Raw genomic sequence first — 112,758 nt, forward strand, 5'->3', positions numbered from 1 at the left:
AACTGGCGCTGGTCTCGACACCGTCGTTCTGGCTCGGCATCGTGCTGCTGTCGGTGTTCAGCTTCCAGCTGAAGATCTTTCCGGTGGCGGCGAACAAGGGGCTCGCAGCGCTGGTCCTGCCCGCGCTCGCGCTCGGACTGTCGCTCGGGGCGGTCATCTCCCAGGTGCTGCGCGACGGGCTCGAGCGTGCCCTGGACGAGCCGTTCGCGGTGACGGTGCGCTCCTGGTCGGTCAGCGAGACCGAGCTCCGGCTGCGGCACGGCCTGCGCCACGCAGCCCTGCCCGCGGTGACCCTGACCGGCTGGCTGGTCGGCGGACTGCTGGGCGGGGCGGTGATCATCGAGGAGGTCTTCGGCAGGCCGGGGCTGGGCCGGGTGACGGTGGACGCCGTGCTCGCCCAGGATCTTCCGGTCGTGCTGGCCGTGGCCATCCTGTCGGCCTTCGTCTACGTGGTGATCAGCACGCTGGTCGATCTGCTGTATCTGGTGCTCGACCCGCGGCTGCGACGGGGCGGTGCGCGATGACCACGATCGAACTCCCGCGCGCACGACGTTTCACTCCCGCGCCCGGGGTCGCCGTCGCGGCGGTGACGGTGGGACTCGTCGCCGTCGCGGTGCTGGCGCCCACCGTCCTGGCCGGCGCCGACCCGCTCGCCGCCGATCCGCTGTCGGCGCAGCTGGCGCCCAGCGGCTCCCACTGGTTCGGCACCGATCATCTGGGCCGCGACGTCTTCACCCGGGTGGTCCACGGCGCGCGCTACTCACTGCTCATCGGCGTCACCGCCGTGGCGATCGCGGTCGTGGCGGGCACGCTGCTCGGCCTGCTGTCCGGGCTGGCGCGGGGACCGCTCGACGAGCTGATCACCCGCTTCCTCGACGTGGTCTCCGCGTTCCCCGATCTGCTGCTCGCCCTGGTGCTGATCTCGTTCACCGGGCCGGGCACCACGAATCTGATCGTCGCCCTCGGCATCGCCTCGATCCCCCGGTTCGCCCGGGTCGTGCGCGCCCAGACACTGGTCGTGCAGGAGTCCGGATATGTCGAACAGGCCCGCACCTTCGGGCTCACCCGGGCCACGCTGGTGTGGCGTCATGTGCTGCCGCACGCGGTGGCGCAGGTGCCGATCCTGGCGACCATCGGCCTCGGCACCGCGATTCTCGGCGCGGCGGGCCTGAGCTTCCTCGGCATGGGTCCGCAACCGCCGGAACCGGAATGGGGCGCCATGCTCGCCGAGGGCCGCAACTATCTGCGCAATGCCTGGTGGATCGCCGTGCTCCCGGGCGTGGCCGTCACCGCGACGGTGATCGCGGTGAGCTCGCTGGGACGGCACTGGCAACGGCACTACGACGGAAGGCCGCGAGCATGAGCCTGATCGACATCGCGAACCTGCGCATCGGATTTCCGGGGCAGGGCGAGGTGGTGCACGGCATCGATCTGCGGATCGCACCGGGCGAGGCCGTCGCCCTGGTGGGTGAATCCGGCTCGGGCAAGTCGGTGACGGCCCGCGCGCTGGTCGGCTTGGCCGGGCCGGGCGCGACGGTCCGCGCGGGCCGGCTGGCGCTCTTCGGACAGGACGCGCGGCAACACCGAGACCGGCAGTGGCGCACGATCCGCGGCAGCGACATCGGTTTCGTGCTGCAGGACGCCCTCGTCTCGCTGGACCCGCTGTGCTCGATCGGCGCTCAGCTGGCCGAAGCGCAACGCGCACTGACCGATCTGCGCGGCCGGGCACTCGCCGAGCGCAGCGTGCGGCTGCTCACCGAGGTCGGCGTGCCCGAACCCGAACTGCGCCTGCGCCAGTACCCGCACGAACTGTCCGGCGGCCTGCGGCAGCGGGTGCTGATCGCCACGGCGATCGCCGGTGACCCGCGCCTGATCATCGCCGACGAGCCGACCACGGCACTCGATGTGACCGTGCAGCAGCAGATCCTGGACCTGCTCCGGCAGCGCAAGGCCGACGGCACCGCGCTGCTGCTGATCAGCCATGATCTCGCGGTCGTGGCCGAGGTGGCCGACCGGGTGCTGGTCATGCGCGACGGGGAGGTCGTCGAGCAGGGCGGCACGATCGATGTCCTGACCCGTCCGGCGCACCCCTACACGAGGAAGCTGCTGGCCGCCGTGCCGTCCGCGGCGTCACGCGGGTCGCGATTGACGGTGCCCGCCGAACCCTCGCCGGACCACCCGGCCGCACCCGAGCGTCCGGCCCTGCCGCCACGCGTGGTCGACGAGACCCGGGTCGTGCTGTCGGTGCGCGCGCTGCGCAAGACCTACGGCGCACGCACGGTGGTCGACGATGTCGACTTCGACCTGTTCGCGGGCGAAACCCTCGGCATCGTGGGCGAATCGGGCTCGGGGAAGACTACGACCGCCCGGCTCGCGCTGCGGTTGGTGGCGCCGTCGTCCGGGCGCGTCGTGGTCGACGGGAAACCGTGGACCGACTACTCCGAGCGCGAGCTGCGCCCGTTGCGCGGCGCCGCCCAGCTCATCGCGCAGGATCCGCTCAGCTCCTTCGATCCGCGCTACACCGTCGAGCGCGTCATCGGCGAGAGCCTGGACACCGTCGGGGTACGCGGGGCGGCGCGCGCCCGCCGGGTGCGCGAGCTCCTCGACGCGGTCGGCCTGGGCCGCGACCTGCTCGAGCGTCATCCGCGCACGCTGTCCGGCGGGCAACGGCAGCGGGTCGCGATCGCGCGCGCCCTGGCACCCAGCCCGGCGCTGCTCGTCGCCGACGAACCGGTCTCGGCCCTCGACGTCTCCGTGCAGGCCCAGATCCTGGACCTGCTGGCCGAATTGCAGGCCGAGTTCGGCACCGCGCTGCTGCTCATCTCGCACGATCTCGGCGTGGTCCAGCACGTCGCGGACCGCGTGCTGGTGATGAAGGACGGGCGCGTGGTCGAGTCGGGTGCGGTCGACGACGTCCTGCGCGCACCGCGGCACGACTACACCCGCCGCCTGATCGCCTCGGTTCCCCGGTTGCCGGAGTTCGCCGACCCGAATCGGGACTGACCGCCGGTTCGGATCAGAACGGGTACTCCAGGCACAGCTCGCCCGCGAAACCGCGGGCCGCGTGCTCGCGCATGCGCCGCCCGTACACCGGGTCGGCGGCCAGGGCGGTGTAGGTCTCGAACACGCAGTGCACCAACCCCGCCGCCTCCGCCGCGTAGACGTCGAACCCCGGGTACATCAGGCCGACATAGGGCATGTCGTCCACGTCGAGGGCCAGCACCGGGTACTCCCCCGCCGAATCCGGCTCGCCGACCGCCAGCACCCGCCGGGAGTCCGAGCCACCGGGTAGCAGGAAGCACTCCGGGAACCGGTCGGCCAGCGGCGCGTAGATCTCCCCCCACGGTGCGCCCAGCTCGTCGTCGACCAGTTCGTCCAGGGCGCGGGGCGCGAAGCCACCGTCGTCCGCGAACCAGCCGTGGCGCTCGAACAGGCCCTGGTCGAAGGCCAGCCATTCCCGCAGGCTCGGCGACAGCGGGCGCCCCGACGGGAACACCGCGCCCGCCACCTCGTCCGCGGACATCGGCCGCGGCGCGCCGTCGACCCACGGCGTGTGGCCGACCCACGCGGCGGGCTCGAACATCGACCGGCCGGGATCGGCCCGCGCCGCGGCGAGCACCCTCCGGGTCAGGCCGGCACCGTGCTGGACCTCTACTGTCATGGCGCGCAACGTAACAGGCCACACCGACAGCCGCGGGCCCACCGGCATCGCCGGCAGCGCAGCCGGAACGGACGCGAGACAGGCCGCGTCGGTGCCGAAATGTGGGCTCCTCCGGGGCGACACTGGGATCCGTGGACACCGACTCCCCGGACAACACCGCGCGACCGATCGCACGGGCGAGGATGCCCGAGTGGCTCCCGCGGGCGATGGTGCTGGCCCTGGTCCTGTTCGGGTTGTTCCTGCTCGCCGACTGGGCGTTCCGCCGGCTGCTCGGGCTGCTGATCGTGCTGCTGGTCGCGTTCTTCGTCTCGCTGGCGATGGAACCGGCCGTCGGGGTGCTGGCCCGCCGCGGCGTACCGCGCGGACTCGCCACCGCGCTCGTCTTCCTCGGCACCTTCGCCTGTGTGCTGGCCTTCCTCGCGGCGCTGGTGACGCTGCTCGTGGAGACCACGACGAATCTCGCCCGCGAATCCCCCCGGCTGCTCGACGAAGGCATCGACCGGTTCAACCGGACCTTCGACCAGCACGTCACCACGCACGACCTCAGCCAGCGGCTGCTGCGCGAGTCCGATCTGATCGAGGGCTACGCCCGCACCGCGGCGGACAACGTCTGGGGCGTGTCGACCACGGTGCTCGGCGGGCTCGTCCAGATCCTCACCATCGCGTTGTTCAGCATCTACCTGACCGCGGGCGGGCCCCGGGTGCGGCGCACCGTGTGCTCGCTGCTCCCGCCGTCGCGTCAGCAGACCTTCCTGCACGCGTGGGATCTCGCGATCGACAAGACCGGCGGCTACCTGTATTCGCGGGTCCTGCTGGCCATCGTCTCGGCGATCGCGCACGGGGTCTTCCTGGCGATCCTCGGGATCCCCAATCCCGTCGCCCTCGGTGTCTGGTTCGGCGTGATCTCCGCGTTCATCCCGACGATCGGCACCTACATCGCCGCGATCCTCCCGGTGCTCGTCGCCTTGACGGTGGACCCCCTCGACGCGGTCTGGGTCATCCTGTTCGCGGTGCTGTACCAGTGGTTCCAGGACTATCTGCTGCAGCCCCGGATCACCGCGCGCACCGTCGACGTCAATGCCGCGATCGCGCTGCTCGCGGTCCTGGCGGGCGGCGCGCTGCTCGGCGCGGTGGGGGCGCTGCTGGCGATCCCGGCCACCGCGACGGTGCAGGCGTTCCTGTCCGAATACGTCAAACACTATGCGGTGAGCGAGGATCCGCGCATCGAGCAGACGGCGTCGCGCCGCAAGCGCGCCAAGAGCGCACCGGCCCCGCAGCCCGATCAGGACACGGAGTAGGTCTGATCGCCGCTGATCTACCCGACGGTAGGGGCCACCGGCCGGTGTGAATCTTGTACTGTCACAACAGATCAGAAGCTGCCTACCGTCAGCACTGCTCGTCCGGGTGACTGACGCCGTCGAACTCTGCTGAGGAGCCAGGTTCATGACCGAAACCGATACCCCGGTGATCCGGACCGACATCCCCCACTCCGCCCGGATCTGGAACTACTGGATGGGTGGCCAGGACAACTACGAGATCGACCAGATCGCCGGCGACGCCGGACTGGCCGTCGACCCCGACATCTCCACCATGGCCGTGCAGTCGCGTCAGTTCCTGATCCGCGCCGTCGGCTTCCTCGCCCGCGAGCGCGGCATCCGCCAGTTCCTCGACATCGGCACCGGCCTGCCGACCATGCAGAACACCCACGAGGTCGCCCAGAGCATCACCGCCGACGCGCGCATCGTCTACGTCGACAACGACCCGCTGGTGCTGACCCACGCCCGGGCCCTGCTGCGCAGCACCACCCCCGAAGGCGTCACCACCTACATCGACGCCGACTTCCACAACCCCGAGCAGATCGTCGCCGACGCGCGCAACGTCCTCAACTTCAACGAGCCGATCGCGGTGATGTTCATGGGCGTGCTCGGCCATGCCCGGACCTACGAGGACCTGCTGCGGATCGTGCGGACCGTGGTCGGCGAGGTGCCGTCGGGCAGCCACCTGATCATGTGGGACGGCACCGACGACAGCGAGGCCTATGTCACGCTGTGCGAGAACTACACCGGCACCGGCGGCACCCCCTACATTCCCCGGCCGCAGGCGCAGATCCGCGCGGTGTTCGACGGCCTGGAACTGGTGGACCCCGGCTTCGTGTCGATCACCCAGTGGCGCCACGACACCGTCGAGGTGGGCGAGGTGCTGCCGATCTCGGCCTACGGCGCGGTGGCACGCAAACCCTGAACACCACCGGCCACCACCGGCAGCGCGCCACCACCAGCCGCCCTGCCGGTGGTGCCCGGGACCGCTTGTCCGGCGAATGATGTTTCAGCACAGAAACATTCATGTGACATCCGATGGTCGGGGTAGCGAACGGCGAAGAGCGGAAGCAAAGATGAGGAGACCGCCGACTCGCCCCGGGGACCATCTGTGAGTCGAGCGCCACCGATGCCGCGTGTGGAGCGAGATCGCCTATGCCGCAAGGGAGCCCGCCGGTGAGCCAAGCATTCTTTCGCGTGACGACCGAGGTCCGCACGCAGACCGAGATCCTGCTCCCGGAGCCCGAGGCAGTCGCCGGCTGGGAGGGTGGACAACTCCGCGGCATGGCCGTCGGCGCGGCACTGGCCCGCGCGGTCGAACGCGAGGTCGCGGCCAAGGGCCGGACCGATCTGCGGCCGGTCCGATGGACCCTCGACCTGTTCCGCCCGGTCTTCCTGCGCCCCTGCCGCATTCGCGTCACCGTGGTGCGCGACGGCCGCAGGCTCTCGCTCTTCGACGCCGTGCTGATCCAGGACGACCGACCGGTCGCCCGCGCCGGCGCGCTGTACCTGCGGCCCGGGGTCGATCCGCAGGGCGTCTGCTGGTCACCCGGCACCATCGCCGATCCCCCGCCCACCGATCGGCTCCCCGAACCCGGCCGGAATCGGGTCTACTTCAGCGAGGACGCGGGCTGGGGACCGGACCCGCGCACCCACCACAATGTGGGCCGGACCGGAATCTGGCACCAGCCCATCGCGGTGGTCGCCGGCGAGGAGCCGACGCCGTTCCAGTTCGTCGCCGGACTGGCCGATGTGACCAATGTGATCGCCAATCTCGGCAGCAACGGCCTCGAATACATCAATGCCGACGCCACACTCACGCTGACCCGCCTGCCGGAGGGCAACGAGGCCGGGCTGCTCTGCCTCGACCGGCTGGCCGAGGACGGCATCGTGATCGGCACGGCCGCGGTCTACGACCGCAAGGGGGTGTTCGGCACCACGACGGTCAGCTCCCTCGCCAACGCACGCGGTGCCGCCGATCTGAGCGTCATCGGGACGCTGGCGCGGGCCGGGGCCGCCGAGGCGGGCTGATCACGGCGCCGCGCGCAGTTCCCGCTTGTAGAGCTTGCCGGAATCGTCGCGCGGGAGTTCGGCGACGACGCTGATCCGCGAGGGCAGCTTGTAGGCCGCCAGCTCTCCGGACAGCGCCGCCGCGACCTCGTCGGGATCGAGATCGTGGCCGGGACGGGCGACGAGGTACAGCACCAGCGCCTCGCCGAGGTCGTCGCCGGACGGCACGCCGACCGCGGCGGCATCCTCCACGCCGGGCAGTGCCATGGCCGCGTTCTCGATCTCGGCCGGGTAGATGTTCACCCCGCCCCGGATCACCACCTCGCTGGATCGTCCGGTCAGGAACAGGTAGCCGTCGGCATCGAGATATCCGGTGTCGCCGACCCACAGCAGATCGCCGTGGGTGACCGCCGATCCGGCCCGGTGCAGGTAGTCGAAACGCGGCCAGTAGTCGGCGCCACGGACGAAGACCCGCCCCGGCTGCCCGGCGGGCAGTTCCGCGCCGTCCTCGTCCAGGATCGCGACCGCCGACCCGTCGGCGGGGCGACCCACGCTGCCGGGCCGCGCCAGCCATTCCGTGGCGCCGATCCAGGTGATGGTGCCGGTCTCCGTGCTGCCGAAGTACTCGATCACCGCATCGCCGAACCAGTCGATCGCCGCCCGCTTGATCGCGGGTGGGCACGGCGCCGCCGAATGGATCAGGTGGGTGAGGCTGCTGGTGTCGTAGCGCTCACGCACCTCGGCGGGTAACGACAACAGCCGGGACAGCATCGTCGGCACGATCTTGGCCTGCTGGATGCGATGCCGCTGCACCAGCCGCAGGAATCGTTCGCTGTCCCAGCGCGGCATGATGGTGATGTCGGTGCCCATCCGCAGCGCGAGCACGGCCACTGCGTTCGGCGAGGTGTGATACATCGGCCCGGCCACCAGGATCCGGCCGCCGGGCGTCACCCCCATCCGCTGCGCGATGCCGCCCGCGATGGACAGCAGCTGGTGCGGCGTCATCCGTTCCCGCAGGACGCCCTTCGGAGTTCCGGTGGTGCCGGAGGTGTAGATCAGTCCCATCGAATCGGCCACGGCGCCGTCGAGATAGCCGACCGGCTCGGGGTGGTCGGCGATCCACTCCGTCAGGAGCGGATGCCTGCCCGTCGGCACCGACAGCGCGGGGTCGAGCCCGGCCTCCGACAGTGTCGTCGCAGGCATGGCGATCTCGACGATCCGGGCCGTGCTGCCCGTGCGGTCGCGGGCGTCCTCGACCGTGGCGACGAACTCGGTGTGCGCGAAGATCACGCGCGGCGCGCAGTCGGCGAGCACATGGGCGACCTCGCCCGCCCGCCAGCGGGTATTGATCGGCACCGGGTTCCCGCCCGCCGACGCGATGGCCAGCGACACCTCGAGGAATTCGATGTCGTTGCGGGCCAGCACCGCGACCCGGTCCCCACGCCCGACGCCGGCGGCGAGCAGTGCCGCGGCCAGGCGACCTGCCCGGTCGTGCGCGTCGGGCTGGGCACGCACCCGGTCGCCGCAGCGGATGATCGGAGTCGTGGTGTCGGCCATCGCTACCTTCGCCTCGGGAGTCGGTGTCCCTCAGCGTATCCGGACCGGAGCGGGGACCGTTCCGCGCGCGCTCAGGTCGCCAGGTCGATGGCGACGGCGCGCCCGGTGCGGAACCAGTACTCGTGCAGCGCACGGATCTTCGCGCGCGAAGGCAACCCGCGCAGGTGGAGCGCGCACTCACCGACATCGACCGGGACCACGGTGTCGCACAGCAGCGCGCGGGCGACCTCGAGCTCCGCCGGATCGGTGATCTCCCTGGCCGTGCCGTGGTGGGTGCCGTCGCGCAGTTCCAGGGTGACGCGAGGATCGGCGCGAACATTGCGCAGCCACGCGTTGACCGCCCGCGGCCGGTCGAGAGTGACCTGGGGCGGCATCAGCTGCACCAGATACGCCCGATCACCGGCCCGCATCACCCGCACGCACTTCGGGCGGGGCAGGCCGGTCTTGCGTCCGGTGGTCGTGAGGATGCCGTAGCCGCGGGGAACGCGCAGCCGGAACCACGGCAGCATCCCGGCACTGAGCAGCTTGCCGTCGCGCGGACCGCGGATCAGCCGACCGTGCTTGCCGACTTCCGCCTGCGCCGCCGCTCGCCGGGCGCGCTGCTCCGCTGCCTCGTCCATCTGTCCATCATGCGCGCACCGGCCCGGCGGCGGCGCCGCTTCGCCGGTCAGCGCGACGGCGGGTGCGCGCCGGAATCGCGGTGCAGCAGCCACCACGCGACGATGAGATCGTCGGTCCGGCCGAGATCGAGGCCGGTGAACTCGGCGAAGCGGGTGAGCCGATTGCGGACGGTATTGCGGTGCAGGTACAGCCGGGCGGCCGTGTCGTCGATGCGCTGGTCGCAGTCGAGGTAGGTCCCGACCGTGCCGAGGATCTCGTCGGCTCCGCCGTGGCGGCGCAGCGGCGCCAGGTGCTTGTCCGCGAGCAGCCGCGCGATGTCCTCGGCCTCCCCGAGCAGCGGGAGCGGCCCCAGCGATCCGAGATCGACCACGCCGCTCCTGCCGTGCCGCATCGCGAGATCGAACGCGCGACGCGCCTCCCGGTAGGACGTCGCGGCGTCACCGAGCGGTACCGCGGATCCCACGGCGACCAGGCTGCCCTCCGGCAGCGTGTCCGGGGTCCGCGGCAGCAGGGCGACCAGGTGCTGATCCACGACCGTGTCCACGACCGGCAGTCGCGTCGTCGAACCGCGCGCCCGCAGGGCGGCGAGCAGGTCCGTGGCCGCGGCCGTGCCGTTCCACGCGGCGCAGGCGATCCGGTACCGGTGCGCGGGATCGAGCCGGTGCTCGCGCGCCTCGGCACGCAGGACCGCCGGGGCGACCGTGCCGTCGACGAGGCTGCGCAGGAAGTCGGCCCGCCGCGCGGCCCCGGTCACCGCCCGTTCCCGCAGCACCCGGTGGATCGCGGTGGCGGACGCGGTCGCCCATTCCCAGGTGAGGTCCTGCATCTCGTCGATCTCGGCGGCGGGCACCCCGTGCGCGGCGGCCCGGCGCCGGATCAGCTCGAAGATCCGGCGCGCGCCGATCTGCAGGCTGTGCGCCACCAGATCCAGCGGGATCTGCTGGTCGGCCCAGGATCTGGCCAGGGTGGTGAGCTCGTCGAACCCCGCCTCCGCGGCGTCCTCGCCCAATTGCGCGACGACGATGCGCAGCACGGCCCGGGTATTGGTCTCGACCGAGCCCGCGTCGACCTGGTCGTAGACCGGGATGCTGTCGCGGTAGAGCCGCGTCAGGTCGGCGGCCATCTCGTTGAGTTCCGGATCGACCTCCGCGATCAGCGCGGCGACCCGGGCCGCGGCTTTGCGCCGCCGTGGTCCCAGCTCGAGCGCGGGCATCGGCGGAGTGGTGTGCATATGCACAGTCAACTCGGGTGGCGCGCCTATTTCAACGTCGCTGACCGGGGCCCAGAATGGCATGTGCACAGAGCGCGGCAGTGGGCGGCGCTCGATCACAGGGGAGGCACGCATGGTCGTCGGTGCTCGGTCGGGACCTCGGATGACGCCGGTGCGCTGGTCGCCGCCGACGGCGACACGCAGGGCCGGGCAGCGCCGGAGTACGCCGCCGATGCCCGCGATCCGGCGGATCGAGCTCCCCGGCGCGGGCCCCGAAGACGTAGTGATCGGTGCCGACGGCCTCGTCTACACCGGCATCGCCGACGGCCGGATCCTGCGCGTGGACCTCGCCACCGGGACCGTCGAGACGGTCACGCACACCGGCGGGCGTCCGCTGGGCCTGTGCGCGGTCGCCGACGGGACCCTGCTCGTCTGCGACGCCCACCGCGGTCTGCTGCGCTGGACCGGGACCGAACTCGAGGTCCTGGTGGCTGCCGTCGACGACGGGCCGGTGAACATGGCCAGCAATGTCGTGCGGGACCCTCGCGACGGCACCGTCTATTTCACCGCGTCCTCCCGCCGCTGGCCGCTGGACCTGTGGATGGGCGATCTCATGGAGCACTCCGGCACCGGCCGCCTGTTCCGGTACTCCCCCGACGGAACCACCGAGACCCTGCTCGACGGTCTCCAGTACGCCAACGGCGTCGCCTTCACCCCCGATCAGGACGCGCTGATCGTCGCCGAGACGGCGGCCTACCGGCTCAACCGCTACTGGCTGCGCGGCCCGAAGGCCGGAACCCGCGAGGTACTGGTCGACAATCTGCCCGGTTTCCCCGACAACATCGCCCTCGGCTCCGACGGACTGATCTGGGTCACCCTGGCCTCGCCCCGCAATCCCCTGCTCGATCGGCTGCTGCCGACCCCGCCCCTCGTGCGACAACTGTTGTGGCAGGTGCCCGATCGGCTCAAGCCGCGCCCGGTCCGCACCGCCTGGGTGATCGCGGTCGATCCGGACGGGACCATCGTCCACGACCTGCAGCGCGACGGCGCGGACTACGCGATGGTCACCGGCGTCGCCGAGGCGCACGGCACGCTCGTGCTCGGCAGCCTGGACGAAACCGCCCTCGCGATCACCCACCTCCCCGCCTGACCACCGGCGAGATCACCACCCGTTCCCCTTTCCCGAAAGCAGAGACATGGACTTCGCACCCAGTGCCCGCGCCACCGATCTCGCCGGCCGCGTCCGCGGCTTCATCGCCGAGGAGATCGCCCCGATCGAGGCGGACTATCACCGCCGGGTAGCCGCGCTGCGCGAGACCGGCGCCGACCCGTGGGATCCGCTGCCCGTGCTCGCCGACCTGCGCGCCAGGGCCCGCGCGGCCGGACTGTGGAATCTGTTCCTGCCCGCCGCCCACGCCGGCGAGTACGCCGCCCGCTTCGGCACCGACGGCGGCACCGGCCTCACCAATGTCGACTACGCCCCGATCGCCGAGGAGACCGGGCGCTCGTTCCTGGCGCCCTACGTCTTCAACTGCAACGCACCGGATTCCGGGAACATGGAGGTCCTGCTCCAATACGGCGACACCGCGCAACGGCAGCGGTGGCTCGAACCGCTGCTCGACGGCGACATCCGGTCCGCCTTCGGGATGACCGAACCCGACGTCGCGTCCTCCGACGCCACCAATATGGCCGCCACCGCCGTCCTCGACGGCGAGGACGTCGTCGTGAACGGCCGCAAATGGTGGACCACCGGCATCGGCCATCGCGACTGCGCGCTCATCATCTTCATGGGCCTGACCTACCCCGAGGCCGAGAAGCATCGCAGGCACACGATGGTGCTGGTCCCCGTCGACACTCCCGGGGTGCGGGTCGAGCGGATGCTGCCCGCGATGGGCCGCTACGACGAGCCGTTCGGCCACGGTGAGGTGTCGTTCACCGACGTGCGCGTGCCCGCCGCGAACATCGTGCTCGGCCCCGGTCGTGCCTTCGAGATCGCCCAGGGCCGTTTGGGTCCCGGCCGCGTCCACCACTGTATGCGGCTGATCGGCCTGGCCGAGGCCGCGCTCGCCGCGGCCTGCGAGCGGGCGACGACCCGCACCGCGTTCGGCAAGCCGCTGGCCCGGCTCGGCGGCAACCGGGAACGGATCGCGCAGGCGCGCATCGCGATCGACGCCGCGCGTCTGCTCGTCCTCAACGCGGCCTGGAAGCTCGACACCGTCGGCGCGTTCGGCGCGCTCAGCGAGATCAGCCAGATCAAGGCGCACGTGCCGTCGATGGCGCAGCACGTCATCGACTTCGCCATGCAGATCCACGGTGGTGCCGGGCTGTCCGACGATGTGCCGCTGTCGGCCGCCTGGACGACCGCGCGGGCGATCCGCCTGGCCGACGGTCCCGACGAGGTGCACCTGGACATGGTCGGGCGGCTCGAGCTCGCCAAGTACGGACAGGGGCGCTGACATGGCCAGAGTGCTGATCACCGGCGGCGCGTCCGGCCTGGGCGCCGCCTTGGCCCGGCTCTTCGCCGCCCGCGGTGACCGGGTCGTGGTCACCGATCTCGCCGACGACGCCCCGGTCCCCGCGGGCGCCTCGTACCTGCGCCTGGACATCACCTCCGAGCAGGACTGGGACCGCGCCCGCGACACCGTGCTCTCCACCCTGGGCGGCCTCGACATCCTGATCAACAACGCGGGCATCGCCGCGGGCGGGCGCATCGACCGGGTGCCCGCCGAGGAGTGGGCCAGGGTCATGTCGGTCAATGTCCTCGGTGCCGCGACCGGGTGCCGCACCTTCACCCCGGTGTTCGTGGCGCAAGGCAGCGGTCACCTCGTCACTATCGCCTCAATGGCCGGTCTCGTGCACCCACCGGCCATGGCGCCCTACACCGCCGCCAAGGCCGCGGTCGTCGCCCTCAGCGAGAGCCTGCGCTATGAGCTGGCGCCACACGGCATCGCCGTCTCGGTGGTGTGCCCGTCGTTCTTCCGCACCGACCTGGCGTCGTCGCTGAGCGACGCCGACCCGCTGATGTCCGAGATCGCCCGCCGCCTGATCGACGGCGCGACCACCGACGCCGACGCCATCGCCACCGCCGCGCTCGCCGGCATCGACGCCCGCCGCTTCCTCGTCCTGACCGACCGGTCCGGGCGCGTGGCCTTCTGGACGAAACGCCTGCTGCGCCCGCTCTACGACCGGCAGCTGACCACGATGGGCCGTCGCATCACGGCGGCCGAGAACAAGGAGACTTCCCGATGAGTACCGGCACCATCGTCATCACCGGCGCCAGCGCCGGGCTCGGCGCCGAGATGGCGCGGCAATTCGCCGCGCGCGGTTACGATCTCGGCCTCTGCGCCCGCCGGGTAGACCGCCTCGACGACCTGCGCGACGAACTCGTCGCCGCCCATCCCGGCATCCTCGTACACACCGCCGCCCTCGATGTCACCGACGACGCCGCCGTACAGACGGTGTTCGAGAAGTTCCGGGCCGAATTCGGCGTGCTCGACCGGGTCGTGGTCAACGCGGGCCTCGGCCACGGGGCTGCCCTGGGCACCGGCGGGCACGCGGCCAACCGGCGGACCGCACTCACCAATTTCGTGGGCGCGCTCTCCCAGAGCGAGCACGCGCTGGCGGCGTTCCGGGCGCAGGGTCGCGGTCACCTGGTCCTCATCTCGTCGTTCTCCGCGCTGCGCGGCATGCGCCGGTCGATGACGGTCTACGCCGCGAGCAAGGCCGGTGTCGCCGCCCTCGCCGAAGGCCTGCGCTCGGAACGCATTCCCGGCGTGGACATCTCGCTGATCTGCCCCGGCTACATCCGATCGGAGATGACCGACCGCAAGGAGGGCCGCACCACTTTCATGGTCGACACCGAGCCCGGCGTCGCCGCGATGGTGCGGGCGATCGAGGCGCGTAAATCCGTCGCCTACGTCCCGGCGTGGCCGTGGGTTCCGCTGTCGGTCGTGGTGAAGCGGCTGCCGGTGTCGCTGCTGCGGCGGCTGACATGACCCGGTCCCCCACCCGCTCCGACGCCCGCGCCGTGCGCGCCGAGGACGCCTTCGATGTCGCCGCCCTGACGTCGTGGCTGCGCACCGAGACCTCCGAAACCCTCACCGGGCTCCCGCAGGTGCGTCAATTCTCCGGTGGCGCTTCCAATCTCACCTATCTCGTGCAGTACCCCGAGCGGGATCTGATCCTGCGCAGGCCGCCCGGCGGGCACCGCGCCGACGGCGCGCACGACATGGCGCGCGAGTACCGCGTGCAAACCGCCCTCGGCCCGGTGTTCGACTACGCACCGCCGACGGTGGCGCTGTGCGAGGACGACAGCGTGCTCGGCTCGCCGTTCTACCTCATGGAACGGCTAGACGGCCTCATCCCGCGCAAGGAGCTCCCGCCCGAACCCACCTGGACGGCGCCGCGGGTGCGCGCACTGTGCACCAATGTGCTCGATGTCCTGGTCGACCTGCACACCATCGATCCGACCGCCGCGGGCCTGGACTGGATGTCCAAGGGCCCCGGCTATGTCGCCCGGCAGGTGTCCGGCTGGTCGGACCGCTATCGCCGAGCCCGCACCCGCAATGTCGGTTCGTTCGAGTCCGTCATGTCGTGGCTGGCCGCCCACCAGCCGCCCGATCGCGCGACGGCCCTGATCCACAACGACTTCCGCTTCGACAACATCGTGCTCGACCCCGCCGACCCGATCCGGCCGATCGGGTTGCTCGACTGGGAGATGGCCACCATCGGCGACCCGCTGATGGACCTCGGCAGTGCCCTGGCCTACTGGGTCCAGGCCGACGACAACCTCGCCTTCAAGTTCTTCCGGCGCCAGCCCACCCACACCCGCGGCATGCTGACCCGCGACGAGGTGGTCGAATACTACTCTCGCCGGACCGGAATCGGGCTCACGGATCGCGAATGGGCCTTCTACGAGGTCTTCGGGCTGTTCCGCCTGGCGGTGATCTGCCAGCAGATCTACTACCGCTACTACCACCGCCAGACCACCAACCCGGCCTTCCGCTCCTTCGGTCTCGCCGTGCGTCTGCTGGAACGGCGCTGCCGCGCGGTCATCCGCCGTACCAGGTGAGTGCCGGCCTCAGAACCTGGTGTTCTCCGCGAACACCGGGCTGGCCTGCACGAGTCCGGCAGCCGTATGGGCCTGCTGGTCTCGATCGACCTGACTCCCGAGGAAATGCAGCTCTACAACACCGACGGCGCGTTCGACACCGTCAAGGCCGAACGATGAGCGCCCAGCGGCCGACCCGAGAGAGGATTGTCATGCGCGAGGTCATCCTGCCCATCGCCGGGGCGAACACCATCAACGGTGAGCTGGTGCTCACCGTCCTCGACCAGCCGTCCGCACTGCCCGGTGCGGGAGCCGACAGGCTGATCTGGTGCCCGGTATCGACGGCGACGGGCACCTGCAGCTGGAACCTGCTGGCCGCCATCACCTCGGCGGCCGAGGCCGACAGCATCTGCGAGCAACTGTTCGCGGTCGTGGTCGACGACGCGGCCGCGTTCTTCGTGCCCGAAGCCAGCCTGCTCACCGCGAACCTACTGCTCGCCGCAGCACGCGGTGGCCGGGCATTGGGCGAAGTGATCGCCTGGGTACGCGGTGGGCAGCTGGCACCGGCAGCCGGCCTGCTCAAGTCCGTCGGCGAGCTCGGTGCCGTCGAGGATCTGGAGGCCTTCGCCGCGTCCTCGCCCGGCGAGCAGGCCGCGATCTGGGGCGGTCGTGCGGCAGGTGATGCTGCCGCTGGACAGCCCGGCCGCGCTGCGGGCCCTCGGCGAGCATCCCGTGCACGGGTTCACCCGGGACGAGTCCCCGCTGGTCGCGCGGTTCGCCTACTCGAGTGCCAGACCTGGTGGAGGCGATCACCCTCGTCGCCGACCATCGATCGTCGATAGCGTTGGTGGCCAACGTCTTTTGTGCGTGGTTGGTCGTGACCGCCGCACGCGCCTACCGGCCTGTCCGTGTCGTGCGCAGCACGGTCGGGGCTTGTGACGGCCGACAGCGGGCTCGGTGACCTGGTCGCCTCCGCGCAGGGCGGGCGGATCGACCCGCCACCGACGTTCGTGCTCGACGAGTGCGCCAACATCTGCAAGATCAAGCGGCTACCCGAACTCGCCTCCCACCTGGGGTCGAAGTCGATCTGCGTGTGCGCGATCTTCCAGTCCGAAGCCCAGATGAACTCGGTGTGGGGCAGCGACAAGGCGGCGGCGCTGTGGGCGCGACCACTGTGCGCATCCTCGGCGCCGGTCTCCAGGACGAGCCGATCCTGAAGAAGATCTCCGCGCTCGTCGGCACGCACCGGCCGCGCGAGTCGCGCCGTCCCACGGTCCCGGCGGCACGACCTGGTCGCGGGATCTCGGCAGTCACGAGCCGATCATGCCCATCGAGGAGATCGCCGCCATGAAGAAGCGCAACGCCTTGCTGATCCGCCCGGAGAGCAAGCCGGTGCTCATCGATCTGATCCCCTGGTACACCGAACCCGAGAAGGGCAGCATCGAGGCGGTCCGCGACGCGGCGGTGGCCGAGGTCCGCAAGGCCGCGGTGGAGCATCTCGGCCCGACCAACCCGGTCGCGCTGAAGCTGATGGCGCCAAGACGCCCGTGGAACTGCCGTGACCGACCATGCCCCGGAAGCGAGCGGGATCGACCCGGCTGCGGTCGCGGCGCTCGTCGAGCAGGTCGCAGCGTTGCCGGAGGAGGTCGTCACCCTCCGCAAGGAAGGTCGTCTGCTGTCGACGACGGTTGAGCGGGTCGCGGGCACCGCGGCCCGATCTGCCCAAGGCCTCGACGAATTCGAGGCCTCGCTGAGCGAGATCAGCGCCCGCCTGGCCGCCGACGCCGAAGGCGCGCCCAGCGTGTCGGCTGCAAGTCAGACCGCCGGCGAGCAGCCCGCTCCCGGGGCGCCCGCCGCGACGACCGCCGAGATCGACGAGCTCGACACGAACGTGCTCTTCGCATGGGTGGTCGAGCACATCGGGAAGTGGGCGCAGCGCAAGCTGGCCCGGACATCGGGTTCGGTGACAGGCTGGCTGTGGTGCTCGCAGTGGTTCGAGCACCCCGAAGCGGTGACGATCTTGTGGTTGCTGCGCCGCGCGTGGCTCGAAGCGGTCACCCAGCCCGGCGCCGCTCTGTTCGCCTACTTCCGGGACTGCTGCTACCCCGCGCTGCGGCTGATCGGCGACCCCACCGCACCATTCCACGCGTGCACGCACGACGAGCACAAGGACAACCTGTCCGTCCCGGTGTATCCGCTCGGCATTTTCGACCCGGCTCCATAGCCCACCGCCAGGTGTAGGGCTCGCCAGGGCAACTCCCCTCGGCCCATCGCGATCCGGCTTGGCGCTAATGGCAGGAGGACTTCGACACCGACATATACAAGGCTGGCCCCAGACCGGCCCGTCGACGTCGACGTCCTCCTGCGCTTCACAGCGGCTGTCGCCGTGAAATTAGTCGACGCCAAGTCGCGTCGATAGCGACTAATTCTCTCGCGCCCGGGAACTGAGTTACCGCCCGCGGTAGGTCGGCGGGTCTACTCGTTGCCAGACGTATCCGACCTGCTGAACATAGGCGGCTCGGTAGCCGGACAGCGGGAAGCTGTCCTTCGTCGGCGGTGCCTTCGCAGTGACCTTGAACGGCTCGCCGTTGTTGTCGATTACCTGGGTCGCCGAGCCGGTGGGCGCGTCCACCGTGATTTCGATCTTGAAGGAGCATCCGTACTTCGCAGTGAACGCTGCGATGCTCAGTGTTGTCGAGTCTCCTGGTTTGAGTTGGACATTCGCCTTTTGAAAGAAGGCAGGGCCCGTCGGTTTCCCCTGCGCGTCGAGTTGTCGGGCTTGCGCATCGGGATCGTCGAGGTTGATACCCATCTCGACGTTCGGGGACGAGCTGCCTTGGGTGTACTCCTCGAAGTAGGAACCATTGAATGGCTCGGCGCATTCTTTGAGCGCCCTCATGCCGGTGATAGTCACAGGCCGGTCGAGATTGGTGCTGACCGTCATTGTAAGGTTGGCGAAATCCTGTGGAATTCCACGGTATTGCGTCTCGAATCGCTTTTGATTCGATCCGGGGCTGCGAGTTGCCTCCTGGCTAAGCGTTCGCAGGTCGTCCTTCGTGAGCGTCAGCTGGTCTTCCACCACGAAGTTGAGTCCCTCGCGATCGGCGTGCACACCCTCAACAGTGACTGGCGAGTTGGGATCGTAGGTGCGCGCCAACTCGGACGCGGTGGCGTTCGGGCCGCCTTCCAACCATTGCCAATCCCACGGATTCGCGACCCCGATCGTGGCGACGCTACCGATGAGGACTACCCCTACCATGGCTCCTAACGGCCACAGCCGTCCCGCGTTGCGGCCAGAACGGTTCGTGGTGGCCGCGGCAATCTCGGCGGGTACAACTGCCGCGGCGGTCTGCTCTGCCGCAGCAGGCTCACCTCGGGCTTGCTTCCAGAGCTTTTTCCACTCCGCCGCCTTCGGACCAGGTAGTCCGGCGTCCCTGCTGAGCACCAGCACGAGCGCCCAGAGCTGGTAGAAGTGCTTGGCGACTTTGCCACTGCGGACCCAGAATCCGATCTGTTGTCCACTCACCAGCTCTCGATCATTCACGCTGGACTCCGACGGAAGCTCACCTCGCGCGTCGGCCATGGTCTGGTCGTGGCTGAGGATCGTCTTGTTGACCGCGTCCGCGAGGTCGCCCCATGTGTAGTTGCGGCCGCGAAACTGTTCGGCTTCCTCGCGAAGTTGCTCAAGCCGCGACCTGATCTCGTCGCGTGCGCGTTGATCTTGTCCCTTCGGGACCATTCCGTCCTCCCAAACGATGTTTCCACGTGTATCGGAAAGGGTCGCGGTCGTTGAACGTGACCCGCTGCTCACGGCGGAAACCAGCTCTGAGCTGGCGTTTCCGATACGGCGGATACGCAAACCGATTTGCTCTTCAGCGTGCACTCGTGTTGCGGCCGGCTGGCCGCGGACACGAAAGGCACAACAGTGAACGAGCTTCTGGTCCAGACCATGTCGGCCTACCCCTGGGTCGGCGCGGTCCTCATGCTGGTCTTCGCGGGATGCGTGGCGATCGTCGTGGGGACCATCGTGGGGATCTGCATCATGGCGGCCGCGCACCCGGACAAGGAACGTCGCCGAGATGCCCGCCGCGCCACCAGCCCCTTGGTGAAGGTCCTCCGCATCGCGGTGGATTTCGTCAAGGAGTTCCGGCGGCGGTAGCCAGCGCGGACCGCAGCCGGTGCGCCGGGACGTGCGGGGATAGCTACAGTTCGAGTTTGTTGATCGCCAAGGCCGGGCGGCTCCACAGGAGTCGCCCGGCTTCTTTTCGTCATGGCACATAGTCGGTGCCGTTCCAATGCTGGATCTCAGTTGTGGTCGGGCCGTGGGCACAGTCGGGCGTGCAATCGTGATGCTTGGACTCGATGGTGAATTGACCGTTCGTCCCCGGCCCGATAAGCCGCGCGTTGTACCGGTCGACAGTAGTGACACCGTCATCGGTCGGCACAATCACGAGAATTCCGTCGTAACGGCCTGGGTTGTAGACAACAAATAGATTTCCCGTCGCGTCCAGCGATGTCGGGTGAAAGTACATCGCCCCTTTATAGGCGCTCATCGGAATGGTCTTCACCTCGACGCCGTCAGGCTTTGTGACTGCGATGCAGGCATTTCCGTCGGACATACTCGTATTGGATCTAAAGCCAACCAGCGACACTCTGAGCGCACCCAAGGCTGGGTGATTCACATCGCGGTAGTCACTGACATCGCCGGGGCAGTTGAAGGTCGGCGATTCGGCTGGTATCCCCGTGCGGTCCAAACCGTATGTGGCACGTACAAAGTCGACGAATCCACCGGCGTGCGGCGATCCCTCGCCAGTGCTTCCGAAGACGACAGCGCAAATGTCGTCGGCGTCCTTCTGCGAAGTCACAGCAGAAGGTACGGCGGCAGCGCCTGTCCGCCAGAAGTCGAACAACGCGATGTCATCGACGACGTCGGGTGGAAAGTCAGAGATATCGCCAGTGCGTAGCTTGCCGACGACAGTTTCGGGATCGCCGCCACCCACAAGGTCGCCTCGCATGCTGAACCCAGGCGCCGAGCGTGTATTGACGTGGATCTCAAGTTCCAGGCGGTCCCGCCCGTCGGTGTAGCGCATCGCCGACGACTGTTCTGGCGAGTACACCAGTGCAGTGTCGGTAATGGCTCCGACCGGAGAGTCCGCCATCGCGATCAGCACGGAACGTACCGCGTCGAACATGCAGGCGCGAGCTGCATCCCGCGGATTGGGGCCGGGCGGCTGGGTGCGTGGGAACTGTTGGACTTCCCTCACGGAGTCCAGGGAGAACCCCGAGGCGTGCTCCGGCGGGGAACACGCGGAGACGCTGCCTGCGAGGAGCACAACACAGGTAGCAAGCACACACTTCAGACCTGGCATCCGAGGTTCCTCCAACGATCACCGCAGCGAGTCATCGCCCACCGGCCCCCGACCTGGCCCTCGGCAACACCACCCGCACAAGCACATTCGACAACTGCCGGACAGTATTCGACCACGTACCGGCCAGTAGGGACAGTGGAACAACTGCCGCCGCCTGGGCGCACCACTAAGTCCGCCATCGCTTCAGCGAACTACCTCATCCGAGCAGCTGCGCCATGTCGCGGATCGCCTCGTGAAAGATCCGACGGGAGTCCGGGGTTCGGTTGAGCCCTCGATGGCCACAATGCGGTATCTCGCGACCGGCGAAGTCGTACACGCCAATGGGGCGTTGATCTGCTCGGCGCCACCCATCGCGGGCCGAGCCGCCGAGAGGCAGCACGATCTCGAGGCGGGGCAGTAGTGCGACGAGCTCCCGTGTCCACCGCACAGCCCGATGGCGCTCACCCGCCTTCGACCTGCCGTTCTTGATGTTCGATGTGGGAAAGGGGCATACGTTCCAGTGCACTACGTCGTGCCATTCCACGCCGTAGACGGCGTAGGCTTCGCGGCAATTTCGGGCGGTCCAGTCGTTGTTGTCCAAGCTCAGCAGGCCTGATCCGGTGCCGGACTCAGCCATGGTGCTCGGGTTGTCGAGCAGGACGAGCGCGCGAGCACGGATGCCGCCCATGTCGGGGTCGACATACGGCACGACGCCTTGCTCCAGCCCCTCGGCGAGGGCGATCTTGTCCGAGAGCGCGTTGATCGGAGCGACATGCGGGTCGCGTATGCGTGCCAGCAGCTCACGAACGACTTCTGGATCGGCGTTTCGTCCTAAAACGGACATCGGAACTCCTAGGTCAGCTCGCAAGATCCTACGACCGGGGAGCGGATAGCTCGGGCTGCGCGAACCTCGACCGACGATTGGCGCGGGTCTCCTCCCACCGCCCTTTCACCGAACTTCGCGATGCGCGAGGCGCCACTGCGTGCCCGCATTGGAACACTGGGCGCATGGAACTGAACGGCAGGCCGGTGGCGCTGGAGGAGCTGTTAGCGCTCGGGCTGGTTGGGTACGGACACTTCACTTCGATGAGGATCGAACGCGGCCGCGGCGTGCGCGGCCTGGCACTTCATCTGGCGCGGCTGGCCCGCGACTGTCGGGAAGTGTTCGCTGCCGAGCTCGACACCGACCTGGTCGGCACCTCGTCCGCAACGCGATCGGCCAGGTCGACGAGCCGGTGGTCGCCCGGGTGACCGTCTTCGATCCACGACTCGAACTCGGCAAGCCAGGCGCCGCGGCCGACCCACAGATCCTTGTCACCCACCGCAAAGCCTCCGCCACACCTATGGGCCCGTCGAGGTTGCGGTCGGCGGTCTACGCCCGTGACCTGCCGCGGGTCAAGCACAACGGGCTCTTCGGGGCCATGCACCAGCGCGCGGCTGCCCAACGTGCAGGCTTCGATGACGTCGTATTCACCGCCTCGGCCGGCGAGATCAGCGAGATCGCCACCAGCAACGTCGGTTTCATCCGCGACGGCCAATTTCAGGCAGAGTGGCAGTCATTTCTCACTTTTATTCCTGGTGCACGCAATGGGCGGCGGGGTCGAATTCGAGAATGGATCACGCGGCCGGGTCTACCGGCCCTCGGCACGTCCGGGCCTCGAAATCAACAGTAGAGAGGTCCGCAGCACACGACTGTCCAAGTTGTTGGACAGTCGGTTCGATGCAGATTGCCGTTCGACGAACCACCGCTTTCCGAATCACCAATTGGCTCGGAATGTGCTGCGGGTTACGGTCGTTTCATCCCTTTCCACCGACAGGAGTACGCATTCCATGGCAATTCAGGTGACGATCGATATGACCGCCAAGGCCGGCCGCCTCGACGATCTGCGCGAGTGGTTCATCAAGAACCTGCCCGGCACCCGCAGCTTCGCGGGCAACATCAGCGTGGAGGTCGCGCGCGACCAGGACGAACCCGACCGGGTCCTGTTCGTCGAGAAGTGGGACGCCCGCGCGGATTTCGAGGCCTACCTCGCCTGGCGCGAAGAGTCCGGGGTCATCGCCGAGCTCGTCGAGATGCTCGACGGCGACATCACCTTCCGCTACCACGATTTCCTCGGCGTCTGACCCGTGGCGAGTGGTGGCGGTGCGGTCGCTGCGCGACCGCATTCGGCGCAGCTAGTTCTTGAAGGCGTCTTTGAACTTTGCGGCGGACTGTTTCAGGTTGCCTTTGGCTTGTTCGATCCGGCCTTCGGCCTCGAGGCTTCGATTACCGGTGGCGCGACCGAACACCTTCTTGATCCGGCCCCTGGTGGCCTCGACGGAATTCGCGATCTTCTTGCTCATACTCATGGCGGTTTCCTCGCTGTCTGAGAACCAAGTCAACGCCGCGGTCTCCTCGGTGTCAACGATGTGCGCTACGGCAGAGCATCGTCAGCCGATCGCGCCCTGTTCACGCAGGGCGGCGAGCTCGGCCGGAAGGAAACCCCAGTCGCCCAGCACCTCGTCGGTGTGCTCACCGGGTTCAGGCGGTGGGCGCTGGATCATGCCCGGCGTGCGGCTGAAGCGCGGCGCGGGGGCGGGTTGGACCACTCCGTCGACGTCGACGAAGGTGCCGCGAGCACGGAGGTGTGCGTGTCGCGGTGCTTCGGCGAGCGAGAGCACCGGAGCCAGGCACGCCTCCTGGCCATCGGCGAGGGCACACCATTCGTCGCGAGTCCTCGTCAGGAAGATCGCCGTGAATCGTTGGTGCACCGACGGCCACTGCGATCTGTCGTGCTGGTCGGGCATCTCGGATTCGTCGATGCCCATGATGCGCAGCAGGTTGCGCCAGAATCGGGATTCGTTGGCGCCCACGCTGATCCAGCCGCCGTCGGCCGTTTCGTAGACGTTGTACCAGGGCGCGCCCGAGTCGAGCCGGTTCACGCCGCGTTCGTCGCTCCAGTAGCCGGCGGCGAACAGGCCGTAGAACAGGGTCATCAGGGAGGCCGAGCCGTCGACCATGGCGGCGTCGACCACCTGGCCACGGCCCGACGTCGTGCGCTCCAGGAGCGCGGAGACGAGGCCGAGCGCCAGATACAGTGAGCCGCCACCGAAGTCGCCTGCCAGGTTGAGCGGAATCGCGGGCGGTTCGCCCGCGCGACCCACGGCGTGCAGGACGCCGGTGAGCGAGATGTAGTTGATGTCGTGGCCGGGATCCTGGGCCAGCGGTCCGCCTTGGCCCCAGCCCGTCATCCGGCCGTACACCAGCGCCGGGTTGGCCGCGAGGCACTGCTCTGGTCCCAGTCCCAGCTTCTCCGCGACGCCAGGACGGAATCCCTCGAGCAGGATGTCGGCCTCGACGACCAGTTTCAGCACGGCCGCCACGGCGGCGGGCTTCTTCAGATCGACGACAGCGCTGCGCCTGCCGCGGTTGAGCAGATCGAATCGGGCGTCGATCGGGGCGCCGCCGTCGTAGCCGGGTGGCCGGTCCAGCCGGATGACGTCGGCGCCCAGGTCCGCCAGCAGCATGGCGCAGAACGGGGTCGGCCCGACCCCGCCGAGTTCGACGACACGAACGCCCGCCAGTGGCCCGCGCGCGTCACCCATGGCCGAGCCCGGCCGGACGCTGCCCCAGGCTGTCCCGCAGCGCGCCGTCGGAGGCCCCGATATCCTGCGCCGCGGGCAGCGGCGGCGGGCGGCGGCCGTCGAAGGACAACGGCAACCCGACCACCCCGATCTCGTCCGCGGACGGCGCGCCGATGATGCCCAGTGCCCTGGTCTGTTCGTGGGCGACCATCTCGGCGGTCGTCTGCACCGGCGCGACCGGAACACCGAAGTCCTGCAGCCGCTTCTGCCAGAACTCGCGCGGCTGCCCGGCCAGCCGTTCACCGATCAGGCGGTCGATCTCGGCGCGGTTGGCCAGCCGTCCGGCGTTCGTGGCGAACCGGTCGTCGCTCGCCCATTCCGGCCGGTCCAGCGCCTCGCTCAAACGCGCGAACAGGCCGTCGTTGCCGCAGCTGACGATCAGATCGCCGTCGGCGGCCGAGTACGCGCGGTGCGGCACGATGAACGCGACGCCGGAGCCGTGCCGTTCGCCGGGCGCGCCGTCGGTGTTGTAGCCGGCCACGCCGACCGACATCCACGCGATCGCCGTTTCCAGCAGGGAGGCGTTCACCGCGGCCCCGTCGAGCTTGGACCGGCGCCGGTGCAGCGCGGCGAGGATGCCGATGGCGGCCCACATGCCGGTGCCGAAGTCGATGATCGACACTCCCGCGCGCACGGGCGCGCCGTCGTGTTCGCCGGTGATGCTCATGATGCCGGAGAAGGCCTGCATCAGCGGGTCGTAGCCGGGCAGGGTGTTCATCGGCCCGGTGTGGCCGAAGGCGCCGACCTCGCAGTGCACGAGTTCGGGCTTGGTCACCCGCAGGCTTTCGGCGTCGAGACCGTACTTCGCCGCGGAACCCGGCCGCAGATTGTGCAGGAACACATCGGCGCGTTCGGCGATCAGCTGATGCAGCAACGCGAGCTGATCGCGATCTTTGATGTCGATCTTGATGGAGCGTTTGCCGCGGTTGAGCGCGTGGAAGGCCGCGCCGCTGCCCTGCCACATGCTCGGGCCCCAGCCGCGCGAGGAGTCGCCGGTGGGCCGCTCGACCTTCCAAACCTCGGCGCCGAGTTCGGCGAGGATCTTGCCGGTGAACGGCGCCGAGGCACTGTCGCCCAGTTCGACCACGACGATTCCGGACAGTGGAAGTTCGTTCTGCATCGGCTGCTCCTGTCCTGGTCGTGATCGATCATGTCCTGTCATCGTGCACCTCTACCCGGGGCTCGTGGCAGTGAAAACCGGGATGGTCTGGGCGCCGCGTTCGACGAACCGGACGGTGACGTCCTGGTCGATCGCGATGGACTCCGGCTCGCCCTCGATCTGGGCGAAGAGCACATAGCCCTCGGCCATCTGTACGAATCCGACCGTGTACGGGGTGATCGACGCCCACACCGGGGTCGGACCACGCATGACCGTGCTGAAGGAATAGACCGTGCCGCGCCCGGCCGACTCCGCCCAGGCCAGCGCGGCCGAGGAGCAGTAGGGGCAGGACGAGTGCGCCGGCCACACGGCTTCGGCGCAGTCGGCGCAGCGCTGGTAGGTCAGCCGCTGTTCGTCCAGGGCCGCCCAATAGGGCGCGGCGTCGAGCAGCTGGTAGGGCTGCGGCCACTCGGTCGGTGCGGTTGCTTCGCTCATGATGTTCTCCGATTCCGCTCAGGCCGCCAGCACGAGGACACTGCCCGCGGCCAGCATGCCGCCCGCCCCCTGGACCAGCGCGGTTTCCGGCCTGCGGGTCGGCGCCAGGCCCAGCGGCTGCCCGCGCAGCTGGCGCACGGTCTCGACGATGGTGTCCATGTTGCAGGAGATGCCGGGCTGGCCGAAGGACAGCCAGCCGCCGTTGGTGTCGGTCGGCAGGTCTCCGTCGATCCCGGTGCGGCCTTCGCGATAGATGTCGATGCCGTGTCCCTTCTTCGCGAAGCCCAGGTCCTCCATGGCGATGGGGCCCATGTGCGCGAAGTTCACCGACATCTGCACCATGTCGATGTCGGACGGGCCGAGCCCCGACATCGCATAGGCCTGCCGCGCGGCCTCGATGGTGGCCGTGTGGGTGAGATTGGGCAGCGTGCCGAAGCCGGGAAACTTGCAGGCGCGCATGTTCATCCGGTCCGACAGGTATTCGTGCGTGGTGGCCGAGCCGTACCCGTGCAGGTAGACCGGTTGCTGATGCGCCCGCACATTGTCGGGCGCGGTGACGACCAGCGCGCCGCCGGTGCCGCCGCCCCAGGTGGAACACATCCACCGGCGCAGCGGGGTGGCCACATACGGCGAGGCGAGCACCGTGGCGACATCGATCTCGCCGTGCCGGGCCTTGGCCGCGTGCGGATGGTGCGCGCCCCAGCGCTGGTTGGCGACGGCTACTTCGGCGAGATCTGTTTCGGTGATCCCGAATTCGTGGAAGTACCGGCGCGCGGCCTGGGCGTAGAGGGACGGGATCGTCGGTCCGTACATCACTTCGTACTGCGGATCCGCGTCGGCCTCCGCGCCCATGGCCACGGCGTCGACGAACAACTCCGTCGCATCGCTCTGCAGGCACAGCACGTACTCCGCCTTACCCGCGGCGATCATCTGCGCGGCCTGCGCGAGCGTGGCGGTGAGGCCGGCGCCGTGCAGGGTGAGTTCACTGGTGAACGTCAACGGCATCTGCATGTGCGAGGCGAAGATGTTGTTCCACTGCGAGCGCTTGTCGGCCCACGGGGAACGACCGGTGAACAGGGCGTCCACCTGGTTCTTCGTGATCCCCGCGTCGGCGAGCGCCGCCACGGTGGCCGCGACGGCCAGCTGCAGCGGGTCCTGGCGATTCGCGCGCGTGGCATAGGCGTCGCCCATGCCTACGATCGCGGCGACGGGTTGTGCGGTCATCAGGTCAGCCCCGCACCTTTTCGGTCGGCAGCGAGGCGCCGACGAGGGCGTCGAGATCCGCGCGCTTGCGCAGCATGAGCAGGCTCCACTCGCTGCGCTGGACCACGTCGCCGTGCTGGTTGAGCGCCTTCATCAGGAACGTGATGACACCGAACTTCTCGTCCTTGTCCTGCTTCGCCACGACCTCGGCGGTGACGTAGATGGTGTCGTTGATCAGCACCGGCTTCAGGTAGCGCAGATTGTCGATGCCGTAGTTCGCCTGGATCGACGGGCCGAACTGGATCAGGCCGGTCATCAGCGAATAGGTCAGCGATCCCTGCACCAGGCGCTCACCGAAGCGGGTCTGCGCGGCGTAGTGGACATTGGAGTGGATCTCGATCCAATTGCCGGTCAGCGCACAGTAGTTCACCACGTCGGCTTCGGTGATGGTACGTCCGCCCGAGCGGAAGACGGTGCCGACCTCGATCTCGTCGAGCGGCATGTCGATACGGTTGTTGATGGTGGCCATCGCAGGGTTCTCCTCGACGTTGTTGCGGGCGTGCGGGATCAGAGGCGCATCGACTTGGCGATGATGGTGCGCTGGATCTGCGAGGTGCCACCGCCGATGGTGGACTGCACACTCTCGCGCAGGTAGCGCTCCATATCGGCCTCGGGCAGGTTGGCGTAGCCGCCGAGGATCTGCATGCCGTCGAGCGCGCACTGCTTGAGGGTCTCGGAGCCGTAGAGCTTGGCCATCGAGGTCTCGCGGGCGGCGGGCAGCCCGGCAGCTTTCATCTTGGCGGCGCGGTAGCAGAGCAGCCGCGCGGCGTCGACCCGGGTCTGGTTCTCGGCCAGCATGTGCTTGAGCACCTGGAACTCGTAGATCGGCTTGCCGAACTGGATGCGCTCGTGGGCGTACTTGTTGGCGGCCTTGACGGCCTCCTGGGCATTGCCGACGTAGGCGGCGGCGACCGCGCAGCGCTCGAGCTCGAGGTGGTCGGTGATGATCTTCCAGCCCTGGCCGACCTCGCCCAGCAGCGCGTCGGCGGGGACGCGGACCTCGTCGAGGAAGATCTCGGTGGTGCCGGTGGCGTGCCGCGACAGGGTCGGCAGCTTGCGGATGTCCAGGCCGGGGGTGTCGTTGGGGATCAGCAGGACCGACAGGCCGCCGTGCTTGTCGTCGACGTCGGTGCGCACCAGCATCGCGATGACGGTGTCCTTCGCGGCGGCACCCGAGCACCACAGCTTCTGGCCGGAGACGATCCAGTCACCGTTCTCGTCGCGCCGGGCGCGGGTCTTGGTGTTGGAGGCGTCCGAGCCGGCGTCGGGCTCGGAGATCGAGACCGAGAAGCGGATCTGGCCGTCGATGAACGGCTTGACGTAGCGCGCCTTCTGCTCGTCGGTGCCGTACTTGAGGATGTTCATGGCGGTGAAGGTGGGCACCAGCACCGAGCAGGCGAAGTCGAAGCCGAACTTGCCCAGTCCCTCGGCCATCAGCGAGTAGTCGAAGATGTCGCCGCCCGAGCCACCGTCGGCCTCGTCGATCAGGATGCCGAGCCAGCCCTGGGCGGCGATCTTCTCGTACGCCTCGTACGGGTACTCACGGCCCACATCGCACTTGCGCACGTACTCGACGGTGATCTCGTCGTCCATGAACTTGTTCACGACATCGAGCCAGGCGGACTGCGCCTCGTCCAGGAAGTTCGAATTCATTCTTTGTGCCCCGTAATGCGATGGTTTCGGATAATTGTTCGCCGAGCATTACGGTATTCCCGCTCCGGCCGCGCGCCAAGTGATGATCTTCGAATTCATCATTCGACAGTTTCGAATCCCCTTCCCCCGTTGGCAAGTGAAGAATTTCGAAGTCGCGATTCGAAGACAGCGAATTGAATAGCGGTAATTGCCGAACTATGGTCGGGGAAACAATCGCCGCCGGACTTCAACGGTAGCGCGGCGGCATTGCATCGGCCATTCGGGAGTTCATCATCATGAGAAAAGTTCCATTCTCGGCGCAGTACTGGAGTGCCGTCGAGACCCTGTCCGCGACAGAATCGCGCCGGGTCCAGGACGAGCGGCTCCGGGAGCAGCTCACCTACCTGGCCGCGCACAGCGCGTTCTACCGGGCGAAGTTCGCCGAGCACGGGGTGGCCGTGGACAAGGTCCGGACGGTCGCCGACCTGGCCGGACTGCCGTTCACTGAGAAGCAGGAGCTGCGCGACAGCCTGGCCTCGACCCCACCGCTGGGCGCGCACGTCGCGGCCGACGCCGCCGACATCGTGCAGATCCAGGCCTCCTCGGGGACCACCGGCTCGCCCTCCTACGTCGGCCTCACCGAGCGCGACATCCGCACCTGGAGCGAGCTGGGCGCCCGCGCCCTCTACGCCAACGGCTTCCGCCCCGGTGACCGGTTGCTGCACGGGTTCGGCATGAGCAAGGGCTTCGTCGGCGGACTGCCGATCGTGCAGATCCTGCAGTACATGGGCATCGTCGACATCCCCATCGGCGCCGAAGCCGGCGCCGAGCGGCTGCTGCGCGTCCAGGCCGACCAGCGACCGAATGCCCTGATCGGCACCCCGTACTTCCTCACCCACCTCGCCGAACAGGCACCGCGGATCGTCGGCCGTGCCGCCGCCGAGCTCGGCGTGCGGGCGATCAGCGTCGGCGGCGAGCCGGGCGGCGGACTGCCCGCGGTCCGCGAGAAGCTCGAATCCCTCTGGGGCGCCACGGCACGGGAAATGCTGGGCGGCACCGACATCGCGTGCACCTACTGGGGCGAGTGCGAGGTCGGCGACGGCATGCACTTCCTGTCGCCGGACCTGATGATCGCCGAACTCGTCGACCCCGAGACCGGCGACCAGGTCGCGCCGGTGGCGGGGGCCACCGGCGAGCTCGTCTACACCGCGCTGCGCCGCCAGGCCTCGCCCCTGCTGCGCTTCCGCACCCGCGACCACGTGGTGGTCACCGGCACCGACTGCGCGTGCGGACGGACGGGGTACAAGGTGCGCTGCGTCGGCCGCACCGACGACATGCTCATCGTGCGCGGCATCAATCTGTTCCCTTCGGCGGTCAAGGAACTCGTCATGGAACTGGCGCCCGCCACGACGGGCGAGATGCGCATCCGCGCCGACTTCGAGGGCCACTCCACCCAGCGACCGCTGCCGCTGGTCGTCGAGTTCGCGCCGCACCTGAGCGTCGAGCAGCAGAGCGACCTGCGTGCCACCATCGAACAGCGGGTGCGCTCGGCGCTCAATGTGAAGGCGATCGTCGAGCTCGTGCCCGACGGCACCCTGCAGCGCCCCGACCACGTGAAGGTCGCCCTGATCGAGCGCGTCCCGGCACTCTGAATGCAACATATACGATATATAGCATTTGATGACGGCGTATGATCGAGCTCACCGATACGGCGCACACGGAGGTGGAATGGGCACGCTCAACCGGCTGCATCTGATCCGGCAGGTGGACCTGTTCACCCTGCGGCTGTTCCTCTCGGCGATCGAGGAGCAGCAGATCGGCTTGGCCGCGATCAGGGAGAACATCGCGGCCTCCACCGCCACCAAACGCATCCAGGTGCTCGAGAACATCGCCGGCGTCAAGCTGCTCGAGCGCACCCCCAAGGGCGTCGTCCCGAGCGCGGCGGGCGCCATTCTGGCCCGGCACGCGCGGATGATCTTCGACAGTCTCGACGACATGCGCACCGAGTTCGCCTCGCTCACCGAGGGTGTCCAGGGCGAGCTGCGGATCGTCTCGGCGCGGTCGGTGCTCGTGCCCTTCCTGGCCCGTGAACTCGGCGAGTTCGGTCGCGAGTACCCGCTGGTGGATCTGGTCGTGCACGAGGTGGAGAACGCCGACATCGTGCAGGAGGTCGCGCGCGGCGAGGCCGACCTCGGCGTCTTCGCCTCCGCCTACGGACTCGACCTGGACGGCGTCGACGTGACCCCGTACCGGCGTGACCGGCTCGTCGCGGTGGTGCCGCTGGGCCACCGGCTCAGCGAGGCGGGCAGCGTCACCATCGGCGATCTGCTGCCGGAGAACCTGATCGCCCCGCGCGCGCTGGTCGGCGCGTTGCGCGCGGCGGCGCACCGTATCGGCCTGGACTACGCGCCCAAGCACGTGCTGCGCAGCGGCGGTGCCGCCATCAGCCTGGTCAACGCCGGACTCGGGGTCACCGTGCAGCCGGAGTGCCTGGTGGGGCACGAATGGACCGGCCGGGTCGCCGTGCTCGAGCTGGCCGAGCCGTGGGCCGAGCGCCGGATCCACCTCGCCACCGCCCGCGGCCGCGAGTTCAGCCCCGCCACGAAGATCCTCGTCGAACAGCTGCTGACCCGGCCGATCGACGACCCCGAGCCGACCGACGACTTCTGAGTCACCCGTCACTCCTCCCGCGCCGGTGCGTGTCACCACCGGCGAATCTGCCGCGGGACGCCCCGGCGTACGATCAGCGAACACACTGAGGCGGGGTAGTCCAACGAGGTGATGTCGCATGGTCGAGACGGATGTGCTGGTCGTCGGTGCCGGGCCGGTGGGCACGGCCGCCGCTGTCGAACTCGTCCGGCGCGGGGTGCGCTGCCGGATCGTCGACACGCAGGCCCACCCACCCAGATACGCCAAAGCGGTCGGCATCCAGCCGCGCACGCTGGAGCTGTTCGAGGAGATGGGCGTTCTCCGCGACGTCCTCGACGCCGCGATCCTGATCCGCGGCCAGCTCGTCTTCGTCAACGGCGTCGAGTCGGGGCGGCTCGACCTGGCGCTGCCACCCGAGGTGCCGTTCGCCTTCGTCGGGCTGCCCCAGTACGAGACCGAGCGCATTCTCTGGCAGCGACTGGCCGCGCTGGGCACGCACGTGGAACGCGGGGTGACGCTGACCGGGTTCACCCAGGACGACGACGGCGTCGACGCCGTGCTGGCCGGACCCGACGGTGAGCACACGGTGCGGACGCGATACCTGGTGGGCTGCGACGGCGCGCACAGCATCGTCCGCAAGACCCTCGGGCTCACCTTCGAGGGCGCGGCGTTCACGGAGCAGTACATGCTCGGCGATGTCGAATTGGACTGGTCGCAACCGCGCGGCTACGGCGTCCGGGCGATGCACCAGACCGACGGCGTCACCGACGACGTCCTGGTGTGCATCCCACTGCCCGGCCGCCACCGCTACCGCGTCTCGATGCGGGTGCCCCCGGAACTCGAGATCGGCGCGGGCGCCGACGGTGTCGCGCACGGCTTCGGCAGTGGTCCGGCACCCGAGTTGGCCGATATCCAGGCGGTGCTGGACCGGTTGTCGCCCGAGCCGGTGCGCGCGTCACACCTGCGCTGGTCCTCGGTGTTCCGGATCAGCCACCGCATCGTCGACTCCTATGGGCGCGGCCGGGTTTTCGTCGCGGGCGACGCCGCCCACATCCATCCGCCCACGGGCGCGCAGGGCATGAACACCGGCATCCAGGACTCGCACAACCTGGCCTGGAAACTGGCGCTGGCGGTCGCGGATCTGGCCGCGCCGCAGCTGCTGGCCAGCTACGACGCCGAGCGCAGGCCGGTGGGCGAAGAGGTCGTCGGCCGCACCGTGCGCCATGCCAGGGACGGCATCGGCGCGGGCGACCCCGACCCGGCACACGTACTGCTGCGCGAAGCCCAGCTGCTCATCGACTACCGCGACAGTCCCATCGTCTTCGACTCCCCGGTCGGCGCACCGGCGCCGACGGCGGGCAGCCGCGCCCCGGACGCGACCGGGCTGGCCCGCGACGCGGTGGCCTCGCCGTTCCGGTTGTTCCCCTTGCTCACCGGCCCGGACCACACCGTGCTCTGCTACGTGGACAGCACCTGCGACGCCGCGACGCTCGACGAGATCGAGAGCCGTGTCGAGCTGCTCCGGGAACTGGCCGACGACCGGCTCGACGCCTATCTCGTCGCCGCGCCGGGCGCCACCGCCGTGGCGGCGGCCGTGCTGCCGGTGATCCAAGATCGCGACGGTGACTTCGCCCGGCAGTACCACGCCGGACCCGGCGCGGTGTACGTCGTCCGGCCCGACGGCTATCTCGGGTACGCGGCCTGCCCTGCCTCCGCGCACGACCTCACCCGCTACTTCGGCGCGATCTTCGCCCCCGTGCCGGAGGGTGTCGCCGGGACCGCCTGAGCGTGGGTCAGTGCTCCCCGTCCTCGATCCGACGCCGCAGCAGACAGAACTCGTTGCCCTCCGGGTCGGCCAGGACGTGCCACGATTCGGCGCCGGTCTGCCCGATCTCGACCGGTCGCGCCCCGGCGGCGAGCAGCCGCCGCAGTTCCGCGTCCTGATCGCGGTCGGTGGGATTCACGTCCAGGTGCAGGCGTAATTTCTCGCGCTTCGGTTCCGTGCTGCGGCTGAACAGCAGGGTGGGCTGCGGGCCGCCGAATGCCGTTCCGGGCGGGCCGATCTGGATGTCGCCCTCGTCCCGGTCGAGTTCGACGTAGCCGAGGATCTCGCACCAGAAGTCCGCCAGCCGTTGCGGATCGGCGCAGTCGAGGACGAGTTCGGTGATCCGGCAGGCCATGCCGGCGACCCTACGCGCGAGCGGCAGCCGCGGCCAGGGACGACACCCTCTGCCCGGCCAGCGGGGCGATAAGCTGACCCGTGATGGCGACAGGAAGGCGACGATGACCCCCAGGGCCGAGGACCCGCGACCCACCGCGCCGGTGTCCAAGCGCAAAGCGGCGTCGGCCGGACGCGCGGCACGCAGGCTCGGGGTCGAGGACTGGACGAACGCGGCGCTGCGGGTCCTGCTGCGCGATGGGGTCGCCGGCATCACGATCGCCAAGCTGTGCGATGAGCTCGGGGTGACCAAGGGCAGTTTCTACTGGCACTTCGACGGTATCGATCAGCTGTTGCAGACCACGGCCCAGTTCTGGTGCGCCGATCAGAACGATGCCGCGCGCGGCTTCCAGGGCCTCGAGGAACTGCCGCCCCGCGAGCGGCTGGCCCGCATGGGCGAACTGCTCACCGCGGAGCGGGTGTGGCAGATCGAGCTCGCGGTGCGGGACTGGGCGCGCACCAACGCCGAGGTGGCCGCGGCCGTCAAGGCGCTCGATCAGCGGATCTTCCACGCGCTGTCCGACACGCTCGTCGAGATGGGCTTCGCCGCCGATCAGGCCGAGATGCGGGCGGGCCTGATGTGTTTCGCCGGGATCGGCTTCGTCCACGGCAACCAGAATCTCCCGGTGCCGACCGAGGATCAGCGCCGGGAGTTCTTCCGGTTCATCACCAGCACGGAGTCCGCGGACTGACGGCTGGTCAGGTCAGTGCGACCAGTTCGTGCAGGGTCGTCCCGGTGCGGTGCTCGGTGCCCGCGCCGGTGCGCACGGCCAGCGTGAAGGTGGACTCGAACCGGAAGTAACCCGGATGCCCCACCAGCCGGTGCACGAGCGGTTTGATCAGCCGGGACCGGGCCACCGGGACGTCGTCGAGCAGGTCGTGGGCGTGGATGACGCGCACGACGTCCAGGCGCAGCTCGAGGCTGCCGGGCACGGTCAGTTCCACCCATTCGGGGTAGGTCCGTCCGGCGGTGGCGTCGAAGCGCGCGGGCCCCTCGGTGAGGACGGTTTCGCCGGTGGACAGCACGATCTGCTCGTGGTGGGCCAGCATCAGCGGGCTGATCTCGTGCCCGCCCCGGCGCTGCTGGGTCAGGACGGAGGCGAACAGCAGGGAGTAGTCCTCGACGTAGAGCCGTCCCCAGTGCCAGCGCTCGATGATCTTCTTCATGTCGCCGACGCCCCAGTTGTGGTCGTGATACCCACGCCCGGTGACCTCGTGACGCACGCCGTCGAGTTCGATCGCCCCGGTCACCCGGGCCCGGGGCGCGCCCACCATCCAGCCGAAGGAATCCCTGGTGCCGAAACGGGTTTCGCCCTTGCCGGGCATCCAGCTGGGCACTTCGTTGTGGAAGCGCAGGTCGAAGACGATGCCGTCCTCGGCCATCCACAGGTGATGGACCGGGAGGCCGTCGGATCCGGTTTGGGTGCGGGCGGTGTTGTGGCCGACGCGGACATCGCACGCCTCGGCCGAGAACGACGTGTCGGCGCGGGGATAGCGCCGCGACACCTGACGGCGGGTGCCGTCGGGCGCGTAGACCATCATCTCGACCCAGGGGCGCGCGGTGGGCAGATCCTCGGGCCTGCGCTTGGTGAGGAAGCCGATCACCACGTGGCCGGTGTCGAGGTGGGCGTCGAAATACCAGTGTTCGAAGGCGAGCCTGCTCGGCGAGGGATGGAGTCCGTTGTGCCGTGGCTCGACCGCTGTCAGGACGCCGTCGCGGCGTCCTGGTCCGTTCCACACTTCGACGATGTCGCTGGTCATGACTGCTTCCGGTCGGTTCATCGGCGCAGGGCGCCGCTGGCGTCGAAGGCCGCTTCCCGGCCCTGCATCTGGGCGCGATACCAGTTCTCGCGATGCCACAGCATCAGCTTCTCGTGCGCCCGCGCGAACGGCGGGCAGATCCGGCGGGCGACCTCCATGGCGGTGATCAGCGGGAACCGGACGATCGGGACGACGATCCACGGGAACGCGGGCGGCATCGTGTAGCGCCGGCGGGTGCCGGGCGCCATGTACATCGCGGAGTACACGGAATTGATGCGGTAGTTGTACTTCTCGCGCAGCCGGGTCAGGCCACGGTGACCGTCGCGGGGCGCGAAGGCCGCCGGGTAGGACTCGATCAGTTCCGTGCCGTGCTGTCCCGCGTCGTAGGAGCGCGACACGATCGTCATGGCCAGCACCCGCAGCGCGTCCAGGACGGTCTCCGGGTACCAGCGCAACCGCACGCCGAGCAGGTGCCCCAGGTACTTCTGGAAGTGCAGCAGCGCACGGATTTCCGACGGCGTGGTCTGGTAACCCAGTACCCACAGTCCCAGGCCGGGCGTCACGCTGCCGCCGAGCAGCGTCAGCATCTGGTAGGTCTGGCTGATCGGCAGACCCCACCGTTCGATGTCCCATTCGGGGTGACCGGCGACCTTCGCCCGCACCGAGACGTGCATGACCCGCACCTTCAGCGCGGTGGCGCGACCGGCCGAGCCCGGCGTGAGCAATGCGTCGGGGGCCGAGACGTCCATCCAGAAGCGGGTGGTCTCCAGGAACCGGCGCAGGGCGCTGTCCCCGGCGTAGCCGCCCGCGAGTGACAGCGGAGTAGCGACCGCCGCCTCGGTGTACATCTCGAGCGTCTCGGCGCCGGCGAAGCTGAATAGCATGGTGCCCCAGCGCCGCCAGATGGCCGCGCCCTGTTCCACCAGCTCCGGCACCACCCATTCGGGCACGGTCTCGAACTCGGCGAACAGCGCGCGCATGGATTCGGGGGCGTCGGGCACCGCGTCGATGCCCTCGGCCAGCGCGCGGTCCAGCAGGCGGCGTCCGGCCTTCGCGCCGATCGCACCGTGACTCACCTCGGCGACGAACCGTTCGGCCACCGGGTCGCCGGTGAACAGGTCCGCACACAGCGCCATGGCTTGTTCGTCGCTGGGAAACAACCGCTGCCGGGTCACCGTGGCGAACAGGCGCTCGATCCGGCGCACCCGCGCGGTACCGCGTGCCTCCCAGTAGCGGAAGGCGGTGGGGCACCGCACCGGTGGCCGCTCGACCGCCGACCGGGGTGGGTCGGATCGGACCTGACTGTCGACGAATTCGGCCAATGCCGTGCTCCTGACGTGAAATTCGCTCCCCGGCTGTCGCGATAAGCCGACCATACTACGGAGAACATACATCCGTACCTGAAAGTATGGAAGCAGGCATCAGGGCACGATGCGGTACTTCAGCATCATGTCGTGATCCTCGTGGTCGAGCAGGTGACAGTGCCACACGTAGCCCTGTAGATCGTCATGCGAGCGGCCCCCGTGGTCGGCGGTGCGGTGCGCGCCGTGGGAATCCGTGGCGTCGAGTTCGGTCGCGTTCCGACGGGGGAAGGTCGCGTCGGGGTCGAAGCCGAGTTCGTCCGCGGTGGGGAATCGGACGATGATGCTGGTGACGGTGCCGCCGTCGACCCGCACGATGTCCTTCCAGCCGGCTTCCCACGGCTGCGGCGGCACCATCGGACCGGCCAGGAATCCCTCGGCCGAGGGCGCCCACCTCTGCCCGATCGGCGGCTGCGGGTGCGCCAGCTGGTAGTCGACCGTGCGCAGCGGTGTCCGGCCGAGAATCCGGAAGGTGACCAGGTGCAGGTGGATCGGGTGCGGGTCGGGCGTGATGTTGATGATGTTCCACTGCTCGACGGTGCCCTGTCGCGGCCGCTCGATGTCCGGGCTGGCGAAGGTGAGATTGTTCAGAGACATGATCGCGGGCGGCACCCGCAGCTCGTAGGGCTGACTCACCGTCACCTGGCGGACCACCGTCGGGGTCGCGAGCGCCGGGAGCACCGCGGGACGAGATCCGCCGCCGCGCAACCGTTCCGGCACTGCACCCGCGAATCCGGGCCGATCCTGTACCCGGAACTGGCAGAACACCGGCATCGCCACCTCACCGAGCACCGCCGCCTGGAAGACCGGCGCCTCGTCATTGCACAACTCGACGGTCCCCCCCGGCGCCAGTCCGGCGAAATCGACCAGCACGTCCACCCGTTCCCCCGGCGCCAGCCGCAGCTCGTGTACCGGGACCGGTGCGTCCAGCAGTCCGTGCTCGGTGCCGATCACCCAGAACCGCATCCGGTTGCCGAAGAACAGATTCCACACACTGAACGAGGCCGCGTTGAGCATTCGGAAGCGGTAGAGACCGCGCGCGACCGGCAGGTAGGGCCAGATCTTGCCGTTGACCACCCCGACGTCACCGACGGCCCCACCCTCCCAGCGCCCCTGTGGAACGACCGGCGTCGAGCGCACCGATTGCCGTCCGTCGGCGGTGAACAGCTTCTCCTGCAAGACCAGTGGCACTTCGAACTCCCCGGCGGGCAGACCCAGCGGGTTGCCGGGGGCACCCGTATCGACGTCGTCGCGGAGGAGCAGCATTCCGGCGAGTCCGGCGTAGACGTTCACGCGGGTGATCCCCATCGCGTGGTCGTGATACCAGAGGTGTCCCGCGTCCTGCGCCAGCGGGAAGTCGTGGTCGATATCGCCGCCGGGATACACCAGTTGTTCCGGATGCCCGTCGCTGTCCGGCGGCGTCACTCCCCCGTGCAGGTGCAGCGAGGACGGCGGCGCGGACCGGAAGCTCTCGGCGACGCCGTGCAGAGTGGTGTCCATGTCGGCGGCCAGCGGATGGGCGCTCATCCGGTTCGCGAAACGCAGGCGCAGCGGCGTGCCCGCCCGATGCTCGACGGTCGGTCCCAGGTAGGTCGACCCGTTGTAGCCCAGCGCCGGTGATTCCGGCAGATCGCGGTGGAAGCGATGGGAGGTCGTCGCCGCGACCAGATCGAGCCGGTCTCCGCGCACCACCGGCAATCGGGGCAGCTCGTCCACGAACGGCTCGACCTTCGGGGAAGGAAACAGCAGCGGACTGCGCGCTCGCGGCGGCGCCGCGGCGGCCGACGTCTCGAACAGCGCCGCGCCGAGCAGGCCAGCCCCGGCGGCACGCAGAAACCCACGACGTTCGATCGGATATCCCATGGCCGAGCCCTTCCCGGGCTGCACCGTCGCACGCACCGCCGTGCGACCATACCATTGGGTACAGTTATCAGTACCTCATCGAATGTCGCGGGACCGAGCTGTTCATCGCGTCGCCGGACAGCGTGACTGGCCGATCGGCCGCCTCGCCTCGGACGCCTCGAGCGGTCGCGGCGGGAACCCGGACATCGGCCTCGTCACCTCGGATGCCGATGCGGGACAGACGACCCCGTCCGCCGGACCGAAGTTCATCGTGGCGAGCGGTGCGCAGACGACCTGGGCGAGGGCGATGAGGCACAACATCTCGGTCCGCGTCGGTGCCGCATCCAGGTCGCGGGTGTGCCGGAACGCCCGGGAAGCAGCGCCGCCCCACACTCGACCGAGAAATCGTCGACGGCACCTCACCGGGTCGACAGGCGGTCGTTGGCAACCAAGGCTTCCGAAGCAGCGAGTGCAACTATGCACGCGAGTTCGGTTGCGTACGACGGCGCCTCGTCGAGCACGCTCAGCCACGCGAACAGCGGCGCGAGGAGCAGCGACCTGGTGATCGCTGGATCGGGGCGGCAACGCAGCTCGCCACGGCGGATCGCGCGGTCGAGCAGAGTGCGACCACCGCGCGCTCCGTCGCCGGGCAGGTCGACGCGAACCGGGCGCTCAGCGTGCAGTCACTGCGTTCGTCGATCCGCCGCTCGCGCGTACGGACATCCCCGCGTTTCACCGTCACCATGAGGGCAGCATACGAAACTGTTAGTTTCGATATCAAGCGTCTCGTAACCGGTGACCCCGCTACTCGATCAGACGCTCGCTCTTCAACCAGTCGTAGGCGACATCGGACGGGTCCTCGCCGTCGATGTCGACGCGGCCGTTGAGGTCCTGCATCAGTTCGTCGGTCAGCCGCTCGGAGATGGTGCCGAGCAGGGCCCGGAGCTCGGGGTGCTGCTCGATGACCACGCCGCGGACCACGGCCGTGCCGCTGTAGGGCAGGAAGAACTTCTTGTCGTCGTCGAGGACGGTCAGGTTCAGGTTCTTGACACGGCCGTCCGTCGTGTAGACCATGCCGAAATTGCAGGGCTGGCTCTTGGCGGTCGCGGTGTAGACGACGCCGGCGTCCATCCGGGTGACATTGCCCGAGGGCACGCCGTTCGGATCGTTGTACGGGATGCCGTACTTCTCCAGCATCGGCAGGAAACCGTCGGAGCGGCTGAAGAATTCGTCGTCGACGCAGAAGGTGCGCTCGGCCACCGGCAGGGCGGCGGCCTCGGTCAGCGACCGCACGCCCAGTCGCTGGGCGGTCGGCGCCGACGCGGCGAAGGCGTAGGTGTCGTTGAAGTTGGCCGGTGGGAGCCATTCCAGGTCGTAGTCGCGCTTCTCGACGTCGTGGACGCGCTGCCACAGTTCCTGCGGGTCGGCGATCGTCTCGGTCTCGTTGTGGTAGTTCACCCACCCGGTGCCGGTGTACTCCCAGAGCACGTCCGCGTCGCCGTTGAGCTGGGCCTGGCGGGAGGAGGCCGAGCCCGGCGCGCCGGTCAGGTCGGTGACCGAGGCACCCGCCGCGGCCAGATAGGTCGCGGTGATCTTGCCGAGCAGCACACCCTCGGTGAAGCTCTTCGACGTCACCACGATGTCCGCGCCGTCGAGCGGGCGGTCGCCGCCGGGCAGGCTCGCGTCGTGGAAGGTGCCCGACGAGCTCACCAATCCGCATCCGGTGAGCAGGGTCAGACCGGCCACGAGCACCGGAACCAGCCGTCGTCTCATGAGACACCTCGCGGGGTCGCGGCCAGTTCGACGAGTCGGCCGAGCCAGTCGATGATCAACGCCAGCAGCCCGACCAGGACAGCACCGGAGATCAGCAGCTTGGGCAGGAACAGCGTGACGCCGGTGGTGATCAGGGTGCCCAGGCTGGTCGCGCCGATGAACGTGCTCAGCGTCGCGGTGCCGACCAGGATGACCAGCGCCGTGCGCACCCCGTTGAGGATCACCGGCACCGCCAGCGGCAGCTCGACCTGCACCAGCGTGCGCGCGGCGGAGAAGCCGATGCCGCGCGCCGCTTCGATGGTGCGCTGATCCACCTGCCGCAGGCCGACGATCGTGTTCTGCAGGATCGGCAGCACCGCGTACACGACCAAACCCACGATCGCGGTGCGGAATCCGGTGCCGAGCCAGAACGTGAACAGCACCAGCAGGCCCACCGCGGGCGCGGCCTGCCCGATATTGGCGATATTGACCGCGATCGGCTCGAATCGCTTCAGCGCGGGCCTGGTCAGCGCGATACCGAGCGGAATCGCCACCAGCACCACGATCAGCGTGGCGACCACCGTCAGCCGGATGTGTTCGGCGATAGTGGTCTGCAGGTTGTCCCAGCCGAGGGAGGCCTGCTCGGTCGCGGTGAAGGTCGTCGACCGGTACCAGAGCAGGTAGCCCAGGCCGACCACCACGATGATGATCGGCTCGAACCACACGTCGATCGGCACCCGACGCAGCCTGCTCATGACGGTTCGGCCGGTGCGGTGCCGTCGTCGGCGGCGACGACCGGGGTCGGGGTCGGGTCGGACCCGTCGACATAGGTCTCGTACGAGGACGCGGGCTCGGTGGCGTGATTCTCGGCCAGCTTCGTCTGGATCACCTCGGTCACCGACCCGATGCTCAGCGAGCCGACGACCGCGCCGCGCCCGTCGGTGACGAGGGTGGCGCCCTGACTGGCGGCCAGCATCGCGTCGAGCGCGTCGTTGAGCGTGGAGGACTGCGCGACCACCGGCAGCCTGCGGTCCAGATAGTCGGAGACCTCGGGCTTGCTGGCGACTTCGGTGAGCGAGGGCCACGAGCGCGGCCTGCCCGCCGCGTCGACGACCACGACCCAGGTGTGCCCGGCCGCCCTGGCCCGCTGGATCACCGCCTGCGCCGGTTCGCCGATGCGCGCCGTGGTCACCGGGTCGTAGGCGACATCGCGCACCCGCGAGACCGTCAGATACGCCAGTTTCGCGCCGGAGCCGACGAATTCCTCCACGAACGGTGTCGCGGGATCGGTGAGGATCTCCTCCGGGCGCGCGTACTGCTCGACGTGCCCACCCTCGGACAGGATGAGCACCTTGTCGCCGAGCTTGGTGGCTTCCTCGAAGTCGTGGGTGACGATCACGATGGTCTTGCCGAGTTCGTGCTGGATCGCGATCAGGCTGTCCTGCAGGCGAACCCGGGTGATCGGGTCGACCGCGCCGAACGGTTCGTCCATCAGCAGGACGGGCGGGTCGGCGGCGAGCGCGCGGGCCACGCCGACGCGCTGCTGCTGGCCGCCGGACATGTCCTTGGGCAGCCGGTCGGCGAAGGTGGCGGGATCGAGACCGACCAGATCCAGCAGGTACTCGGTGCGTTCGGCGATGCGCTTCTTGTCCCAGCCGAGCACCCGCGGAATGGCGCCGATGTTCTTGGCCACCGACCAGTGCGGGAACAGGCCGCCGGACTGGATCACATAGCCGATCGACTGGCGCAGCTTGTCGGGGTCTTCCCTGGTGACGTCGCGGCCGCCGATGAAGATCCGGCCCTCGGACGGCTCGATCAGCCGGTTGATCATCTTCAGCGTGGTGGTCTTGCCACAGCCCGAAGGCCCGACGAAGGCGACGATGTCGCCGGCGTCGATCTCCAGGTCGAGCCGCCGCACCGCGGGCACCTCCTGCCCCTTGTACCGCTTGACGACACCGTCGAGCGTGATCGACGCCCCGGTCACGGTGCGCTCCGGCGTGGCAGGGGCGGGCTGGCTGGTCACTTCGGTCATGTCAGTCCTTCGGCAATCGTGAGCCGTCCGAGCAGGACGAGCAGCGCGTCGAACACCAACGCGATCGCGACGATGAGGATGGTGCCGGTCAGCGCCATCTCGAGGGCGTTGGCGCCGCCGAGGCGGGACAGGCCGTTGAAGATCAGCGAGCCCAGTCCGGGGCCGAGCACATAGGCGACGATGGCCGCCACGCCGACGATCATCTGGGTGGATACGCGGATACCGGTGAGGATCACCGGCCACGCGATCGGGAACTCGACCGTCAGCAGGATCCGCCATCGCGACAATCCGATGCCGCGCGCGGATTCGATCACCGAGGGCGGCACCGACCGCAGTCCCACGATGGCGTTGCCGATCACCGGGAGCGCCGCGAAGAAGGCCAGCATGATGAACGACGGCACCACGCCGAGCCCGAACGGCACCAGCAGCAGCGCCAGCAGGGCCAGCGAGGGAATGGTCAACGCGACCCGGCTCGAGGTGAGGGTCAGCGCCGAGGCCAGCGGCAGGCGGTAGACGGCCACCGCGACGAGGACGGCGACGAGGGTGCCGACCAGCACGGTCTGGAAGGCCAGCGAGGCGTGCTGGTAGGTCAGGAAGGTCAGCAGCTCCCCCCGACCCCGGACATAGTTCCACAAGTTCACGGGAATCCCATCGTCGAGCCGGGCCGGTCAGGACCTGTGCGCGCGTGATCACCGGACGTACGTGTCGTCGAAGGGTAGTCCATGACGTGCGTTCGGCCGGGGACCCGAAGTTCTGGAGGTGTTGCGATGCCGGTCGATTCCTACGCCGCGCGCCGGTGCGGGGCACTCGCGTAGCCGGCGGCGTCGCCCGCGATCACCGTGCTCGGCGTGCCGTCGACGCCCACCGGGACCGCGCCGGCCAGGGTGATGCGGGTCAGCCTGCGGTGCTCGCGGCCGTCGTAGTCGTCGACGGCGTAGTGCTGGGTGGCGCGGTTGTCCCAGACGGCGACGTCACCGAGCGACCAGTCCCAGCGGGTGGTGTGCTCGAGCCGGGTCACCCGATCCTGGAGCAGCCGGAACAGCGCCCGCGATTCCGAGCTCGACAGCCCGACGATCTCCTTCACGAAGCAGCCGAGCAGCAGGGCGCGCTCACCGGTCTCGGGATGCACCTCGACGACGGGATGCTCGGTCTCGAAGTAGGTCGACTCGAACTCGCCGCGGTAGGCGCGGTCCTTGTCGTCGGGCCGGTCCTCGATGTCGGCGGCGTAGTCGTAGCGGTTGGTGTGCCGGGCGCGCAGGTTCTCGGCCAGCAGTTTCAACGGTGCGGGCAGCGCGTCGTAGGCGGCGACGGTCGAGGCCCAGGTGGTCGAGCCGCCGTAGCTGGGCAGCGCGACGGCGCGCAGGATCGAGGCGCTGGGCACCCGGTCGACGAAGGTGACATCGGTGTGCCAGACATTGGAGCGGGTCTGGTGCGAGTCGATGGCCAGGCTCTTCGCCCCCGCCGAGGTGACGGTGGGGTGTGGCGTGGTCGGGGTACCGAGCAGCCGCGCGAACTCGTACTGCCCGTCCTCGGTGAGGTGGTGCTGATCGCGGAAGAAGATCACCTTGTGCTCGTGCAGCGCGGCCCGCACCGTGGCGACGGTCCGCGCGTCGAGCGCACCGCCGAGCCGCACGCCCTCGATCCGCGCACCGAGGTGCGCGCCGAGCTTGACCACCCGCACACCGGTCGCGGGGACGGTGGCGTCATCGACGGACATACGGGGCCTCTCGCTCGAACCGGGACGATCCGGTCCTACGAAACCATCCGTGCCACGGCGGGAACAGGATTGGACTCACTGCGAGCGGAACCCCCGTCCGACGCCGTGGACCTGCTACTGCGCGGCGTCGCGTACGTTGGTCGGCGCACACCCGGCTCGAGCGAGAGGCAGATTCCCCGATGGTCCTCACCGACGAGCCGCTCCTGCGCTCCCCAGGTCTCTACCTGGACGGGCGCTGGGTGCGGCCGGTCGACGGCGGCACCAGAGCCGTCCACGATCCGGCCGACGGTGGCGTCCTCACCATCGTCGACGAGGCGGGCCCCGCCGACGTGTCGGCGGCGATCGCGGCCGCGCGCGCCGCCTTCGCGACCGGTGACTGGCCCGCGACACCGAAGGCCGAACGATCGGCCCTGCTGCTCCGGATCGCCGAGCTGCTCGACGCCCATCGTGACGACCTGGCCCGGATCGAGACGGCCGACACCGGCAAGACCCTGCGCGAGAGCCACCTCGACATCGACGACGTGATCGCGGTGTTCCGCTACTACGCGCACCTGGTCACCCTCGACACCGACCGGCTCGTCGACACCGGGAACCCGGCGGTGATCAGCCGCGTCGTGCACGAACCGGTCGGGGTGTGCGCGCTCATCGCGCCGTGGAACTATCCGCTGCTGCAGATGTCGTGGAAGATCGCGCCCGCGCTGGCGGCCGGGTGCACCGTGGTGGTCAAGCCCAGTGAGGTCACGCCGCTGTCGACGATCGCGCTGGTGCGGTTGATCGACCGGGCCGGGGTGCCCGCCGGCGTGGTGAATCTCGTGCCGGGCAGCGGCGAGGTGGTGGGTGCGGCGCTCACCGACAGCCCGGACGTCGACCTGATCTCGTTCACCGGCGGCGCGAGCACCGGGGCGGAGATCGCGAGCCGGGCGGCCCGGCACGTCACCCGCGTCGCCCTCGAACTCGGCGGCAAGAACCCACATCTCGTCTTCGCCGACGCCGACCCCGACAGCGCCGTCGACGCGGTGCTCACCGGTGCCTTCCTGCATTCCGGGCAGGTGTGCTCGGCGGGCACCCGGCTCATCGTGCACGCCTCGATCGCCGACGAGCTCGTAGCCGAGCTCGCGCGCCGCGCGGCCGCGATCCGGGTGGGTCCGGGCCGGGACCCGTCGTCGCAGACCGGCCCGCTGGTCTCCCCCGAGCATCGCGCGAAGGTGGAAGCGTATGTCGCGCTGGGACTTTCGGAAGGTGCACGGCTGGTCGCGGGTGGCCGCCGCCCCGACGACCCCGCGCTGGCGGCGGGCAGCTACTACCTGCCCACCATCTTCGACGACTGCGACCGCTCGATGCGCATCGTCCAGGAGGAGACCTTCGGCCCGATCCTCACGGTGGAACGCTTCACCACCGAGGCCCAGGCCGTCGCGCTGGGCAACGACACCGCCTACGGCCTGGCCGCCGGTGTCCGCACCGCCGACCCGGCGCGCGGCGAACGGGTGCTGCGCGCCCTGCGGCACGGCACGGTGTGGCTCAACGACTTCGGTGTCTACACGCCCGCCGCCGAATGGGGCGGGTTCGGCCGCTCCGGCATCGGCCGCGAACTCGGGCCGACGGGACTTGCCGAATACCAGGAGACCAAGCACCTCTGGCACAACACCGCCCCGGCCATCGGCGGATGGTTCAGCACCGGGTAGCCGGAACGGCTCGGCGACAGCTCATTTCGCGTCGCCGTAGCACTGCACCACCGCGGTGGTGAACGGGAACCGCACCGGGGTGGGCCCGAAGGCGAGCCGGCCCGCGGTGTCGGCGGCGGTGGCGATCACGTCGACGATCGTCGCGGCCTCCTCCTCCGGGCAGTGCACGATCACCTCGTCGTGCTGGAAGAAGACCATCTCGGCGCGCAGTCCCGCGCTCGCGATCGCCTGGCGGATCGCCGCCAGGACGAGCAGCGCCCAGTCGGCGGCGCTGCCCTGGACCACGAAGTTCCGGGTGAACCGGCCACGTGCTCGCGCCGCCGGCGTCCCGGTAAAGACCGCGCCGTTCTCCTCGGCGAGATCCGGGGACGTCGCCGTCACCGGCGGGCAGGTGCGGCCCAGCCAGGTGCGCACCAGCCGGCCTTCCTCCCCCGCGTGCGCCGCGTCGTCGACATAGGCCACCGCGGCGGGATACTGCCTGCGCAGGCCCGCCAGATGGGTGAGGGCGTCGCCCGAGGTCTGCCCGTAGATGGCGCCGAGCAGCGCGAGTTTGGCCTGCGCGCGATCGCCGCCGAAGCCCCGGGTCGCCAGGTCGGCGTAGAGGTCCTCGCCGCGACCGGTCACCTCCATCAGAGCCGGGTCGCGCGAGATCGCGGCCAGGATCCGCGGTTCCATCTGCGCGGCGTCGGCCACGACCAGCGACCAACCGGGGTCGGCGCGGATCGCCTGCCGGATCACCTTCGGAATCTGCAGGGCGCCACCGCCATTGGTCGTCCAGCGGCCCGACACCGTTCCCCCGGGCAGGTATTCGGGGCGGAAGCGGCCGCCGTGCACCCACTGTTCGAGCCAGGACCACCCGTGCGCGGTGTGCACGCGGTACAGGGATTTGTAGGCCAGCAGTGGCGCGACCGCCGGGTGATCGATCTGCTGCAGTTCCCATTTCCGGGTGGAGGACACCATGATCCCGGCCCGGGAGAAGGCCTTGACGATGTCGTTGGGCAGATCGGGCCGCACCCGCACCCCGCCGCCGAAGGCCCGTGACACCTCGTCGGCCAGTTCCGCCATCCGGCGCGGTTCCAGCGTGCCCGGGAAGCGTTCGCCCAGCATGGTGTCCAGCAGCGCGCGGTGGATGTCGGCGCGCCACGGGATCCCGGACCGGGCCATCTCGGCCGCGACGAGCATGCCCGCGGACTCGGCGGCCAGGAGCAGTCGCATCCGTTCCGGGCGTTCGGTCCGCGCGGTCCGGGCGACCTGTCGCTCGTAGACCGCCACCAGCGCGGTGAATTCGTCGGTGCCCGGCGGCAGCGGCACCGGGCCCGAGTCGAACAGGGAGGGCTGGGTCTCGGCGGCGCGCACGGGAGCGTCCGGCGGGACGGCCAGGCCGTGCAGGCGTGCCCAGGCGGCGGCCAGCGACCTGGCCTGGCCGGACTGACCTTCCTCGTGTCCGATCAGCAGCGCCTCGGCGGCCTCGACGTCGTAGCAGCGCTCGACCCGCACCCCGGCGGCCAGCAGGGTCCGGTAGATCTCGGCGGTCGATCGCCACACCCACCGCTCGACCTCGGGACGCGCGCGGACGGCCTCGGCCAGCGACGGTTCGTCGAGGATCGGTCCCGCGGGCCTGCCGTCGGGGTCCAGCGGGCACAGCCGGGCGCCACCGTCACCCGTCTCCGCCACCGCCCATCGCACCCGCCGAGTGTGGCATCGGGGTCCGACACGCCACGGCCCCGCTCATCGTCCCGCGGCCGTGAGCTGGTGATCCGCCTCGAGCAGCATCCACCCGCTCAGCTGCACCGACAGATCGCGGCTCAGGTTCGCCGCCGACGCCGCGTCGGTGCCGGCGAGATGGAGCAGTGAGCTCGGATACTCCGGCGCGGCGATCGGGCGGGTCCAGTCCATGCCGAACAGCGGCAGCCCGTCGACCTCGGCGCGATGCTCCCACGCGGCCCGCGCCGAGGCGCGCACGATGGCCGCGGCGGTGGCATCGCCCAGCGCCAGCGCGGTTTCGGCCAGATACCGGGCGAGGATGCCCATGAACAGCCCGGAGTCGTTCGCGGTGGCCGCGATGATCACGCCCCCGTTCGTCAGCGCGGTGGCCGTCGCCGCGACGAGTGCCGCCGCGCGGTCCCGGTGGACGGCGTCGCCGGTGCGCACCGCCAGTTCGGTCTCCAGCCCGATCGCCACGCCCTGGCAGTAGGTGTGGATGGTCCGGTTCACCTGTCCGTCGGGCTCGTGGACACCGTCGAGGGTCAGTCCGGTGACGGGGTCGCGCAAGCGGGTGTGCAGGAACTCGGCGAGTTGCCGTGCCCGGCCGAGATCGCCGAGCCGGGCCAGCGCGATCCCGGTCGGCCCCACCGCCGGGGTGTTGAAGTAGGGGTCGCCCGACCGCCACGGCACCGCGCCGACCTGCGCGTTCCAGCCGTCGAGCAGGTCCGACCGCAGGTCACCGATCGCGTCACCGAACCGGATGCCCAGCAGCCGATCGGCGCGTTCGAGCGCCAGCGCCAGCCACGCCATGTCGTCGTAGTACCGGTTGGTCCAGCCGGTGATGTTGCGGGTGCGGATGCCGAGCGCGAGCGCGGCGACCCGGTCCTTACGGGCGGGCGTGGGGTCGCGGTGGGCGGCGTCGACCGCGCAGTCCACCAGGTGGGCCTGCCACCAGTAGCACCAGCGCCCGAACGACTGTTCCACCGGCGACGCGGGCCAGACCAGCGCGCCCAGACTCCGCTGCGGCAGGCCCCACAGCGCGCGCACGTGCCGGGAGACGATCGCCCGTTCCGCCAGCTCCGCCCGCTGCCCGGAGGTCAGCGCATCGGCGGCCGGCGGGCGCCGGATCGTGCCCGCTCGCGGTGGTTGCCCCAGCACCCCGATACCGATCGCGGCACCCGCCGCGATCAGCGCACCACGCCGGCTGATCCCCTCGTTCCGGCGAACCATCCGCTCGGACTCTCCTTCCGCACGACGACGCCCGAGCCGGGAACCGTACCGCTGGGGCGTCGGTCCGCGGTGGCCGGAACTTGAACTGTTCCGGTGTACCGCGAGAACGTTCGGCGGAGCCGGAGGCTGTCCGGCGGGTGTCGGCCGGGCGGTCCGGGCGGGGCGATCGGCGCGGCCGACGAGATCGGCGGGCAGTTCGGTGCCGTCGTCCAGGATCACCGTGTCCTCGGTGAATTCCCGGACTCGACCGTGTGCCAATTTTATCTCGCCGCCGGCACCCATGGCCGCGGTGCAGAGTGTCGTGGACCAGGCGGCGGCTCAGTCCCGATCTCCCGCCGCACCACGTTTGTGGTCGCCGAACGGTTCGTCGCGTTCCCGCACCGCCTCCCGGAATCCCACAGTGGCCGAACGGAGTTGGAAAGCGTAGCCCTCGCGGGTGTGCCGGGAGATACCGTCGAAGACGGTGCTGACCATGCCAGAGTTGGCGACACCCTGGGCCAGCAGGCTCGAGTTCAGCGCCAGTTTCGCCATCATGAGCTGATTGACCGGCATCCGCGCGATCCGCTCCACCAAGGCTTCGGTCCGCGCGTCGAGTTCGTCGGCGGGCCAGGACTCCACCGCCAGACCCCACTCGGCGGCCTGCTTGCCGGTCAGGCAGTCGCCGGTGAACAGCAGGCGCTTGGCGCGCTGGTCACCGAGGCGGTGCGCCCACATGCCCGCCGCCGGGATGCCCCAGACCCGGGTGGGTGGATAGCCGATCTTGGTGTCGTCGGCGCAGATGATCTGGTCGCTGTAGAGGGCGATATCGGTCCCGCCCGCCACCGCGAAGCCGTGCAGTTTGGCGACGGTCGGCTTGTTCGCGTGCAGCAGGCTGGCGAAGCCACGATTGAACCGGCTCATCATGGCGTAGTCGAGCATCGGATCCCAGGTGCCCCAGGGATTGTGGTTGACCGCCTGCGCGATCGGGTCGACCGCGGTGCCGGTGACCTCGCCGGCACCGCCCGCGCTCGCGAAACCCCGCTCGGCGAACAGGTCCAGGTCGTAGCCGCCGCAGAAACCCTTGCCGCGCCCCGAGACCAGGATGACGTGCACGCGCGGATCGAGATCGGCCCGCTCGACCGCGTGCGCGAGATCCACCGGCGTATCCGGGGTGATCGCGTTGCCCTTGTCGGGCCGGTCGAAGGTGATCCGGGCGATGCGCCCGTCCCGCTCGTAGGTCAGCGTCCGGTATTCCCGCTCGGTGCTCGGGTCGGGCCGGTCGCGCCACGGGGACTCGGGCCCTTCGGTCCAGTTCTCATACCACGCCGCGGGCCGCTGTCCCGCATGCGATTCGTAGTCCGACATGTGGCTGCCTCCTGGGTACACGGAACGTGACGGCGAGGCCGATGCTATCGGCAGGCCGGGCCACGGCCCGCCGATTTCGCCTCGTCGTCTCCCGCCGCTGCCGCGCTAAGGTCGAACGGCGTGGCCGTCCGTGACCGCGGGCGGGTTCTCCAGCCAACCGACACGAAGAGGCATGTCATGCACCTCGGCGGTACGACCATCCGGGCCCTGATCGCGGCGGCTGTCGTCGCGGTACCTGTGGGCGCGCTCGCGCCCGTCGCCGCGGCCGACCGCGGCCTGCTCGACGACGCGATCACCCTCACCAGCGGCGGCCTGTGTGTCGGGCATGTCCATTTCGCGACGGTCTTCGGACCGGACACCCCGTATTTCGGCCTGGTCAGCGCGCTGCACGGGATCGGCCCATGCTCGGTGGAGGTAGCGGTGAACTGGCGCAATCTCGACACCGGCGCCACCGGTACGGTGCGGCAGCAGGTCTACGGGACCGGCGGCACCCAGATCTCGTTCGATCCCGGGCCGGGGCGGATCACCGGCACGCTCACCACCGACGCGCCGCACAAGCCGGGCACCTTCGAATTCCAGCGCACCGCACCGTGATCCGCCGCGACCGGAGGGTGACCGGTCGCGGCGGAATCGGGGTGACGCTCAGGCGCGGGTGAGCGCGCCCGCGTACTCGGACCGGGCGAATCTGCCCGCGGGCTGGAACCGGGCGAGCACGTCGGCCGCGGGCACCCCGGTGATCTCCTCGATGTAGGCGCCCGCCTGCTCGGCGGTGTCGATGCCGAGGAACGGCTGCGGCTGGTGCAGCAGGCCGACCAGTGCGCTCGCGAATCGGGGCTCCACCGCCGCGGCGGCGAAGAACTGGCCGCCGATGTCGGCGAAGTCCGGGTCGCTGAGGAACAACCGGGTCACCTTGGCGGCGGCATCGCTGCGCGCGGCGAGGAACTCGCCATAGCGGGCGGCGATCCAAGCCTCGTCGAAGGCACCGTCGTGTACGGCGGCCGCGGCGACCAGGCGTTGCGCCTGGATCAGTCCGCTCTGCGCGCCCTGCCCGGCGATCGGGTCGTAGGCGACGGAGGTGTCGCCCAGCGATGCCACCGGATGACCGCTCGCGGTCCGGCCGACACCGGCCCGGACCACCGGCCGGACAGCGCCCTTCAGCCACGAGTGCGGGTCGTCCTCGATCACCCGGGTGGCCAGGACCTCGGGCAGGTCCCAGTCGATGTAGTCGCGGTACAGCTCGGTGACGATCCGGTGCGCCGACGCCGCCGAATCGGCCGCCCCGAACCGCGCCGCCCAGTCGCTGCCCGGCCTGGCCCAGCCCAGGAACGCCCAGCTCGGACCGGCGTCCTTGTGCAGGTAGGGCCCCCACCAGCCCTCGCCCTGGTCGGCGAAGATGGAGAACCCGCTGTGCCCGCCGCCCGCCGGACTGCGATGGGCGAACACGCCCGGGTCGTGGCCGAGGCCGGTGACGGTGACCGTGAGCAGCGAACGCTGGGGCGCGTCGTAGACGGTCCGTTCGGTGTCGACGGGGAACAGGTCGGACAGGCCACCGCGGCCGGTCGCCACGAGAGTCAGGTCGTGCCGGGCGGCGATTCCGTCGAGGGATTCCGGGGTGACCTGCTCCACGACGAAGCGCCCACCGCGTTCGCGGAACGCGGTGAGCCGCTCGTCGGCTTTGAGCCTGGTGTCGACCGCGACCCCGACGTAGCCGTCGAACACGCCGTCGAAGGCGATCAGCTCGGCGCGGTCGGGGTCGGCGATCCGGACGCTGAGCCCGGTGTGCCGGGGCGCCCTGGCGGTATAGGTGTCCAGGCCGAGTGCCAATTCGGCCTGCTGGGTCACCCCGAATTCCAGGGCGGTGCCGGTGGCGGGGACGTCGTCGCGGAGGGCCGGTTGGTCGCGGTCGCTGTAGAGCGTGACCTCGAAGCCGGCGTCGAGCAAACCTAGCGCCGCGGAGACGCCGGTCTGTCCGGCGCCGACGATCGCGGCCGAACGCGTGGAACGTGAAGCGGGATTCTGCGATGTCATATCGACATGGTTCTCGATTCCCTTCCGCCGCAGCAGGGTTGCGATCAGCGGGAATCGATGGCCGCGGCGACCGAGCCCGGTCGCGACTCCGCGTCGGGCAGGACGGTCGAATTCCGGCCGCCCACCCGGTAACTCGCGCCGCGATGGTCGGCCGGGAGCCGGTCGCCCGCGCCGAACAGCGCCTGCCGCAGGGTGCCGGGCGCGTACTCGGTGGCGTAGGCGCCGCGTTGGGTCAGTACCGGGACCACGTGCCGCACGATGTCCTCGAAGGTGCCGGGGGTGATCGCGTAGGCCAGGTTGAACCCGTCCAGGTCGGTCTCGGCCACCCAGTCCTGGAGCTGATCGGCGACGGTCTCCCCCGACCCGACGAACACCGGGCCCATGCCGCCGATACCCGCCCAGCGGCCGATGTCGCGCACGGTCCACGCGCGGCCGTCGTCGTCGAATTCCTGGAACGCGGCGACCGCCGACTGGATGGCGTTGCTCCGCACGTCGCCGATGGGGTCGTCGAGGTCGTAGCGCGACAGGTCGATCCCCAGCCAGCCGGACATGAACACCAGCCCGCCTTCCACACTCGCGTAGGACAGGTACTCCGCGTGCTTGGCGTGGGCGGCCTCGTCGGTGGCATCGGTGACGATGGTGGCCAGCGCGTAGATCCGGGCCGCGTAGCGGTCACGGCCCGCCGCCTCGAGTGCGTCCCTGACCCGCGACACCGTTTGGGCGAGTACCCGTTTCGACGGTGCGGCCACGAACACGGCCTCGGCGTTCTCCGCGGCGAAACGCACCCCGCGCGGGGACGCGCCCGCCTGGTAGATCACCGGGGTGCGCTGCGGTGACGGCTCGGACAGATGGATGCCGGGCACGGTGAAATGCCGTCCGCGATGACCGATGTGGTGCACCTTCGCCGGGTCCACGTAGATACCGCGGTCGACATCGCGGACCACCGCGTCGTCTTCCCAGGAACCCTCCCAGAGCTTGTAGAGCACCTCGAGATACTCGTCGGCCTGGTCGTAGCGGTCGTCGTGGTCGAGCTGGTCGTCGGCGCCGAGATTGCGGGCGGCCGAGGGCAGATAGCCGGTGACCACGTTCCAGCCGATCCGGCCGCCGGTGAGGTGGTCCAGCGTGGACAGCCGCCGGGCGAACGGGAAGGGGTGCTCGAAGCCGGTGCCGGTGGTGATGCCGAAGCCGAGATGCTCGGTGACCGCGGCCATCGCCGTCACCAGCAGCAGCGGATCGGCCACCGGCACCTGGGCGCCCTCCCGCAGCGCGGCGAGGTCGTTGCCGCCGTAGACGTCGTAGACGCCGAGCACGTCGGCGATGAAGATGCCGTCGAAGCGGCCGCGTTCGAGCAGCTGGGCGAGCTCGGTCCAGTAGCTCAGCTCCTTGTAGCGGTGCGACTGGTCGTCGGGGTGGCGCCACAGGCCGGGCGACTGATGGGCCACACAGTTCATGTCGAAGGCGTTGAACCGGATCCGGCGGGTCATCGCGTCTGCCCGTCGGCCGCGACCCGCTCGCCCGCACTCCAGCCGAAGGGCAGGTCGGTGCCGTTGAGCAGGTGATCGCCCACCGCCCTTGCCTTCTGGATGGCGGGGTTGTGCACGGAGATGGTGCGCGCGTTGCGCCAGTGCCGGTCCAGGCGCAGCCCCTCGGACACGATCGACGCGCCACCCACCTCGAACAGCAGGCTCGTGGCGGGCAGCACGGTGTCGATCACCGCGAGCTGGGCTCGCGCCGCGGCGAGTTCGACCGCGACGAGCGCGGTCTCGTCCTTCGCCCCGGCGGCGAGGACCTCGTCGAGCAGCTCGGCCACCGCGAGCACGTTCGCGCGGGCCGAGAACGCGGCCGCCGACAGGGTGCCGATCACCTGCTGCACCAGCGGATCGTGCCGGGGCAGGTCGGCGGCGGAATGGGTGTAGCCACGCGTGCGTCGCGAGACCCACTCGCGCACATCGCTTTCCGCGCGCTGGGCGATCCCCGCGAGCACCGCGAGCTGGACCAGCTGCAGGTAGGCGGTCGCGTAGGTGGGTCCGGGCACGCCGTAGCCGGGGCCGAGGATCTGGTCCTCGGTGACCCGCACCGCGGTGAATTCGGTGGTGCCGCTGGCGGTGAGCCGCTGCCCGAAGCCGTCCCAGTCGTCGTGTTGACGCACCCCGTCGGCCTGCGCGCCGACCAGCACGCCGACCCGTTCGCCGTCACGGTCGGCGGCGACGAGGATGTGGTCGGCGTAGAGCGAACCGGTGCTGTAGTACTTGGTGCCGTCGAGCCGCCAGTGCTCGCCGTCGCGAGTGAGCCGGGTGCGATACCGGTCGACCGCGCCGACACCGGGTTCGGTGATGGCGTTGCCGACCAGGGTGCCCTCGGTGACCGCGCGCAGCCACCGCTCGCGCGCCGGTCCGGCGTCCGCCAGCAGTTGGTCCTCGACGAAGGAGAAGTGCACGCGTAGGGCCTGCGGCAGATTCGATTCGGCGGCGGCGAGGTCGATGAGCAGCCGGAACAGCTGGCGCACGCTCGCGCCGTAGCCACCGAACTCCACCGGCACCCGCAGCGCGCCGAAGCGGGCCGCGCGCAGGTCCGCGATCTCGGCATGCGCCAGTGCACGGTCGGTCTCGCGGGCGACAGCGCCCTCGGCGATACGGTCGAAGAGGGGACGGAAGACGTCGTCCAGTTCGGAATCGGCCACGCGTTTCGTCTCTGTGGAAGTCATTCCCCCACCATGACGCCGCGGGCCCGCGCGCTCACGGGTTGCGCGCATCAGGATCGCAAAGCGGGCCGGGCCACGTTGCGATCAGGCCGAGCCGGGAACCTGTGCCCCGGCGGGGTCTCTGCGACGATGTCGGCATGAGCACCGCCACCCGACCGGGTGACTTCACGACCGGCACGCTGGTTCTGCTGTCCGCGCTGTACTTCGCGCAGGGTCTGCCGTTCGGCTTCTTCACCCAGGCGCTGCCGGTGGTGCTGCGCGAATCGGGCTATTCGCTGGTGGCGATCAGCGCGTCGGGTGTGCTGTTCCTGCCCTGGGCGCTGAAGTTCCTCTGGGCGCCCTACGTCGACCGGTACGGCACCCGGCGGACGTGGCTGCTGGTGTTGCAGCTGTCCGCGGCCGCGGTGGCGATGCTGCTGGCCTGCCTGGATCTGTCGTCGTCGCTGCGGTGGCTGTTCGTCGGCATCGTGGTGGTGAATCTGCTGTCGGCGACCCAAGACGTGGCCACCGACGGGCTCGCCGTGCGTCTGCTCGGTCCGCGCCAGCGTGGACTGGGCAACGGCATCCAGGTCGGCGCGTACCGCGTCGGCATGATCGTCGGCGGCGGGGCGCTGCTGTGGTTGTTCGCTCTGGCCGGGTGGCGGGTGCTGTTCCTCGCCATGGCGGTGCTGATCGTGGCGACCACGGTGCCGGTGTGGCTGCTGCGCGAACCGGTCGCCGACCGCCCGCCGCGCCCGCATCCGGCCCGCCTGCTCGGCACCTGGTGGACCCGGCTGCGCAGGCCGGGCGTCCTCGCGTTCATCGCGCTGATCGGCGCGTTCAAATTCGGTGATTCGATGGCCTCGGCGCTGACCGGCCCGTTCCTGTCCGACGCCGGGCTCGATCTCGGCCAGATCGCGCTGATCAAGGGAGTGCTCTCCTCGGCGGGCGCCCTGGCGGGCGCGGCCATCGGCGGCTGGCTCGCCTACCGCTTCGGCCGCAGGCACGCGCTGCTGATCGGCGGGGTCACCCAGACCGCGAGCATCGCGCTGTATCTGTTCGCGGCCCTCGGCGTCGGCGGATTCGAACTGCTCGTCACCGCGAGCCTGGCCGAGCACGTCTTCGGCGGCGCCGCCACCGTCGCGGTGTTCGCGCTGATGATGGACGCCGCCGACACCGACCACGCGGGCAGCGACTACACCCTGCTCGCCTGCGCCATCGTCGTCGTCCAAGGGGTGGCGGGGCTGGCGGCCGGGGTGATCGGCGACCTCGCCGGCTATCCCGCCCTGTTCGCGACGAGCCTCGTCCTGTCCGGACTCGGTTGTGCCGCACTGATTCTCGGGCTGTCGCGCGGGCTCGGGCCCACCGGCGTACGCCGGGCGCTGGCGGACACCGACGCGGCCGCGCGTCCGGTCCGGGAACCGGCGGCCGAGGAGTCTGCCAGACTGGGCCGGTGAGCGATGCCGATGCGGGTACCTACGTCGAGCCGGGCGAATTCCGTCGCGATACGAACTACATCACGACGCGGATCACCGCCGACGGTCGCGACGGTTACCCCGTCGAACCGGGGCGCTACCGGCTCGTCGCGGCCAGGGCCTGCCCCTGGGCCAACCGCACGCTGATCGTGCGCCGGTTGCTCGGCCTCGAGCCGGTGCTCTCCCTGGGCCTGTGCGGGCCCACGCACGACAAGCTCAGCTGGACCTTCGATCTGGACCCGGGCGGGTTCGATCCGGTCCTGGGCATCCACCGGCTGCGCGACGCGTATCTGGCCCGGTTCCCCGACTATCCGCGCGGGATCACCGTGCCCGCGGTGGTCGACATCCCGACCGGGCAGGTGGCCACCAACGACTACGCCCAGATCACCCTCGACTTCTCCACCGAGTGGACCGCATTCCACCGCCAGGGCGCCCCACAGCTGTATCCGGAGCCGCTGCGGGACGAGATCGACGAGATCAACCTCGACGTGTTCCGCAACGTCAACAACGGCGTCTACCGCTGCGGATTCGCCGGCGCCCAGGACGCCTACGATACCGCCTACACGCGCCTGTTCGACGCCCTCGACCGGCTCACCGAGCGGCTGAGCACCCAGCGCTACCTGGTCGGCGACACCATCACCGAGGCCGACGTGCGCCTGTTCACCACACTCGCCCGCTTCGATCCCGTCTATCACGGCCATTTCAAATGCAACCGGAGCAAACTCACCGAGATGCCGGTGCTGTGGGCCTACGCGCGCGATCTGTTCCAGACTCCCGGCTTCGGCGACACCATCGATTTCGGTCAGATCAAGGAGCACTACTACGTCGTCCACCGCGACATCAACCCCACCGGCATCATCCCGGCGGGGCCGGAGCTGTCGAACTGGCTGACGCCGCACCACCGCGAGGAACTGGGCGGTCGCCCGTTCGGCGACGGCACCCCACCGCCGCCGCCCCTGCCCGCCGAGCAGGTTCCGCCGATTATCTGAGATCGACTGTCCCACATCGACGCCGGGGCGCGTGGACACTGGGGGTATGCCCGAACTGCTGCCGCCCGTGGTGGATCTCGATCGATTCGCCGCGACACCGCAACCGCATCTCTCCGGCGTCGACGGCCTGACCCTGCGGCCGTGGGCCGAGGACGACGCGCCCATCGTGTACCGGGCGTTCCAGGACGCGGCCATCAGCCGCTGGCACGTTCGCACCGCCGAATCCGTCGGCCAGGTGCGCCGGTGGATCGAGCGGTGGCGCACGGCGTGGTCGGCCGGTAACGGGCAGTGGGCCGTCACCGTCGACGACGAGGTGGCGGGGCGGATCGGCTTGCGCCGCAGCGACCTCGGCGAAGGCCACACCGAACTCGCGTACTGGACGCTGCCCGCCTGGCGCGGTCACGCGATAGCGCCCCGCGCCGCCCGCATCCTCACCCGGTGGGCGTTCGAGGACATCGGTTTCGACCGCATCCAGCTCACGCATTCGGTCCACAACCCGCCGTCGTGCCGGGTGGCGGCCAAATGCGGATTCGTCCTGGAAGGAACGCTGCGCGGGGCTGGGCGCCACCGCGACGGCTATCACGACATGCACCTGCATGCCCGGCTGCGCACCGATCGCCCGGGAGTCCGCTGAACGATCGGCTGCTTGCCTCCCCCTTCTACTGTATACACGAATCCGGGTCCTCATGAGGCGCGCAATCGTGGTCCATAATCGCTCGCGAAATACCGAAACCACCAGGTGAGGAGTAGCGGGGATGGCCTATGTACTGGATTTCGGGGAGATCGATCGCACCCGGGTCGCGATCGTCGGCGGCAAGGGCGCGAACCTCGGTGAACTGGCCCGGATCGACGGAGTCGACGTGCCTGCGGGCTTCTGCGTCACGACCGAAGCCTTCGCCGAGGCGGTGGCGGGCGCACCCTCGATCGAGGGTCTGTTCGAGGAGGTGTCGCGGCTCACGGCCGACGACCGGGCGGGTATCGCCACCGCCAGCGCCCGTGTTCGCCGCGCGCTCGAAGACCTCGTCGTGCCCGAGCACATCGCGGCCGAGATCCTCGGCGCGCACGCCCGGCTCGGGGTCGACGGCGCCTACGCGGTGCGGTCCAGCGCAACGGCCGAGGACCTGCCGACCGCGTCGTTCGCGGGTCAGCAGGACACGTTCCTGAACGTCGTTGGACCTGCGGCGATCCTCACGCACGTCAGCCGGTGCTGGGGTTCGCTGTTCACCGAACGGGCCGTCACCTACCGACTGCGCAACGACCTCGGCGAGCAGCCGGTGCGGATGGCAGTGGTCGTGCAGCGGATGGTGTTTCCGCGTGCCTCGGGCATTCTGGTCACGGCCGACCCCGTCACCTCCGACCGGACCGTGGTCTCCATCGATGCCGGCTTCGGTCTCGGCGAAGCACTCGTCTCAGGTCTCGTCAACGCCGACATCTACCGGGTCCGCGACGACACCGTCACCGACCGGACGATCGCCACCAAGAAACTCGCCGTCGAGCCGGCGCCGGAGGGCGGCACCCGGGTGCGCGAGATTCCCGAGGAGCACCGCACCGACCCCGTGCTGTCGGAGGCCGAGGTGCTGCGGCTGGCCCGGCTCGGCCGCCGGATCGAAGCGCATTTCGGCAGTCCGCAGGACATCGAATGGTGCCTGGACGGTCCGGACCCGCGGATCGTGCAGAGCAGGCCGATCACCACGCTGTTCCCCGTTCCGGTGGCCGCCGACGCGGAGAACCGCGTCTACGTGTCGGTGGGCCACCAGCAGATGATGACCGACGCGATGAAGCCGCTGGGAATCTCGCTGTGGCAGTTGACGAGTCGCGCGCCGATGCGGGACGCGGGCGGTCGGCTGTTCGTCGATGTCACCGAGATGCTGGCGGCACCGGCGATCCGCACCGGTCTCATCGACGGGCTGGGCAAGTCCGATCCGCTGATCGGGGACGCGCTGCGGTCCGTGGTCGAGCGCGATGACTTCCTGCGCCCGGCGACCGAGGACACCGGGGTCCGCGCGCCCGCCGGTGTCCCCGCACCGGGCGCGGTCCGCGCGCCGATCGAGGCCGATCCCGCCCTCGTCACCGCACTGGTCGCCGATATCGACGGCTCCATCGCCACGCTGCGGCGCGAGATCCCGGCCTACGCGGGTCCGGCGCTGATCGACTTCCTCCTGGCCGATATCCAGGAGTTGCAGCGGACGGTGTTCGCGCCGCGCAGCCTGCAGGCCATCATGTCCGCGATGGAGTCCACCGAGTGGCTCAACGACCGGCTGTCGGACTGGCTCGGCGAGAAGAACGCCGCCGACGTACTGCTGCAGTCGGTTCCGGGCAATGTGACCTCGGAGATGGGCCTGGCTCTGCTGGACGTCGCCGATACGATCCGGCCACACCCGGACGTCGTGGCCTACCTGCGCGAGGTGGAGCAGACGGGTGCGGAGCGCGACGACTTCCTCGATCAGCTGGGCGCACGCGCCGGTGGGGCTGCGGCCCGGGCCGCGCTGGAGGGGTTCCTCGACCGGTACGGCATGCGCTGTGTCGGCGAGATCGACATCACCCGGCCTCGCTGGAGCGAAAGCCCCACCACGCTCGTACCCACGATCCTGGGCAATATCAAGAACTTCGGGCCCGGCGCGGGCAAGCAGCGCTTCGACGACGGCCTGCGCGAAGCCGAGCACGCGAAGCACCGGCTCCTCGAGCGCGTGCGCACCCTCCCGGACGGGGCAGCGAAAGCCACGGAGACCGCGGCGATGATCGATCGCCTCCGCACGTACTCCGGGTATCGGGAGTATCCGAAATACGGCATGGTGAGCCGCTACTTCGTCTACAAGCAGGCGCTGCTGCGCGAAGCCGACCGGCTCGTGCGCGACGGCGTGCTGCGCGACCCCGAGGACATCTACTACCTCCGGTTCGACGAGCTCGGCGAGGTGGTCCGCACCCAGCGGGCCGACGCCGAACTCATCGACGAGCGCAAGGAGGCGTTCCGCTCGTATCAGTCGCTCACAGCGCCCCGAGTGCTCACCTCCGACGGCGAGGCGCTCACCGGCGCCTATCGACGCGCGGACCTGCCGCCGGGCGCGCTGCCCGGGATGGCGGTCTCCGCCGGGACGATCGAGGGCCGCGCGCGCGTCGTGTCCGATATCGGGCAGGCCGACCTCGACCCGGGCGACATCCTGGTGACCGCCTATACCGACCCCAGCTGGACTCCGCTGTTCGTCGCGATCCGCGGCCTGGTGACCGAGGTCGGCGGGCTGATGACCCACGGCGCGGTGATCGCCCGCGAGTACGGCCTGCCCGCCGTCGTCGGCGTGGAGCACGCCACCACGCTGATCCGTGACGGGCAGCGCATCCGCGTGCACGGCACCGACGGCTACGTCGAGATCCTGACGCGGGACGAGTGACGCCGGCACCGGCGCTCGGCGGCCCACCTCCGGGCCGCCGAGCGCCTGGTCTAGACGACCTTGGCGTCGATCAGCAGGTTCCAGATCTCGCCCTGGTCGACGACCTCCACGCCGAGCTTCTCCGCCTTGGCCAGCTTGCTGTCACCGACACCGGCGCCGGTGATGAGCAGATCGGTGTTGGCCGAGACCGAGGAGGCCGCGGTCGCGCCCGCCTGCTCGCACAGCCGCTGGAAGGTCGGGCGGGCGACCTTCTCCCCCGACCGCGGGTCGCTGATGGCGCCGGTGATGACGACCGTCTTGCCCGCCAGCGGCGCGCCTGCCGCGACGACCGGGGCGAGGTCTTCCTCGCGCACGTCCAGGTCGACACCGGCCGCCCGCAACCGGTCCAGCTCCGGACGTAGCCGGGTGAGGTGCGCGACCAGGGAGGCGGCGACCTTCGGGCCGATGTCGTCCACCGCGACGAGCCGTTCCTCGCCCGCGTCGGCGACCTCCTCCAGCGAGCCGAATCCCGCCCTGGCCAACCTGGCGGCGGTGCCGTCGGAGGCCATCGGGATGGCCAGCCCGATCAACGCGCGGCGCAGGCCGACCCGGCGGCTCGCGTCGATGGATTCGATCATCCGCGCGGCCGACACCTCGCCGATCCGATCGAATTCGAGCAGGCGCTCCTGGGTGAGGGTGTAGAAGTCCGACGGGTGCTCCAGGATGCCCGCCTCGGCGAGGCGTTCGATCCACACCTGACCGATGGCGTCGATATCCGCCGCCGCGCGCGAGGCCCAGTGGATGAGCCTGCGCACCGTCTGAGCGGGACAGGCGACGTTGGTACAGAACAGCTCTCGGCTGTTGCCCTGTTCGGTCACCGGCTGCCCGCACGACGGACACACGGTGGGTGGCACGATCTCGCGCTCCGCGCCGGTGCGCTTCGCCGCGTCGAGCACGCCGGCCACGAACGGGATCACGTCACCGGCGCGGCGCACCAGCACGGTGTCACCGATCTTGATGTCGCGGGCACGGATCACCTCCTGGTTGGCCAGTGTGGCCTTGGTGACGGTGGTGCCGCCGACGAACACCGGTTCCAGCCAGGCGACCGGGACGATCTTGCCGGTCTTGCCGACATCCCACACGACGTCGGCCAGCAGCGTGGTCTTCTCCTCGGCCGCGAACTTGAACGCGAGCGCACCGCGCGGCGAATTGGACCGGGTTCCGGCCGCCGAGTACGCGTCCCGGTCGGCCAGGCGCAGCACCGCGCCGTCGATGTCGTAGTCCAGGTCGTTGCGGCCCTGCTCGATCTCGGTGATCGCCGCCTGCGCCGCGGTGGCGTCGGCGCACACTCGCATCCGCGCACCCTCCACGCCCAGCGCCAGCAACCCCGCGCCGAGATCGTGGGCGGCACCACCGTCGTCGGTGTCGAGGTCGAAGCCGAAGAACTGCAGGCGGCGTTCGGCGACCGTGGCCGGGTCCTTGGCCCGCAGCGTGCCCGCCGCGGCATTGCGCGGGTTGATCAGCGGTTTGTCCGGGTGGGCGGCGTTGTAGGCGGCGAAGGTCGACCGCAGCATCACCGCCTCGCCGCGCACCTCCACGCGCCCGGGGAGCTCGATCCGCTCGGGAACGCCGTCGACCAGGGCGCGGACCAGCATGGTCACGTCGTCACCGGTGGTGCCGTCGCCGCGCGTCACCGCCCGCACCAGGCGCCCGTCCTCGAAGACCAGCGACAGCGACAGGCCGTCCAGTTTCGGCATCACCACCACCGGCTGCCCGGGGAAACGCTGGAAGAACGCCTCGACCTGCTCGGGTTTCGTGGCCTTCTCGAGCGACAGCATGGGCCGCGCGTGCCGGACCGGCGCGTGCAGCACCGCGGGCGCGCCGACCTGGTCGAGCGGGTTCGGGTCGGGCGTGAGTTCGGGGTGCGCCGCGATCAGCGCGCGCAACTCGTCCTCGATCGTGTCGTACTCGGCATCGGCGACCAGTGGCGAGCCCTGGTAGTAGGCGTCGCGCAGCGCCACGATGCGATCGGCGAGTTCCTGGATACGTTCCCCTGTTTCCACAGCACGCGACGCTACCGATGCCCACCGACAGCTCCGGCGAGGAGGGTGCGCCACCCGCCCGGCCGCTCACGAAATCCTCACGAGGGCGGCGGCAGTATCGGTGCCGGATCAGGTGCCCGGCCACGCCGACCGAGCGAACCCGACGCCCGCGGCGGCACCTCGCGCCCCGCGGACCCGCACCCCGAGCTGCCCTCGCGGTGCGGATCGCTTCGTGGCCGCCACTGATCCGGCGCACCCGCCGACTGTTCCTCCGGCGGGTGCGCCTCTTCCCCTGTCGTCGGCGCGATCAGGCCGCGGCGGTGCGTCGAATCGCCTGCAGCCGTTCCGTTGTCGGCGGATGGGTGCCCAGCCAGCGGGTCCTGGCCGCGAGCAAGGCCGACTCCGGCGACGTCTCGTACGGCAGCCACTTCCGCAGTGCGCCATGGAGATCGCGGCCGTACCCGAACTCGACCGCCATCCGGTCGGCGGCGAACTCCGCGCGCCGCGAGCGCGCCGCCGCCGTCAGCGGTTCCAGGACGAGCAGGCCGATCAGCACGACCACGACCGGCACGCCGACGCGCGGCGTCAGCACGACCGCCGCGACCACGAGCAGCGCGGCCGAGATCGCCGACCGGATCAGGAACCGGACGACCCCGGGCCCCCGTGCCGCGCGGACCGGGATCTTGCCGATCGCGCGCACCATGCGGGCCGGGAGCGCGACCCACTCCTCGAGCAGCCGCAACCGTGGATCGAGCATCAGGTGATGGGCGAGTTCATGGGCGAGCACCGCCGCCAATTGCCGTGGCCGCAGCGACCCGATCGCCCAGCTCGTCACCGCGACCATCCGCGCGGGCGCGGCGAACGCGTTGAGCGTGCCCGATTGCTGCACCCACAGCGAATAGGGCCAGCCGTCGACGCCGGCGGTCCGGGTGACGTCGGACCAGGCGGTCGCGAGCAGGTCCGGTTCCGCGCCGACCGGCTTGCGGAAGCCGTAGGCGGCGGCCGCCTGGCCCCGGTTCGGGTGGAACCACGCGGCACTGGCCACCCCGCACCCGATCACGAACCACAGCGCGAGCACGATCGCCGCCGCCCAGCGACCGACGGCGATGCCGACGACGTAGACCAGCACACCGTTGAGCGCCACGCTCGGCAGCGTCAACACGAATCCCCCGGCGAACGCGCGAATCCTCCCCACGCACGCGAGTTTACGGCGAGCCACCGACACTCCCGGTGAGCCCGACCACCAACGCTTGCCGCCCGGTAACCGGCGTGCCATGGTGGAGAAGAGCCCGGACTTCGGGCTTCCGGACGAGGGGTGCCGTACCCGGAGTGCGACAAGACGGCCCGAGGAGGGCTGTGATGTCGTGGATTCTGCTCGTCGTGTCCGGATTCCTGGAAGCCGTGTGGGCGACCGCGCTGGGCAAATCCGAAGGCTTCACCCGGCTGGTGCCGTCGGTGGTGTTCTTCGTCGCGCTCATCGCGAGTATGGCCGGATTGGCCGTCGCCCTGCGCGAACTACCCGTCGGCACCGCCTACGCGGTCTGGGTGGGCATCGGCGCGGTCCTCACCGTCACCTACGCCATGGCCACCGGCGAGGAACCGATCACGATCGTCAAGCTGGTGTTCCTGACCATGATCGTGACCGGCGTCGTCGGACTCAAACTGGCCCACTGACCTGCGACCCGGATGTCCGCTCGTCAGCGGGCCGGGATGGTGTGGCTTCGACCAGTTCGCGGAGTGCCTCGACGTCGCGGGTGAGGTTGTGTTGCAGCATGCGTGCCAGGAGCGCACCGAAGGGCCGTTGCAGTCCGTGCGGTCGCACCCGCAGGTCGAGGCGGACCGCGCAGCGGCCGGGCGCGAGCGCGGTGACGGTGCGCGCGCCGTCCGCGTCCGCTCCGCTGACGGTGCGCCAGGTCAGGCGGGTGCCGGGGACGACGGTGCCGACCTCGACCCGGGTCCGCCAGGTACGCCCGGCGAAGCGGAGTTCCTCGGTGGTGCGGGTCGCGGTGGTGGCGATGCCGGGTGGGTCGGCGGTCATGGCGACCACGCCGGTGCGCCACCGCGGGTCGTTGGCGTAGTCGGCGAGGACCGCCCAGACCTGCGCGGCGGGCCGGAAGACGGTCGTCGCGGCACAGAGTTCGAAGGTGCGCGCGTGCTGGGGATCAGACATGGTTCGGCCCTCACGGTGTCGGTGCGAGCGGCCGGTCGGCGGCTCCTCTCGACTGTCGCGCCCGGGTGTTTCAGTCCCGCTACAGCGACGGCGGCCCGAGCTCCGGCCGGTCGGCCCTGGCCAGCGCACCGACCAGGTCGATCACCGCGGGCCAGCTCAGCGCCGCCCCGTCGGTCAGCTCGTCCGGTCGCGAGTGGGCGGCCAGCAGCCGGTCCATCCGCGCGACGATCGCGGGATGGGCGAACTGGGCGTAGCGGCGCGGGTCGGCGCCGACCCGCGCGGAGTGGTGCAGTGCCGCCGCGCGCACCCGCAGCGCCTGCTCCGGTCGGCCCCGCGCCATGAGCGCGTACGACGCGGCGTACACCGCCCCCAGCGCGTCGGCGATGTTCGACTGCCGGGCGAAGACCCCCAGCGCGCGATCGAGGGCGGTGAGCGCTGCGGCGGCGCCGTCGGTGTCGTCCGGGTCGGCCAGGATCGCCCAGGCCAGCACCACATCGGCCATGCCTTCACACCACAGGTGACCGCAGTCGGCGCTGCGTTCGCGGGCCACCCGCAGCAGGCGCACGGCCTCGGTCCGACGGCCCTCCAGCAGCAGCACGGTGCCCGTGCCGAACTCCGCGCAGCCGCGGATCCACTCCGGCGTCGGCAGCCGGTCGACCTCTGCGACGAGCGCGTCGACCGCCACCCGCGCGGTCGCCGGGTCACCGAGCGCGGTCCACGCCAGCGCCCGATACATCAAGGCGGACAACCACAATTCCCGCGCGGTCTCCGGTCCGCCCAGGATGGCCATGGCGGCATCGGCACTCGCGAGCGCTTCGGCGGGCTCCCCGGCGTGGAACGACACGATCGACAGACCGAGCAGCCCGAAGGCGCGGTCGGCGGCGGGGGCATCGGCCGCGGCCGCCAACGCGTCACGCAGCAGCGTGCGGCCGACCGCCACGATGCCGAGCACACTCCACGCGAACTGCAGGGCCGCCACGGTCCGCAGTGCCACCACCGGATGGTGCTCGAGATCGTAGGCGATCCCGGCCCGGAGATTCGGCAGCTCCGCGGCCAGCGACCGATAGGCGCCCGCGGCGTGATGGCCGGTCAGCAGGGCCGATTTCTCGGCGGCGAAGGTGCGGACCCAGCGCGCGTGCTCGGCCCGGCTGGCCCCCGGGTCGGGGTCGACGCCGCGGCAGTAGCCACGGACAGTCTCCAGCAGGCGGTAGCGGGTGCCGGAGGGCGTGTGCTCGAGGGTGAGCACGGACCGGTCGACAAGCGAGGCCAGCGGGGCGAGCACACCCGCATCGGGGTGTGTCGCCGCGGCCGCCTGCCAGGTGAATCCGCCCTCGAACGGCCACAACCGCACCAGCAGAGCCCGATCGCCGGGGGCCAGATCGTCGACGCTCCACCCGATCGCCGCGGACAAGTCGGCGTGCCGCGACAGCGATCCGTGCGGGGTCGGACCGAGCACGTCTCGCCGGTCGCGCAGATGGGTCGCGATCTCGGATAGCCCGAACGCGCGTTCGCGCGCGGCCGCCAGTTCGATGGCCAGGGGCAGGCCGTCCAGCATCGCGCAGATCTCGTGCGCGGCCGTCCGATCCGCGGAATCGGGTCGCCAGCCCGCCCGGCCGGCGCGCACCCTGTCGAACAGCAGGCGCACCGCGGCACCGTCGTCGCCGAGTTCGTCGAACACCGGCAGCGGCGACAGGGCCAGCACATGCTCGCCGTCGACACCGAGCGGCTGTCGGCTGGTGGCCAGGATCCGCAGGTGCGGGCAGGCGGCCAGCACCGTCACCACGACGCGGGCAGCCGGTTCGATCAGGTGCTCGCAGTTGTCGAGCACCAGCAGGCCGGGCGTCGCCGCCAGCGCCCGGCAGATCTGGGTCACGGGGTCGCCGGTGCGCTGGACCAGCGACAGCGTCGTCGCGATCGCGGTCGGCACGGCGTCGCCGTCGTCGACGTCACCCAGGCGCACGAACCATCGGTCGACGGGCGCCTCCGCCGCGGTCCAGTGTTCGATCGCCAACCGGGTCTTGCCCACGCCGGCGGGTCCGACGACGCTGACCAGTCGCTCGGTGGTGAGCAGCTCGCCCAGCACGCGCAGCTCGTCGTCGCGGCCGAGGAACGCCGACAGCGGCCGCCGGTGCGGTGGGCGGCGGCAGGGCGGGGAATCCGGCCGCGCGCCAGGCGATTCCACCAGCAGACCCGGATCCTGCTCGAGCATCCGGCGCTCGAGCGACCGCAGCGCGGGCCCGGGTTCCACCCCCAGTTCCGCCACCAGCAGCTCGCGCACCCGGCGCAGTTCGGCCAGTGCCTGCGCCTGACGACCGCTGCGGTACAGCGCCGAGGCCAGCAGCTCCCAGCGCCGCTCCCGGAACGGTGCGGCCGTCACCGCCTCGCCGAGATCGGCCACCGCCGTCGCGAGCTCACCGCACGCCAGCCGCGCCGCCGCCCGCTCCTCGATCGCGACCTCGTACAACTCCCTGAGCCGGATGCGCTCCGCCAGCGGACCGTCGGCCTGCTCCAGCTCCGGCCACGGGTCACCCCGCCACAGCGCGAGCGCGTCGCTCAGTACCCGCTCGGCGGACACGGGATCGTCGACGGCGAACTCGCGCAGTCCGGCGGCGACCAGGTCGGCGAACCTGCCGAGATCGGTGTGCTCGGCCGGGAGCGCCAGCAGGTAACCGGACCCCCTGCGGCGCACCAGCTCTCGCCCGGCGGGGCCCAGTGCGGACCGGAGCCGGGAAGCGACGACCCGCAAGGTCGCCGATGCCTGCCGTGGCTGCTCGGCACCCCACACGAGGTCGGCGAGGGCGGCATCGGACAGCGGCGAGCCCGCGCCGGTCGACAGCGCCGCGAGGAACCGTCGCGGCACCGGGCCGCCCAGATCCACGACGTGCCCGTCCACCTCGACCTCGATCGCGCCCAGTGCCCGCAGGAACACCACCACGAAACCCTATCCCGAGGCCGACACGCGATCCGGGATCCGCGTTGCGACCTTGTCGCCCCGCACCCCCGCTGGCACAATTGCTCGGAAATTGCCGAGGTCTCGCTCTTCCCTCCCGCTGAAGGGGTAGCCCATGCCGCAGACATCGAAGACGCGAAAGACCCATCGATCGGGGACCGGCAAGCGACGTTCAACGGCACACGGGAGTACATCCGCCGCGCTTCTCACGGCACTGGGTGTGGCATGGCTGGAGATACAGAGTGTCGGTGCGGTCGCGCTGGCGGCGACGACGGTGCTGATCGTGCCCGGCACGGGTACCAGCGACCCGTCGGTGGCCCACGATTTCGAGAGCAACGCCTACCAGAACTTCGTCGTTCCCGGCGCACACGGTTGTACCGACAACGCTTGTCCCGGCGTCACCTTCGTTCCCGTTCCCTACGACGCGTCGCTGTGGCCGGTCATCTCGTCGAAGGGCCCCGGGGCGTCGTCGGCGAAGTGGGATCCCTCGGTCGCCGACGGCGTCGCCACTCTCGGCGCGCTGGCCGCGCGTCAGCTGGGTGCGCCGGGGAACGGCGGCATCGTGATCTTCGGCTATTCGCAGGGTGCGACGGTGGCCAGTGCGGAGAAGGCCGCTCTGGCGGGGCTGACGCCGGCGGAGAAGAACCGGCTCACCTTCGTCCTCATCGCGAATCCGAACCGTCCCAACGGCGGCATCATCGAACGGCCGGTGCGTTTCGGTGAGATCCCGGTCGCCGACATCAGTTTCGGACCGCCCACCCCGACCGACACGGGCATCGCGACCACGGATATCGCCATGCAGTACGACGGCATCTCGGATTTCCCCGCCTATCCACTCAATGTGCTCGCCGATGCGAACGCCCTGCTGGGCACCCTGCTGATCCACCCCTCCTACCTGCAGCCGAAGGGCGACGGCGCGGGCAGCGAACCCAAGGCGGGCGCGGCGATCTACGGCTACCGCGATCCCGCCGACTTCGTCGCCCAGCAGAACTGCGCTGCGCATCCCGAGAATTGCCAGAGCCACGGTGACACCGTCTACAAGACGATCCCCAGTCCCGAGGGCACCTTGCCCCTGCTGTACCCCTTGCGCGCGGTCGGACAGCACACGAACACCACGAATGTCACCGAGCCCGCCGCGGTCCTGCTGGAACCGGCGCTGCGGGTCCTGATCGAGACGGGATACGACCGCACCGACTACGCGGAGCCGACGCCGTTGCGGTTCGACCAGCCACTGAACCCGAGTAAGACCGCCACCCTGCCGGTGGACCTGCCCGCCGCCATCGACGAGGGCATCGCCGACGCCCTCGCGGAAATCGAGGACCCGGCACGCACGCCGGACCGGACCCTGCCCCCGGCCGCGGCCCTGGCCAATCTCGACGACCTCCTGCCCCCGAACCCGGTGACACCGCTGCTGCGCGACTTCTTCCCACCCGCGCCCTGAGACCACGCCGGAATCGCCGGATGCTTGATACCGAAACTAATAGTTTCGTATGCTGCCCTGGTGGCGACAGGGCAACGAGGGGCCGGCCGACCGCGCGAGGAACGCGTGGACGCGTCGATCGCGGCGGCGGTGCGTGCGGTGCTCGACGAGCGCGGGTACGCGGGGTCGACCGTGGACGCGGTCGCGACCCGCGCGGGCGTGAGCAAGGCGACCATCTACCGCCGCTACGCGACCAAACAGGAGATGACCTTCGCCGTCCTGCTCCACGATCTGCGCGCGGCGGCGCCCGCCGACACCGGCAGCCTGTCCGCCGATCTGCGCGCGCTCACCACCCAGATCGCGACACAGGTGCGCGACGCCGGCGCGGGCAACCTCACCGGCCTGCTCGCCGACATCCGCGCCGACCCCCGCCTGCGCATCCGTTTCGCGACGACCTTCCTGCCCGTGGAACGGCGCATCATCACGACGGTGCTGGACCGCGCGATCGCCCGCGGTGAACTGACCCGCGCACCGGACCCGGCCGTGGTCCAGGCGCTGCTGCTCGGCCCGCTCTACTCCTGGCTGATCATGCTCGACGAAAACCCCACGCGCGCCACCGAACTCACCGGTCTCGTCGCCACCGTGGTCACCGAGGCGCTCACCACGAATCTGCTGCCGACCCGCAGATCGCCCGCCGCACGGCCGGGGACCGCGCCCGGTGGGCCACGGCCACCACCGGCGCCACGAGCGTCCCCATGGCCAGGACTCAGCGCTTCCACCGAAGATCGTCCCGAACAGAGGAGTTCCATGAACAAGACATTCACCGCCGTCGCCCGCGTCGCGGCCGCCGGGGTTTGCGGCCTGGCGTTCGTCGCCGTCGTCGGTTCCGGCACCGCGCAGGCGGCACCACAGGACTGCCGGGTCGAACGGGATTTCTTCGGCGCGTCGGCCACCTGTCAGCCCGACGGCGGAAGCAACTACGTCCTGCACCTCGACTGCTTCGGCTTCTACGCCAACGGCCCGTTCCCGATGTACACGATCGGCTCCTACACCGTGCTCAGCTACCCGTTCGAGCCCTCGGGCCAGCGCATCTCGGCCGCGTGCACCGGCATGGGCCCGGGTGTCGTCGCGGCCGCCACCAACGCGTACGTCGAGGTCTATCGCGGCTAGCGAGCCCGCGGCGCGCCCGATGTGGTGACCACTCGCATCGGGCATCCGCGGCACCCCGGTTCGGCTAGGGTCCGAGCAGATCGACCCGCGCCGAGCGAAAGGAGCACGATGCTCTCCCGTCGGCAGTTGCTCGCCGCGGCCGCGCTCGGCGGCGCCGTCACCACATTGGGCCTTCCCACCGCCAGGGCCGAGGGGCGGGTGCTCGGTGCAGGCGACCACGAGTACGAAGAGCTCACCCGGCGCGGCTACAACCGCCGGTTCCAGGCCCGACCGGCGAAGATCTATCTGCCCACGACGACCGAGGAGGTCCGCACCGCGGTCGCGAGATCCGTCGCCGAGGGGACGCGGATCGCCGCACGCTCGGGCGGCCACTGCTTCGACAACTTCGTCGACCACGCCGCCACCCGGTCGCTCATCGATCTGAGCAGGATCGACGCCGTGTACTGGGACGAGCGCCTGCGCGCGTTCTCGGTCGGCGCCGGCGCCGACATCGGCACCGTCTACGAGGCACTGCTCCGCAATGGCGGCGTCACCGTGCCGGGCGGGATCTGCCTCGGCGTCGGCATGGGCGGCCATCTCTGCGGTGGCGGGTACGGCCCACTGTCGCGGCGGCACGGGCTCGTGGCCGACCACCTGGCCGGAGTGGAGGTGGTGACGGTCGACGCCGACGGCGCGGCGAAGGTGGTGCTCGCGACCCCCGACGGACCCGACCGCGATCTGTGGTGGGCCCACACCGGTGGTGGCGGCAGCAATTTCGGTGTGGTGACGCGGTTCCTGCTCCGCTCCCCCGGCGCCGACGGCACCGATCCCGCCGCGGCCCTGCCGAAGCCGCCGGGCAGCATGCTCAGCACGCGACTGATCGTGCCGGTCACGACGGAGGAGTCGTTCGTCCGCTTCGTCGGCAACTACCTCGCCTTCTTCCAACGGCACAGCGCGCCCGGCGACGAGTTCACCGGCCTGTACGCCCCGCTCATGATCAGGACGACCGGCACCGCCGCCGCGGAGCTGCTCGTGCTGCTCGACGCCGACGCACCCGACGCGCGCGCACGACTGGACACCTTCGTCGCGACGGTGACCGACGGTGTCTTTCCCCCGGCGATCCCGACGCCGGTCGCCCAGCTGTCCTACCCCGACACCGTGCGCCAGGTGTACTACGCGAAGGGCCCGAGTGCGCTCCGGGTCAAGGTGAAAGCCGCCTACCTGCGCACGGCGTACTCCCCCGACCAGCTCCGGGTCTTCTACCGCTACCTCACCAATCCCCGTTTCCTCGGCGAGTCCCAGCTCGAATTCCTGCCGTTCGGCGGCGCGATCAACGCCGTCTCCGCCGACGCGACCGCCATGCCCGCGCGCGATTCGTTCATGACGATGCTCATCCACGCCGCCTGGCGCCAGCCTGCCGGTGACGACCGCTTCCTGCGCTGGGCCCGCGAGATGTACCGCGATGTGCACGCCGACACCGGCGGGGTCCCGGTCCCCGGCGACACCTACGGCGGCAGCTACATCAACTACCCGGACCCGGATCTGGCCGACCCGGCGTGGAACACCTCTGGCCTGCCCTGGCATACGTTCTACTACCGCGACAACTATCCCCGGCTGCACCGGATCAAGACCGACCGCGATCCGGGAAACGTTTTCGCGCACCAGCTCTCGATCGGCAGGCCCGAGTGGGGACCGCTCAGGTGAGGGCGAGTACCCGGCACGGTCCACCCGTGCCGCCCGCGTGTTTCGGCGCGCCAACGACGACCTTCGCCCCGAACGGCGGAACCGTCGCGAGGTTCGCGAGCATCTCCACGCCGTAGCGGCCTGCGCCGAGCAGCGTGGTGTGCGCGCCGAAGTCCGGGTCCGCGCCGCAGTCCAGGCTGAGCGTATCGACGCCCGCCCCGACGATCCCGCACTGCGCGACAAGGTATTCCGCGGCATCGGCCGAGAATCCCGGCGCGTGCGGCCTGCCCTGACCGTCCAGATTGAGAAAGGTCGACGGTTCGGCCAGGCGCCGCTCCCAGCCGGAATACATCGCGACGAAGGCCCGCTCGGGGATCTCCCCGAACTGTGCTCGCCATCGGTCGATATCGGCGACGGTGACCACCGCGTCGGCCTCGGTGGCGGCCTTCGCGCTGATGTCGATGACCACGAGCGGGGCGACCAGATCGTCGACGACCAGCGCATCCGTCGTCGCGCCGCCGACGATCCGATGCGCGGGCGCGTCGAGGTGTGTGCCGGTGTGTTCCCAGTAGCCGAGGGCGAACTGCCCGAAGCCACCGGAGGCGTGCCACGCCACCGGCACCAGGGCGATCGGCGGATTGCCCGGCCACACCGGCAATTCCGGTGTGAGCGTGTGGGTCAGGTCGATCACGCCCCCGGCACGCGGTGCGGCGGCAGCGGGTGCGGGTACCGCCGCGGCGAGCGCGGTCAGGCCCGCGAGACCGAACAGGGCCCGCCGGCTGGGACGCGGCGCACCATCATGGGCGAGACGAACGATCTCCGGCGAGCACATCGGCCCAAGATAGCCGAGCGCGCCGGGCCCGGCGCAGATCTACGCGCCGGGCGAATTCGCCTCCCCGAGATAAGTCGGACACGATGTCCAGGTAAACTGTGCGGCGGGCACGGTCGTGGAGGTATGTGATGGTCAGCTGGGACAATGCCGTGCGCAATGTGGGCGCGCTGCTCGGCCCCGGAATCGAGCCGTATGTTCCGACGCCGTCGGAGGTCGTCTACGACCATCCGCATCGGCGGTTGCGGCGCTATCGCCGCAGCACCGAGAGCACCGGCAACCCCGTTCTGCTGGTCCCGCCGCTGGCGGTGACCATTTCCTGCTACGACCTGCGGCCCGGCCAGAGCCTGGTCGAGTATCTGCTGGAGATGGGGCGCGACGTCTATGTCCTGGACTACGGCGAGATCGGCTATGCCGACCGGAACCTGGGTTTCGAGGAATGGGTCGACGACATCGTGCCCACCGCCGTCCGCCGGGTCAGCGCGGCGCACGCGCACGCCCCGGTCGACGTGATCGGCTGGTCCTTCGGCGGCACGATCAGCCTGCTCACCGCGGCCGCCGACCCCCGGCTGCCACTCGCCTCGCTCACCGCGGTCGGCACACCGTTCGATCAGCGCCGCAACGGCCCGATGGCGCTCGCGCGCTCGGTCGGCCGCCTGACCTCGGGCCGGATCGTCACCGAGCCGGTCCGGCTCGTCGGCGGCATACCGAAACAGGCTGTGCGGCTGGGCTTCCGGGCCCAGGCGCTCGATCGTGAACTCACCAAACCGTGGTACATCGCCCGCAATGCCGGTGATGTGGAGGCGCTGGCGCGCATGCAGGCCGTCGACCGGTTCATGGACGAGATGCCCGGCTATCCCGGCCGGTTCTACCGGCAGGTCTATCGCCAGCTGATCGTGCGCAACGAGATGTGGAAGGGCACCGTGCATCTGAGCCCCTATCACGCGATCGAGCTGGCCGCGATCACGGTCCCGGTCCTGCTGATCGGCGGCCGCCGCGACAAACTCGCCTCGGCCGCGTCCGTCGCCGCGGGGACCGAGGTGCTCACCGGCGCGCCAGTGCGCTTCGCCGAGGTCGACGGCAGTCACCTGGGCATCATCGCCGGTCCCGGTGCCCGCGACTCCAGCTGGGCCGCGATCAGCGACTTCCTCGCCACCGAGGTCCCCCAGTGCGTCTGAGCCGCTAGTCCGGCTCACTCGCGAAGGCACCGAGGATGGTGTCACGCAGCCAGCGCTGCGCCGGATCGGTGTCGAGCCGGGCGTGCCACGACAACCGCACCTCGACCGCGGGCAGCGGCGCGGGCATCGTGAACCAGCGGATGCCGAGGGCCGGACCGTATTGCTCGGCGAGGCGCTGCGGAACGAGGCCGACGTAGCGACTCGACGACACCAGCAGGGCGGCGACCGCCGAGGTGGGCACCACGGCGGCGACCTGACGGCGCAGTCCGGCGGCCTCGAGCACCTCGTCGAGCGGACCCCTGGTCCGTCCGCGCCGGGACGCCGACACGTGCGGATGACGACACAGCTGCGCCAGGGTCGGGCGCCGGTGCCTGCCCAGCGGGCTGTCGGCGCGGACGATGCCGACGAGTCGTTCCCGGTACAGCGACGCTGTCCGGATATCGGGTGCGGCGCCGTCACCGGCGCCGATATCCAGGTCGACGGAGCCGTCGCGCAACGCCTCCACGCTCTCGGTGCCCTCGGTGACGAACCGCAGGATCACCCCCGGAGCCAGCGCCGCGGTGGCCTCCACCACGGTGGTCGCCAGGGTGGCGGCCACGCCGTCGTTGATGCGAATCGTGAAGGTGCGCTGCAGATCCGCCGCGGCGATATCGCGCTCGGCGCTGATCAGCGCCGACGCCTCCTCGAGCAGCGAGCGCACGCGGGGCGCCGTGCGCAGCGCGAACGGGGTCGGCGTCATCCCCCGGCCTGCCCGGACCAGGATCGGATCGTTCATCGCTCGCCGCAACCGGCTCAGCGCACGGCTCGTCGCGGGAATCGACAGGTGCAGCCGTTCGGCCGCCACGGTGACGCTGTGGTCCTGCAACAGCGCGTCGAACACCCGCAGCAGGTTCAGATCGAGCTGCTCCGCCATAGTTGCATCGTACGCAAAGTATTCTTGCCAAAGTTGCGTGGCAGGAAGTAACAGCAGGCACATAGCGTTTTTCCCATGCAATGGAATGTGCTCACCCGCGAGCGGACGCCGCGGGAATCGTCATCGGCGCCGGCCTCTGGCCCCGCCCTTCTCGCGATCATGTGTGCCTGCGTCGTCCTCGTCGTCGGCATGGTGGCCGCGATCAACCTCGCCGTCCCGATGCTGGCGTCGAGCGGCCTCCGCCCGTCCGCGTCGGCACTGGTCTGGATCGTCGACTCGTATGTGATCGTGTTCGCCTGCCTGGTGATTCCCGGTGGGGCGACGGGAGATCGGTTCGGGCGCAAGGGCGTGCTGATCGCCGGTCTGGTGGTGTTCGCGAGCGGGGCGCTGCTGTCCGCCGTCGCGCCGAGCATCGCGGTCCTGTTCCTCGGCCGGGCGCTCACGGGAGTGGGCGCCGCCGCCGTGCTGCCCAATACGCTGGCGGTGCTGCTGCACGCCGTCGCCGCCGAGCACCGGGGCCCGACCGTCGCGACCTGGGCGTCGATGACCGGCATCGGTGGTGTCGTCGGCAATGTCGGCGGCGGGGCGATCCTGTCCGGGGGGTCGTGGCGGTGGTTGTTCGTGGCGGTGGTGCCGATCGCGCTGGTTCTCGTGGTGCTGGTGGCCCTGTTCGCGCCGGTGTCACCGCGGCACGACCGGCGACTCGATCCGCTGGGAACGGCCTTGCTCGTCGGAGCCTCGGTGGCACTACTCGTCGGCATCGTCGAAGGGCCCGAGGCGGGGTGGGGCAGCACGGTCGTGATCGCCGGATTCGGCTGTGCCGTGGTGCTGTTCGCGCTGTGGGTGTTCGTCGAGCTGTCGGTCGAGCATCCACTGCTGGATCCGCGTGTGTTCCGCTCGCCCGAGCTGCGCAGCGCGTGCCTGGGGATGACGACGATCTTCTTCGGCATGTTCGCGCTGTTCTATGTGAACGCCTCGTTCCTGCAGTACGGCAAGGGGTTCGGGGTGCTGCGGACCGGGCTGGGCATCGTCGCGCTGACCGTGCCGATCATCGTCGGCGCACGCCGGGTCGGCGGGCTGGTGCGGCGCATCGGCGCGGACGCGACGATCGCGCTCGCGTTCGTGTTCGTCGGTGGTGGCCTGCTCGGGTTGTCGACCTGTGCCGCGAGCACGCCCTATCCGGCCTATGCCGCCTGGCTCGTCGTCACCGGAATCGGTGTGACACTGGCCCTTCCGACGCTCTCGGCCGCCATCGCCGGATCGCTGCCGCCCGCGCAGGCCGGTGTCGGCGCCGGACTCCAGGCCACCACCCGGGAATTCGGCAGCGCGCTCGGGGTGGCCGCGGTGGGCACCGTGCTCACCGCACGATTCTCCGACCTGCTGCCCGCGGACCTGCGCGCCGCGCACGCACCGCACACCGTCGCCCAGGCGCTCGCCGTCGCCCCCGATCGCGCCGACGACATCCTCACCGCGTTCGTCTCGGGCACGCAGTCCGGGCTCCGGACGATCGGCGTGGCGGTGCTGGTTCTCGGCGGCTCGGTGGTCGCGCAGTCCCTGGTCTCCGGGCGCCGAGGGCAGCGGTAGGACCGGCGAAACCCACCCTCCTGCTCTGGATTTCACCCTTCGGCGGCCGCGAGTCGACCGCCTCCACCCCGTCCGCGCGAGCCGCGGGCACCCCTCGAGGAGTTTCACCATGCATGTCTTCATCACCGGAGCGACCGGATGGATCGGCTCGGCCGTCGTCGATCACCTGCTCGCCACCGGACACGCCGTCAGCGGCCTCGCCCGCTCCGAGACCGCCGCGGAGGTGCTCGCACGCAAGGGCGCCCGGCCGCAGCGCGGCGACCTCGACGACGTCGACGGCCTGCGCGCCGCCGCCGCGGCCGCGGACGCCGTCGTCCATCTCGCCAACAAGCACGACTGGGCCGACCCGGCCGGAACCAACCGCACCGAACGCGCCGCGGTCACCGCGATGGCCGAGGCACTGACCGGCAGTGACCGGCCGTTCGTCCTCGCCGCCGCACTCTCCGGCTTGACCCGGGGCCGCCCCGCCGTCGAGCGCGATCCCTCCCCCGCCGTCGGCCCGGATTCACCCCGCGGTGGCAGCGAGAACCTCCTGCTCGCGTACGCCGACAGGGGCGTGCGAGTGATCAGCAGCCGATTCGCGCCCTCGGTCCACGGGCGTGGCGACACCGGATTCGTGGCGAGTCTGGTCGCGGCGGCCCGGCGGCACGGCCGCTCCGGCTACCTCGGTGACGGTGACACGGCCTGGGCGGCCGTGCATCGCGGCGATGCCGCCCGGCTCGTCCGGCTCGCGCTCGAAGCGGCACCGGCCGGATCCGTCCTGCACGCCGTCACCGAGGAGGCGATCTCCACCCGCGCCATCGCCGACGCCATCGGGCGGATGCTCGATGTGCCGGTCGTGTCCATCCCACCCGAGGACGCCACCGAGCACTTCGGATTCGTCGGCCGGTTCTTCGGCATGGACATGTCGGCGTCGAGCGCGCACACCCGGGAACTGCTGTCGTGGACTAGTTCCGGTCCCGCCTTGCTCGCGGACATCGCGAACGGCGCGTACGCCTGAGACCAAGCGTCGACGCCCGCTGGTCCTCGGACAGCGGGCGTCGGCGTCCCGTCGGCGATCGCCCGGATTCCCGGTACGGCGATCACACAGGTGTGACGCTCGGTACTTTCACCCTGTCGCGGACTGCGCGTCGGTGGCAGGATCAGCTGCGGGAGTTGCCTGATCTACCCGGAGTGACGCTGCATCATGACCGAAACCCGCACCCCCGGCCCGGCTCGCCCGTCGAGATCCACCGACGGCGACCTCGTGAACGTCCGGCTCATCGCCCTGGCGATGGCCATCGGCTCGACCCAGCTGTTCATCCTCCCGCTGCTGCTGCTTCCACGGAACGTGGCCTGGGGCTGGATCCTGGTGCCGCTGGCACTGACCACCACCCCGTTCTGGTCGCTGATCCACGAGTCCATCCACGGCACACTGCTGCGGGACCGCGCACGCAACGATCGCGCGGGCCGGGTGCTGGCCACCGTGTACGGCTCACCGTTCGCGCTGCTGAAAGCCGGTCACCTGCTGCATCATCGCTACAGCCGGGTCCGCGAACGCGCCGAGATCTACGATCCCGCCACGACCAGCCGGTTCCGGGCCACGCGGTCCCACTACCTGCAACTCCTCGGCGGTCTGTATCTGCTCGAGCTGATCGCCCTGCTCCTCGCCGTGCTGCCGGCGCGGACCATCCGGGCGCTGGCCCGCCGGGTGGAGACCCCCGAGTCGGTCGGTGGCCTCCTGCTCGAGCGGGTCGCCCAGCCCGCCGTGCTCGACAAGTTCCGCACCGACGCCGCCGCGATCGTCGCCGTCCACGCGGTAGCCTTCCTGGCCTACGGCGCGCACGGCTGGATGCTGCTCGCCGCGATCGCCGCTCGCGCCCTGGTCATCTCGCTCTCGGACAACGCCTACCACTACGGCACCGACCTCGACGCACCCCGCGAGGCGATGAACCTGCGCCTGCCCCGCCTGCTCGAACGCTGCACCCTCAACTTCACCCTCCACGACGTCCACCACCGCCACCCCGGCCTGCGCTGGCACGAACTCCCCACCCGATTCCGCGACGACGGCGCCCACTACCACCTCGGCTGGTTCACCGCGGTCGCCCGCCAGTTCCGCGGCCCTATCCCCCTCGACCGACCAACCGTGCGCCACGACTGACTCCCGCACACAACGGAAGGTTCGTGGACAGCGGAACGGCATCGCCGCGGTGGCGGCGCCGGCCGCGACCGAGCCCGGCCATCGCGGACGCACCTACGCCCTGACCGGACCACACCCGGTCACCGCCCGCAGGCCGGTCGAGGTGCTCGCCGCCGCACTCGGACAACCCCTTTCGGTCACCGAGATAGCCGAGCGCAGGCCCGTCGGTGCGGGGCGGAAACGACTGCTGGTCCCGCGCCTCGGCACGGGACCAGCAGTCGGGGTGTGCTAGCCGGTGGTGTCGATGATGGAGCCAACCAGGCTCCAGCGGTCACCGGTCAGGCGCTGGATCTGCAGGGCCTCGATGGGGAACGCGTCGCCGTTGCCGGTCTTCAGCGATACTCCTGGGAGCAGCAGATCGATCGGGATGTTGTTCAGGTTGCGCATAGAGTCACGCAGGCCCTCGCGGGTCGGGCAGGTGGCGGCGGCCATGGTCTTGGCGAAGCTGTCGGCGCTGGTCCAGCCGATGATCGCGTAGTTGCTGGTCGGGTCGATGCCCTGGCCGTAGCGGGCCAGCTTGTCCTTGTAGTCGCGCATCGCCGGGTCGGCGTCGCGGGCGGGGTCGGCGGGGTCCTTGGTGTAGGCGGCCGACACCACGCCCTGGATGTTCTCGACGCCGACCGGCTTCAGCGTGGTCACCGAGTTGGAGACGGTGGTGATGACATGCAGCGGGTTCCAGTCGCCGGTGCGCGCGTCGGCGGCGAGGGCCTGCGCGGTGAACTTCGGGGTCGAGAAGTTCAGCAGCACATCGGCTTTCGAGGCGGCCAGGTTGCGCACCTGCGGTTCCACCGTCGGGTCGGTGACCTCGTAGCTCTGCTCGGCCACGATTCGCACACCGCTGCCGGCCACCGCCGCGCGGAAGTTGTCGAGCAGGTCCTTGCCGAAGTCGTCGTTCTGATAGAGCACCGCGACGGTCGCGTCGGGCCGTTCCTGCCGGACGTACTTCGCGTAGGCCCGCGCCTCGGACCGGTAGCTCGGCTGCCAGCCGATGGTCCACGGATGCGCGGTATCCGAGCCCCACTTCGTGGCGCCGCCGGCGACGAACACCTGCGGGACCTTGCGCTGGTTCAGGTAGTCCCACACCGCGGACGAGGTGGCCGTGCCCAGCGTCGGGAAGATCGCGAACACCTGATCCTGCTCGACCAGCCTTCGGGTCTCCTCCACGGTCTTGGGCGGCTGGTAGCCGTCGTCGCGCACCAGGTATTCCACCTTGCGGCCGTTGATGCCGCCCTTCTCGGCGTTGAGATAGTCGAAGTAGGCCTTGCCTGCCTTGCCCGCCTCGCCGTAGGCCGACGCGGGCCCCGACAGCGGGTACACCCCGCCGAGTGTGATGGTGGTGTCGGTGATGCCGACGGTCTGCTGCCCCTGGCAGTCACCGCCCGCCGTCGTCGCCGTGTCGCCGCGACCACCACACGCGGTGAGGGCGAGCATCGCCGCCGCCGTGACACCGGCGACCCGGAATACCTTGGTTCTCATTGTCGTGCGCCTTTCCGAACAAGCAGGGTGAGGAGGTGACGAGGGAGCCGGGCGAGGAGTCCGGCCAGTCCAGTGGGTGCGAGATACATCAGGCCGATGACGACGATGCCGAAGATCACCCCGGGTGCGGCGTCGTTGACGTCCTGGGCCAGGCTCGGCACGAACATGACGAACGCGGCACCGAGCACCGCGCCCCACAGCGACCCGAGACCGCCGACGACGATGCCGGCGAGCAGCGTGATCGACAGGGCGACGGTGAACGAATCCGGTGACACGTAGGCGATCACCCAGGTGTAGACGCAGCCCGCGATCCCGGCCAGCATGGCGCTCCAGGCGAAGGCGAGGGTCTTGTAGACCGCGAGCCGGACGCCCATCATCTCGGCGACGATCTCGTTGTCGCGGATCGCCCGCAGCGCCCGGCCGACGCGTGATCGCAGCAGCCCGGCCACCGCCGCGAAGCTCAGTGCCGCCGTGGCCGCCGCCAGGAAGTACAGCCACTGGTCCTCGGCCAGACCCGTCCACGCCGGGGCGCTCGGCTTGGTGACGGTCAAGCCCATGGATCCGCCGGTGACCGCATCGAATCGCTTCAGCAGCGGCACCAGGAAGACCGCGATCGCGAGCGTCACCAGGGCCAGGTACAGCCCGTGCAAGCGCAGCGCCGGGATGCCCACCGCGACACCGAACAGGAAGGTCACCGCGGCGGCCGCCGGCAGAGCGGCGAGATACGGTGCGTCCCAGTGGTACATCATCCCGGCGGCCACATACGCACCGGCGCCGAAGAAGGCGCCGTGCCCCAGTGAGATCTGCCCGGTGTAACCGACGAGGAGGTTCAGCCCGAGCAGGGCGATCGCGTAGACCATCACCATCGAGAGCTGGAAGGTGTAGAACGGCGCCAGCTGGAACGGTGCCACGCAGACCGCCACGGCCAGTGCCGTGTGGACGAGCGCGGTCCGGTGCGCGGTCACGAAGGCGACCAGGCGCGCACGCGGTGCGGGTGGCGTCCCACCGGGTTCGGCGGCGGGCGCGGGGTTGTGCAGTGCGGTGTCGCTCATACTCGCTGCACCGCCGGGGTTCCGAAGAGACCCTGCGGGCGCACCAGCAGGACGGTGATGATGATCAGCAGCGGCACGGCGATCTTGAGCTCGGTGCCGATCGCGTCGATATAGGCGCCCGCCAGTGTCTCGCTGACCCCGACGATCAGGCCACCGGCGACCGCGCCGACCGGGGAGTCGAAACCACCCAGCGTCGCCGCGGCGAAGGCGTAGATGAGGACCCCGCCCATCATGTTCGGTTCCAGGAACAGCATCGGTGCGGCGAGGATGCCCGAGACCGCGCCGACCAGGGCCGCCAGGCCCCAGCCGAGGGCGAGTACGACGCCGACGCGAATCCCGTTCAGCCGGGCCGATTCCGGGTTCGCGGCCACCGCCCGCATCGCCAGCCCGATCTTGGTGAACCGGAACAGCGCGAACAGCGCCACCATCACCAGTCCGACCACCGCGAGCACGCCGAGACTCTGATAGCTCGCGCTCACCCCGCCGGTGCCGATCGCGCCCGCGGGGAACGGGCTCGGAAAGGTGTGCAGCTGGAACGACCAGATCCAGCCCGCGGCGGCATTGACGAAGAAGTACAGGCCGACGGTGACGATCACCAGCGTCAGTTCGGGTGCGCCCTCGACCGGGCGGATCACCACCCGTTCGATGAGCAGGCCGCCGGCGAAGGAGACCGCGAGGGCGGTGAGCATGGCCAGCCACAACGGCATTCCGCTCTGGCCGAACTGCCAGGCGAGAAACGCCGAGAACATGGCCAGCTCGCCCTGGGCGAAGTTCGCCACGCCGGTGAATCGGTAGATGAGGACCAGTCCCAGCGCCAGGCTCGCGTAGATCGCGCCCGCGGTGAGACCGCCGAGGAGTTGTTCGAGAAATGCATGCATGGGTCAGGCCTGATATCCGAGGTAGGAACGAGCGATGTGGTCGTCGGCGTCGATCTGGGCCGGAGTGCCCGACAGCACCACCCGGCCGGTCTCCAGCACATGGGCCCGATCGGCGATGGCCAGCGCGAGATGCGCGTTCTGTTCGACCACCACGACGGTGGTGCCGTCGGCTTCGTTGACGGCGGCGATGATGGCGAACAGCTCCTGGGTCACCAACGGCGACAACCCGAGTGAGGGCTCGTCGAGGAGCAGCAGGCGCGGCCGCATCATCAGCGCGCGGCCGAGCGCCAGCATCTGCTGCTGGCCACCGGACAGGCTGCCCGCCTGCTGCCGCAGTTTGTCTTTCAGGATCGGGAAGTAGCCGAAGACCTTGTCCAGGTCGGCGCGGATCGCGGCGGTGTCCCGGCGGGTGAACGCCCCGGCGCGCAGATTCTCGGCGACCGTCAGCGGCGCGAAGGTGCCCCGCCCCTGCGGCACGTGCGCGACACCGAGCCGCGCCACCGATTCCGGCGTCGATCGGCCCAGCACCACGCCGTCCACGCGCACGCTGCCCGCGCGCGCCCGCACCATGCCGCTCGCGGTCCGCAGCAGGGTGGTCTTGCCCGCGCCGTTGGGGCCGAGGATCGCGCACACCTCGCCCTGGGCCACCGACACACTCACCTCGTGCAGCACCTGCGCCGCACCGTATCCGGCGCACACGCCGTCGACGACGAGGAACTCGCTCATGCCGGGGTCCCCAGATAGGCGGCGACGACCTCGGGATGCCGTTGCACCTGCGCGGGCGTGCCCTCGGCGATCACCCGGCCGAAGTCCAGGCACACCACCCGATCGCACAGGCCCATCACGAATCCCATGTGGTGCTCGACCACGATGACGGTCAGGGCGAACTCGGCGTGCACGGCGCGAACGAGCGCGGCGAACTCGAAGACCTCGCCGTGACTGAGGCCGTTGACCGGCTCGTCCAACATCAGCAGCCGCGGTCGGCACGCGAGCGCCCTGGCCAGTTCGATCCGTTTGAGTGTGCCGAACGGGAGTCCGGCCGCCGGATGGTCGGCGACCTCCAGCAGATCCAGGCGTTCGAGGACCTCGTGCACGTCGGCGACGAGCCGGGTCTCCTCGCGCCGGACCCCGGGCAGCCACAGGGCCGCCGCGCCGAAGCCCGACGTCGCCCGGTGGTGCGCGCCGACCAGGACGTTCTCGCGCACCGTCATGTGCTCGAACAGGCCGAGATTCTGGAACGTGCGGGCGATTCCCAGCCCGGTCAGCTCGTCGGGACGCTTCCGCAGCAGATCGATTCCGCGAAAGGTGACCGTGCCGGCGTCGGGCTTGCCGCGGCCGGTCAGGCAGTTGAACAGTGTGGTCTTGCCGGCGCCGTTCGGGCCGATCAACCCGAGCATCTCCGACTCCCCGACGTCGAAGCTCACTCCGTCCAGGGCAGTCACGCCACCGAATCGGACGGTGATGTTCCGTATTTCCAGCAAGCCGTCCTCCGCTCCCCGGATCGTGTCGCCACGATGTCGAGCTGTGCGCTGCCGACGCTGGTCTGCGCGTCGGGCGCCAGTATCAAATCAAGGGCCTGCGGCGGCGGGGAGGACGAACGAGTAGCACCGATGGGACGAGTGAAATGTCCCAATTGTCCCGGATGGCCGGGGCGGAATGCGGTAGCCGGTCACGGCACCGGACCCGGACAGACGACCACCGGCCGGGCACAGTGCCCGGCCGGTGGTCGTGGTGCCGATCGGATCAGCGCGGCGCCATGCGGATCGCGCCGTCGAGGCGGATGGTCTCGCCGTTGAGCATGGGGTTCTCCACGATGTGCCGGGCCAGCGCGGCGAACTCGGTGGGCTGGCCAAGGCGCGAGGGGTGCGGCACCTGCGCGCCGAGCGACTGCAGCGCCTCCTCGGGCAGCGTCTCGAACAGCGGGGTGCGGAACAGACCGGGCGCGATGGTGACGACCCGGATCTTGAAGCCCGCCAGGTCACGCGCGACCGGCAGGGTCAGGCCGACGATGCCGCCCTTGGACGCCGAGTAGGCGGCCTGGCCGATCTGGCCGTCGTAGGCGGCGACGGAGGCGGTGTTGACGATGACGCCCCGCTCCTCGCCGACCGGCTCGGTGGCCGCCATGCGCTCGGCGGCCAGCCGGATCACGTTGAACGTGCCGACCAGGTTGACGTTGATCACCTTGGTGAAGTCGGCGAGCGGGAACGCGCCCTTCTTGCCGACCGTCTTGATCGCGTTGCCGATGCCCGCGCAGTTCACCGCGATCCGCAGCGGCGCCAGCGATTCGGCGACGTCGAGGGCCGCGGACACCGCCGATTCGTCGGTCACGTCCGCTGCCGCGAAGGCCGCGCCCTCGCCCAGCTCCTTGGCGATGGTCGCACCGTTGGACGACGGCAGGTCGACGATGACGACCTTGGCGCCCTGCGCGTGCAGTTCCCGCACGGTCGCCAAGCCCAGACCCGACGCGCCGCCGGTGACGATCGCGGACGCATTGACGAATTCCATACCAGTTACTCCTGTTCGATGAGGTGACTCGTGGTCGACCGCAATATTGACACACCTCGCCAAAACTGGTTGGCTTTCGCCGTGACGCCGCCCGCTGCCCGCCGCCCCGGCCGCCCGTCGGTGCTGGACACCCGGGCCGTCTCCGTGGGCGCGCTGCGCCTGTGGACCGAACGCGGTTTCGCCACGACGAGCTGGAACGACCTCGCCGAGGCCACCGGGATCAGCGCGCGAACCCTGTTGCGGCACTTCTCCTCCCGGGCCGAGATCGCCTGGCTGGGGGTCGCGCCTGCCACGGACCGGCTGCGCGACGCGCTCACCGGCGCAGCCCAGGACGCGCCGCCCGCGCTGGTGGTCCGCACGGCGATCGTCGAATCGGTGTCGCGCGACCCGCGGATCCACGAGCTCGCGCCGGATTGGCTGCGGCTGATCTCCTCCGAACCCGAGCTCGCCGCGACCGCGCCCCGGATCTACCAGCCCTGGATCGACACGCTGTCGGGCTATCTCGCCCGCCGGCTACCCGGCTCCCCCGCCGCCATCTGCCGGGCGCTCGCGACCGCCTACCAGTCGGCGACCTTCGCCGCGCTGATCGAGTGGGCCGAGTCCGGCGCGGGTGACGACTGCGCCGACTCGGTCGATCGAATGCTGCGGTGGATGGACGGTCACCTGCCGGGAACCGGCACCGCCCCGGACTCCTCGTCGCGGATCTCGGCCAGCGCGCCGAGCTGATCGCAGTAGTGCTCGGCCGAGGTCGCCGATAGCGCGGCGCCGATCACCGTCGCGCCCGCGCGGGTCGCCGCCGCGAGCTTCTTCCTTGTCCCCGTGGGGTTTCCGAGCGGGTCCAGGGATCCGGCCGAGAGCACGACCTCGAAGCCGGCGGGCGGCTCGCGGCGGGCGAGCAGTGTGCCGATCTCGTCGAAGGTCAGCCCGAACGGGACCCAGCCGTCGGCGAGGTCCACCGCGCGCCGCAGCGACCGGGCCGTGCGGCCACCGATCCACAGCGGGACCGATTCCTGCACGGCGTGCGGTTCGACCACCAGGTCCGAGAACCGGTGATACGGGCCGTCGTGGTGCGGGACGCGCTGCGACAGCGCGGCTCGCAGCGCGATCAGGGCGGCGTCGGCACGGGCGCCGCGGTCGTCGAACGGCACGTCGAGGAGCTCGAATTCCTCCTGGAGCGAGCCGACCCCCAGGCCGAGGACCAGCCGTCCACCGCTCACGACATCGAGGGTGCCGTAGCGCTTGGCGATCTCGAGCGGATGGTGATAGCCGAGGACGAGCACCTTGGTGGCCAGCCGGATCCGTTCGGTGCGCGCGGCCAGGTAGCCCAGGGTGGCCAGCGGATCCCAGTACGTCGCGCCACGCACCGCCGCGACGGCGGTCGGCACCGCGACGTGTTCGCTGCACGTGAGGTGATGGAAACCGAGCCGGTCGGCGGCGACGGCGATCCGCGCCAGTTCGGCGATGCCCGCCGACTCCTCCCACGGGCTGTGCGCGCCGGGCACCCGCGTGACCACCGGGGTGTCGATCCCGATCCTCATCGCGCCGCCTCCCGAGCACCCGGCGGCGGCAGGAGCTTGCGCGCCCCGGCGCTCGCCGCCAGCAGCAGCTCGGCCCGGTCGGTTCCGCTGTTGCGTTCGGCGATCGCGGCGAACTCCGCCACCACGACCACGGGTCCGTTCGGCAGGCTCGCCAGCCCCTGCGCGGCGACCTCGCGTGGTTCGGAGACCCGCAGGCCGGGGCGGTCCATCCGCAGGCCGGCCCGGGCCATGGCCGGGGTGCGGGTCACGCCGAGTACCAAGTGCAGGACGTCGACGTCGTAGTCGCGCATCTCCAGCCACAGCCCCTCGGCGAAGGTCCGCAGGAACGCCTTGGCGGCCGCGTAGACGCTGATCTGCGCCGACCCCAGATAGCCGCTGAGCGAGCCGACCAGCAGGATCCCGCCGCGACGCCGCTCGCGCATGGGCGCGCCGAAGTGCTGGACCAGCCGCAGCTGGGCGGTGATGTTGAGGTCGATCACCGCGCGGAATCGGTCGAGGTCACCGGTCACGAACTCGTGGCCGTAGGTGTTGGCGCCCGCGTTGTAGACGAGCAGGCCCACCGTCAGGTCCTCGGTGAGGGCCGCGATGCGGTCGAGCGCGTCGGGGGCGAGCAGATCGACCGACAGGGTGCGCACCTCGACGCCGTGGGCGCGGCAGACCTCGGCGGTCGCCAGCAGCGGCTCTTCCTTGCGTGCCAGCAGCACCAGATGCGTGCCGGCGCGGGCGAGCTGCTCGGCGAATTCGGCGCCGACTCCTTCCGACCCGCCCGCGATCACCGCCCAGGGGCCGTACTTGTCGAGATCCATGATGCTCAGCTCCGTTCGGATCCGGTGCCGACACCGCCGAGCAGCTCGCGCGCCTCCGGCCTGCCGTCCAGCAGCCGGGCCACCCGGCGCTCGACCTGCCAGCGCCCGTCGGCTTTGACCAGTTCCCAGCGGTTCGCGGTGATCCGGGCGACCCGGAAGTCCGCGGTCGTGCCCGGCACTTTCAGCACCAGCTGCGAATGGCCGATGGCCACCGCGCGGTCCCCGTCGACCTCGATGTGCGGCAGGCCGAGCAGGTGCGCCGAGCCGTTGGTGATGAAGCCCTGATGCGGTGCGCCGCCGACCATCGCGCGCAGTTCCGCGCGCCCGCGCAGCATCCCCGAATCGACGTCGTACTCACCGTCCTCGGACCACAGTGCGGCCGTGGCGTCGGCGGCTCCGCTGTCCACGGCGGGACCGTAGGCGGCGATCAGCTCGAGGATCTGCCATTTGTCCTCCATCACCTGCACGCGTCGCAGCAGTGCGCCGATGTCCCCGGTCGTCTGTGTCATGGGTCCCTCACGTCGTCGAATCGCTTCGACAGTAACCACGTTCGACCTGACGGTGTAAGAAATTCCTCCCACTCAGTGGGCCGAATCCGATCAGGACAGGGCCGCCCGCCGCGCCGCGACCCTGGCCCACACCTGTGGGTCGGTGCGCGGACCGCCCGGGGTGTCGGCGCCGTATCGGCGGATCTGGGCGTCGATATCCAGCGGCGCGGTCAGGGAGGTGCCGGGCGCCAGCGCGTCTTCCACGTGCGCGTCGGGCACCAGCCAGCACACCTCGAACTCGATGCCGTCGGGGTCACGCGCGTAGAGCGCCTTGGTCGACCCGTGGTCGCTCGCGCCGGTCAGCGCGTCCGCGGCGGCCAGGGCGGCGCGGACCGTGGCCAGCTCCGCCAACGTATCCACTTCCCACGCGACGTGATAGAGCCCGACCGAGCCCTGTCCCGCACCGCGCGTCCTGGCCTGGAAGAGCCCGAGATCGTGGTCGTTGGCCGAGCCGGGGTGACGCAGGAAGGCGCCACCGGGGAACCCTTCGGCGAGCCGCTCGAATCCGAGCACGTCCTCGTAGAACGCGATGCTGCGCGGCAGATCCGCGACGAACAAGACGATGTGGTTGATTCCCCGCATGCCCGGTGACCTCCTGGGTGGACTGTTCTCGACCCCTCACCGTCCCATGGAACCGCGCCGGGACGACATCGGGTGACCGCCGAGTGGGACTGTTCGCGCGGTCCTCACTTCGGGACCAGCACTCCGGACAGATCCGCGTCCCGGATCGGCGTGTCCGGATTCGCCTGCCCGCCGCACATCAGGTTGATCGCGGCGACCGCCAGGTCGACATCGTTCTGGTCCGCCGCCGCGTTCCCGCGGCCCTCTTCCTCGAGCAGCTTCGTCACCGTGGTGTGCTTTTTCGCGGAGTCCTGGGCGAGGTACTCACTGCACCGGGTGTCACCGCCCTTGTTGACCGCTTTCTCCAGCTCCGCGCATCCCGTCGCCCCGCCCAGCGCGGCCAGGATCAGCGCGGTCGTCACGATCGTCGTTCGCAGGTCCATGATCACTCTCGTTCCTGTCGCATCCGTGCGCCGCGAAGGCCCTACACAGGGGGCATAGCCACGATCGGCGACGGTAATCAGCCGCGCCGGGCCTCAGCGGGACGAATACACCCGCGCGGCCGTCATCCGCCTCGCGCGAGCGCCACCGACAGCGCCTCGGCGCCCGCGCGGATCGTGTCGACGTACCGTTCGCGCTCGGCCCGGCGCACCGTCGATCGCAGCGGGCCGATCTGGACCTCGTAGGGCGCACCGGCGCCGGTGAGCACCGGCGCCGACAGATAGCTGACGGGCAGCGGGCGCTCGTCGGCGAGGTCGGCGTCCCGGTAGGGGCGCGCGGTCAGGCGGGCCAGCTGCCGCAGCACCCGGGCGCGGAGTTCCGGCTGGACCACCTCGCCACCGACCGCGCCGAGCAGCTCGGCGAGCACCTCCACCAGACCCGCGTCCGCGGAGTCCGGCCCGAAGATCGCGCAGCCGTGGGTGGTGACGAACCGCAGCAGCGCGGGCGCGCCCCGCCGGGCCGGACCGGTCACCGCCGCCGACCACGCGCGGCGTTCGGCGTCCCCGCGCCACGGCATCACCGCCGCGCCCGCCGGGTAGGACAGCGGAATGGATTGTCCGACCGCCAGTCCCGGCACGATGCGCGCGCCCCGCGCGTACTCCTTGGCCACCACGGTGAGCCGTCCGTCGGCGATGCGGCTCAGTGTCACGCCGCACTGCGCGGCCACCGCCATCGCCCGCAGCTCGGCGCTCACCGTCGCGGCCGGGATCTCGGCGTCCGCGACGGACAGCGCGGCGAGCGCGGGGCCGGGGCCGAAGCGCCGGTCGCGGTCGCGGCGTACCCATCCCGCGTCGGTGAGTTCGGTGAGTACCGCGGTGACCGTGGCACGGGCGAGCGAGAGCGCCGACGCGATCTCCGAGGCGGTCAACGCCCGGTCGCCGCGCGTCAGCAGTTCCATCACCTCGATGACCCGGCGGGTCGGCGGCGACGCGGATTCCGGCATGACGCCCCTTGTCTGCGGATGTGACCCGCCCTACACTGCTTCGACTATTCGCCACATATTAGTCGAATATTCGACGCACGAGAGGTGCACATGATCCTCGACCAGTTCCGTCTGGACGACCGGGTAGCCGTTGTCACGGGAGCGGGACGCGGCCTCGGCGCCGCGATCGCCACCGGATTCGCCGAGGCCGGTGCCGACGTGGTGATCGCCGCGCGCACCGAGGCCGACCTGCGGCGGGTCGCCGATCAGGTCGAGGCGGCGGGTCGGCGCGCGCACGTCGTGGTCGCCGACCTGGCCGACCCGGACGCCGTCACCGCGCTGGCCGACGCCGCGACCGCGCGGTTCGGCCGCCTGGACATCGTCGTCAACAATGTGGGCGGGGCACTGCCGCGACCATTGCTCGACACCTCCCCCGACGATCTCACCGAGGCCTTCGCCTTCAATGTCGGAACGGCGCACGCCCTGGTGCGGGCCGCGGTGCCGACGATGCTCGAGACCGCGGGCGGCGGATCGATCGTCAACATCACCTCGACCATGGGCAGGCTGCCGGGCCGCGCGTTCGCCGCCTACGCCACCGCCAAAGCCGCCCTGGCGCACTACACCCGCAGTGCCGCCATGGATCTCAGCCCACGGATCCGGGTCAACGCGATCGCCCCCGGCTCGATCCTCACCTCGGCGCTCGACATCGTCGCGGGCAACGACCAGATGCGCACGGCGATGGAACAGGCGACACCGCTGGGGCGCCTCGGCGAGCCCACCGACATCGCCGCGGCCGCGCTGTTCCTCGCCTCGCCCGCGGGCGCCTTCCTCACCGGGAAGGTGCTCGAGGTCGACGGCGGGCTCATCGCGCCGAACCTGACCATCCCCCTGCCGGATCTGTGAGGACGACAGCATGGTTCACCGCGTAGTCCATTGGGGCACCGGCAATGTCGGGCGGCACGCCCTGGCGGGCGTGCTGGCCGACCCCCGCTTCGACCTGGTCGGCGTGCGCGTCTCCGGTCCCGACAAGGCCGGTCGCGACGCTGCCGAGCTCGCCGGATCACCCACGCCCACCGGCGTACTCGCCACCGCCGACACCGCCGACATCCTGGCGCTGCGGCCCGACTGTGTCGTCTACACCGCCATGACCGACAACCGGCTGATGGAGGCGCTGGCCGACCTGCGCGAGCTGCTCGCCGCCGGGATCAATGTGGTGGCCAGCGCGCCGGTCTTCCTCCAGTACCCGTGGCAGGTGCTGCCCGCGGATCTGCTCGACCCGGTGGAACAGGCGGCGGCGCAGGGCAATTCCAGTCTGTTCGTCAACGGCATCGACCCGGGTTTCGCCAACGACCTGCTGCCGCTGGCCCTGCTGGGCACCTGCCACTACGTCGAACAGGTGCGCTGCCTCGAGATCGTCGACTACTCGACCTACGACAATCCCGCGGTCATGTTCGACATCATGGGCTTCGGCAGGCCCATGCACCAGACGCCCCTGCTGTTGCAGCCCGGCGTGCTCTCGCTGGCCTGGGGCAGCGTGGTGCGCCAGCTCGCCGCCGGTCTGGACCTCGAACTCGACAGCGTCACCGAGCATTACGAGCGACTGCCCGCGCCGGAGACCTTCGAGATCTCGTCGGGCACCATCCCCGCCGGTACCGCGGCGGCCCTGCGATTCGAGGTCCGCGGCATGGTCGGGGACCGGCCCGTCACCGTGCTCGAGCACGTCACCCGGCTGCGGGCCGACCTCGCACCCGAATGGCCGCAGCCCGCCCGTACCGGCGGGTCCTACCGCGTCGAGATCACCGGCGAGCCGCACTACACCCTGGATCTGGCCATGTTCAGCGACCACGGCGACCACAACCACGCCAGTCTCGTCGGCACGGCGATGCGGGTGGTCAACGCGATCCCCGCCGTCATCGCCGCGCCGCCGGGCATCCGCACCACGCTGGACCTTCCCCTCGTCACCGGTGCGGGCCTGGCCGATCCGGGCCGAAAGCCCGGACAGCGCAGGTGAAGACGGCCGACCCGAGGGTCGGCCGTTCACCCGTCCGCGTTCGGTCCGGCGACACCGGCCTCCCGTCCCCACGCCGGCGGGTCCACCACGGTCGGTCGGATGTCGGCGGGCGGCCAGGTCGTCCAGGCGGCCGCGGCCGCGTGTTCAGCGATGGATCTTCCCCAGTTCCACATCGTTTCGCTCCTCCCCAGAGCTCCTCGGTGGTCTCACCAGGCTATCCGGCGATGATGTGGAGGGCTAACGATTATTCGCCGCGCGCGCCGCATCCGCGCGGCGCCGGACCGGTTCGTAAGCTGCGGATGTGCGCCTGATCGACCTGACCCAGCCGATCCACACCGGCATGCCGGTGTTCCCCGGCGACCCGGAAGTCCTGCTGGAACCGGCCCTCCGTGTCGCCGACGACGGAGTGAACGTGCTGCGCGTGCACCTCGGATCGCAATCCGGGACCCACGTCGACGCACCGGCTCACCTCGACGACAGCCTGCCCACCCTGGACGAGCTGCCGCTGGAACGATTCACCGGGCCAGCGCACCTCGTAGATGCGCGTTCCGTGCCCGCGCGCGGCGCGATCGGGGTCGAGCTGTTCGCCATCGATCCAGTCCCGGGTGCGGTGATGCTGATAGTCACCGGCTGGTCGTCCCGCTGGGGCACCGCCGACTATCTCGGCCACCCCTACCTGCACCCGGATGCCGCACAGTGGTTGGTGGACAAGGGAATCCGGACCGTCGGGATCGACGCGCCCAGCATCGACCCGTCCGAGGCCGACGATCTCACCCTTCCCGCGCACCGGATCCTGTGCGGCGCGCACGCCGTCATCGCCGAGAACCTCACCGGACTGGACCGACTACTGACCGTGGGCGGCTCGATCGAGATCTCGCTGTTCCCACTGCGGCTCAGCGGGGCCGACGGTGCCCCGGTCCGGGCGGTGGCCCGAGTGAGCGACCGGTAGCGGTCCGGCCACAGGTCGTTCGCGGTCAAGCGTCGCCGTCGAGGATCCGGGTGGCCCGCGCGGTGGCGTCGCGGCGCAACTCGGCGTCCGGCACGTCCTGCAGGCCGGTCGCGGCGCGCAGGAACGGCCCGAACAGTTCCCAGCCGACCAGCAGGGCGGCCGCGTTGGCGGCGGCGAGGGCGGCGGCCCGGTCGTCGGCGCCCGCGGCTGCGGCCCGGTCGACGAGGGCCGCCATGATCGGGAAGCGCTGCTGGAGGCGTCCGACCGGATAGCCGTCCAGGAGGCAGCGCGCCAGCACGGTCAGGTGCAGGCGGGTGGCCGGATCGACCGGAACCGTTCCACTGAGGTCGGCGGCGGGTCCGTGCAGGTCACCCAGGTGGTCGAGCACGGCGGCGACGAGATTCTCCTTGGCACCGAAGTGCCGGAACACCAGCCCGTGGTTGACCCCGGCGCGTTCGGCGATATCGCGCACCGAGGTGGCGGCGGGGCCGCGCTCGGCGAACAGTTCGGCCGCGTGCTCGATGACGGCCGCGCGCACGGCCTCTCGGCCGGTGGGAGTTGGAATCTCCGCGATCCGATCCGTCCTCGGCCCTGTAGTCATGCGACTACGGTAGCCGTATCCGCACTGTAGTCGGTCGACTACACGAGCAAGGGAGATCCGGATGTCCGAAGTCACCGCCGTCGCGGCGCCGCAGAACCACGACGAGCCGGCCGTGCGGCCGTTCCCCCTGCCGGGGTATTCGATCACCGTCGGGCCCTTCTCCCACCTGCGGGCCGAACGCGAGCGGCTCTCGGCCCTGCGGTGGCGGCACTTCGACGCCGAGCAGGTCGGCGCGACCCTCGGCGCGGAGATCAGCGGTATCGATCTCACCGTCGCCCAGCCTGCCGAGGTCGTCGACGAACTGCGCCGGGCGCTGCACGACTACAAGGTGCTGTTCCTCCGCGACCAGCCGCTGACTCCCGCCCAGCACGTCGCGTTCGCGCGGAGCTTCGGCGAGCTGGAGATCCATCCCGCGCTGGCGGCCAGCGCCGACCAGCCCGAGCTGGTCCGCTTCGAGAAGGACTCCCAGATGGTCGGCGTCGAGAACGCCTGGCACCACGACGTCACCTGGCGCGAACGCCCCTCGCTCGGCGCGGTCCTGCACGCGGTCGAGGTACCACCGATCGGCGGCGACACCCTGTTCGCCGACATGTACGCCGCCTACGAGTCGCTCGACGCCGACACCCGCGCCGAGATCGACGGCCTCGACGCGATCCACGACTTCACCCGCGCCTTCGGCTTCCGCGCCACCCCCGAGCAGCAGGCCGAGATGCGCGAGCGGAATCCGTCGGTGCGGCACCCGGTGGTCGCCACCCACGCCGCGACCGGCCGCAAGCACCTGTACGTGAACCGCATCTTCACCGATCGCATCGTCGGCTACGACGAAGACCGCGGCCGCGCCCTGATCGACCGCCTCGCCCGCCAGGCCGACTACCCCGAGCACCAGGTCCGGTTGACGTGGCGTCCCGACACGGTCGCGTTCTGGGACAACCGCGCCGTGCAGCACTACGCCGCCAGCGACTACTGGCCCCAGCGCCGCGTCGTCGAGCGTGCCTCCATCACCGGTCCACGGCCGACCCGCTGAGCACGGCGGCCGGGCCCTCTGCGGGCCGCCTGCGACGCAGCGCCGGGTCGGCCAGCGCGTCGGGGATCTTGCCGGTGTCGCGCTCGGCGAAAACCGTTCCCGGCGGGACGATCTCGTCGATGCGGTCCAGGATGTCGTGGGTGAGGGTGATGTCGGCCGCGCCGAGGTAGGCGTCCAAATGGGCGCCGGTGCGGGGGCCGATGATCGTCGCGGTCACGTCGGGATGGGCCAGGACGAACCCGAGCGCGAGCTGGATGAGGGTCAGCCCGGATTCCTCGGCGAGAACGGCCAGGGCGTCGGCCGCGGCGAGCTTGTCGGCGTTGGCGGGCGCCTCGATGTCGAATCGGCCCGGGATCAGCTCGGCCCGGTGCGACGACGGCTGGCTCGCGCCGAGGCGGTAGCCGCCCGACAGCCACCCGGCCGCGAGCGGTCCGTAGGTGAGCACGCCCAGCCCGTAGGCACGGGCGATCGGCAAGGTCTCGCGTTCGACGCCGCGGATCAGCGGCGAGTACGGAACCTGTTCGGTGGCCGGACGATTCGCCTTCGTCCGATCGGCGATCCACTGCGCCTCGATCAATTCGCCGGGCGAGAACACCGAGGTGCCGTAGTAGCGGATCTTGCCCGCCCGGACCAGATCGTCGAGCGCGGCGACGGTCTCCTCGAGCGCGGTCACCGATTCGGGGCGGTGCACCTGGTAGAGGTCGAGGTGGTCGGTGCCGAGGCGGCGCAGCGAGTCCTCCACGGCCCGGACGATCCAGCGCCGGGAGTTGCCGCGGTGGGTCGGGTCGTCGTCGACGGCATTGTGGAACTTGCCGGCCAGGACCACCTCGTCGCGGCGCTCGCGCAAGGCCTTGCCGACGATGATCTCGGACTCCCCCCGCGAGTAGGTGTCGGCGGTGTCGACGACGGTGATCCCGGCGTCGAGCGCGCGGTGGATCAGCGCCACGGAGTCCTCGTGGGTGGTGCCGCCCCGGCGGCCGAAGTTCATGGTGCCCAGGACGAACGGGCTCACCCGGACGCCGGTGCGGCCGAGCACGCGCAGGTCGGACAGGCTCATCGGGTGGCTCCGATCGTGGGGCGCCGGCGGGTGGCCGCGTCGGTGAGCGACGGCGGCAGGTAGCCCTCGTCGGCGGGGCTGAGAGTGGTTCCCGGCGAGACGATCTCGTCGATCCGGTCGAGCACGTCGGTGCTCAGGCGCACGTCGACGGCGCCGAGCTGGGTCTCGAGCTGCGCGAGGGTCCGCGGGCCGATGATGACGGTGCTCACCGCCGGGTGCTGCAGCACGAACGCCAGCGACAGGTGCACGAGCGAGAGCCCCGCGTCGTCGGCCAGCTCGGCCAGTTCCTCGGCGGCGGCCCGCTTGCGCTTGTTGGCGGCCAGTTCGGGATCGTGCCGGTGGGGTTGGCGCTCCAACCGGCTCGACACCGGAGCCTGCTCGCCTGCACGGTAGCGACCGGAGAGCCAGCCGCCGGCCAGCGGGCTCCAGGTGAGGACGCCCAGGCCATAGCGCTCGGCGATGGGCAGGGTGGCCCGCTCGGCGCCGCGGGCGAGGATCGAGTACGGCGGCTGCTCGGTGACCGGGCGCTGCAGGTTGCGATCCTGCGCCACCCACTGGGCCTGCACCAGCTGGTGCGGTTCGAACGTGGTGGTGCCGTAGTAGCGGATCTTGCCGGCGCGCACCAGATCGTCGAGGGCGCGCAGCGTCTCCTCGATCGGCACGTCCGGGTCGGGGCGGTGCACCTGGTAGAGGTCGAGGTGGTCGGTACCGAGGCGGCGCAGCGAGTCCTCCACGGCCCGGATGATCCAGCGGCGGGAGTTGCCGCGATGGTTGGGGTCGGTGCCGATCTGTCCGTGGAACTTGCTCGCGAGCACCACGTCGTCGCGGCGTCCGCGCAGGGCCTTGCCGACGATCTCCTCGTTCTCGCCCTGGGAGTAGACGTCGGCGGTGTCGACGACGGTGATGCCCGCGTCGAGCGCGCGATGGATAATCGTCGCCGCGTCGTCGTGGTCAGGATTGGCCCAGGCGCCGAAGTTCATGGCGCCCAGGGTGAGTGGGCTCACCAGCACGCCGGTGCGGCCTAGATAGCGGGTTGTCACGGTGTGGTGGTCACTTTCCGGTAGCGGAGACAGTGGCGAAGGAGTTGGCGGGAACGGGGAGCCCGAGGTGGCCGCGCAGGGTGCTGTGCTCGTAGCCGTGGCGGAACAGGCCGCGTCGGCGCAATTCGGGCACGACTTGGTCGACGAAATCGGTGAGGTAGTCGGGCAGGACCGCCGGAATGATGGTGAACCCGTCGACGCCGCCGTTGCGGAACCACAACTCGATGTGGTCGGCGACCGTGCCCGGGGTCCCGATCACCACCCGGTGCCCGCCGAGGAACTCGGTGAGCAGCTGTCGCACGGTGTGGCCGGTCTCGAGCGCGTAGCCGGTGATCGTGGCGAAGAAGCCCTGGGGGCCGATGCGCCCCTCGGGCAGGACCGTGAGCCGGTGCGGCAGTGGCGCGTCGAGGTCGAGGTCGGTGTCCGGATAGCCGAGCCAGCGGGCGAGCTGACGCACCGGCGCGCTGTCGGGGTGCAGGCGGCCCTGCAACTCGTCGAAGCGCGCGCGGGCCTCGGCCTCGGTCGCACCCAGCACCGGGACCAGACCGGGCAGGATCCGGATCGCCGCGCCGTCGCGGCCGGAAGCGGCGGCGGCCGACCGGATCTCGTCGGAGAACGTCCGCGATGCCGACAGGCTCAGTTGTGTCGTGTAGATGGCCTCGGCGTGATTCGCCGCGAATGCCCGACCCTGCGGCGACGCACCGGCCTGGACCAGCACGGGCCGACCCTGGGGTGAGCGCAGCACGTTCAGCGGGCCTGCGACCGAGTAGAACTCGCCACGATGATCCACCGCGTGTACCCGGTCCGGATCGGCGAACACACCGGCATCCTGGTCTCCGATCAGCGCGTCGGATTCCCAGCTGTCCCACAGCTTCTCGGTGAGGCCGACGTATTCGCCTGCACGCCGGTAACGTTCGGCGCGCTCGGGCAGCTCGCGGATGCCGAAGTTGCGCGCCGCGTTCGGCTCGAAGGTGGTGACCACGTTCCAGCCGGCCCGGCCGCCGCTGACATGGTCGAGCGACAGGATGCGCCGGGCCAGGTTGTAGGGCAGGTTGAGCGAGGTGGTGGCGGTGGGGATCAACCCGATCCGCTCCGTCGACACGGCCAGCGCCGAGGTGAGCAGGATCGGATCGAGAGTGGCGGCGGGCGCGCGGGCGATGCCCGGCTGCTGTACCGGGATGTCGGGGAACAGCAGCCCGTCCAGCGCCCCGCGTTCGGCTTCGGCGGCCACCCGCTGATAGTGCGGCAGCTGGATGAACGCGTCCGCGGGCAGGCCCGGCTCCAGCCAGGCGGCCGGGTGGTAGCCCGCGCTGCCGACGTTGACGAGGAAACGCAGTCCGCGTGCCATCAGGCAGCTCCTTCCGCGATGGTGCCCCGGTAGGCCGGGACGGGCAGGCCGAGGTGACCGCGCAGGGTCGTCGCCTCGTAGTCGGTGCGGAACACCCCGCGCTCGCGCAGGATCGGCACGACGCCGTCGACGAAGTCGTCGAAACCGCCGGGCAGGACGTCGGGCATCAGGTTGAAGCCGTCGGCGATCCCCTTGTCGACCCAGTCGACGATCGCGTCGGCGATCTGTTCCGGTGTGCCGGTGACGATCCGGTGCCCGGCGCCGCCGCCGAGCCGCCGCAGGAGCTGGCGCACGGTGAGGTTCTCGCGCCGGGCCAGCCCGAGGGCGATCCTGTAGAAGGTCTGCGAGCCGCCCGCCTCGTCGGGATCGGCGAGCAGGTGCCACGGCAGCGGATCGTCGAGGGCGAGATCGTCACGACGCACGCCGAGCTGGGTCGCCAGCCGGTCCAGCGCGTATTCCGGCGGCACCAGTTCGGCCAGCAGTTCCCGGCGGCGCGCCGCCTCGGCCTCGGTGGACCCGATCACGGTCGACAGCCCCGGCAGCACCAGGACGTCCTCGGCCCGGCGGCCGTAGCCGACGGCACGCGCTTTGACGTCACGGTAGTACTCCCCCGCCTCGTCCTCGGTCTGGGCGGCGGTGAAGATCACCTCGCCGACCCGGGCGGCGAGGGCCCGCCCGTCCTTCGACGCGCCCGCCTGCACCACCACCGGTTCGCCCTGTGGCGAGCGCGGCACGTTCAGCGGTCCGGCCACGTCGAAATGCGCGCCACGGTGGTCGGCGGCGTGGATGCGGGCCGGGTCGGCGAAGCGATGGGTGGCCTTGTCCCCGATCAACGCGCCGGGTTCCCAGCTGTTCCACAGTGCGCGCACCACTTCGACGAATTCGGCGGCGCGCTCGTAGCGGGCGGCATGGGCCGGTTCGGCGTCGAAGCCGAAGTTGCGGGCCGCGTCGGCGCCCGCGGTGGTGACCACGTTCCAGCCGGTCCGGCCCCCGCTGAGCAGGTCGAGCGAGGCGAATCGGCGGGCGACGTCGTAGGGGTCGTTGTAGCTCGACGACAACGTGGCGATCAGGCCGATCCGCTCGGTCGCCGCGGCGACGGCGGCCAGGATCACGGTCGGTTCGAGACTGTTGAACGGCCGGTAGCGGATGTCCTCCCGGATCGCGGGGCCGTCGGCGAGGAAGATCGCGTCGAAGGCGGCCTCCTCGGCGCGCCGTGCGATCCGCACATAGTGGTCGAGGGTGAAGCTCCCGGCCGGGTCCGTGCCGGGGAAGCGCCACGATCCGCCGAACACGCCCGCGTTGAGGATGTTGACGTTGAGGTGCACCTGTCGTCGGGTCACTGCTGTTCCTCCTCGATGCGGCCCGCCGCGAGCGCGGCACGGCCGAGGTCGGCGAGCACGAAATCGCTCTGCGGGAAGTGGATGCGGCCCACCATGGCGTCGCGGTGATGCCGCTCGAGCGGATGCCGCCGGTCCAGGCCCGGATTGCCGGTGAGGTCGAGCGCGGACTCGGTGACCCGGATCGCCGTGGTGGTGGCCACGTGTTTGGCCAGGGCGGGCAGGCGGCTGTGTTCGTCGTCGGCCAGGCTCGCCACCCCCTGGCGGACGAGGGCACGGCTTGTCTGGATCCACGCCTCGATCTCGCCGACCCGGTCGTGGAACCGGGGCACGGTGGCCAGCGAATCCCCCAGGGCGGTCGGCACTCTGGTGTGCAGATACCGCGCCAGCCAGTCTCTGGCCGCGATCGCGACACCGGTGTAGTTGGCGGCCAGCAGCAGCGGCAGCGCCTGCCGTCCCGCGCGCCGGACCTTGGTCGTGCCGTCGTTGGGGTCACGCAGGTCCACCAGTCGTTCGTGCGGCACCACGGTGCCGTCGAATACCACCGACTGGGTGTCGGAGGCGCGCAGGCCCAGGTGGTTCCAGGTCTGCTCGACGTGCCAGCCGGTGGCGGCGCGATCGAGCAGGAAGGTCGCCAGGCGCGGGCTCGGTTCGGCGGTGCTGGTGGTGACGGTGAACCAGCTCAGCCCGGAAATTCCCGTGGCGTAGGCTTTTTCGCCGTCGATGCGCCAGTCGCCGGACGGCAGCCGGGTCGCGGTGGTGGCCGGGAGCCCGCCGCGGGAGAGGCTGCCGAGTTCGCGTTCCACCGCCAGCCCGTTGATCAGCGCGCCGTCGGTGGCCGCCGACCGCAGCACGCGTTCGGCCAGGGCGGCGGGCCAGGGACTGTCCGCACGCAGCAGGCTCAGGTGGTTGGTGTAGTTCCACTGCAGGATCAGCCCGACCGACGGATCGGCGGCACCCACGCGTTCGATGACCTCGACCGCCTCGGCCAGGCCCGCGCCCAGCCCACCGAATTCGACCGGCACCGTCAGCGCGGGCGCGTCGATGGCCCGCAATTCCTCGAAGGCCGCGAACGGGAATTCGCCCGCGCGATCGTGCTCCTCGGCGCGGCGGGCGATCGCGGCCAGCGCGGCGGCGAACGCGTCCTCGTCCAGACCGTGCGCGGTCGGTGCCGGTGCCACGGAAGTCATGGGGGTGTCACTCTCCTGGTCGCGCCCGACCACCTGGCGGTGATCGAACGCAGCTCTGTGCGGCCCACCGGAATTCGCCGGAAATGGCGGCCGGGGCACGCTGAACGAATAGTCGCGATTCAGTATCGGAACAGGCCGCGTCGCCGAACAAGACAGGCGGCCTACGAGATTCGTTCAGTTTTTCTCGAATATCGGCCGATATCACGACGCCAATTGTTCGGGAATATCGATGCTGCGCAACGCGCGGATGGCCGCCCCGATGGCGGGCCGTTCCAGCGAGGCCTGCCGGTAGGTCACGCCGACCTGACGCGACCCGTCGGTAATGGTGCAGGCGATCAGCGACCGGTACTCCGGCGGCACCGACATCTCCGGTACCACCGCGACCCCGAGCCCGTGCGCGACGATCTCGGCCATGCCGGCGAAGCTGCCGCTGCGGTGCTCGATCCGCGGGGCGAATCCCGCCTCACGGCAGGCGTACATCACCGACACGATCGAGGGCGCGCCGTCGCGGGCGGTGATCCAGTCGGCATCGCGCACGGCGGCCAGCCCCGACTGGCGCGCCCGTTCCCGCAGGCCGGGCGGGGCGAGCAGCACCAGCGGGTCGCCGAAGAGGAACTCCGAGGACAGTCCGAGCGGCAGGTCACGGGACCGGAAGGAGTACGAGTAGGTGATCGCGATGTCGACCTCCTGCTGCCGCACCGCGGGCACCGAGTCCACCGGCATCATGTCCACCACCCGCACCCGCAGACCCGGGTGCTCGTTCATCAGCTTCGCGGCCGCGGGCAACGCGAGCCGGGTCTGCGCGGTGCGGAAGGTGGCCAGGGTGAGTACCCCGGTGATCGCCTCCGCCGTCGCGGCCACCGCGCTCTCGGCCTCCTCCAGGGCGGCGATGATGCGCGAGGTGTAATCGACGAGCACCCGGCCCGCGTGGGTCAGGCGCAGCACCCGGCCCTCGCGCCGGGTGAGCACGGTGCCCACTTCCTCTTCCAGAATGCGCAATTGCTGCGACACCGCGGAGGTGGTGATTCCGTGCAGTTCCGAGACCGCGGTCATGGTGGTTCGTTCCGCGAGATCACGCAACAGGACAAGGCGTCGGATGTCGTACATGCATTCCTCGCTTCGACCGGTTGTCATCCGGATATCCCAATGATCCGTATCGGTGACATTCCAGGAAATCCTTACGATCAGAGCGATTCTGTGCAGCGGCGCTACGCCGTTCGGGCAACGGCCGCCTCCCGCGGTTCCGGCGTGCCGGCGGGGACGGCGTCGAGCAGCCGCCGGGTGTAGTCCCGCGAGGGCGCGTCGAAAACCTGTGTCACCGGACCGGATTCGACGACGGCACCGGCCCGCAGGACGGTGACCTCGTCGGCGATCAGCCGCACGACGCCGAGATCGTGGGTGATGAACAGATAGGTCAGCCCCTGTTCGTGCTGCAGGTCGGCCAGCAGCCGCAGGATCTGCGCCTGCACCGACACGTCGAGAGCCGAGACGGCCTCGTCGAGGACCAGCAGGCGCGGTCCGGCCGCGAGCGCGCGGGCGATGGCCACGCGCTGACGCTGACCGCCGGAGAGTTCGGCCGGTCGGCGCCGCAGCTGCTCCCGCGAGAGCGCGACCTCGTCGAGCAGGGCGCGCACCCGCGCCTGCCGCTGGGGACCTCGCGGGAGCAGGCGCAGCGCGGCCAGGGGTTCGCCGACGATCTCGGCCACCGTGAACTTCGGGTCCAGCGAGGAGTACGGATTCTGGTGGACGAATTGGATCTCGCGGCGGATCGGGCGCAACCGCGCGCGGGAAAGGCCGTCGATGCGGTCACCGTCGAACCACACCTCCCCCGCGTCGGGCGCGGCGAACCCGGCCGCGATCCTGGCCACGGTCGACTTGCCCGCGCCGGATTCGCCGACCAGGGCGTGGGTGGTCCCCGCCCGCACGGTGAGCGAGACATCGTCGACCGCGCGCACCACACCGCGCGGGAAGGTCTTGCGCAGACCGCGCAGCCGCAGCAGCGCGGTGGGTGCGACCGTCGCCGCGCTGCCGGTGCCGGTGAGTCTGCGGCTGTCCCGGCTCGGCGCGGCCGCGACGAGCTCACGCGTGTACTCCTGCCGCGGGTCGTTGAGCACGCTCCGCGCCCTGCCCTCCTCGACGACGCGGCCGTGCTGCATCACGATCAGCCGATCGGACCGCTCGGCGGCGACACCGAGGTCGTGGGTGACCAGCAGGACACCGAGACCGAGGGTGTCGCGCAGGTGGGCCAAGTGGTCGAGGATCACCTTCTGCACGGTGACGTCCAGTGCCGAGGTCGGTTCGTCGGCCACCAGCAGCGCGGGATCGTTGGCCAGCGCGATGGCGATGAGCACGCGCTGCTTCATCCCGCCCGACAGCTCGTGCGGGTACTGCCGGTATACGCGGTCCGGGTCGCGCAGCCCGGCCGCGGCGAGCTTGGCCACAGCCAGTTCCCGGCCGGTACCCGAGTCGACCCGCCGGTGCAGCCGCAGCGCCTCCAGTACCTGGACGCCGACACGCTTGACCGGGTTCAGCGACGTGCCGGGGTCCTGCGGCACGAACCCGACGAACGGGCCGCGCAGCCGGGCGAGCCGGCGATCGGTCCAGCCCGCGATGTCGTGGCCGTCCAGAGCCAGCGCGCTCGCGGTGACCCGTGCCGTGGCGGGCAGCAGGTGCAGCGCCGCGTGGATGGTGGTGCTCTTACCCGAACCGGATTCGCCGACGATCGAGACGAATTCGCCCCGGCGCACGGTCAGCGAGACGCCCTCGACGGCGGCGTGCCCGCCGTCGGTGCCTCGGGTGCGGTAGCGCACGGACAGGTTCTCGATCCGCAGCAGCGGGTGTTGCTCACTCATCGGGTGCCTCCCAGCGATCGGCCGATTCGGTTGGTGGACAGCACGACCACGGCGATCAGCAGGCCGGGCAGCAGTGCGATCCAGGGATAGGTGGCCAGGTAGTCCCTGCCCTCGGCCACCGCCAGCCCCCACTCCGGCTCCGGCGGCGGCGCGCCGTAGCCGAGGAAGCCGAGGGCGGCGACAGCAAGGACCGCCGTGCCGCATTCGAGCGCGGCCAGCGAGAGCACCGCCGCGAGCGAATTCGGAAGGACATGCCGGAGCACGACGCGGCCGAAGCCGCCACCGGAGCCGTACGCGGCCTCGACGTAGTCGGTGCCCGCGACCTGGAGCACCTCCGACCGCATCACCCGGGCGAAGGCCGCCACGGCCGAGATGCCCACCGCCACCGCGATGTTCACGGTGCCGTAGCCCAGCGCGGTGACCACGGTCATCGCCAGCAGCAGGCCGGGCACGGCCAGCAGCACGTCGACGAAGCGCATGATCACCGCGTCGGCGCGCCCACCGAGGAAGCCACTGAGCAGTCCGATCGCCGATCCGAGGACGAAGCCGATGGCCACCGCGAGCAGGGTCGCGGTGAGTGTCGTCGAGGTGCCGTAGATGGCGCGGGCCAGCAGGTCCCGACCGAGCCGGTCGGTGCCGAACGGATGCTCGAGGCTCGGCGGGTGGAAACTGGCCGCCGAATCTCCCTCCAGCGGTGAGTACTTCGTGAACCACGACGGCACCAGCGCCCACGCCAGCACGGTCGCGATCACGAGCCAGGCCAGGGTGAGTCCCGGTGCGGCCGTCAGCGCGCGGATCAGCGTCCGGCCCCGGCGGGGTGCCGCGAGAACGAGACGTTCGGGGTCGAGGACGGTCATGCCGGAGTCCCTGCCTGTACACGGGACCGCAGGCGCGGGTCCACCAGCGGATAGACGAGATCGACGACGAAGTTCACCGAGACGAAGACCAGCGCGGCGAACACCACCACCGCCTGCACCAACGGCACGTCCTGGGTCCGCACCGCGGTCTCGGTGAGCCTGCCCAATCCCGCACGGGAGAACACGGTTTCGACGATCACCGCGCCCGCGAGGAGGTTGCCGAAGGTCACCCCCGCGATGGTGAGGGCGGGCAGTGCGGCGTTCTTCACCACCTCGCGCACCAGCACCCACAGGCGAGTGGCGCCCTTGGCCACCGACACGGTGACATACCCGGCGCGCAGTTCCGCGTCGAAGTTCTCGATCAGCAGCTGCGCGATCGGCGCCGAGACCGGGATCGCCAGCGTCACCGCGGGCAGCACCAGCGCGGTGACGCCCGCGTTGCCGATCGGCGGGAACCAGCCGAGCTGGAACGAGAACACCTGCAGCAGTGCGAGTCCGACGAGGAACACCGGCACCGATACCCCCGCCGCGGGCAGGGTCGCGACCAGGTCGGCCAGCCACCGGGAGCGGGTGTAGCCCGCCGTGGCGGCCACGGCGAAGGCCAGCACCACCGCCAGCGCCAGCGCCGTGCCCGCCAGCAGCGCGGTCTGCGGCAGCACCGACACGATCAGCGGCCAGACCTGCTCACCCGTCCTGGTGGACACCCCGAAGTCCCCGCGCACCGCGTCGAGCAGCCGGTCGGCGTACTGACCGAGCAGGTGCTGGTCGAGGCCGTAATACACCCGGGAGTTCTGCTTGTCCTGCTCGGTGACCAGGTCGCCCTGCGAGGGGTCGAACAGCATGTCGACCGCGTCGTAGGGCAGCACGTAGAGCAGCACGAAGGTGAGCGTGTAGGCGCCCCACACCACGAACGCCGCCTGCCCGAGTTTGGCGAGCACATAGCGTGACATCGGCTACCTCGGCTCGAGCCAGGTGTCGTAGAAGACGTTGCGGGACTGCGCCTCGTACCCCACGTTGTGCACCCGCGGACCGGCGGCGGTCACCTGGGCCGGGTTGTAGACCGGGACGGTGAGCACCTGCTCGTCGAGCAGGAACCGCTGGGCCGCCTCGGCCGCCGCCGCGCGATTGCCGGGGTCGAGCGTCTTGCTCACCGCGGAGAGCTTGTCGATCGCCTGCTGGTAGAGCGGGTTCTCCGGCGACAGCTTGGGCGTATTGGTGTACTGCGGCGAGTACACCTGTTCGAGCACCGCGACGTCGGCGCGACTCTGGTTGGCCACCTGGATGTTCCAGCGCTTCTGCTGGGTGGCGGCCGCGGTGTAGTCCGGGATCGGCAGGACGTTGAGTTTCAGGTCGATACCGATCTTGCGCAGATCCTGCTGGATCAGCTCGTAGGCGGGCTTGTTGTTGACCAGGTTGTTGATACCGAGCAGCGCGAGCTCCAGCCTGCGGCCGTCCTTGTCGACGCGGATGCCGTCGGCGCCCTTCTTCCAGCCGGCCGCATCCAGGATCTGCTCGGCCCTCGCCTGGTCCTGCTTCAGATCCTTGGAGAAGTCGACGTATCCGGGCACCCGAGCCGAGATCACCGAGCTCGACACCTGGTAGCTGGGCGTGAGCACGGTCTTGGCGAGCGCGTCGCGATTCCAGCCCAGCTTCACGGCCTCGCGCACGGCGCGGTCGTCGGTCGGGAACAGATCGGTCTTGAAGTCGAAGGCGATGTCGCGACCGGGGATGAGCTGCGGAATGATCCGGTAGCCCTCCGCGGTCAGCGGCGCCTCGTCGGTGTTGTTCACGTCCAGGATCGCGTCCACCTGACCGGCGCGCAGCGCACCGGTGCGCACCGCGGCCTCGGGGATCACCGAGATCTCCACCGCGTCCAGGTACGCCTCGCCGTTGTGTTTGCGGCTCGCGGGCGCCCACTGGTAGCCGGGGCGCTTCTTCAGCACGGTCTTCTGCTGGTAGACGTGTTCGGCGACGACGAACGGTCCGGTGGTGACCAGGTTCTGGGCCAGACCACGCTGTTCCTTGGGCAGTTGCAGCGTCGAATGCCCGACGATGCCGGAGAAGTAGAGCGAGAGTGCCTGCAGGAAGCCGGCGTTCGGCCGGTCGAAGGTCACGCGCACGGTGTTCGGATCGACGACCGTGGTGCCGGTGTAGCCGACCCAGTACGCGGTGACCGGCACGATACCCAGCGCCTTGTCGCCACGGCCGAGCAGATCGAAGTTCTCCTTCACCGAATCCGCGGTGAATTTCGAGCCGTCGCTGAAAGTGACGTCGTCGCGTAGATGGAAAGTGAGTGCGGTCAGCTCCGGATCGATCTCCCAGGAGGTCGCCAGCCACGGTTCGATGGCACCGGTCGCCGGGTTCTGGTAGGTCAATTTGTCGGCGATATTGCTGGTGATCAGTGACTCCGGGTACGAACTGCCGGAGTGCGGATCGAGATTGGCCGGTGCGTCGAGCACCGCGAAACGCAGGGTGCCGCCCGCGACCGGCGGGCCCGCGTCGTCACTGCCCGCGACCCGGGGACCGGAGGCGGCGCACCCGGTGAGCACCGAGGCGACGAGCGCGGTGGCGACGAGCAGCGTCGCCGTCGAGAATCTTTTCGATGACATTCTGAAGTACTCCTGGGGGGCGAGGATTCACGAAGTCTGCACAACGGCAACTCCGTGAACAACCAAGCTGTACTTCGAGATTTGTTCAGTTTTCGTGAATGTCCGGACACTCCGGATCGTGAAGGCGAACTACAAAGTCGGTGTAGCCATTCTTGGCGATCCGAAATCGCGGAATGCGCGGCGTCCGGACTTAATCTCCGGAGTGCACGCAGCACCATCCTCCTCGACGAAAGATCCACCACCGCAATGAGGAATATTCGATTCCGCAGACTCCTGGCCTCCGGCACCGCGGCCATCGCCCTCGCGTCGGCGCTGGCCGCCTGCGGTGGCAGCTCGTCGGCGCCGGGCGAGGCCGCGGGCGACCCCGTGTTCGGCGGCACGCTCACCTTCTACGATCCGATCGAGTACACGGCCTGGTTGCCGACGAACTCGATCTGGTCCAACAGCCAGGTCGCCAACAATCTCGCCGAGCGGCTCACCTGGCAGGATCCCGCGTCCGGCGAGATCAAGCCCTGGCTGGCCGAGTCCTGGGAGATCAGTCCCGACAAGCTGAAGTACACCTTCCGCCTGCGCAAGGGCGTCACCTTCAGCAACGGTGACCCGGTCGACGCCGCGATCGTGAAGGCCAACTACGACCAGCACGCGCTGGGCGACAAGGCATTGGGCATTCCCCCGGACAGGTTCTTCTCCGACTATCAGTCGGCCATCGTGATCGACCCGCTGACCATCGAGGTCGCCTTCACCAAACCGAACGCCGGTTTCCTGCAGGTCGCCTCGTTCTACCGGGCCGGTTCCATCCTGGCCAAGCCGTTCCTGGAGAAGGATCTCAACGGCCAAGGGCAGGCGAAGAACTGGATCGGCTCCGGTCCCTTCGTCGTCGCGTCGGTCGAGGGCAACACCGGTATCACGCTCACCCGGCGCGAGGACTACAACTGGGCCCCCGCGGGGTCTGGCCATCAGGGCAAAGCCTATCTGGAGCGGGTGGTGTTCAAGACGGTGCCCGAGGCGGGGACCCGCGTCGGCGCGCTGCAATCCGGGGAAGCGCACATCGCCCGCAACATCACCCCGTACGACGAGGACACGGTGACCGCCAACGGCGGCCGCATCCTGGCCTTCCCGGTCCAGGGGCAGACGAACAAACTGTCGGCGCAACTGGATTCGGAGACGCCGATCCGGGAGCGCGAAGTCCGCCTGGCGTTGCAGGCGGCCACCGACCGCGCCGAGATCAACCAGACGGTCCTGTCCCCCAGCTATCCGGTGCCGACCTCCATCCTGGTGGCGGGGACACCGCATCGCGGTGACGCGAGCAAGTACCTGAACTACGACCTGGCCAAGGCGAATTCGCTGCTGGAGAACGCCGGCTGGAAGAAGGGCGGTGACGGCATCCGGTCCAAGGACGGCAAGCGGCTGCAGTTCGAGGTCTGGGTGGCCCCGTTCTACCAGGTGTCGCAGCCGGTGCTCGAACTGCTGCAGTCGCAGTGGAAGAAGGCGGGCGTCGAGCTGCTGATCCGGAGCGCGTCGCAGACCGAGTACGAGTCGATTCGTAACTCCCGCCCGGACAACTGGTCGCTGGTGCAGGGCCAGACCTCGCGCGCGGAGGCCGACGTGCTGCGCACCGCGTTCGACAGCACCGCGCAGAACGAGTTCTTCGCGCCCGCACCCGATCAGGTCCTCGACGCACTGGTCCGCGCGCAGGCCTTCGAATTCGATCCGGCCGCACGGAACAAGGCGGTGCAGGCCATCGAGGACCGGGTCTTCGGCGAGGGCTACGCGATCCCGCTCTACGACGAGACCCAGGTGTTCGGCCTCGCGCCGAGCGTGCACGGATTCAGCACCGAGTCCACGGCCAGGACCTGGCTCTATGACACCTGGATCGCCGGGTAGGAGGACGGATGCGCACCTATGTCGTGCGACGGCTTGTGCAGGCGGTACTGGTGCTGTTGGCCGCCTACACCCTGTCGTTCCTGCTGCTCAGCGCACTGCCGGGCGATTCGGTGACCAACCGGATCCAGAATCCGGAAGCGCAGATCACCCCCGAGGCCGGCAGGCAGATGCTCGCGTTCTACGGGCTCGACCGGCCGGTGTGGGAGCAATACCTGCGCGCGCTGTGGAGCCTGCTGCACGGTGACCTCGGGTTCTCGCTCAGCACCGGCAAGCCGGTGGCGCAGACCGTCCTCGATGTCCTGCCGTCCACACTGGCGCTGACCGGGCTCGGCCTGGTCTTCGGGGTGGTGTTCGCGGTCGTGGTCGCGCTGGCCGCCAACTACGCGCCGTGGGCCTGGCTACGCGGCGTCTTCGATTCCGCGCCCGCGGTGTTCGCCTCGGTCCCGACCTTCGTGGTGGGTGTCGTCGCGCTGCAGTATCTGTCGTTCCGCTGGCATCTGATCCCGTCGGTCGACAACGGCACACCGCTGGCGCTGGTCGCGCCCGCGGCGACGCTGGGGCTGATCGTGGCGGCCCCCTTGGCCCAGGTCTTCGCCACCTCGGTGCGCGCGACGCGGCAGCGCCCGTTCGTGCACGTGGCGGCGGCCAGGGGCGCGGGTGAGGGTTATCTGTTCCGCAAGGCGGTGCTCCGTAATTCCTCGCTGCCGGTGCTCACGCTGCTCGGGCTCGCGTTCGGGGAGCTCATCGCCGGCGCGGTCGTGACCGAGTCCGTGTACGCGCGTCAGGGCATCGGCCAGTTGACCGTCGGCGCGGTCGACACCCAGGACCTGCCCGTGGTCCAGGGAGTCGTGCTGTTGTCGACGGTGGCCTACGTGCTGGTGAATCTCGCGGTGGACCTGGCCTACCCGTTCCTCGATCCGCGCGTGCTCGTGGACCCGACGACCCGCCGGGTCTCCGGTTCGCGCGTCGCCAAGCGCGCCGACGCCGCCGTGCCGGTGCCGGTCATCGCGCCGGTGCCGCGGCGTCTGCCCGCCGAGGTGGTGGTGCCATGACCGCCGTCGAAGTCGCCGAATCCCCTGCCGTGCAGTCCGATACACGACGGCCGAGCCGGTCGGTGTGGTCGGCGCTGCGCTGGACCGGCAAGCACCCGACGGTGGTGCTGGCCGCGGTCGTCGTCGGCACCGTGCTGCTGTGGGCCGTCGTCCCCCAGTTGTTCACGAGTATCGATCCGTTGGCGGTGAATCCGGCGCAGAAGCTGAAGCCACCGTCGGCCGAGCACTGGTTCGGCACCGATCAGCTCGGCCGGGATCTGTACGCCCGCATCGTCTACGGGGCGCGGGCCTCGCTGCTGGGTTCGGCCATCGCCGTCCTGGTCGGCGTGCTCGTCGGATCGTTGCTCGGCGCGGTCGCGGGCTGGTTCGCCGGGTTCCCGGACAGCCTGGTCATGCGCCTGATCGACGTCGTGCTGTCGATCCCCGGCTTCCTGCTGGCGATCACCATCGTGGTGCTGCTCGGTTTCGGGGTGTGGCAGGCGGGCATCGCGGTCGGCCTCACCTCGGCCGCGACCTTCGCCCGGCTCATCCGGTCCGAAGTCGTCAAGGCCCGCTCCAGCACCTATGTCGAGGCCGCCACCACCAGTGGCGCGTCGACGGCGGCCATCCTGTGGCGGCACGTGATCCCCAATTCGATCGGGCCGACGATCGCGCTGGTCACCGTACAGTTCGGGATCGCGATCATCTGGATCGCCTCGCTGAGTTTCCTCGGCCTCGGGGCGCAGCCGCCGGACCCGGAATGGGGGCGGCTGGTCTCCGACGGCCGCAACTACATCGCCACCCGTGGCTGGCTCACGCTGTGGCCCGGCCTCACCATCGTCGTGGTGGTGCTGGCGACCAATCACCTGTCCCGCCACCTGACCAGGAGGACCTCCGCATGAGTGTCGTCCACGAAACAGCCGATCCAGCGGTCGAATCCGCCGCCACCCCGGTCCTGACAGTCGCGAACCTCGACGTCGGCTACCGCGTCCGTGACCGGGTGGTCCCGGCCGTGCACGATGTCTCCTTCGCGGTGCCCGCCGGACAGGTACTCGCCCTCGTCGGTGAGTCCGGGTCGGGCAAGACGACCACCGCGCACGCCGTGCTCGGCCTGCTCCCCGGCAACGGCGCGGTGACCGGCGGCAGCATCACCTTCCGTGGCCAGGCCCTCACCGAGCTCGGCGCGAAGGGCTGGCGGGCGATCCGGGGCCGGGCGATCAGCCTGATCCCGCAGGATCCGACGGTCTCGCTCGATCCCGTACGCCGGGTGGGCCACCAGGTCGAGGACGTGCTGCGCCTGCACACCGACCTCGACGCCACTGCCCGCCGCGAGCGAGTGTACGAGCTGTTCGACCTGGTCGGCTTCACCGAGGTCGAGCGCCGCTACCGGCAGTTTCCGCACGAGCTGTCGGGCGGGATGCGGCAGCGGGTGCTCATCGCCGCCGCCGTCGCGGCGGAGCCCGACCTGATCATCGCCGACGAGCCGACCTCGGCGCTGGACGCGACAGTCCAGAAGCAGGTGCTCGACCTGCTCGACGCGGTGCGGCGGCGCACCGGCACCAGCGTGGTGCTGGTGACGCACGACCTTGGGGTTGCCGCCGATCGCGCCGATCTGATCGGGGTGATGAGCCAGGGCAGGCTGGTCGAATTCGGGCCCACCGCACCGCTGGTCGCCGATCCTCAGCACCCCTATACCCGGCGCCTGCTCGACTGCGTGCCCTCGCGGCGGCCGTGGACGCGAGCCAGTCCCGCACCGGCCGCGGGCGCCGAGACCGTCGTCGAGGTGCGGGATCTACGCAAGGACTACGCGGGAGTTCCGGCGGTGGACGGCATCTCGTTCCGGGTCCGGCGGGGCGAGACGTTCTCGATCGTCGGCGAGTCCGGCAGCGGCAAGTCGACCACCGCGCGCGTGCTCACCGGTCTCACCCAGGCCGACTCCGGCGAGGTGTCGCTGTTCGGTACCGATGTCACCCGGCTGGGCCGCCGCGAGTTCCGGCCGCTGCGGCGCGATGTGCAGATCGTCTACCAGAACCCGTTCTCCTCCTTCGACCCCCGGTTCGACGTCTACGACGTGGTCGACGAACCGCTGCGCTCGTTCGCACCACGTCGCGGGCTGCGCCGCGGCAGACCCCACCGCGACCGGGTGGTGGCCGCGCTCGAAGCGGCCGCTCTGCCCGCCGATTTCGTCGACCGGCACCCACGGGAGCTGTCCGGCGGGCAGCGGCAGCGGGTGGCCATCGCCCGCGCGCTGGTGCTCGAACCGAAGGTGATCGTCCTCGACGAACCCCTTTCGGCGCTGGACGTGTCGGTCGCCGCGCAGATCCTCGATCTGCTGCGGGGACTGCAGCAGGACCGTGGCCTCACCTATCTGTTCATCTCCCACGATCTGGCCGTGGTGCGGGCGATCTCCGACCACGTGGCGGTGATGCGGCAGGGCCGCATCGTCGAGCAGGGCACCGCCGACCAGGTCTTCACCTCCCCCACCGACGATTACACCGTTCGACTGCTCGACGCGATCGCCGGCCGCGACCTCATCGGAGGACTGTCATGACCACCGCCACCACCGCACCCGCGACCCTGACCGAAGCACTCCCCCGCATCCGGGCGGTCCTGGCCGAGTTCGTGCCGGGTACCGGCGAGCGCGATCTGGCCTTCGAGCATCCCGACGAGCTCATCCGCGCCCTGGCCGACGCGGGGTTCGGCCGGCTGCGGGTGCCGGTGGAATTCGGCGGGTTCGACGTCGACCTGCCGACGCTGTTCGCGCTGCTCGCCGAGGCGGGGCAGGCCGATTCCAATATCCCGCAGATCTGGCGCGGGCATTTCACCACCACCGAGATCCTGCGCGCCGAAACCGATCCCGTGGTCCGCGAGCACTGGTTGCGCCGGGTCGGCGCGGGCGCGGTCTTCGGCAACGCGCAGTCCGAGCCCTCCGCCCTGGTGGCCGAGGCCGCGTTCGCCGAGGGTGAGTCGACCGGCTGGGGCGTCACCACCACCAAGGCCCGCGTCGGCGCCGACGGCGTGCGGGTGGTGTCGGGCACCAAGTTCTACTCCACCGGCGCGCGGTTCGCCGACTTCATCCGCGCCGCGGTGGTCGACGACGAGGGCACCCGCGGGTTCGTGGTGATCCCCGCCCGGCATCCCGGTGTCACCCACGCCGACGACTGGGACGGGATCGGTCAACGCCAGACCGGCAGCGGCACCACCTATTTCGTGGACGTCCCGGTCGAGGAGCACGGCGACATCGGGCGCTACCAGGAATCACTGCGCGGCCTGGACTCCTTCGTCCAGATCGTGCACCTGGCCAACCTCACCGGGATCGCGCGCAGCATCGTCGCCGAGACCGCCGACATCGTGCGTGCCCGCACCCGC

Annotated in this window: 105 protein-coding genes and 1 riboswitch (2 of these 106 only partly in view); of the genes, 47 read left to right on the forward strand and 58 right to left on the reverse strand. The window is 70.3% G+C overall.

All coding sequences use genetic code 11. From position 1 onward, the window contains the following. The 3 genes in view from ACFVW6_RS16870 to ACFVW6_RS16880 are tightly spaced (each overlapping or abutting the next) and all read left to right on the forward strand, a layout consistent with a single transcriptional unit that may run on beyond the window. Positions 1-524 carry the 3' portion of an ABC transporter permease gene (locus tag ACFVW6_RS16870; RefSeq protein ID WP_357346878.1) on the forward strand. Its footprint begins 475 nt before the window's first position, so only the last 524 of its 999 coding nucleotides appear in the window; its start codon lies off the left edge, out of view; it ends in the stop codon at positions 522-524. Then, positions 521-1,363 carry an ABC transporter permease gene (locus ACFVW6_RS16875; RefSeq protein WP_355272353.1) on the forward strand — a complete coding sequence of 281 codons (843 nt, stop codon included), beginning with the start codon at positions 521-523 and terminating at the stop codon, positions 1,361-1,363. Before ACFVW6_RS16870 ends, ACFVW6_RS16875 begins: the two co-directional genes overlap by 4 nt. Beyond that, positions 1,360-3,003, forward strand: a complete 1,644-nt coding sequence (locus ACFVW6_RS16880) for a dipeptide ABC transporter ATP-binding protein (RefSeq protein WP_378828409.1) — start codon at positions 1,360-1,362, stop codon at positions 3,001-3,003. Before ACFVW6_RS16875 ends, ACFVW6_RS16880 begins: the two co-directional genes overlap by 4 nt. Positions 3,004-3,016: 13 nt before the next feature. Here ACFVW6_RS16880 and ACFVW6_RS16885 read toward each other — a convergent pair whose 3' ends face one another. Next, positions 3,017-3,661 carry a hypothetical protein gene (locus ACFVW6_RS16885; protein ID WP_378828411.1) on the reverse strand — a complete coding sequence of 215 codons (645 nt, stop codon included), beginning with the start codon at positions 3,659-3,661 and terminating at the stop codon, positions 3,017-3,019. A gap of 131 nt (positions 3,662-3,792) precedes the next feature. Here ACFVW6_RS16885 and ACFVW6_RS16890 point away from each other — a divergent pair, with 131 nt between their 5' ends. From ACFVW6_RS16890 to ACFVW6_RS16900, 3 genes are all read left to right on the forward strand, one after another. Further along, positions 3,793-4,959: an AI-2E family transporter gene (locus ACFVW6_RS16890; RefSeq protein ID WP_378828414.1), complete on the forward strand. Its 1,167-nt coding sequence runs from the start codon at positions 3,793-3,795 to the stop codon at positions 4,957-4,959. 145 nt (positions 4,960-5,104) lie between these two features. Further along, a complete protein-coding gene (locus tag ACFVW6_RS16895; protein WP_355272360.1) occupies positions 5,105-5,902 on the forward strand; it encodes an SAM-dependent methyltransferase in 798 nt (265 codons plus the stop codon). Between the two features lie 251 nt (positions 5,903-6,153). Further along, positions 6,154-7,008: an acyl-CoA thioesterase domain-containing protein gene (locus tag ACFVW6_RS16900; RefSeq protein ID WP_378828420.1), complete on the forward strand. Its 855-nt coding sequence runs from the start codon at positions 6,154-6,156 to the stop codon at positions 7,006-7,008. Here ACFVW6_RS16900 and ACFVW6_RS16905 read toward each other — a convergent pair whose 3' ends face one another. The 3 genes from ACFVW6_RS16905 to ACFVW6_RS16915 all read right to left on the reverse strand — a co-directional run bounded on the left by ACFVW6_RS16905 (position 7,009) and on the right by ACFVW6_RS16915 (position 10,396). Then, positions 7,009-8,544, reverse strand: coding sequence for an AMP-binding protein (locus tag ACFVW6_RS16905; protein WP_378828422.1), 1,536 nt, complete (start codon positions 8,542-8,544; stop codon positions 7,009-7,011). A gap of 71 nt (positions 8,545-8,615) precedes the next feature. Beyond that, complete coding sequence (locus ACFVW6_RS16910; RefSeq protein ID WP_378828426.1) at positions 8,616-9,164, reverse strand: nitroreductase family deazaflavin-dependent oxidoreductase; 549 nt, start codon at positions 9,162-9,164, stop codon at positions 8,616-8,618. A gap of 47 nt (positions 9,165-9,211) precedes the next feature. Continuing rightward, entirely contained in the window at positions 9,212-10,396 is a 1,185-nt protein-coding gene (locus ACFVW6_RS16915; protein ID WP_378828428.1) for a PucR family transcriptional regulator, read from the reverse strand. 142 nt (positions 10,397-10,538) lie between these two features. On the opposite strand from ACFVW6_RS16915, the gene ACFVW6_RS16920 reads away from it, so the two are divergent. The 8 genes from ACFVW6_RS16920 to ACFVW6_RS16955 all read left to right on the forward strand — a co-directional run bounded on the left by ACFVW6_RS16920 (position 10,539) and on the right by ACFVW6_RS16955 (position 17,649). Further along, positions 10,539-11,525 (forward strand): SMP-30/gluconolactonase/LRE family protein, encoded by a 987-nt coding sequence (locus ACFVW6_RS16920; protein WP_378828430.1) that lies wholly within the window; start codon positions 10,539-10,541, stop codon positions 11,523-11,525. Between the two features lie 46 nt (positions 11,526-11,571). After that, positions 11,572-12,831 carry an acyl-CoA dehydrogenase family protein gene (locus ACFVW6_RS16925; RefSeq protein WP_378828432.1) on the forward strand — a complete coding sequence of 420 codons (1,260 nt, stop codon included), beginning with the start codon at positions 11,572-11,574 and terminating at the stop codon, positions 12,829-12,831. A 1-nt stretch (position 12,832) separates the two neighbouring features. Beyond that, the gene (locus ACFVW6_RS16930; protein WP_378828434.1) at positions 12,833-13,624 is read left to right on the forward strand and encodes an SDR family NAD(P)-dependent oxidoreductase; all 792 of its coding nucleotides are present in this window, start codon (positions 12,833-12,835) and stop codon (positions 13,622-13,624) included. Continuing rightward, positions 13,621-14,370 (forward strand): SDR family oxidoreductase, encoded by a 750-nt coding sequence (locus ACFVW6_RS16935; protein WP_378828436.1) that lies wholly within the window; start codon positions 13,621-13,623, stop codon positions 14,368-14,370. The genes ACFVW6_RS16930 and ACFVW6_RS16935 overlap by 4 nt, the downstream gene beginning before the upstream one ends. After that, positions 14,367-15,446, forward strand: a complete 1,080-nt coding sequence (locus tag ACFVW6_RS16940; RefSeq protein ID WP_378828439.1) for a phosphotransferase family protein — start codon at positions 14,367-14,369, stop codon at positions 15,444-15,446. The genes ACFVW6_RS16935 and ACFVW6_RS16940 overlap by 4 nt, the downstream gene beginning before the upstream one ends. A gap of 191 nt (positions 15,447-15,637) precedes the next feature. Then, positions 15,638-16,267, forward strand: coding sequence for a hypothetical protein (locus ACFVW6_RS16945; RefSeq protein WP_378828441.1), 630 nt, complete (start codon positions 15,638-15,640; stop codon positions 16,265-16,267). A 93-nt stretch (positions 16,268-16,360) separates the two neighbouring features. Continuing rightward, positions 16,361-16,642: a TraM recognition domain-containing protein gene (locus ACFVW6_RS16950; protein WP_378828443.1), complete on the forward strand. Its 282-nt coding sequence runs from the start codon at positions 16,361-16,363 to the stop codon at positions 16,640-16,642. 341 nt (positions 16,643-16,983) lie between these two features. Beyond that, positions 16,984-17,649: a DUF4913 domain-containing protein gene (locus ACFVW6_RS16955; protein ID WP_378828445.1), complete on the forward strand. Its 666-nt coding sequence runs from the start codon at positions 16,984-16,986 to the stop codon at positions 17,647-17,649. Positions 17,650-17,874: 225 nt separating this feature from the next. Here ACFVW6_RS16955 and ACFVW6_RS16960 read toward each other — a convergent pair whose 3' ends face one another. After that, positions 17,875-19,164: a hypothetical protein gene (locus ACFVW6_RS16960; protein ID WP_378828447.1), complete on the reverse strand. Its 1,290-nt coding sequence runs from the start codon at positions 19,162-19,164 to the stop codon at positions 17,875-17,877. Positions 19,165-19,350: 186 nt separating this feature from the next. Here ACFVW6_RS16960 and ACFVW6_RS16965 point away from each other — a divergent pair, with 186 nt between their 5' ends. After that, complete coding sequence (locus ACFVW6_RS16965; protein ID WP_378828449.1) at positions 19,351-19,584, forward strand: hypothetical protein; 234 nt, start codon at positions 19,351-19,353, stop codon at positions 19,582-19,584. A gap of 109 nt (positions 19,585-19,693) precedes the next feature. Here the strand turns inward: ACFVW6_RS16965 and ACFVW6_RS16970 are convergent, their stop codons facing one another. Next, a complete protein-coding gene (locus ACFVW6_RS16970; protein WP_378828451.1) occupies positions 19,694-20,617 on the reverse strand; it encodes a hypothetical protein in 924 nt (307 codons plus the stop codon). 373 nt (positions 20,618-20,990) lie between these two features. Beyond that, positions 20,991-21,617, reverse strand: a complete 627-nt coding sequence (locus ACFVW6_RS16975; protein WP_378828454.1) for a uracil-DNA glycosylase — start codon at positions 21,615-21,617, stop codon at positions 20,991-20,993. Positions 21,618-21,781: 164 nt separating this feature from the next. Here ACFVW6_RS16975 and ACFVW6_RS16980 point away from each other — a divergent pair, with 164 nt between their 5' ends. The 3 genes from ACFVW6_RS16980 (at position 21,782) to ACFVW6_RS16990 (ending at position 22,897) form a co-directional block, all read left to right on the forward strand. Then, complete coding sequence (locus ACFVW6_RS16980) at positions 21,782-22,024, forward strand: hypothetical protein (protein ID WP_378828456.1); 243 nt, start codon at positions 21,782-21,784, stop codon at positions 22,022-22,024. Then, positions 22,021-22,446, forward strand: coding sequence for an aminotransferase class IV (locus tag ACFVW6_RS16985; protein ID WP_378828458.1), 426 nt, complete (start codon positions 22,021-22,023; stop codon positions 22,444-22,446). The genes ACFVW6_RS16980 and ACFVW6_RS16985 overlap by 4 nt, the downstream gene beginning before the upstream one ends. A gap of 157 nt (positions 22,447-22,603) precedes the next feature. After that, positions 22,604-22,897, forward strand: a complete 294-nt coding sequence (locus ACFVW6_RS16990) for a putative quinol monooxygenase (RefSeq protein ID WP_378828461.1) — start codon at positions 22,604-22,606, stop codon at positions 22,895-22,897. Between the two features lie 51 nt (positions 22,898-22,948). On the opposite strand, the gene ACFVW6_RS16995 is transcribed toward ACFVW6_RS16990, so the two are convergent. From ACFVW6_RS16995 to ACFVW6_RS17025, 7 genes are all read right to left on the reverse strand, one after another. Continuing rightward, a complete protein-coding gene (locus ACFVW6_RS16995) occupies positions 22,949-23,116 on the reverse strand; it encodes a CsbD family protein (protein WP_355273039.1) in 168 nt (55 codons plus the stop codon). A gap of 87 nt (positions 23,117-23,203) precedes the next feature. After that, positions 23,204-24,358, reverse strand: a complete 1,155-nt coding sequence (locus ACFVW6_RS17000; protein ID WP_378828463.1) for a CaiB/BaiF CoA transferase family protein — start codon at positions 24,356-24,358, stop codon at positions 23,204-23,206. Then, entirely contained in the window at positions 24,351-25,517 is a 1,167-nt protein-coding gene (locus tag ACFVW6_RS17005; protein WP_378828465.1) for a CaiB/BaiF CoA transferase family protein, read from the reverse strand. The genes ACFVW6_RS17000 and ACFVW6_RS17005 overlap by 8 nt, the downstream gene beginning before the upstream one ends. A gap of 51 nt (positions 25,518-25,568) precedes the next feature. Continuing rightward, entirely contained in the window at positions 25,569-25,991 is a 423-nt protein-coding gene (locus ACFVW6_RS17010) for a Zn-ribbon domain-containing OB-fold protein (RefSeq protein ID WP_378828467.1), read from the reverse strand. Positions 25,992-26,009: 18 nt separating this feature from the next. After that, the gene (locus tag ACFVW6_RS17015; protein ID WP_378828469.1) at positions 26,010-27,215 is read right to left on the reverse strand and encodes a thiolase family protein; all 1,206 of its coding nucleotides are present in this window, start codon (positions 27,213-27,215) and stop codon (positions 26,010-26,012) included. A 4-nt stretch (positions 27,216-27,219) separates the two neighbouring features. Then, positions 27,220-27,723 carry a MaoC/PaaZ C-terminal domain-containing protein gene (locus ACFVW6_RS17020; protein ID WP_355272386.1) on the reverse strand — a complete coding sequence of 168 codons (504 nt, stop codon included), beginning with the start codon at positions 27,721-27,723 and terminating at the stop codon, positions 27,220-27,222. Between the two features lie 38 nt (positions 27,724-27,761). After that, the gene (locus ACFVW6_RS17025; RefSeq protein ID WP_378828472.1) at positions 27,762-28,907 is read right to left on the reverse strand and encodes an acyl-CoA dehydrogenase family protein; all 1,146 of its coding nucleotides are present in this window, start codon (positions 28,905-28,907) and stop codon (positions 27,762-27,764) included. A gap of 275 nt (positions 28,908-29,182) precedes the next feature. Between ACFVW6_RS17025 and ACFVW6_RS17030 the strand changes: the two genes are divergently transcribed. The 3 genes from ACFVW6_RS17030 to ACFVW6_RS17040 all read left to right on the forward strand — a co-directional run bounded on the left by ACFVW6_RS17030 (position 29,183) and on the right by ACFVW6_RS17040 (position 33,321). Continuing rightward, a complete protein-coding gene (locus ACFVW6_RS17030) occupies positions 29,183-30,538 on the forward strand; it encodes a phenylacetate--CoA ligase family protein (RefSeq protein ID WP_378828475.1) in 1,356 nt (451 codons plus the stop codon). A 76-nt stretch (positions 30,539-30,614) separates the two neighbouring features. Beyond that, the gene (locus tag ACFVW6_RS17035; RefSeq protein ID WP_355272391.1) at positions 30,615-31,556 is read left to right on the forward strand and encodes a LysR family transcriptional regulator; all 942 of its coding nucleotides are present in this window, start codon (positions 30,615-30,617) and stop codon (positions 31,554-31,556) included. A gap of 118 nt (positions 31,557-31,674) precedes the next feature. Next, entirely contained in the window at positions 31,675-33,321 is a 1,647-nt protein-coding gene (locus tag ACFVW6_RS17040) for an FAD-dependent monooxygenase (RefSeq protein ID WP_378828478.1), read from the forward strand. Between the two features lie 7 nt (positions 33,322-33,328). On the opposite strand, the gene ACFVW6_RS17045 is transcribed toward ACFVW6_RS17040, so the two are convergent. Then, complete coding sequence (locus tag ACFVW6_RS17045; protein WP_357346862.1) at positions 33,329-33,715, reverse strand: VOC family protein; 387 nt, start codon at positions 33,713-33,715, stop codon at positions 33,329-33,331. 103 nt (positions 33,716-33,818) lie between these two features. On the opposite strand from ACFVW6_RS17045, the gene ACFVW6_RS17050 reads away from it, so the two are divergent. After that, positions 33,819-34,445, forward strand: coding sequence for a TetR/AcrR family transcriptional regulator (locus tag ACFVW6_RS17050; RefSeq protein WP_357346861.1), 627 nt, complete (start codon positions 33,819-33,821; stop codon positions 34,443-34,445). Between the two features lie 7 nt (positions 34,446-34,452). On the opposite strand, the gene ACFVW6_RS17055 is transcribed toward ACFVW6_RS17050, so the two are convergent. The 8 genes from ACFVW6_RS17055 to ACFVW6_RS17090 all read right to left on the reverse strand — a co-directional run bounded on the left by ACFVW6_RS17055 (position 34,453) and on the right by ACFVW6_RS17090 (position 44,218). Then, a complete protein-coding gene (locus tag ACFVW6_RS17055; RefSeq protein WP_378828480.1) occupies positions 34,453-35,514 on the reverse strand; it encodes a lipocalin-like domain-containing protein in 1,062 nt (353 codons plus the stop codon). A gap of 17 nt (positions 35,515-35,531) precedes the next feature. Then, entirely contained in the window at positions 35,532-36,770 is a 1,239-nt protein-coding gene (locus ACFVW6_RS17060; RefSeq protein WP_378829411.1) for an oxygenase MpaB family protein, read from the reverse strand. A 165-nt stretch (positions 36,771-36,935) separates the two neighbouring features. Beyond that, positions 36,936-38,738: a multicopper oxidase family protein gene (locus tag ACFVW6_RS17065; RefSeq protein ID WP_378828482.1), complete on the reverse strand. Its 1,803-nt coding sequence runs from the start codon at positions 38,736-38,738 to the stop codon at positions 36,936-36,938. 783 nt (positions 38,739-39,521) lie between these two features. After that, positions 39,522-40,490 carry a glycine betaine ABC transporter substrate-binding protein gene (locus tag ACFVW6_RS17070; RefSeq protein WP_355272400.1) on the reverse strand — a complete coding sequence of 323 codons (969 nt, stop codon included), beginning with the start codon at positions 40,488-40,490 and terminating at the stop codon, positions 39,522-39,524. After that, positions 40,487-41,224 carry an ABC transporter permease gene (locus ACFVW6_RS17075; protein WP_355272401.1) on the reverse strand — a complete coding sequence of 246 codons (738 nt, stop codon included), beginning with the start codon at positions 41,222-41,224 and terminating at the stop codon, positions 40,487-40,489. Before ACFVW6_RS17075 ends, ACFVW6_RS17070 begins: the two co-directional genes overlap by 4 nt. Further along, positions 41,221-42,501 carry an ATP-binding cassette domain-containing protein gene (locus ACFVW6_RS17080; protein WP_378828486.1) on the reverse strand — a complete coding sequence of 427 codons (1,281 nt, stop codon included), beginning with the start codon at positions 42,499-42,501 and terminating at the stop codon, positions 41,221-41,223. Before ACFVW6_RS17080 ends, ACFVW6_RS17075 begins: the two co-directional genes overlap by 4 nt. Continuing rightward, on the reverse strand, positions 42,498-43,142 hold the full coding sequence (locus tag ACFVW6_RS17085) for an ABC transporter permease (protein ID WP_355272404.1): 645 nt from the start codon (positions 43,140-43,142) through the stop codon (positions 42,498-42,500). Before ACFVW6_RS17085 ends, ACFVW6_RS17080 begins: the two co-directional genes overlap by 4 nt. Positions 43,143-43,282: 140 nt before the next feature. Further along, positions 43,283-44,218, reverse strand: a complete 936-nt coding sequence (locus tag ACFVW6_RS17090; protein ID WP_378828490.1) for a TauD/TfdA dioxygenase family protein — start codon at positions 44,216-44,218, stop codon at positions 43,283-43,285. A 179-nt stretch (positions 44,219-44,397) separates the two neighbouring features. Here ACFVW6_RS17090 and ACFVW6_RS17095 point away from each other — a divergent pair, with 179 nt between their 5' ends. Continuing rightward, complete coding sequence (locus ACFVW6_RS17095; protein WP_378828492.1) at positions 44,398-45,900, forward strand: aldehyde dehydrogenase family protein; 1,503 nt, start codon at positions 44,398-44,400, stop codon at positions 45,898-45,900. A 21-nt stretch (positions 45,901-45,921) separates the two neighbouring features. On the opposite strand, the gene ACFVW6_RS17100 is transcribed toward ACFVW6_RS17095, so the two are convergent. From ACFVW6_RS17100 to ACFVW6_RS17110, 3 genes are all read right to left on the reverse strand, one after another. Further along, positions 45,922-47,586: a bifunctional 3'-5' exonuclease/DNA polymerase gene (locus ACFVW6_RS17100; RefSeq protein WP_378828494.1), complete on the reverse strand. Its 1,665-nt coding sequence runs from the start codon at positions 47,584-47,586 to the stop codon at positions 45,922-45,924. A 42-nt stretch (positions 47,587-47,628) separates the two neighbouring features. After that, complete coding sequence (locus tag ACFVW6_RS17105) at positions 47,629-48,834, reverse strand: glycoside hydrolase family 76 protein (RefSeq protein WP_378828496.1); 1,206 nt, start codon at positions 48,832-48,834, stop codon at positions 47,629-47,631. Positions 48,835-49,152: 318 nt separating this feature from the next. After that, complete coding sequence (locus tag ACFVW6_RS17110; protein WP_378828498.1) at positions 49,153-50,178, reverse strand: crotonase/enoyl-CoA hydratase family protein; 1,026 nt, start codon at positions 50,176-50,178, stop codon at positions 49,153-49,155. Positions 50,179-50,355: 177 nt separating this feature from the next. On the opposite strand from ACFVW6_RS17110, the gene ACFVW6_RS17115 reads away from it, so the two are divergent. Next, complete coding sequence (locus ACFVW6_RS17115; RefSeq protein ID WP_378828500.1) at positions 50,356-50,772, forward strand: hypothetical protein; 417 nt, start codon at positions 50,356-50,358, stop codon at positions 50,770-50,772. 48 nt (positions 50,773-50,820) lie between these two features. Here ACFVW6_RS17115 and ACFVW6_RS17120 read toward each other — a convergent pair whose 3' ends face one another. Genes ACFVW6_RS17120 through ACFVW6_RS17130 form a run of 3 tightly spaced genes read right to left on the reverse strand, consistent with a single transcriptional unit; the run spans position 50,821 to position 54,910 of the window. Further along, on the reverse strand, positions 50,821-52,206 hold the full coding sequence (locus ACFVW6_RS17120) for a styrene monooxygenase/indole monooxygenase family protein (protein ID WP_378828502.1): 1,386 nt from the start codon (positions 52,204-52,206) through the stop codon (positions 50,821-50,823). 44 nt (positions 52,207-52,250) lie between these two features. Then, complete coding sequence (locus tag ACFVW6_RS17125) at positions 52,251-53,690, reverse strand: LLM class flavin-dependent oxidoreductase (RefSeq protein WP_378828504.1); 1,440 nt, start codon at positions 53,688-53,690, stop codon at positions 52,251-52,253. After that, on the reverse strand, positions 53,687-54,910 hold the full coding sequence (locus tag ACFVW6_RS17130; protein WP_378828506.1) for an acyl-CoA dehydrogenase family protein: 1,224 nt from the start codon (positions 54,908-54,910) through the stop codon (positions 53,687-53,689). Before ACFVW6_RS17130 ends, ACFVW6_RS17125 begins: the two co-directional genes overlap by 4 nt. Positions 54,911-55,044: 134 nt before the next feature. Between ACFVW6_RS17130 and ACFVW6_RS17135 the strand changes: the two genes are divergently transcribed. From ACFVW6_RS17135 to rph, 4 genes are all read left to right on the forward strand, one after another. Further along, positions 55,045-56,343, forward strand: a complete 1,299-nt coding sequence (locus tag ACFVW6_RS17135; protein WP_378828508.1) for an MFS transporter — start codon at positions 55,045-55,047, stop codon at positions 56,341-56,343. Further along, positions 56,340-57,350: a glutathione S-transferase family protein gene (locus ACFVW6_RS17140; protein WP_378828510.1), complete on the forward strand. Its 1,011-nt coding sequence runs from the start codon at positions 56,340-56,342 to the stop codon at positions 57,348-57,350. The genes ACFVW6_RS17135 and ACFVW6_RS17140 overlap by 4 nt, the downstream gene beginning before the upstream one ends. Before the next feature lie 46 nt (positions 57,351-57,396). Continuing rightward, positions 57,397-57,984 (forward strand): GNAT family N-acetyltransferase, encoded by a 588-nt coding sequence (locus tag ACFVW6_RS17145; protein WP_378828512.1) that lies wholly within the window; start codon positions 57,397-57,399, stop codon positions 57,982-57,984. Between the two features lie 121 nt (positions 57,985-58,105). Next, positions 58,106-60,736: a rifamycin-inactivating phosphotransferase gene (gene rph / locus ACFVW6_RS17150; RefSeq protein ID WP_378828514.1), complete on the forward strand. Its 2,631-nt coding sequence runs from the start codon at positions 58,106-58,108 to the stop codon at positions 60,734-60,736. Positions 60,737-60,786: 50 nt separating this feature from the next. Here the strand turns inward: rph and ligA are convergent, their stop codons facing one another. Together ligA and ACFVW6_RS17160 are read right to left on the reverse strand one after the other, a co-directional pair. After that, the gene (ligA, locus tag ACFVW6_RS17155; RefSeq protein ID WP_378828516.1) at positions 60,787-62,778 is read right to left on the reverse strand and encodes an NAD-dependent DNA ligase LigA; all 1,992 of its coding nucleotides are present in this window, start codon (positions 62,776-62,778) and stop codon (positions 60,787-60,789) included. Positions 62,779-63,064: 286 nt separating this feature from the next. Continuing rightward, the gene (locus ACFVW6_RS17160) at positions 63,065-63,952 is read right to left on the reverse strand and encodes a M48 family metalloprotease (protein ID WP_378828518.1); all 888 of its coding nucleotides are present in this window, start codon (positions 63,950-63,952) and stop codon (positions 63,065-63,067) included. Between the two features lie 87 nt (positions 63,953-64,039). Further along, a riboswitch (guanidine-III (ykkC-III) riboswitch) is annotated at positions 64,040-64,106 on the forward strand. A gap of 10 nt (positions 64,107-64,116) precedes the next feature. Between ACFVW6_RS17160 and ACFVW6_RS17165 the strand changes: the two genes are divergently transcribed. After that, positions 64,117-64,431, forward strand: a complete 315-nt coding sequence (locus ACFVW6_RS17165; protein ID WP_378828520.1) for a DMT family transporter — start codon at positions 64,117-64,119, stop codon at positions 64,429-64,431. On the opposite strand, the gene ACFVW6_RS17170 is transcribed toward ACFVW6_RS17165, so the two are convergent. Both ACFVW6_RS17170 and ACFVW6_RS17175 read right to left on the reverse strand, forming a co-directional pair. Then, positions 64,415-64,927 carry an SRPBCC family protein gene (locus ACFVW6_RS17170; RefSeq protein ID WP_378828523.1) on the reverse strand — a complete coding sequence of 171 codons (513 nt, stop codon included), beginning with the start codon at positions 64,925-64,927 and terminating at the stop codon, positions 64,415-64,417. The genes ACFVW6_RS17165 and ACFVW6_RS17170 overlap by 17 nt on opposite strands. Positions 64,928-65,006: 79 nt before the next feature. Further along, positions 65,007-67,859, reverse strand: coding sequence for a BTAD domain-containing putative transcriptional regulator (locus ACFVW6_RS17175; RefSeq protein ID WP_378828525.1), 2,853 nt, complete (start codon positions 67,857-67,859; stop codon positions 65,007-65,009). 238 nt (positions 67,860-68,097) lie between these two features. On the opposite strand from ACFVW6_RS17175, the gene ACFVW6_RS17180 reads away from it, so the two are divergent. The 3 genes from ACFVW6_RS17180 to ACFVW6_RS17190 all read left to right on the forward strand — a co-directional run bounded on the left by ACFVW6_RS17180 (position 68,098) and on the right by ACFVW6_RS17190 (position 72,150). Beyond that, entirely contained in the window at positions 68,098-69,318 is a 1,221-nt protein-coding gene (locus tag ACFVW6_RS17180) for a PE-PPE domain-containing protein (RefSeq protein WP_378828527.1), read from the forward strand. Positions 69,319-69,423: 105 nt separating this feature from the next. Next, positions 69,424-70,467, forward strand: a complete 1,044-nt coding sequence (locus ACFVW6_RS17185) for a TetR/AcrR family transcriptional regulator (protein WP_378828529.1) — start codon at positions 69,424-69,426, stop codon at positions 70,465-70,467. Positions 70,468-70,575: 108 nt separating this feature from the next. After that, complete coding sequence (locus ACFVW6_RS17190) at positions 70,576-72,150, forward strand: FAD-binding oxidoreductase (RefSeq protein ID WP_378828532.1); 1,575 nt, start codon at positions 70,576-70,578, stop codon at positions 72,148-72,150. Here ACFVW6_RS17190 and ACFVW6_RS17195 read toward each other — a convergent pair. Next, positions 72,143-72,961 carry a cyclase family protein gene (locus ACFVW6_RS17195; RefSeq protein WP_378828534.1) on the reverse strand — a complete coding sequence of 273 codons (819 nt, stop codon included), beginning with the start codon at positions 72,959-72,961 and terminating at the stop codon, positions 72,143-72,145. The genes ACFVW6_RS17190 and ACFVW6_RS17195 overlap by 8 nt on opposite strands. Positions 72,962-73,089: 128 nt before the next feature. On the opposite strand from ACFVW6_RS17195, the gene ACFVW6_RS17200 reads away from it, so the two are divergent. After that, positions 73,090-74,136, forward strand: coding sequence for an alpha/beta fold hydrolase (locus ACFVW6_RS17200; RefSeq protein ID WP_378828536.1), 1,047 nt, complete (start codon positions 73,090-73,092; stop codon positions 74,134-74,136). A 4-nt stretch (positions 74,137-74,140) separates the two neighbouring features. Here the strand turns inward: ACFVW6_RS17200 and ACFVW6_RS17205 are convergent, their stop codons facing one another. Next, entirely contained in the window at positions 74,141-75,049 is a 909-nt protein-coding gene (locus ACFVW6_RS17205) for a LysR family transcriptional regulator (protein WP_378828538.1), read from the reverse strand. Positions 75,050-75,124: 75 nt separating this feature from the next. Here ACFVW6_RS17205 and ACFVW6_RS17210 point away from each other — a divergent pair, with 75 nt between their 5' ends. The 4 genes from ACFVW6_RS17210 (at position 75,125) to ACFVW6_RS17225 (ending at position 79,044) form a co-directional block, all read left to right on the forward strand. Next, positions 75,125-76,633 carry an MFS transporter gene (locus ACFVW6_RS17210; RefSeq protein ID WP_378828540.1) on the forward strand — a complete coding sequence of 503 codons (1,509 nt, stop codon included), beginning with the start codon at positions 75,125-75,127 and terminating at the stop codon, positions 76,631-76,633. Positions 76,634-76,742: 109 nt separating this feature from the next. Beyond that, positions 76,743-77,633, forward strand: a complete 891-nt coding sequence (locus ACFVW6_RS17215; protein WP_378828542.1) for an SDR family oxidoreductase — start codon at positions 76,743-76,745, stop codon at positions 77,631-77,633. A 186-nt stretch (positions 77,634-77,819) separates the two neighbouring features. Next, complete coding sequence (locus tag ACFVW6_RS17220) at positions 77,820-78,773, forward strand: fatty acid desaturase (protein WP_378828546.1); 954 nt, start codon at positions 77,820-77,822, stop codon at positions 78,771-78,773. A 49-nt stretch (positions 78,774-78,822) separates the two neighbouring features. Continuing rightward, entirely contained in the window at positions 78,823-79,044 is a 222-nt protein-coding gene (locus ACFVW6_RS17225; RefSeq protein ID WP_378828549.1) for a hypothetical protein, read from the forward strand. Here ACFVW6_RS17225 and ACFVW6_RS17230 read toward each other — a convergent pair. The 6 genes from ACFVW6_RS17230 to ACFVW6_RS17255 all read right to left on the reverse strand — a co-directional run bounded on the left by ACFVW6_RS17230 (position 79,041) and on the right by ACFVW6_RS17255 (position 84,723). Further along, the gene (locus ACFVW6_RS17230; protein WP_378828551.1) at positions 79,041-80,288 is read right to left on the reverse strand and encodes an ABC transporter substrate-binding protein; all 1,248 of its coding nucleotides are present in this window, start codon (positions 80,286-80,288) and stop codon (positions 79,041-79,043) included. The two genes, ACFVW6_RS17225 and ACFVW6_RS17230, sit on opposite strands and share 4 nt — an antisense overlap. After that, on the reverse strand, positions 80,285-81,340 hold the full coding sequence (locus ACFVW6_RS17235) for a branched-chain amino acid ABC transporter permease (RefSeq protein ID WP_378828553.1): 1,056 nt from the start codon (positions 81,338-81,340) through the stop codon (positions 80,285-80,287). Before ACFVW6_RS17235 ends, ACFVW6_RS17230 begins: the two co-directional genes overlap by 4 nt. Then, positions 81,337-82,218, reverse strand: coding sequence for a branched-chain amino acid ABC transporter permease (locus ACFVW6_RS17240; protein ID WP_357346826.1), 882 nt, complete (start codon positions 82,216-82,218; stop codon positions 81,337-81,339). The genes ACFVW6_RS17235 and ACFVW6_RS17240 overlap by 4 nt, the downstream gene beginning before the upstream one ends. Positions 82,219-82,221: 3 nt before the next feature. After that, on the reverse strand, positions 82,222-82,944 hold the full coding sequence (locus tag ACFVW6_RS17245) for an ABC transporter ATP-binding protein (protein WP_378828556.1): 723 nt from the start codon (positions 82,942-82,944) through the stop codon (positions 82,222-82,224). After that, complete coding sequence (locus tag ACFVW6_RS17250; RefSeq protein ID WP_378828558.1) at positions 82,941-83,660, reverse strand: ABC transporter ATP-binding protein; 720 nt, start codon at positions 83,658-83,660, stop codon at positions 82,941-82,943. The genes ACFVW6_RS17245 and ACFVW6_RS17250 overlap by 4 nt, the downstream gene beginning before the upstream one ends. 301 nt (positions 83,661-83,961) lie before the next feature. Next, positions 83,962-84,723 (reverse strand): 3-hydroxyacyl-CoA dehydrogenase, encoded by a 762-nt coding sequence (locus tag ACFVW6_RS17255; RefSeq protein ID WP_355272460.1) that lies wholly within the window; start codon positions 84,721-84,723, stop codon positions 83,962-83,964. An 81-nt stretch (positions 84,724-84,804) separates the two neighbouring features. Here ACFVW6_RS17255 and ACFVW6_RS17260 point away from each other — a divergent pair, with 81 nt between their 5' ends. After that, positions 84,805-85,449 (forward strand): TetR/AcrR family transcriptional regulator, encoded by a 645-nt coding sequence (locus ACFVW6_RS17260; protein WP_378828562.1) that lies wholly within the window; start codon positions 84,805-84,807, stop codon positions 85,447-85,449. Here the strand turns inward: ACFVW6_RS17260 and ACFVW6_RS17265 are convergent. The 6 genes from ACFVW6_RS17265 to ACFVW6_RS17290 all read right to left on the reverse strand — a co-directional run bounded on the left by ACFVW6_RS17265 (position 85,383) and on the right by ACFVW6_RS17290 (position 89,620). Beyond that, positions 85,383-86,261 (reverse strand): TIGR03619 family F420-dependent LLM class oxidoreductase, encoded by an 879-nt coding sequence (locus ACFVW6_RS17265; RefSeq protein WP_378828564.1) that lies wholly within the window; start codon positions 86,259-86,261, stop codon positions 85,383-85,385. The two genes, ACFVW6_RS17260 and ACFVW6_RS17265, sit on opposite strands and share 67 nt — an antisense overlap. Beyond that, entirely contained in the window at positions 86,258-87,070 is an 813-nt protein-coding gene (locus ACFVW6_RS17270; RefSeq protein WP_378829413.1) for an SDR family NAD(P)-dependent oxidoreductase, read from the reverse strand. The genes ACFVW6_RS17265 and ACFVW6_RS17270 overlap by 4 nt, the downstream gene beginning before the upstream one ends. Before the next feature lie 2 nt (positions 87,071-87,072). Then, complete coding sequence (locus ACFVW6_RS17275) at positions 87,073-87,576, reverse strand: nuclear transport factor 2 family protein (RefSeq protein ID WP_355272465.1); 504 nt, start codon at positions 87,574-87,576, stop codon at positions 87,073-87,075. A gap of 90 nt (positions 87,577-87,666) precedes the next feature. Next, complete coding sequence (locus tag ACFVW6_RS17280) at positions 87,667-88,197, reverse strand: VOC family protein (protein ID WP_378828566.1); 531 nt, start codon at positions 88,195-88,197, stop codon at positions 87,667-87,669. A 104-nt stretch (positions 88,198-88,301) separates the two neighbouring features. After that, entirely contained in the window at positions 88,302-88,619 is a 318-nt protein-coding gene (locus ACFVW6_RS17285; protein ID WP_357346821.1) for a hypothetical protein, read from the reverse strand. Between the two features lie 122 nt (positions 88,620-88,741). After that, positions 88,742-89,620: a helix-turn-helix domain-containing protein gene (locus tag ACFVW6_RS17290; protein WP_378828568.1), complete on the reverse strand. Its 879-nt coding sequence runs from the start codon at positions 89,618-89,620 to the stop codon at positions 88,742-88,744. A 90-nt stretch (positions 89,621-89,710) separates the two neighbouring features. On the opposite strand from ACFVW6_RS17290, the gene ACFVW6_RS17295 reads away from it, so the two are divergent. The 3 genes from ACFVW6_RS17295 to ACFVW6_RS17305 all read left to right on the forward strand — a co-directional run bounded on the left by ACFVW6_RS17295 (position 89,711) and on the right by ACFVW6_RS17305 (position 92,559). Continuing rightward, a complete protein-coding gene (locus ACFVW6_RS17295) occupies positions 89,711-90,502 on the forward strand; it encodes an SDR family oxidoreductase (protein WP_378828571.1) in 792 nt (263 codons plus the stop codon). A gap of 10 nt (positions 90,503-90,512) precedes the next feature. After that, on the forward strand, positions 90,513-91,610 hold the full coding sequence (locus tag ACFVW6_RS17300; RefSeq protein ID WP_378828573.1) for a diacylglycerol kinase: 1,098 nt from the start codon (positions 90,513-90,515) through the stop codon (positions 91,608-91,610). A gap of 301 nt (positions 91,611-91,911) precedes the next feature. Beyond that, positions 91,912-92,559 carry a cyclase family protein gene (locus ACFVW6_RS17305; RefSeq protein WP_378828575.1) on the forward strand — a complete coding sequence of 216 codons (648 nt, stop codon included), beginning with the start codon at positions 91,912-91,914 and terminating at the stop codon, positions 92,557-92,559. 25 nt (positions 92,560-92,584) lie between these two features. Here the strand turns inward: ACFVW6_RS17305 and ACFVW6_RS17310 are convergent, their stop codons facing one another. Beyond that, entirely contained in the window at positions 92,585-93,160 is a 576-nt protein-coding gene (locus ACFVW6_RS17310) for a TetR/AcrR family transcriptional regulator (protein ID WP_378828577.1), read from the reverse strand. Positions 93,161-93,221: 61 nt separating this feature from the next. Here ACFVW6_RS17310 and ACFVW6_RS17315 point away from each other — a divergent pair, with 61 nt between their 5' ends. Continuing rightward, positions 93,222-94,184, forward strand: a complete 963-nt coding sequence (locus ACFVW6_RS17315) for a TauD/TfdA dioxygenase family protein (protein ID WP_378828580.1) — start codon at positions 93,222-93,224, stop codon at positions 94,182-94,184. Here the strand turns inward: ACFVW6_RS17315 and ACFVW6_RS17320 are convergent. From ACFVW6_RS17320 to ACFVW6_RS17365, 10 genes are all read right to left on the reverse strand, one after another. After that, a complete protein-coding gene (locus ACFVW6_RS17320; protein ID WP_378828582.1) occupies positions 94,159-95,241 on the reverse strand; it encodes an aldo/keto reductase in 1,083 nt (360 codons plus the stop codon). The two genes, ACFVW6_RS17315 and ACFVW6_RS17320, sit on opposite strands and share 26 nt — an antisense overlap. Next, entirely contained in the window at positions 95,238-96,281 is a 1,044-nt protein-coding gene (locus ACFVW6_RS17325) for an aldo/keto reductase (RefSeq protein WP_378828584.1), read from the reverse strand. Before ACFVW6_RS17325 ends, ACFVW6_RS17320 begins: the two co-directional genes overlap by 4 nt. A 10-nt stretch (positions 96,282-96,291) precedes the next feature. Further along, on the reverse strand, positions 96,292-97,629 hold the full coding sequence (locus ACFVW6_RS17330) for an LLM class flavin-dependent oxidoreductase (protein WP_378828587.1): 1,338 nt from the start codon (positions 97,627-97,629) through the stop codon (positions 96,292-96,294). Further along, positions 97,629-98,969 (reverse strand): LLM class flavin-dependent oxidoreductase, encoded by a 1,341-nt coding sequence (locus tag ACFVW6_RS17335; RefSeq protein ID WP_378828589.1) that lies wholly within the window; start codon positions 98,967-98,969, stop codon positions 97,629-97,631. Before ACFVW6_RS17335 ends, ACFVW6_RS17330 begins: the two co-directional genes overlap by 1 nt. Continuing rightward, a complete protein-coding gene (locus tag ACFVW6_RS17340; protein ID WP_378828591.1) occupies positions 98,966-100,156 on the reverse strand; it encodes an acyl-CoA dehydrogenase family protein in 1,191 nt (396 codons plus the stop codon). The genes ACFVW6_RS17335 and ACFVW6_RS17340 overlap by 4 nt, the downstream gene beginning before the upstream one ends. A gap of 201 nt (positions 100,157-100,357) precedes the next feature. After that, a complete protein-coding gene (locus tag ACFVW6_RS17345; RefSeq protein ID WP_378828593.1) occupies positions 100,358-101,290 on the reverse strand; it encodes a LysR family transcriptional regulator in 933 nt (310 codons plus the stop codon). 74 nt (positions 101,291-101,364) lie between these two features. Next, positions 101,365-103,008, reverse strand: a complete 1,644-nt coding sequence (locus ACFVW6_RS17350) for a dipeptide ABC transporter ATP-binding protein (RefSeq protein WP_378828595.1) — start codon at positions 103,006-103,008, stop codon at positions 101,365-101,367. Further along, a complete protein-coding gene (locus ACFVW6_RS17355) occupies positions 103,005-103,865 on the reverse strand; it encodes an ABC transporter permease (protein WP_378828597.1) in 861 nt (286 codons plus the stop codon). Before ACFVW6_RS17355 ends, ACFVW6_RS17350 begins: the two co-directional genes overlap by 4 nt. Further along, positions 103,862-104,815 (reverse strand): ABC transporter permease, encoded by a 954-nt coding sequence (locus ACFVW6_RS17360; protein WP_378828600.1) that lies wholly within the window; start codon positions 104,813-104,815, stop codon positions 103,862-103,864. The genes ACFVW6_RS17355 and ACFVW6_RS17360 overlap by 4 nt, the downstream gene beginning before the upstream one ends. A 3-nt stretch (positions 104,816-104,818) precedes the next feature. Then, the gene (locus tag ACFVW6_RS17365) at positions 104,819-106,474 is read right to left on the reverse strand and encodes an ABC transporter substrate-binding protein (protein WP_378828602.1); all 1,656 of its coding nucleotides are present in this window, start codon (positions 106,472-106,474) and stop codon (positions 104,819-104,821) included. 246 nt (positions 106,475-106,720) lie between these two features. Between ACFVW6_RS17365 and ACFVW6_RS17370 the strand changes: the two genes are divergently transcribed. The 5 genes in view from ACFVW6_RS17370 to ACFVW6_RS17390 are tightly spaced (at most 8 nt apart) and all read left to right on the forward strand, a layout consistent with a single transcriptional unit that may run on beyond the window. Next, complete coding sequence (locus tag ACFVW6_RS17370) at positions 106,721-108,358, forward strand: ABC transporter substrate-binding protein (RefSeq protein ID WP_378828604.1); 1,638 nt, start codon at positions 106,721-106,723, stop codon at positions 108,356-108,358. An 8-nt stretch (positions 108,359-108,366) separates the two neighbouring features. Then, the gene (locus ACFVW6_RS17375; protein WP_378828606.1) at positions 108,367-109,410 is read left to right on the forward strand and encodes an ABC transporter permease; all 1,044 of its coding nucleotides are present in this window, start codon (positions 108,367-108,369) and stop codon (positions 109,408-109,410) included. Beyond that, positions 109,407-110,291 carry an ABC transporter permease gene (locus ACFVW6_RS17380; protein ID WP_378828608.1) on the forward strand — a complete coding sequence of 295 codons (885 nt, stop codon included), beginning with the start codon at positions 109,407-109,409 and terminating at the stop codon, positions 110,289-110,291. The genes ACFVW6_RS17375 and ACFVW6_RS17380 overlap by 4 nt, the downstream gene beginning before the upstream one ends. Further along, a complete protein-coding gene (locus ACFVW6_RS17385) occupies positions 110,288-111,940 on the forward strand; it encodes a dipeptide ABC transporter ATP-binding protein (RefSeq protein WP_378828611.1) in 1,653 nt (550 codons plus the stop codon). Before ACFVW6_RS17380 ends, ACFVW6_RS17385 begins: the two co-directional genes overlap by 4 nt. Continuing rightward, positions 111,937-112,758 carry the 5' portion of an acyl-CoA dehydrogenase family protein gene (locus tag ACFVW6_RS17390; RefSeq protein WP_378828614.1) on the forward strand. It continues 468 nt past the right edge of the window, so only the first 822 of its 1,290 coding nucleotides appear in the window; its start codon is at positions 111,937-111,939; its stop codon lies off the right edge, out of view. The genes ACFVW6_RS17385 and ACFVW6_RS17390 overlap by 4 nt, the downstream gene beginning before the upstream one ends.

This window comes from Nocardia sp. NPDC058244 (genome assembly GCF_042882065.1).
GTDB lineage: Bacteria > Actinomycetota > Actinomycetes > Mycobacteriales > Mycobacteriaceae > Nocardia.

Coding starts and splice junctions, on each gene's coding strand:
- ACFVW6_RS16875 (WP_355272353.1), top strand. CDS start 521: ATGACCACGATCGAACTCCCGCGCGCACGACGTTTCACTCCCGCGCCC.
- ACFVW6_RS16880 (WP_378828409.1), top strand. CDS start 1,360: ATGAGCCTGATCGACATCGCGAACCTGCGCATCGGATTTCCGGGGCAG.
- ACFVW6_RS16885 (WP_378828411.1), bottom strand. CDS start 3,661: ATGACAGTAGAGGTCCAGCACGGTGCCGGCCTGACCCGGAGGGTGCTC.
- ACFVW6_RS16895 (WP_355272360.1), top strand. CDS start 5,105: ATGACCGAAACCGATACCCCGGTGATCCGGACCGACATCCCCCACTCC.
- ACFVW6_RS16905 (WP_378828422.1), bottom strand. CDS start 8,544: ATGGCCGACACCACGACTCCGATCATCCGCTGCGGCGACCGGGTGCGT.
- ACFVW6_RS16910 (WP_378828426.1), bottom strand. CDS start 9,164: ATGGACGAGGCAGCGGAGCAGCGCGCCCGGCGAGCGGCGGCGCAGGCG.
- ACFVW6_RS16915 (WP_378828428.1), bottom strand. CDS start 10,396: ATGCACACCACTCCGCCGATGCCCGCGCTCGAGCTGGGACCACGGCGG.
- ACFVW6_RS16920 (WP_378828430.1), top strand. CDS start 10,539: ATGACGCCGGTGCGCTGGTCGCCGCCGACGGCGACACGCAGGGCCGGG.
- ACFVW6_RS16925 (WP_378828432.1), top strand. CDS start 11,572: ATGGACTTCGCACCCAGTGCCCGCGCCACCGATCTCGCCGGCCGCGTC.
- ACFVW6_RS16930 (WP_378828434.1), top strand. CDS start 12,833: ATGGCCAGAGTGCTGATCACCGGCGGCGCGTCCGGCCTGGGCGCCGCC.
- ACFVW6_RS16935 (WP_378828436.1), top strand. CDS start 13,621: ATGAGTACCGGCACCATCGTCATCACCGGCGCCAGCGCCGGGCTCGGC.
- ACFVW6_RS16940 (WP_378828439.1), top strand. CDS start 14,367: ATGACCCGGTCCCCCACCCGCTCCGACGCCCGCGCCGTGCGCGCCGAG.
- ACFVW6_RS16945 (WP_378828441.1), top strand. CDS start 15,638: ATGCGCGAGGTCATCCTGCCCATCGCCGGGGCGAACACCATCAACGGT.
- ACFVW6_RS16960 (WP_378828447.1), bottom strand. CDS start 19,164: ATGGTCCCGAAGGGACAAGATCAACGCGCACGCGACGAGATCAGGTCG.
- ACFVW6_RS16970 (WP_378828451.1), bottom strand. CDS start 20,617: ATGTTCGACGCGGTACGTTCCGTGCTGATCGCGATGGCGGACTCTCCG.
- ACFVW6_RS16975 (WP_378828454.1), bottom strand. CDS start 21,617: ATGTCCGTTTTAGGACGAAACGCCGATCCAGAAGTCGTTCGTGAGCTG.
- ACFVW6_RS16980 (WP_378828456.1), top strand. CDS start 21,782: ATGGAACTGAACGGCAGGCCGGTGGCGCTGGAGGAGCTGTTAGCGCTC.
- ACFVW6_RS16990 (WP_378828461.1), top strand. CDS start 22,604: ATGGCAATTCAGGTGACGATCGATATGACCGCCAAGGCCGGCCGCCTC.
- ACFVW6_RS16995 (WP_355273039.1), bottom strand. CDS start 23,116: ATGAGCAAGAAGATCGCGAATTCCGTCGAGGCCACCAGGGGCCGGATC.
- ACFVW6_RS17000 (WP_378828463.1), bottom strand. CDS start 24,358: ATGGGTGACGCGCGCGGGCCACTGGCGGGCGTTCGTGTCGTCGAACTC.
- ACFVW6_RS17005 (WP_378828465.1), bottom strand. CDS start 25,517: ATGCAGAACGAACTTCCACTGTCCGGAATCGTCGTGGTCGAACTGGGC.
- ACFVW6_RS17010 (WP_378828467.1), bottom strand. CDS start 25,991: ATGAGCGAAGCAACCGCACCGACCGAGTGGCCGCAGCCCTACCAGCTG.
- ACFVW6_RS17015 (WP_378828469.1), bottom strand. CDS start 27,215: ATGACCGCACAACCCGTCGCCGCGATCGTAGGCATGGGCGACGCCTAT.
- ACFVW6_RS17020 (WP_355272386.1), bottom strand. CDS start 27,723: ATGGCCACCATCAACAACCGTATCGACATGCCGCTCGACGAGATCGAG.
- ACFVW6_RS17025 (WP_378828472.1), bottom strand. CDS start 28,907: ATGAATTCGAACTTCCTGGACGAGGCGCAGTCCGCCTGGCTCGATGTC.
- ACFVW6_RS17030 (WP_378828475.1), top strand. CDS start 29,183: ATGAGAAAAGTTCCATTCTCGGCGCAGTACTGGAGTGCCGTCGAGACC.
- ACFVW6_RS17035 (WP_355272391.1), top strand. CDS start 30,615: ATGGGCACGCTCAACCGGCTGCATCTGATCCGGCAGGTGGACCTGTTC.
- ACFVW6_RS17040 (WP_378828478.1), top strand. CDS start 31,675: ATGGTCGAGACGGATGTGCTGGTCGTCGGTGCCGGGCCGGTGGGCACG.
- ACFVW6_RS17045 (WP_357346862.1), bottom strand. CDS start 33,715: ATGGCCTGCCGGATCACCGAACTCGTCCTCGACTGCGCCGATCCGCAA.
- ACFVW6_RS17050 (WP_357346861.1), top strand. CDS start 33,819: ATGACCCCCAGGGCCGAGGACCCGCGACCCACCGCGCCGGTGTCCAAG.
- ACFVW6_RS17055 (WP_378828480.1), bottom strand. CDS start 35,514: ATGACCAGCGACATCGTCGAAGTGTGGAACGGACCAGGACGCCGCGAC.
- ACFVW6_RS17065 (WP_378828482.1), bottom strand. CDS start 38,738: ATGGGATATCCGATCGAACGTCGTGGGTTTCTGCGTGCCGCCGGGGCT.
- ACFVW6_RS17070 (WP_355272400.1), bottom strand. CDS start 40,490: ATGAGACGACGGCTGGTTCCGGTGCTCGTGGCCGGTCTGACCCTGCTC.
- ACFVW6_RS17075 (WP_355272401.1), bottom strand. CDS start 41,224: ATGAGCAGGCTGCGTCGGGTGCCGATCGACGTGTGGTTCGAGCCGATC.
- ACFVW6_RS17080 (WP_378828486.1), bottom strand. CDS start 42,501: ATGACCGAAGTGACCAGCCAGCCCGCCCCTGCCACGCCGGAGCGCACC.
- ACFVW6_RS17090 (WP_378828490.1), bottom strand. CDS start 44,218: ATGTCCGTCGATGACGCCACCGTCCCCGCGACCGGTGTGCGGGTGGTC.
- ACFVW6_RS17095 (WP_378828492.1), top strand. CDS start 44,398: ATGGTCCTCACCGACGAGCCGCTCCTGCGCTCCCCAGGTCTCTACCTG.
- ACFVW6_RS17105 (WP_378828496.1), bottom strand. CDS start 48,834: ATGGTTCGCCGGAACGAGGGGATCAGCCGGCGTGGTGCGCTGATCGCG.
- ACFVW6_RS17110 (WP_378828498.1), bottom strand. CDS start 50,178: ATGTCGGACTACGAATCGCATGCGGGACAGCGGCCCGCGGCGTGGTAT.
- ACFVW6_RS17115 (WP_378828500.1), top strand. CDS start 50,356: ATGCACCTCGGCGGTACGACCATCCGGGCCCTGATCGCGGCGGCTGTC.
- ACFVW6_RS17120 (WP_378828502.1), bottom strand. CDS start 52,206: ATGACATCGCAGAATCCCGCTTCACGTTCCACGCGTTCGGCCGCGATC.
- ACFVW6_RS17125 (WP_378828504.1), bottom strand. CDS start 53,690: ATGACCCGCCGGATCCGGTTCAACGCCTTCGACATGAACTGTGTGGCC.
- ACFVW6_RS17130 (WP_378828506.1), bottom strand. CDS start 54,910: ATGACTTCCACAGAGACGAAACGCGTGGCCGATTCCGAACTGGACGAC.
- ACFVW6_RS17135 (WP_378828508.1), top strand. CDS start 55,045: ATGAGCACCGCCACCCGACCGGGTGACTTCACGACCGGCACGCTGGTT.
- ACFVW6_RS17145 (WP_378828512.1), top strand. CDS start 57,397: ATGCCCGAACTGCTGCCGCCCGTGGTGGATCTCGATCGATTCGCCGCG.
- rph (WP_378828514.1), top strand. CDS start 58,106: ATGGCCTATGTACTGGATTTCGGGGAGATCGATCGCACCCGGGTCGCG.
- ACFVW6_RS17165 (WP_378828520.1), top strand. CDS start 64,117: ATGTCGTGGATTCTGCTCGTCGTGTCCGGATTCCTGGAAGCCGTGTGG.
- ACFVW6_RS17170 (WP_378828523.1), bottom strand. CDS start 64,927: ATGTCTGATCCCCAGCACGCGCGCACCTTCGAACTCTGTGCCGCGACG.
- ACFVW6_RS17190 (WP_378828532.1), top strand. CDS start 70,576: ATGCTCTCCCGTCGGCAGTTGCTCGCCGCGGCCGCGCTCGGCGGCGCC.
- ACFVW6_RS17195 (WP_378828534.1), bottom strand. CDS start 72,961: ATGTGCTCGCCGGAGATCGTTCGTCTCGCCCATGATGGTGCGCCGCGT.
- ACFVW6_RS17200 (WP_378828536.1), top strand. CDS start 73,090: ATGGTCAGCTGGGACAATGCCGTGCGCAATGTGGGCGCGCTGCTCGGC.
- ACFVW6_RS17205 (WP_378828538.1), bottom strand. CDS start 75,049: ATGGCGGAGCAGCTCGATCTGAACCTGCTGCGGGTGTTCGACGCGCTG.
- ACFVW6_RS17210 (WP_378828540.1), top strand. CDS start 75,125: ATGCAATGGAATGTGCTCACCCGCGAGCGGACGCCGCGGGAATCGTCA.
- ACFVW6_RS17215 (WP_378828542.1), top strand. CDS start 76,743: ATGCATGTCTTCATCACCGGAGCGACCGGATGGATCGGCTCGGCCGTC.
- ACFVW6_RS17220 (WP_378828546.1), top strand. CDS start 77,820: ATGACCGAAACCCGCACCCCCGGCCCGGCTCGCCCGTCGAGATCCACC.
- ACFVW6_RS17230 (WP_378828551.1), bottom strand. CDS start 80,288: ATGAGAACCAAGGTATTCCGGGTCGCCGGTGTCACGGCGGCGGCGATG.
- ACFVW6_RS17235 (WP_378828553.1), bottom strand. CDS start 81,340: ATGAGCGACACCGCACTGCACAACCCCGCGCCCGCCGCCGAACCCGGT.
- ACFVW6_RS17240 (WP_357346826.1), bottom strand. CDS start 82,218: ATGCATGCATTTCTCGAACAACTCCTCGGCGGTCTCACCGCGGGCGCG.
- ACFVW6_RS17245 (WP_378828556.1), bottom strand. CDS start 82,944: ATGAGCGAGTTCCTCGTCGTCGACGGCGTGTGCGCCGGATACGGTGCG.
- ACFVW6_RS17255 (WP_355272460.1), bottom strand. CDS start 84,723: ATGGAATTCGTCAATGCGTCCGCGATCGTCACCGGCGGCGCGTCGGGT.
- ACFVW6_RS17265 (WP_378828564.1), bottom strand. CDS start 86,261: ATGAGGATCGGGATCGACACCCCGGTGGTCACGCGGGTGCCCGGCGCG.
- ACFVW6_RS17275 (WP_355272465.1), bottom strand. CDS start 87,576: ATGACACAGACGACCGGGGACATCGGCGCACTGCTGCGACGCGTGCAG.
- ACFVW6_RS17280 (WP_378828566.1), bottom strand. CDS start 88,197: ATGCGGGGAATCAACCACATCGTCTTGTTCGTCGCGGATCTGCCGCGC.
- ACFVW6_RS17285 (WP_357346821.1), bottom strand. CDS start 88,619: ATGGACCTGCGAACGACGATCGTGACGACCGCGCTGATCCTGGCCGCG.
- ACFVW6_RS17290 (WP_378828568.1), bottom strand. CDS start 89,620: ATGCCGGAATCCGCGTCGCCGCCGACCCGCCGGGTCATCGAGGTGATG.
- ACFVW6_RS17295 (WP_378828571.1), top strand. CDS start 89,711: ATGATCCTCGACCAGTTCCGTCTGGACGACCGGGTAGCCGTTGTCACG.
- ACFVW6_RS17300 (WP_378828573.1), top strand. CDS start 90,513: ATGGTTCACCGCGTAGTCCATTGGGGCACCGGCAATGTCGGGCGGCAC.
- ACFVW6_RS17310 (WP_378828577.1), bottom strand. CDS start 93,160: ATGACTACAGGGCCGAGGACGGATCGGATCGCGGAGATTCCAACTCCC.
- ACFVW6_RS17315 (WP_378828580.1), top strand. CDS start 93,222: ATGTCCGAAGTCACCGCCGTCGCGGCGCCGCAGAACCACGACGAGCCG.
- ACFVW6_RS17320 (WP_378828582.1), bottom strand. CDS start 95,241: ATGAGCCTGTCCGACCTGCGCGTGCTCGGCCGCACCGGCGTCCGGGTG.
- ACFVW6_RS17330 (WP_378828587.1), bottom strand. CDS start 97,629: ATGGCACGCGGACTGCGTTTCCTCGTCAACGTCGGCAGCGCGGGCTAC.
- ACFVW6_RS17340 (WP_378828591.1), bottom strand. CDS start 100,156: ATGACTTCCGTGGCACCGGCACCGACCGCGCACGGTCTGGACGAGGAC.
- ACFVW6_RS17345 (WP_378828593.1), bottom strand. CDS start 101,290: ATGACAACCGGTCGAAGCGAGGAATGCATGTACGACATCCGACGCCTT.
- ACFVW6_RS17350 (WP_378828595.1), bottom strand. CDS start 103,008: ATGAGTGAGCAACACCCGCTGCTGCGGATCGAGAACCTGTCCGTGCGC.
- ACFVW6_RS17355 (WP_378828597.1), bottom strand. CDS start 103,865: ATGACCGTCCTCGACCCCGAACGTCTCGTTCTCGCGGCACCCCGCCGG.
- ACFVW6_RS17360 (WP_378828600.1), bottom strand. CDS start 104,815: ATGTCACGCTATGTGCTCGCCAAACTCGGGCAGGCGGCGTTCGTGGTG.
- ACFVW6_RS17365 (WP_378828602.1), bottom strand. CDS start 106,474: ATGTCATCGAAAAGATTCTCGACGGCGACGCTGCTCGTCGCCACCGCG.
- ACFVW6_RS17370 (WP_378828604.1), top strand. CDS start 106,721: ATGAGGAATATTCGATTCCGCAGACTCCTGGCCTCCGGCACCGCGGCC.
- ACFVW6_RS17375 (WP_378828606.1), top strand. CDS start 108,367: ATGCGCACCTATGTCGTGCGACGGCTTGTGCAGGCGGTACTGGTGCTG.
- ACFVW6_RS17380 (WP_378828608.1), top strand. CDS start 109,407: ATGACCGCCGTCGAAGTCGCCGAATCCCCTGCCGTGCAGTCCGATACA.
- ACFVW6_RS17385 (WP_378828611.1), top strand. CDS start 110,288: ATGAGTGTCGTCCACGAAACAGCCGATCCAGCGGTCGAATCCGCCGCC.